This window comes from Pirellulales bacterium (assembly GCA_036499395.1).
In the GTDB taxonomy this organism is placed as follows: Bacteria; Planctomycetota; Planctomycetia; order Pirellulales; family JACPPG01; genus JACPPG01.
Genome location: DASYDW010000068.1, coordinates 173015 through 288357, shown reverse-complemented (window position 1 = coordinate 288357; position 115343 = coordinate 173015). Strand labels below are relative to the sequence as shown.

Below are 115343 nucleotides of genomic sequence, written 5' to 3'. Positions count from 1 at the left end.
TCCGCTGCAGCAACTGGCATTCGAACAGCCTATCTACGAGCTCGAGGCGCGGCTCGCCAAGCTCGAGAGCACCGCGGCGGAAAGCGTGGCCGCGCGCGATGAGGTGCGCCGCCTGCGCCGTGAACGCACCGACCTGATGAAGAAAATCTACAGCCAGCTCGAACCTTGGCAGGTCGTCCAAGTGGCTCGGCATCCCGAGCGTCCCATGACTACCGACTACATCGAGCTCGTATTCGACGACTTCGTCGAGTTGCACGGCGACCGTTCGTTCGGCGACGATCGAGCCATTCGCACCGGCATGGCTAAGCTGGGTGAACACAAGGTCATGCTGATCGGGCACCAAAAAGGCAAGGATCTGAAAGAGCGCATTGCCTGCAATTACGGCTGCGCCCATCCCGAGGGCTACCGCAAGGCGATCGCGAAAATGAAATTCGCGGCCAAGTTCGGGCTGCCGATCATCACGCTCATTGACACCCCCGGCGCTTACCCGGGCATCGGCGCCGAAGAACGCGGCCAGGCCCAGGTCATTGCCGACGCGATGTTCGAAATGTCCCGGCTGGCGTGCCCCGTGATTTGCGTTGTGATCGGCGAAGGTGGCTCCGGCGGTGCCCTGGGTATCGGCCTGGGCGACAAGATCGCCATGCTCGAATTCGCATACTACTCGGTCATCAGCCCCGAGGGCTGTGCCGGCATCCTCTGGAAAGATGCCGCCTATTCGAAGCAAGCCGCCCAGGCTTTACGCCTCACTTCCCGGGATCTGCTGAAACTCGGGGCCGTCGACGACGTCATCGAAGAACCGATCGGGGGCGCCCACCGGGACCATCACCAGATGGCCGGGCGTCTCAAGCTGTATCTAGTCAAAGCCCTCCGCGAGCTGGTCCAAAAGCCCTCCGCCCAGATCATTGAGGAACGGTACGAAAAGTTCCGGCGGATGGGGATGTACCTAGAACATCCGGGGGACCCGGCCCCTGCTGGCATCCTCAGCCAACCGGCCTGACCGCCCTGCCGAAATTCGGATTTTTTTCCCCGCCGGCGCGCGCCACATTTTCCATTTTTGGCGCCGAGATTCACTCTGGTGCGCCGCCAGAAATCCGATTCGGCTTTCGAATTTCGGCGGCGCCGAATTTCGCATCGCTCCACGCGTCGCCTGACGTCATGGCGAGGTGATCCATGACCTGGATTCCACGTCTCTAAAGCCGACGTCCCATGACGCCATTTTACTGTTCCGAGAGTGGGCCAGGCCGGCAGGAGACCTAGCTCCCGGCTATAGGCCAACGTCCGATAATGTTTCTTATGTTCGGTTGTTGACCCTGGATTTCCCGGGGATTCCTGCGTTTTGTCGGTTTTGGCCCTCTCCGCCCCGGCCAGACAAACCGATTAGAAACCGGCACGATGCGCGACGTGATGAGCGACGAATTCGTGTACCAAAATCGCGCTCAAAAAACCTCCCACCATCCCCTGCTGAATGCCTCGCAGGAACGCGCCGATGAGACTTCCCCCAAGACCTTTTGACCACCGAAATTCAATCGCGGCACCCGTGCGAGATTCGACCTCACAAGTTGTTGGCGCAGTGAACTCCAGCAGGGGCCCGCAGACAAAAGGGCGCCCCGAGCGTCACTTCGCAGATAGTGAATCTGTCAGAGACAAGCCGGAAGTATTACCGGTCGAACCCGCACCATCGGCCTTCCCGCCCCTCCCGGCTTCTTGGGACCTTGAACTAGCCAGCAGGGGGCGGCTAGCAGCGATCGCGATTTACCCCGCCGACACCGTGAACCGATCTTTCCTCGATCCACGTTCCAGGCTACAGTCCCGCCTCGATTTGGCGCCATTTCCGCGCCGTCGGTCACGCTCCAGGGAAGGATGCAGGACATGCCCGGCTTCAAAATTCACATTTCCGGTAGCACGACCATCGGCATTGCTTACGGCACGACGGCTATGCTGGTTTATCACCAACCGCTCGAAACAAGCTTATTGGCCGCCGGTTTGTGCTCAGTCTCCGGCATGCTGCCTGACCTGGATAGCGGCCCCGGCCGCCCATTGCGCGAAAGCGTGACCTTTGGCGCCGCCGTGGTGCCTATGCTATTAATCGATCGCTTCAAGCACCTGGGCATGTCCAACGACGCGATGGTGCTGGCCGGCGGGCTTTTGTATCTGTCGATTCGGTTCGGCATTGCCTGGATATTGCGCCACTACAGCGTGCATCGTGGCATGTTCCACAGCCTGCCGACGGCGCTAATCTTCAGCGAGTTGGCGTTCTTGCTTTGTTCGTCAGGCGGATTGCCGGTGCGATTCTTCGAAGCGGGCGCGGTCGTCTTAGGCTTCCTGTCGCATCTGATCCTGGACGAAATCTGGAGTATTGAGTGGAAAGGGCTGCGGCCACATTTGAAATACACCTTCGGAACGGCTTTCAAATTTTGGGGGCCATGTGTCTGGTCGAACGTGTTGACCTACGTGTTGATGATCGCCACCACGGTAGTCGTCCTCAACGATCCCATCTGGTCAAATGAACCAGGGGCCGAGGAAGCGCACCAGATCGCCAGTTCGCTGATGCAGCACATCAATCGCTAGCGATTTTGTCACACAACGTGGCAAGCTGCGTGGGCAAAAGGCGCGTCGCACAGAGCCGTAGCAAGCTGCGATCCCCCTGCCCTCCCCTCCCCTATCGCGCGTCTGAACGCGCTCCGCACGAACGGTCCGGCACTCGCACCTAGCGGCTATCCACAATAAGTGTCACCGGACCGTCGTTAGTCAGCGACACTTCCATGTGCTGACGAAAGCGGCCCGTGGCCACCGCAATGCCAGCGGCGCGCACCCGCGCGACGAAGGCTTCGTATAACCGCTCGGCTAACTCCGGCGGCGCGGCCGCGGTGAAACTTGGCCGACGGCCATGCGAGCAATCGCCCAGTAGTGTGAACTGGCTGACAACCAGCATGCTGCCGCCAACATCAGCCAGCGCGAGGTTCATCTTCCCCGCTGCGTCCTCGAAGATGCGCAGGCCGACCAACTTGTCGGCCAACACCTGCAAATCGCGTTCGCCATCCTCGGTCGCAACGCCGAGCAGGACGACCATCCCCACCCCGATTTCGCCCACGATCGCGTCGTCGATCGCAACCTGTGCTCGACTGACGCGTTGTACGCATGCACGCATGGCAACTACTCACATTGGTTTTGACGCGCGATTCAGCCCCGTCCGGATGACGGTTGTGCCCCATCAAATCGAGGCGAAGTCACGATAAACGGGCCTCTCTCGGCCGGCAACTGCAACGCGAGCGCGGCTTGCCGAAGTTTAGCCTCGCTGCCATACTCGGCGTTTGCGCCCTGATCCGCCGACGTTAACCTGGGAGAGATCTCCGTGCCGCAGTCCGCGTTGCTCGCAATCTACTGCCTGCTCATCGCGGGGGCTGCTTTGGCCGGCGGGTGGATCCCGATGCTGCTGCGGTTGACGCACACCGGCATGCAGATGTCGATGAGTTTCATCGGCGGCGTGATGCTGGGGGTGGGTATTTTGCACCTGCTGCCGCACGCGTTCTTCGAACTCGGAGACATCTACCACTGCGTGTGGTGGCTGCTCGGGGGCTTCTTGACGATGTTCTTTATCGAACGCGTCTTCCACTTTCACCACCATGACGCACCCCAGGATTCTGATGCCGAACATTCTGAGCATGAGCACGCTCACGAGCACCTGCACGGCCACGATCATGCACACAGCCACGCACATGCGCACGGCGATGAGCGTCCGCGCGCCTGGCAAGCTGCGCTCGTAGGTCTGGCGCTGCATAGCGCGGCCGACGGCATGGCGCTCGCAGCCAGCGTAGCCGCCGAGACCGATCTCGAAGGGGACGGTCACTTTCTGGCGGGGCTGGCCGTGTTTCTCGTCATCTGGCTACACATCCCGTTCGATTCGCTGACGCTCAGCACGCTGATGACCGTCAGCGGCGCCTCGCGGCGTGCCCGGCACGTGGCCAACCTGATCTTTGCGCTTGCCGTACCGTTGGGGGCGGCCATTTTTCTTTTTGGCGCCGAGCATGCGTTCACGGGCGAGACGCCGATCCTGGGCGCGGCGCTAGCCTTCTCGGCCGGCACGTTTCTGTGCATTGCGACGAGCGATCTCTTGCCCGAGCTGCAATTTCACGCTCACGATCGCGTGAAACTTTCGGCCGCGCTGTTGTTCGGCCTGGCCGTGGCGGGCGGCATCGTGCTGGTCGAATCTTCGGCGCACAATCATGGACATGCCCACGAACAGGGGCACGTGCATGAGCACGACACGCCGCACGCGGTCCATTCCGACGAGCATGATCACGCGCACTAGACGAGCCGCCTGTACGGCCGTCAGCAAGAGTTGTCGATCACGGCTCGAGGCCACGCTCTGTGCGAATCCGCTGTACGTCGCTCATGACGTCCGTGATCACGGCGTGATTGGCAACGATGTTGTGATATTGTGCGAACGAAGCCCAGGCGATGAAGCAAAGCCCCAGTACCGCCCCTATGAAATGCACATTCGTCCAAGTCATGCCCGGCGGAGGCGTACCGCGGAAGGTGCCGGCCGGATCGCCGGCGCCGCCCAAAGCGACGATGCCAACCGCGATCAGCATATTCGCGACGCATAGGGGGAACGTTCTCCGTTTAATAACGTTGCTCCGCGCAATCAGATTCGGTGACAACTCATAAGTTTCGCAGACTTCCTTGCACCACCGACTGGTGCCGACGAAATACGTCACGACGATGCTGTTCACCAAGACCACGGCCAGCGCCGCCGCGATGCCAGACAATCGGTGCACCGTGGCCCATCGCTGACCGGCAGCATCATGTACATCGCGAATGTCATGCATCCGCAACGACAGCCCCAACGCGAGAGTGGCCAACACAAACACGACGGCAAACACAGCCAAAACACGAAAAATCTTATTCAAGGCAACGCAACTCCTCGTCTAATACGACAATTTCGTGACATTCTATCGCAACTGCCGTTGCGGCACGAACGGCTCCTGGGTGGCAGCGAGGCTTCACAATTCGCCCCCGCAGGCGACAGGTCAGCGGCGCTCGCGCAAGCTGGGCGGCAGTTCCAGCCCGTGGACTTCCAATAATTGTTCATCACGCAACAGTTCGGCCGTCGGACCATCCGCGCAAATCCGTCCTTCGTCCAGCAGGATCACGCGCGGACAAACATCCAGAATCATCTCCAGGTCGTGACTCGCGATCAGCTTGGCGCAATCTAACTCACCAAGCAGTCGCATCAGTTGGCGGCGTGCCCGCGGATCCAGATTTGCCGTAGGCTCGTCGAGTGCCAGCAATTGCGGACGGCAAGCGATGATCCCCGCCAGGCACGCTCGCTTGCGCTCGCCCATACTCAAATGATGCGGCACGCGATCTCCAGCGGCGGACAGGCCGACGACCGCCAAAGCTTCGTCAACGCGGCGATGCACTTCGGCCGCGTCGAGCCCCAGGTTCAAAGGGCCAAACGCCACATCCTCGCGAACCGTCGTTCCGAAAAGCTGATCGTCGGGATCTTGAAACAATAACCCCACGGCGCGACGCACCAAAGGTAAGTGGGCATGACTCACGGCCATACCGTCGACTCGTAGCGGCACGGGCGCCGTTTCGGAGTGATTGCCGCCCTGATGCCGATGATGCCCGTCCCGCAAGCGCTCGGGCAACAGGCCATTCAGGTGCCATAAAAGTGTCGACTTGCCGGCGCCGTTCGGCCCCACCAGTGCCACGCACTCCCCTGCCCCAAGGGTAAAGCTGACGTCCGACAGTGCTACCACTCCGTCGGGATAGCGATAACTGAGATGTTCGACTTCGACGAGCGGCATGATCCAGCTACGGGCGCTCCTCCAACATGCGAACCTCACCGTCGAATCCGCGTGCCATCATCGCCGCATGAACACGTTCGGCACGTTCACTGCAGCGCACCAACAGCATCCCCACGGCGCGAGCCCCATTACGAAACGTGACCGGAGACAGTCGCCGCGGACAATCGAAAGTCCGCGCGTATTGAGCGCGGCGCATACGTTCCAGCTCGTCCAACAGCACGAAGATGAACCGGTACATCGACGCCACGATGGCCACGATCAGTTTCGGCACACCGCATTGCCGTAGCGCTTGCAGCAGTCGCTCGAAAGGGGTTGTGTAGATCAGGCAGAGCATCGTGGTGAAGGAAAGCAGCCCCTTGACGAGTACTCCCGCCATGATGTGCCAACCTGCCGCTCCCTGCGACAGAGGAATCGACAGGCCCACGGCAGCCAGTGGAATTGCGAAGGTCAGCAACCGCGTACACAGATATCGCGCCGGAACTTTCGCCACGATCACGACACATGCGACCATGCCAGCCACCGCCAGATGAATCCAACTGACGGGAAAGTACGCCGATACCGGCCACCAATTCGGCTGGACCAAACTGACGACGACCAGCAGCCCGAACGCCGCCAATAACTTGTCGCGCGCAGCAAGCCGGTGCAGCAGGCTAATGCCGCCGCGTCCCTGGTCCAGGCTGTCATGTTCAAGTCGATCGGGCAGCATCTTCGTCGCAGTATTTCTGCAGGCAAGAACGGCTTTCGTGAATCCTCGATTCGTGGCCAAAACCACAGTACCACGCTACGCTGCCAGCCTCGCGAGGGGAAGGACCGCGCCAACGACTCCTTTCTGATGACATCCTTGCTGAGTAGAATTCTGCGGATGCCGACTTCGAAGCCACTTCTTGCACTGACCATGGGCGATCCGGCCGGAATCGGACCGGAAGTGATTGCTGGCGTCTGGGCCGACCCACGAGTTCACGACTGGTGTCGTCCGCTCGGCGTTGGAAATCCTGCGGTCATGCGGCGTGCCTGTGACCTGATCGCGCCGACGGTGCAGGTGTGCGAGATCGCACTACCCAACGAGGCACAGCCTGGTCCGACTGTCATGCCGTGCTTGTCGGCATGTCACCCGAGCGCGGCCGATGCTTCGCCGGGCGTGATCGACGCGCGTGGCGGTCAGGCGGCCTACGATGCACTCATGGCGGCAGGGCATTTGGCGATCGCGGGGCAGATCAATGCCATTGTCACGGCACCGCTCAGCAAGGCCGCTCTGTGGCAGGCCGGGCATCATTACCCTGGTCATACTGAGTTGCTGGCCGAACTGTGCGGCGTAGACGACTTCGCCATGATGCTGTACCTAGGGCCCGACGAACAGGTGCGCGGCCCGCACGGCTTGGGGGTGATTCACGTTACGCTACATACGTCGTTGCGTAACGCGATCGCATCGCTCGACACGGCCGCCGTCTTGGCCAAAATTCAGCTTGCTGACACAACGATGCGACCGCTTACGCACGGCGCGCCGCGCATCGGGGTTTGTGCCCTGAACCCTCATGCTGGCGAGGATGGGCTATTCGGCGACGAGGAATCTCACATCATAGCGCCGGCCGTCGCGGCGGCACAAGAACTCGGCATTGCCGCCGTGGGCCCCTACCCTGCCGACACCTTGATGGTGCGCGCGCGAAACGGCGAGTTCGATGCCGTCGTCGCCATGTACCACGATCAGGGTCACATCGCGCTCAAGCTCTTAGGAATGCATCGCGCGGTGAATGTGACCTTAGGACTGCCGATCATCCGCACGAGCGTGGCCCATGGAACGGCGTTCGACATCGCCTGGCAAGGCGTCGCGCAAACCTCAAGCATGATCGAGGCGATTCGCGTCGCCTGCCAACTGGCACGCGCTGAAAATCGCACACACCCTCTAAACCAAAAAACCTGACCAAGCCGATGCCCGAATCCCTCCCCCCCTCCCCTGCCCCGGACACTTGCTACGCCTATTTGATCCGTCATGGCGCGACGCCGGCCAGTGCCGCGCATCCCGTCATCATGCAGGGGCGTAAGGTAGACACGGCACTTTCGCAGATGGGCCAGCGACAAGCCGCGGAAACCGGGCAATTCCTCGCTGCACGACAACTCGACGCCGTGTACGCCAGCCCGATGGTTCGCGCGCAGCAAACCGCCGCAGCGATCGGGGAACTTCACAACCTAGCGCCACAGGTGATTGCGCCACTCATCGAGGCTGACCTTGGCTCTTGGGAGGGTTTGAGTTGGGACGACATCAAACTCCGCGAACCCGAAGTGTACGATCGTTTTATTGCTCGCCCCGACGTATACGGTTACGGCGGCGGCGAAAGCATCACGGACGTGCGCGACCGCGCCTTGCCGGCGCTGGCCGACGTGATGAGTAAGCATCTGGGGGGCGCCATCGCCATCGTCACGCATCGCATTGTAATTCGCGCGTGCGTGACGCACCTAGTGGGCATGCCGTTGGCCGAAGCGCGCCGACTTTCCCCCTCGACCTGCGGAATCTCGCTGCTGCGTTATCGCCGTCAGGAGATCGAGGTGACGACGTTCAACTCGCTCTTTCATCTGAGCGCGTGGTAGGCGCTCGCGACGAAAAGATTCGCGTGCTGCGCAGAGAATCTACCGCGGCAGCACCCGTTTCAAAAACGCCTCGGTGTCATCGATCGGCACACCGTCGCTGGCCGGATGGACGAACTGCGCCGGATCGATCGACGTGTCGAAATGAACGTCGACGAACTTCATCTTGGCGAGCAATCGATCGCTGTTGTGGTGCGTTCCGGGATTCGACGCGCGCAGATAGTCGACCTGGTACGGAAACAGGTCGTCACGCCCGACGAAGATCTCGATCTGGTTCGGCAGATACTCCGGCACCGGCAACGGTTCGGCCGATGGTTCCGAGCCCGGCGGCTTTTGTTCATCCGCCATCAACTGCGCGAGCGCCGCTGGTTTCCAAACTCCCAGCACGACATACGTGGGAATCACCCCCAACCGCTCGGACCGCATCGACTGAAACTCGAACGATCGGTTCAAACTGTCGAGCAACATGGGCAGTCCTCCGATTGCCAGGACGTCCACCCCCGCACGGAATCCACTCTGTTGCATCGCGGCCAGCACCCGTTGTAGATCGACCCGCCCTAGCCGGGTCTGCGCGAGCGTGTTCTGCCGGCTCCACAGAGCGTTGCCATCGCTGACTTGCTGCAGGCTACAGACCTTCTCGCCGAGCTTCAGTTTCAGCTCGAGCCGCACGCGGCGCGATTCCGCAGGCCCCTGCAGATACTGCCCCACAGCGGTCAGCGATTCGCCAAAGACTTCCGAGTGCAAGTTGATCTTCGCTGAAACCGTTTCATGGCTGGCGAGTTGCCGCGCGGCATGGGCAATGATCTCGCCGGCCCGCGGCGCCGGGACAAGGTTCTCACGGTTCGACGGCGCGATGCCCGAGGCACGTACGGTGGTCGGTTCAGGCGGTGAGACAGTCGGCGCGTGATGCCGATGACGCGCCAAAAAGATTCCGACGGCAACGGCCCCCGCCATCCCCAGGAGGATTGCCGGCAAGATGGGCAATCTGTGCTTCATTGTGGGGTTTTAACGGATTTGCCAAAGAAACCGGTTGTGCAAGGCCGAATCTAGGACTCAGAGGTGCGAAGCGCGCAAGCGCGGCGAGCATTCTCGTTCGTTATTCGGACCATCCGGATGAACGAGTGCGAGCCGTTGCCAGCAGGGCGACGCATTGTAAGTGGGTCGCTTTGCGCGGTCCACGCCAAAACATAGCCATATGCCGGCCTACCACACGGACGCCACTGCCACGTGTGCCGGGAACGACGGGAAGTTTTCCAAGGGGGGAAACGATGAAGTACCAGATGGTAGCTTTGTGCCTTTTTCTAGGCGTCAGCGGCTGTAAGGTGCCGCTGGCCCATAACCTGCCGCCAGCCGAGCAAATTATGCATCCCGGCCCCGGCGTCGATGGTCCCGGTCCCGGGGTGATGATTCCCGGTGGCGGAGCCGTGATGCCCTTCCCCGGAGCGACGTCGCAAATCGCGTTCGTCGGTCCCGACGGCATGCAGGTGAATTGGGATTTGGGCAGCCCCGGGGCGTTCGACTCGGAACCTCTGGTCGTTCCCGGACGCTACAACTTCCCCCAAGGCGCGATCTATCGCCTGAAGCTGACTTCGATCCCGGGTCGTGCCGGCGTCGAGCTCTATCCGACGCTCGAAGTGGCACCGACCTTGCCGCGGACTGATGCCTACCTCGCACACAACGCGATTCCGTTCCAGTTGACCGACGAAGACTTCGATCAGGTGCTGAGCGGGAACTTCGTCACCAAGGTCATCTATCTGCCCGATGCCGAGTTCCAAGAGCTCGCACTGGCCGGAGTCGAGACCTTGGTCAGTACGCGACTGGATCCAGGTGTCGATCCGATTGTCGAAGCCGATCGCCGTGGATCGATTCTGGCAATCATTCGCGTCGGTAACAAGGATCTGCAAATCCCCGGCGGGGCAGGTGAGTTTGCCTCGGGCGACGCGGCATTGGCCGCCGGAGCCGCGGCAATGGCTTGCGGTATGACCGGTGGTCCGGGCAGCCAGATGCCGCCAGAACTGATCTCGGGCATGACGGCCCCGCAATACGGCATGCCGTCCTCTGGCACGCCAATCGGACTACCTGGTCCACCCCACATTCCGTTCGGTGTTCCGGCCGGATTGCAGCAACACGTCATGAAGAATCACACCTTCATGGATATCCCTGGCCCAGTCGCCAGGATGAAGATCGACGTGAAACAGAAGCCGGGTATGACCTATCCGAAACCTGTCAGCCACGTCCGTATCACCGAAGAGGTCTTGCCGGCACCCGCGATGTACAGCCATCCGCTGTCGACCAAGATGCAGCTCATGGGATCAGGCCCCATTCCTCCGCCGCCGGCCCCCGTGGCTTGCGACGCCGAATGTGCCAGCCCGTGATGCAGGTGAACGGGTACCTAAGTTGAAGTTGTAACGATGCGAGCGTCCTCTCCCCACGCGGGGAGAGGACGCTATGAGACAAACGTAGATACGATCGTAGACCAAGTGATTCCATCCACGAGATCCAAGGCCATGGTCCAACCACCCCGCAGCTCGGACGTCCGCACGCGGTCGGGCCGAGAGAGGGTTGCTTGCCTGGTAACGATGGGGCTGCTTTTGAGTCTGTTCGCGAGCACGAAAGTCGCGGCACAGAATCAGAACGTGCATTATCGCTATCAAGGCAACGAGCCTCCGGGAGCGATTGGTAGTTGGCAACTCCTGCGGGGAGGACCATTGCCTGGGTATTTCCAGCCGGTTGAGATCAAGGCTCCTCAGGGGGCCTTGATCTCGCTGGCGGTGGACGGAACTTTTCTCCCATCGATTCCCACACCGCTCCGCGTCGGTATGTTGATCGCGCCGGTGTATCGCTTGCGTATCTCGAAAATCCCCTTGCACGAAGGGCAAGAGGTTTATCCCACAATCGAAGTGATCGACCGGCTCTACCCTCCGGTCGGCCAGGTGGCGCGGTTCGCAGTACCGATCGAGATCACACAAGAAGATCTCGAACTGGCACTACATGGCAATTACGTCACGCGTGTGATCTACCTCGAAGATCCGAACCACGTTCTACCTGCCTGTCCGGGCGGATGCTGCAAGGAGCAGGCGTGGTTCGACGCAGGCCCTGGGTCCAATCCCGTCGAAGTCGCGGACCGCTTGGGACGGCCCATGGCGATTCTACGCCTGGGAGGGCGCGTGCCCGACAATCGCGCCGGTGGCGATGCGCAATTTCTTGGTTGTTGCCCGCCGTTCATTCCGCTGCCCGGATGCTTGCCCTTGAAGCCAATCGGCGAGCCGGTACCGGCGCCGACGGCCACACGCGCCGCAACGAATGAGCAACCGGCAACACGGCCGGCGAAAGCAGAATCGCGATCGCAACTCGGCTTTGCCTCCGCCACAGCCCAGGATGAGCCCGCACAGAAATGATCGGCCGCATTCGTCGACAACTCGATGGCACTCGTGGTCGAGCGCGATTGCGTGTCGCCACCGTGGCGTTCGCGGCGCTCTCGCTTTGCTCTTGCCGTACGAACCTGAATTCGCATGGGCTCGCCCCCAACGCGGCGGTTCCCCCCTGCCCTGCCGGCGAAGAATGCATGCCGGCGGTTGCTGAAACCGGCCCGGCCGTACCGCAATTCGTGCCGGCCCCCCTGCCCTATGAAGTTACTGGCTCGTGGGCGCCGCCGGGCATCGCCCTGCCCTGGCCCGAAGACGAATACGTTCGCGATGGTGGCGACGACGGAGCGCCGGTGATCGTGTCCCCAGAATGGCAGGTTTATAACCTCGAACTCGAAGATACGGTCGCCCATTACGATGCCGAGGACGGCCGTACATTCGTCGAACCGTCGAACAAGGTCAACGTCTACGCCCCGTGTTTCGGCGCCGTTCGCACCGTGACTCGCCTGGCTGGCAACGAGCAAGCGCAGCCGATCTTGGGAGTCGACGGACCGATGCGCGTCGCTCGCCATGATGAAACCTTGATTCCCGCTTCGAGCTTGCAGCGCGTGCAAGCCGAACGGCAGGCCGGCATGAAAGTCGCGGGGTTGTATCGCACTCACCAAGGGGACGGCGTGCTGTCGCAGGCGCAGATCATCACGGCTTTCCAGGATGCATTCCTGCCGTATGAGAACTTTACCGTATTGCGCACCGGCCAGTTCGCCAACAACGAAAAGGCACGTCTGGCGACTGCCGTGCAAGCGGCAATTACCTGGACCGGCGATCAGGCCGTGCAAGTGGTCATCGACAACCAGGCTGCGCAAGTGGTCGAAGGAGACCGCCGCGCCCAGGCCACTTACATGGTCGAGAACTTCAAACAGCCCAAGCTGCGCGTCATTAAGGTTGCTTCGACGCAAACCGCTTGCTGCGGCGAGCCGGTCGACTTCACGATCCGCTTCGACAACATGGGCACGCAAGTGCTCGGCAACATCGTGATCCTGGACAGCCTATCGCCGCGGCTGGAATACGTGCCGGATTCGGCACAGTCGAGCCGGGAAGCCGCCTTCAGCGTCGAGCCGAATTCCGGCAACTCGCTGGTACTACGCTGGGAAGTCGACAAGCCGATCGAGCCGGGCGAAGGTGGCGTGGTGCGATTCCGCTGCGTAGTCCGCTAAGCGTCGGAAACCACGGCATCGCGGTCATGCAATCATGGCCGAGGCCGTCGAGGTTCAGCAGAGTCCTTGGCCTGATTGACGAACGAATTCGGGCATCGCATCCTGAGCGCAGTCACTGAGCCTCAGGAGTCGCATGGTGCGCCGAACTCTCTTTCGCGCTGATTCTTCGGGTCTGAGCTTTTTGTTGCTAGCCACCATCGTTGCCACCGCCCTGCTCGTGGAGCTCAGTGGCCCGTTGTTGTGGCTGCGGGCAAAATCGGACAATCCGCCCCGCTCCGGCCTCATCGAATCCTGGCTTCGCAGAAACTTCGAGCCGACGATTCGGTACGTCGACGCGTTCAATCGCGGGTCATTGCAAGCCCTGGCCGTATGGGCCGTATTCAGCTCAGCGTTACCGGCCTGGCGCGCGTTAGTCCTTTGCGGTGTGCTGGGGTTGCACGTCGAATTGGATCAGTTTGGCGTCAAGGCGGGCGACGAGGACGCCAACATCGTGATCTACCTTGTCTGGCTGTTTTCTCAATTAACGATTTGGCGCTGCTTGGGGGCAAGCATCTCCAAGCCCGCACCAGACGAAGAACGCGACGTTGCTCAGTCTAAATCGCGGGTCTGGAGGTTTTCGATCGCGGATCTCGTGTGGTGGTTTTGCGCAGCCGCGTTTTTTCTGGCCCTCGTGAAGGGCCGTACTCTACCGTCGCAATTCGAAGTCGAGAGACTACTCGTCGCCCTACCTATGCTGGTCGTTCAGCCAATCGTTTTTGTCTGGATGGTGTTATCGCGCGACGGCGCCAGACTCACACTTCTCAAGCTCCTGGTCACAGTGCTAATTTTGGCCGGTTCGATCTGGCTCGTCGCTTACGTGAATCGTCACGGCGGGTATCAGATCATGCCCGTCGACTTGGCCCGTCGGTACTATCATGGCTCCGGTTCCATGACATTTGATTTCGTGGTGGGCTCAGCCGCGATGTTGTTCCCGCTCGTGGGTGCGCTGTTGGCAGCGCGCCTGGCCGGTTACCGATTTCAGTGGCGCGCGAACCACTGTGCCGTATCGACCGTCTCGCCTGCACCGAACCTTGCAGGACACGCGGCAAACGCTCGGCTATGATGGCACGCAATTCGCCCCCTTCTTGAACTCGCCGAACGCCTACTTATGTCACACCGATGGATTGCCGAGCGGATGCAAGCGCTCGATAGCTCGGGCATTCGCAAGATTTTCGACCTGGCCGCGAAGATGAAGTCGCCGGTCAACCTGTCGATCGGCCAACCCGATTTCGACGTGCCGGAACCGATTCGGCAGGCCGCGATCGAGGCGATCAGCTCGCGCAAAAACGGTTATTCGCCAACGCAGGGTGTCGGTGCCCTGGTCGAGGGTTTGCAATCGCGGGTTGACGCCCAATACGGACACGCCGACCGCCGGGCACTGGTCACAAGTGGCACCAGCGGCGGCTTGGTACTGGCACTGCTCGCACTTGTTAACCCTGGGGACGAAGTGGTTGTCTTCGATCCGTACTTCGTCAGTTACCCGGCGCTGGTCGAATTGGCCGGCGGTCGTCCGGTGCTGGTCGATACTTATCCGAGTTTCAAGGTCGACCTAGACCGGTTGCAGGCCGCGATCACGCCACGCACGAAGGCGATCATTTTCGCCAGCCCGGCAAATCCTACCGGCGTGACCGCGACCGAAGATGAGGTTCGTGCCATCGCCTCGCTGGCGGCCGAGCGGGGCATCGCACTGATCAGCGACGAAATCTACGAGCGGTTCTGCTACGACGCTCCGTTTGTTTCGCCGGCCCGCTATAACGATCAGACGATCGTCGTCGATGGATTCAGCAAAACGTACGCCATGACCGGCTGGCGATTGGGCTTTGCCCACGGCCCGGCGGAAATCGTCCAGGAGATGGGGAAGCTGCAGCAGTACACCTTCGTTTGCGCGCCGCAGCCGATGCAGTGGGCAGGCATCGCGGCGTTGGACGTCGATATGACCGCCTACATCAACACGTATCGCGGTAAGCGCGATCGATTGCTGGCCGGCCTGGCCAGAGATTACGACATCGTGCAACCGGGCGGCGCCTTTTACGCGTTCCCGCGCGTGCCGCGCGGCACTGCCACGGAATTCGTCGAGCGGGCGATCGCACGCGAGCTCTTGATCATCCCGGGCAAGATCTTCAGCCGCGCCGATACACACTTCCGCATCTCTTACGCGGCGACCGACGAAACGATCGACCGCGGTGTCGAGATCTTGCGCGGACTCGCCCGTTCGTAAGACTCTTCACGCGCATCACAGCGCGCAAAAAAACGAGCCCGGGGTCAGCAGTTGCCGACACGCCGGGCTCGTTTAACAGCGCTGTTGACTTAACCCCCACGGCCAGCAAGCTGGGAGTGGGCTTGAACGTCACGCGCTCTTGTGCTTAGGTTCGGGCATCGGGAACAGCTTTTCACGGCCGGCCACGACGTCCTCAGTGATGAGATAGCTCTGGCCATGCCCTTGTTCGGGCAAGTCGTACATGATGTCGAGCATGATCGACTCGATGATCGAGCGCAGACCACGGGCACCGGTCTCTTTTTCCTGGGCTCGCTCGGCCACCGCACGCAGTGCTGTGTCAGTGAATTGCAGTGTGGAGTTCTCCAACGAGAACAGCTTCTGGAATTGACGGACCAATGCGTTACGCGGCTCTTGCAACACCCGCACCAGGGCGCTGGTATCGAGCGGCTTTAGTGCCGTGATGACTGGCAGTCGCCCAACCAATTCCGGAATCAAACCGAATTCCAGGATGTCGTCGCTGCTAACTTGTGACAGCAACTTGGACAGATCAGATTCGCCTCCTGGCGTCGCGCTCTCCTGGCCAAATCCGATCGTGCGCTTGCCGAGTCGTTTGCTGATGATCTTGTCGATGCCGACGAACGTCCCACCGCAGATGAACAGAATGTTGCTCGTGTCCATCTGAATGTATTGCTGCTCGGGATGCTTGCGGCCGCCCTGTGGGGGCACATTGGCCATCGTCCCTTCCAGCATCTTCAAAAGCGCTTGCTGCACACCTTCGCCCGACACGTCGCGTGTGATCGAGACGTTCTGGCTGGTCTTGCCAATCTTGTCGATCTCGTCGATGTACAACACACCGCGCTGCGCGGATTCCAAGTCGAAGTCCGCCGCGTGCAGCAGTTTCAGCAGCAAGTTCTCGACGTCCTCGCCGACGTAGCCTGCTTCGGTCAACGTCGTGGCGTCGCCGATGGCGAACGGCACATTCAGAATCCGCGCCAGCGTGCGGGCCAATAACGTCTTGCCGCAGCCGGTCGGGCCGAGCAACAGAATATTCGACTTGTCGATTTCGACGTCTGATGGCTCGCTTCCCAGCATCAACCGCTTGTAATGCGTGTGGACAGCGACGGCCAAAACCTTCTTGGCCTCCTCTTGTCCGATCACGTACTCGTCAAGCTGGGCAACAACCTCGCGCGGCGTCGGCACTTTATTGAACAACTGCTTGCTGCTGCCGCGACGCCGCCGTTCCTGCTCGAGGATCGACTGGCAGAGCTCAATGCATTCACCACAGATATAGACGTCCCCCGGTCCTTCGACCAAAGGTCCGACGTCCCGGTAACTTTTCCGGCAGAACGAGCAAAAGGCATTCTTCTTGGTCGTACCGCCCCCGCGGCGCGTTCCGCCCAGATCCCGACTACCAGCCATACCAACTCCTTTTCGAATCAGTCTCTACGAGGCGCGTCGTGGAACTCGCAGAGAATGAAAGGGACTCCAGTTGTCGCTCGAGAGGCTTGGCCTGACCGTCCTAGTCTGGGAATTGCGTCGAGCCGCATTTGCTTACGACATTACGTGGTCGCGTGTTCAGCCGATCTGTCTATCCGATCCTGGCAGATTGTCTTACAAGAGTGATCTCTTCGGCAAAGAGCTAACCGACCGTCGATGTCGTTACAACCTACCGTCGGTGGATTTAACCCTCTTTGCCGCTATCGTTTAACTCGTCTTGGAGACGTGCTGACAGCGTTGCTTTTATTGTTCGGTATTCGACGTCGCTTAGCTCACCCCGGCTGTGCAATTCGCGGAAATTCGTGAGCATCTCGTTGGTTGAGATTCCGTCTTCGCGGAAGCTGCTTTTCACTCTGCCAACGACGTAAATGCCGACCGCTACTAGTATGGCGACTGCGGCAACTCCGAGGGTGAGTTGCGCCGATGATGTTCGCAGGTAGTCCCACATAACCTAAGCGTCAAGGGCGTCCCAGTTTGCCGGTGCCCTGCCCTTCTCTTTTGCCTCATCCGAATATTATGCACATGGCCGCCGCTACCGTCTAGCATTGCGCGCAATTCTGGCGATGATAGCGGCGAGCCCAAGTGCCCAGCTTGCGGCAAGTTGCGTCGCGCTGGCCGGTTCCGGGCACTGTACTATTCTACCCCCGATTAAGGCGGTCAAAGTTTGCGGCCCTGCGGGGCTCGTCTCAACACGGAGAGATGTCTGCATGGGTAAAGAGGAAAGCCTGCAACGAGTTTTGCGCACCGGTATCGTCGCCATCCTTCGCGCCGATGATAGCGAACGCCTGGTCGACGTCGCCGAAGCCTTGGTCGCCGGTGGGATCGACGCCGTCGAGGTGACCTTCACGGTCCCGCGGGCTGAGCAGGTGCTGGCCCAGGTTGCCGGCCGGTTGGGTGATCGGGTGCTACTCGGAGCAGGAACGGTGCTCGATCCCGAAACGGCGCGGATCGCAATCCTTTCGGGGGCACAGTTCCTGGTTTCCCCGGTGGTCCGCAGCTCGGTCATCGAGCTGGGGCGCCGTTACGGCAAGCCGGTCTTTCCGGGGGCCTTTACTCCCACCGAGGTTCTGACCGCTTGGGAAGCTGGCGCGGACATTGTGAAGATATTTCCCTCCGACACCGTCGGCCCCGCACATTTGAAGGCCTTGCGCGCCCCGCTACCGGCCATACGAATGATGCCCACCGGCGGCGTTACCTTGCAGACGGCCGCCGAGTTCCTTCGCGCAGGTGCCTGTGCGGTGGGAATCGGCAGCTCCCTCGTGGAACCGGCCGCGTTGGCCTCGGGCGACTTCGCCCGTATCGAATCCATCGCGCGACAGTATGTGAAGATCATCGCCGACACCCGCGCACAGCTAGCACAGCGATAGCGTGCGGCTATCGACTTTTCACCCCTTTCAAAAGCCTCACACCCGCTCATCCTACGCAGTCCCGCGCACCATTAACGGCTTTTCAAGCGGTATGACCGTCACGGCCGATATCTGATTGCGGGAAGGTGCGCTTGCGCGCCTCTCTGGACCGGCGACAAGTTCGCGACCGTCGGTCTCGTACGTAGGAATAGAGAACCGTTGATCGATCACTCGCGATGGGATGGGCTATCCGCCTGACGATGCGCCTATTGTATGTAATGTTGGCGTTTGTCTCCGTCCAGCCGATTGTCGGCCTGGCGCAGAACCCGCTTGCGCCCCCGGCGCCGAAGCCGCTCTTTACTCGTCAGAACTCGTTCGGCGTTCCGTTCGTTATGGATCCGGCCGAGCCTGGCGCGCGAAAGGCTGCCGAAGTACAGTTGCATGTTTCAGAGAACGGCGGTCCCTGGCGCCCCTATGCCAAGGCGGCGCCGACCAATAGCAGCATCCTTTTTCGCGCGACGCGCGACGGCGAGTATCACTTTCTCGTGCGCACGAAGGATGACCACGGCGAGTTGCAACCGGCCGGACCACCGCACGCCGAGCTGATCGTAATTCTGGATACTGATCCTCCCGTCCTGGAACTCGTCGTCGAGCGAGGCTCAGGCGGCGAGGTTCATGCTCACTGGCGCGTGCGCGATCCGCACCTGCGACCGGACAGTCTACGCTTGGAGTATCAGGTTGGTCCTGACGGTCCGTGGGTGCCCGTGGCTGTCGATCTGCCCGTCGTGGGTGCGACGACCTCGGCGCGCGACGCGACCTGGGTTCCCGAAGCTCGTTCCGTGCCGATTACGATCCGTGCCGAAGTGAGCGACTTCGCGGGCAATGTCACCAAGACACAGCGATCCGTGGCGCCGGTCGCGCCAAAAGCAAATCCGCCGGGAACACCCGCCGAAGATAACGTCGCGCATTGGCCGGGTGAACGTACGCAGGACATGCCGCTTGCTGGCAGCGATCCGCCTGGCATGCCTGGCATGTTTCCCGGGCGAACAGGAAACGAGCAAGCGATCGCCGCCGGCGCGCGCCGCTATGGGACCATCACCGAACAAATCGGGCCAGGCGTGATTCCCTCGGTCGAAGAAGTCCTACCACCCCCGCACGAGGAAATCGTGTCGGCGGGGCCCGTGACAGAACGCGCGCTGCCGATCCCACTACAGCCCGAAGAGGTTGGCCTGCCGCCGACGATGAACGAAGCCCGGCAGGCATCGCCGCGGACACGCCGCGATTTGCAACAAGTCGACGGCCCACGGCTGCCGGGCCCGACGATGGTACCGACCTCGATCGACGCGATTCCTGGCGCGCAGCCTGCTAGTTCCAGCGCCGGCGGAGCGATCGAAGAGAAACTCCCGCCTGGCATACAACCGCGCATGTTCAACACGCGGCGCATCGAACTGGATTACGAGATCGAAGCTTCGGATGCGACCGCGCCGCAAAGAATCGATATCTGGGGAACGAAGGACGGCGGCCGGACCTGGTCCAAGGTCGGTGACGACGATGACAATCATGGCCCGGCCATTGTCACAGTCGATCAGGATGGGCTTTACGGCTTCCGAATCGTCGTGGCGAGTCAGGCGGGCGCCGCGGAAGATGTCCCCAAGCCCGGCGAAGCGCCCGACGTTTGGATCGGCGTGGATACCGTTAAGCCCGTGGGTCGAATCGTTTCCGTAGATGCCGGCACCGGAGAACAAAAGAACGGAATCATGATCCGTTTCGAGGCCAGTGACAGCACTTTGGCCGCGCGTCCGATCTCGCTTTTTTACAGCGCGACCGCGAGCGGTCCCTGGAATCCGCTCGGCATGGATTTGCCCAACAGCGGCAGTTTCGAGTGGCTCCCCGAGCCGACAATCCCAGCGTCTGCGTTTTTGCGACTCGAGGTCCGCGACCTGGCGGGCAATGTTTGCGTCGTGGATACGCCGCAACCGTACTCTCTGCAGCCAAGCCGTCCCAGAATCAGAATTCGAGACGCTCGCCCCGCGGGCAATGAACCGGCTGCCGCGGCGCCACCGGTTTGGCAGGAATTCCGTCGGTAAGCTGCTCCGGCCAGCCTTCGCCTCCGAAGATTTATTTCAAGAGCTTCTCGATCGCTTTCAGAAGCACTGGTTCCACGCTAGGCGCGACACGGCTCGCGATGCCCGTTTCATACCCGCCCTGCGGATAGGAAATGGCCGTGCCGATATATCCTGCGCCGTAGTCACCATAAGCGGCCATCGCCACCACGGATTTCGGCCGCATCTGCTGAGCCGCGAGCTGATATTCGATGAAAAGCTCGGCCGGCATGTGCAATACAAAAGCATTGCCAAGCCGTAGACAGCCAATGTCGATTGGATCGGCGCGCTCGCATCTTGCGATCCAGGCCAGGTCCATTGCCGCGCGCACGCGTTGCTTGACGTCCGCCGTCGGGGCAGCCAACTCTTGTCGCAAACCCTCCGCAGCCATCCGCGGACTGATCGGCAATTGGACCGGTTCGAAAGTCCAAGCCGCATCACTTGCTGAGATGGGTTGCCGCTCGACAGATTTCCAAGCGGCGCGCATGCCGTCGGCAATTCGCACAGCAAGCTGGTCGCGACTTTCGCGCGTCCCCTCGAAATATTTTCCCATCGTCACGTTGCCCGACGCACCGTCAAAATGAATGTGTGCCACGCCAGGCAACTCACCCTCGCGCATAGCCCGTGCGAGTCCAACGGTGTCTCCGCTTACCGCCCCTTTGCCGTGATAACTTTGGGGATGCGTCGCGTAGTAGGTCACTGATACAAGCGGCCGGTCGCCGTCCCAAAAGCTGATCAACTGCAGGTACGGGTCGATCACACCTTCGGGGGCGTCACGCGCCTCGCGATCCGCGGTAAAGCTCCAGCGGACATGCTTCACGTTACCGTCCGGGCCGAGAATGCGCCGGTTCGATGCCACCTCTTTCACTTTCGCGCGTCCCAACCCCAAATGCGTGACGGCCTGCGGTCGCTCGACGGCCGAGCGCACCGCGTCGGCTGTTGCCTGAATCGTGCGGCGCGCGAACTCGACGTCGAACATCTTGCCGGTCTGCCCAACCTCGGCCAGAAGTTGTTCCGCCAAGAAATCGCACCCCGGGGCATCATGCTGATGCAAGGTTTGCACGGCCACGTGATGAATGTCAGTGCCGGCAGCCTCGGCCAATGCCTTGCGCCACGCTGTATGCCCGTCATTGCCGATTCCCACCCAATCCACCGCACAGAGCACGACCGGTTTATCCATACCCAGCAGGACAATACCGCGAGCTGAAAGTGGATCATCGATCTTTGCAACGGGCGGGACGGCCGCGTCACACAAAGGACTCCCCAGCGGGGGCGTTGCATCAACGCGAAACGTGGCAATGCGCATCGGCTGTGCGGCCACCGCGACGACAGGCCCGAGAACGCCAAGAGAAAGAACGAAAGTCGCAAGAAATCGCAACATGGGGACGCCCTCTGCCGGCTGGATCGGATTGCTACGTTAAACGAGATTCAGCGATAGATTCTATCTCGATTTAAAATGGTTTGCCTGTCACGGACCAGCCCCTGCAAACGCAACGCATTTTCTGTTCACAGAGTTCGACATGCACGACGAGCAGGTCGACGTCGGCTAGAATCAGCAGGTCGTGAACATCCTCTTCAATGAAGCGCCGTTCCACCGTGGCCCGCGAACCATCCCCATGTCCGGCATTACCCAGGCACTCGACTTTCTGGAAAAGACCACGGCCACGGTTCCGGCCGTGTGCGCGGTGTTCGGCGACGAAGTATTTCTGAAACATGAAGCATTGGACCATTTACGATCGCTTGTTCTTGAGGACGGGGACGCCGACTTTTCACTCACTGAATTCACAGGGGACGACGTCGAAGCGCATCAGGTTTTCGATTGTCTATCGACCGTCGCACTCTTTGGTGGCGGGCGTCGGCTGGTCGTGGTGCGCAAAGCCGATGACTTCGTTTCACGCAACCGCGCGGCACTCGAAACCTACGTGGCGCACCCCAAGTCTTCCGGCGTGCTGGTCCTCGAGGTCGCGACCTGGCCGGCCAATACCAAGCTGGCCAAGGCCGTAGCGGCCGAGGGATGGTCGGTCGAATGTAAGGCGCCCTCCACACAAGCGCTGACGAAGTGGCTCGTGGCTCGGGCGACAAAAAAGCATCAGGCACGTTTAGAACGGCAGGCCGCCGAGTTGTTACTCGATACGGTCGAGCCGGACTTGGGACTTCTGGACCAGGAACTCGCCAAGCTCGCCCTCTCGGCAGGCGTTAACGGGACGATCGACGCAGCACTCGTGCGCGAGCTGGTCGGCGGCTGGCGAACCAAAACCACTTGGGACATGCTCGACCTGGCCACGGCCGGACATGCTAGCGAAGCCATCTTGCAGCTCGATCGCCTGCTCTCGGCCGGCGAAAGCCCGGTGGCCGTACTCGCTCAGATCGGTTCAACCCTGCGACGTTTTGCCTCGGCCGCGCGCATCGTCGAGCAAGCCGAACGAGCCGGTCGTCGTACAACGCTCAAGCAGGCCCTCGAAACGGCCGGCTTTCGATCGTTCATTGCCGCCAAAGCCGAAACACAATTGCGACAACTGGGCCGGCAGCGAAGCGCCCGCCTCTTCCGCTGGGTCCTCGACGCGGACCTGGCGTTGAAAGGGGGTAGCTCTTCGCCGGCCCGCGCCCGCATCGTGCTCGATCAGTTGATTGCGCGGATGTCACGCGCGGCCGATGCCGTGCCGCAATAAGCAACTTGGCTTCGGCAATCTCGCGCAAGCATTGCCAGCATCGTACAGCAATCAACGCCCCCTCGCGCCGTTTGCCTCGTCTACCACGGCGAGGCAGATTTCTCCGCCCGCACCAACGCCGAAAGCCTTGCCTTGCGGTGAAAGCGGCTTTGTCTTATCCTCCCGCGACCACGGTGGACCAAAAGTCGTCATCCACATCCCGTCGGTTATCGCTAGTCCACCACGAAGCTGCTTTCCTCGCGTCGAACGAGCGCGGGGCCAAGATGCTTTTTGAGGTAAGGGCCCGCTTCACATGCCCGGATTCTCGCGCAAGCTTTCCGCCGATCGCAGCGTTCGTTGGCTCGCACTCGGAGCCATCGCGGTCGCGTCGTTGGGCTGCACAATGACGCCCACGCCCCCGCTAACCGCCAACGCGTCGCTGCGCCGCGGGCCGGGGCTCTTCAGCCGCAGATCCAGCGAACCCGATCCTCTGCTAGCAATTGAATCGAACGATCCACGTGCCGGCAGCACCCTGGCGCAAGGCCGATCCGGCTCCACGACCACGGCCGCCGATCCTCGCGCGCTGAATGACGTGATGACGCAGTTGCAATCGATTGGCGCCACGGACCCGGCCGTACAGGCCAAGTTGATGGAGGACATGCAGAGGACGGATCCGTCGCTGTGGCCGCTGTTGATGCAGACGTATCGCTCCTCGCTGGCCTATCAAAATCAAACTCGCGCCGCGGCCTATCCTTCCACTGCTGGCGCAGCCGGCGTGCAAGCTCCCCCTGCCCTGCCCAATGCCGTTCCACCGGAAATACGCGATGGCCGTGTAGGGTTGACGGCGTCAAACAATCAAGCCGCCCAAGCCGGCAGCCCGTCGCCGTGGAATGCCCTGGCCGTGCCTACGGCGACCGGATCGGACCAGGTCGTTCTCGCCAGTGCCCCTCTTCCCACGGCAACGCCTCCCGCTGCTACAGCTCCCGCAGCACAACCTCCCGCGGCAGTTCCCCCTGCGCCGCCTACGGCCGTGGCCGCGCAACCCACGGCACCACCGCCGGCTCAATTACAAGCCCCGCCTGCGACGACGCCCACGTCCCCGCCAGCGGCGAGCGAACCGCCCCCATTGCCTGCCGCGGCGGCGGCCCCCATCGCGGCGGCAAGCGCCACTCCCCCGGCGGCACAAAATGCAAACGTCCAGCAGGCCGCTTTCACCGCGCAAGCCGCTGGTACCGGTCCGTCCCCCGAAATAGCCGCGGCCATCGCCGCACTTGAGAAGCAAACGCAGACGCCAGCCAAAGACGCTGCGGACGTATCGCGACAGTTGAGCTTGCGGATGCTGTATCTATCCGTGGGGCGACGTGACGACGCCCTGCGCCCGATCGACGGGCTCAGTCCCACCGAGCAAGACTTCTGGAGCAAACAACTCACCAGCGTTTCGACATGGCTCGACGTCGGCAGTCAACCGGACGCTGGGCAGCGCGCGTTGGCTGCCACGCAACGCTTGAACGAAGCTGCCAGTCGGCTCGCCGAGCTTAGCCCGCTGACGGTAAAGAACATCGCGTTCTGCACCGAGGTGAGCAGCTATGGCGTGGTGACCCCGTTCAAGGAAACCGAATACGCACCGGGCCAGCAAGTGCTGCTCTACGCCGAGGTCGAAAACTATAAGACCGAGCACACCCCCAAGGGCTTCCGCACTGCCTTGAAAAGCGGCTATCAGGTCGTCGACAAGCAAGGCGTCAAGATGGCGGGCACGGAATCGCAAATGATGGAAGAGGTGTGCCAGAATCAGCGGCACGACTATTTCGTGCGGTACCGGCTGAACCTTCCCAAGCCGCTCCCCGACGGCGCGTACACGCTACAATTGACGATCGAAGACACGCTTGGCCAAAAAACAGGCAAGGCGTCGGTCGATTTCACGATCAAAAACAAGTAGCGTTCCAGAGCTGCGAACGCCATCAGGGTTGCTCGCGGCCGCGCTTGAATTCACGCGTCGCATGGCACCACTGGACGTCATCGTGTTAGGCACCGGCGGCATCGGTAGTGCCGCGCTTTCTGCCTTGGCCCGGCGCGGCGCTAGCGTGCTGGGCCTGGATCAGTTTCCCCCCGCACACGATCAGGGTAGTTCCCACGGACAGACGCGACTCATCCGTCAGGCGTACTACGAGCATCCCGATTATGTGCCTCTCGTGCGGCGGGCGTACGATCTGTGGGATGAATTGAGCGCACGCCGCGGCGTGCAACTTTTTCGGCGCACGGGGCTCTTGCAAGCCGGCCCAGCCGACGGCCCCGTGGTCGAAGGTACGTTGGCCAGCGCGCAGCGGCATAATTTGCCGATCGAGTCATTAAAGCCCGACGACATCCAACAGCACTGGCCCGGTTTTGTTGTGCCGCAACATTTCCAGGGCATCTACGAACCGCAGGCCGGGGTGCTCGCCGTCGAGCAATGCGTCACCGCGCACCTGGAAGACGCGCAAGCCCACGGCGCCCGGCTAATCACCGGCGAAGCCGCGCTGGCTGTGCAAGTCGGCCCGGACGGTGTCACGGTCGAAACCGCGCAGCAAAAATACGCGGCCCATCGCCTGGTGATCGCGGCCGGCCCCTGGGCTAGCCGCTGGCTTTCCGATCTCGGCATCTCGCTAGTCGTGCGACGGAAACCGTTGTTTTGGTTTGCAACCCGCTCGCCGGCGTATCGCGCGAGCGATGGTTGCCCCGCGTTTCTCTTCGAAACCTCGGCCGGAGTCTTCTACGGCTTTCCGGAACTCGAGCGCGGCGAACTGAAGATCGCCGAGCATAGTGGCGGCGACACCGTTCTCGATCCCGCGGCGGTTGATCGAAATGTACACGCCGACGATCAGGCGCGCTTGGAGTCCTTTATTCGCGATTATTTGCCCGGCGTTTCGCGCACGCGCACGAATCACGTCGTTTGTATGTACACGATGAGTGTCGACGAGCACTTCATCGTCGACCGCCATCCCGAACAGGATCGCGTTTGCTTCGTGGCAGGACTGTCCGGACACGGCTTCAAATTCGCGCCGGTTCTCGGCGAAGCGCTGGCAGATTTGGCGCTCGAGGGGCGCAGCATGCTGCCGATCCAGTTCTTCTCCTGCCGGCGAGCGGCGCTACACACGCGGTAAGACGGCGCGTCTCATCCCAGCAGGACGCAATCGACTGGTGGCAATTCCCTCGCTGGCGATTTATCCTGCCTATTGTCTTTCCGGCCATGCGCGTCGCCCCCCTGCCCTCCCCTTTTCAATCCCTGAAAGCTGTTATGCCGTCGCCCGGTCGAGTTTTGTTGCGATGCTGCTTTCTGGCCGCGATAGCGAGTTTCTTCGTCGCCACACCAGCGATTGCCGTTGAGCAGCGTCTGTCGGTGTTGTTCTTAGGCGATCAGGGGCATCATCGTCCGGCCGTGATGCACAACCTCGTCACGGACACCTTCGCCAAGCAAGGGATCGATCTGACGTTCACTACCGATGCGAATGCTTTGAACGGCGACAATCTCGCCAAATACGATGGCCTGCTGATCTTTCGCGATAGCGGCGACCTGCCCGCGGACAATGAAACGGCCCTGCTCGCCTTCATCGAAAACGGCAAAGGACTCGTGGCCGTGCATTGCGCGTCCCACTGCTTTCGCAACAGCCCGAAATATACTGCACTCGTCGGCGGCCGCTTCGCTCATCACGGGACGGGCGACTTTCGCGCCAGAATCATCGACGCGCAACATCCTGCGCTGCGGGGCGTCGCCAGCTTCGAGAGTTGGGACGAGACCTACGTCCATAACGAACTGACCAACGATCGGCTGCTGCTGATGGTGCGCGAGCACGACGGCGGCTACGAACCCTACACCTGGGTTCGCGAGCAGGGCAAAGGACGCGTCCTGTACACGGCGCTCGGCCACGACGAGCGCACCTGGCGCGTGCCGGAATTCCAACAACTGCTGCAGTCGGCCTTGCTCTGGACGACTGGTCGAACGAATGACAACCTTCCGCCGCCCGAATACACGGATGCGGGCGAGGGCTTGCCCAACTATATCGCTGGCGAGAAATGGGGAACCGAAGGGGACCGTTTGAAACGAATCCCCAAACCGCTCGCACCGGCAGAGTCGATGCGGCACTTCCACACGCCCGAGGGACTAAACGTCGAACTCTTTGGCGCCGAGCCCGACATTACCAAACCGCTGGCCATGTCGTTCGACGCACAGGGGCGGCTGTGGATCATCGAAAGCACGGATTATCCCAACACCTTGCGAGATGATCCCCACCAGAACGGTGAAGATCGCATCAAAATCTGCGAGGACACCGACGGCGATGGTAAGGCCGATAAGTTCACCGTCTTCGCCGATCACCTGAACATTCCTACCAGCGTCCTGCCCTACGGCAACGGGGCGATCGTGGCCGTCGCGCCCCACATTCTTTATCTCGAGGATACCGATCACGATGGCCGCGCGGACCGGCGGACCATCCTGCTGACGGGCTTTGGCCGTCGCGACACACACGCGGTCACCTCGAACCTGCACTACGGGCTGGACAACTGGATTTACGCTACGGTTGGCTACAGTGGCGGCACGGCCAAAGCCGGTGACGTCGAACAAAGCTTCAAGCAATCGATCTATCGCTTTCGTCCTGACGGCAGCCGCTTCGAGGTACTTTCCTCGACCAGCAACAACACCTGGGGATTGGGCATATCCGAAGCGGGAGACGTCTTTGCTTCGACGGCAAACAACGAGCACAGCGTCTATCTGGCCATCCCGAACCGTTACTTCGAGAGCGTTCGCGGTTGGCATGGCGCTGGAAGCGCCGGCATCGAAGATCACAAGCACTATCACCCCATTCCCGGCGACGTGCGACAGATGGACTGGCACGGCGCTTTTACGGCTGCCACGGGCCACGAGTTGTACACGGCCCGCGCCTTCCCGCGTAAGTATTGGAATCGCGCTGCCCTGGTGTGCGAGCCGACAGGCCATCTGGTGCATCTCGACTGGCTTGTACCACAAGGCAGCAGCTTCGTCGCACGCGACGGCTACAACTTGCTGGCCAGCACTGACCCCTGGTGCGCGCCGATTGCCGCGCAAGTCGGACCGGACGGATCGGTCTGGGTTCTCGATTGGTACAACTACGTCGTGCAGCACAACCCTACGCCGCACGGCTTCGAAACCGGGCCCGGAAACGCCTATCAAACACCGCTGCGCGATCGGACGCATGGCCGCGTGTACCGAGTTGTGGCGAACGCGGGAACTGCGGGCGAACTACCACGGCTCAACCGTGACGACTCCCCTGCCCTGCTCGCCGCGCTCGGCAACGACAACATGCTGTGGCGGCTGCATGCGCAACGCTTGCTGGTCGAGCGCGGCCGTGCGGACGTCGTTCCGCAGTTGGTTGATCTCGTCACAAAAGAAGCCGGCAAGCCCTCGGCGCTGCACGCGCTTTGGACGCTGGCTGGACTTCGCGACTCCGGTGCCATCGCGACGGAGCCTGACTTGATGGGGCCGTCGGCGCTCAGTTCCCTCAAAAGCACCGATCCAGCACTACGCAGAGCCACGCTTAAGCTGTTACCGCGCAGCGGCGCCTCGAACGCAGCGATCCTCGACGCCGGTTGCCTGCACGATTCGAACGATCAACTACGTCTCGATGCCCTCTTGGCACTGAGCGAGATGCCGCCGACACCAGCCGTGGCCCCGGCTTTGATCGAAGTACTTAACGATCCCTCGGTCGAAACCGACCGCTGGCTACCGCTGGCGGCCACGAGTGCCGCGGCCCGCAACGACGCAGCATTTCTCGATGCGGTCGTTCGTGGTGAATCTGTCGCGTCGGCTTCGAAGTCGCTGCTCAATGCAACCCGCACGGTCGCGGAACATTTTGCCCGCGGCCGCCCCGGTGCCACGGCATTAAATTTGATTTACCAACTCCGTGACACCGATCGGCCAATTGCCGAGGCCGTGGTGGCAGGTCTGGCGGCCGGCTGGCCCGCCGACGCGCCGCTACCGGTTAATAAGGAATTGGAAGACTCGCTCATTGCGCTTTTACGGCATCTGCCGGGATCGCCGGGTTTGCCGGTCATTACCCTCGCGAAACGCTGGCGCGCAGACGAAGGCTTGCAAGCCGTAGCACAAGAGATGCAGGCAGCCCTGTTCGACGAGGCTCGTGACGAAGCCAAGCCTGACGACGATCGCCTCAAAGCCGTTCAAGGCGCGCTCGCCCTAGACGCCGAGGGAAAGAACTCGGTACAGGTCATTGAGATTATCAACGCCCGTACGCCACCCGACTTGGCCGCCTCGATTCTGGAATCGCTCGGTCAGAGCACCGCTGCCGAAGTCGGCACGGCAATCGTTCGAGGCTGGAGCCGATTCACTCCCGCATCCCAAACCAAGGCAGCCTTAGTCTTGCTACGTCGCCCGGAATGGACGCGCGAGTTATTGGCGTCGCTCGAATCAGGGGCGATACCGCTAGCGAATCTAACGGTCGAAGTCGAACAGCGACTGGCCCAACATCCCGACAGCGTCCTGCGCGAGCAGGCGGCCAAGGTGCTGGCCCAAGGCGGGCGAACGACAAATCCCGATCGACAAAAAGTTTTCGAACAGTTGCGACCTTTGGCCGACAAACACGGCGACGCGGCGGCAGGCAAGCTGGTGTTCGAGAAGAACTGCGCGAAATGCCATCGGCATGGCGGCGCCGGGGGCAACGTCGGACCGGACCTGACCGGCATGGCAGCCAGGAAGCGCGCCGACATCCTTTCCGACGTGCTTGATCCCAATCGATCGGTCGAAGGCAATTTTCAGCAATACACGGTGACTACGACCGACGGTCGGATCCTGGCCGGTTTGCTCGCCTCCGAGACACGCACGACGATCGAACTGCTTGACGCCGAAGCCCGAAAGCAGGTCATCCTGCGCGAAGACATCGACGAGATGTCCGGCTCGAAACTATCGCTCATGCCCGAGGGTTTTGAGAAGCTGCCGCCTGAGGACCTGGTCAATTTGCTGGAATTTCTCGCCGCTCGCGGGCGATATTTCCCGCTGCCGCTCGACAAGGTCGCCACCGCCGTAAGCACGATCGGCATGTTCTACGATCACGCCTCGACGGCCGAACGATTGATCTTCTCGGATTGGAAACCGCGCACGCTGTGCGGCGTGCCGTTTTATCCGATCGATCCACTCGAAGATCGCATTCGCAACGTGGTCGTGCTGTACAGCCCGCAGGGAACATTTCCGCCGCAAATGCCGAAGTCGGTGAGCGTGCCGTGCAACGCCCCGGCCAAGGCGATCCATTTGCTCAGCGGTATCTCGGGTTGGGGCTATCCGCTGGGTCAAAAGGGCTCGCTGACCATGATCGTACGACTGGTCTATGCGGACAAGCAGATCGAAGATCATCCACTTCTCAATGGCGAGCACTTCGCCGACTACATGCGCCAGGTGGACGTACCCGGCTCGAAATTCGCCGCTCGGCTGCGCGATCAGCAGGTGCGATACATCGTGATCGAACCGGCGCGGCGCGTGGAAATCGAGCACATCGAATTCATCAAGGGGGACGACGCCACGGCGCCGGTCATCATGGCCGCTACGGCCGAGATGGCAGAATAAACGTCTACTACGACGCCACGGCCACGACCTCGCCAACGGCGACTTCGCCGGCGGCGGCCGGACGTTTCAGCCGAAACAGGCCAAAGATATCCTCTTGCGACAGCCCCAGGCGCGGCATCACGGCGTCCGTAAATATGGCATCAAACACTTCGCGCTTGTCGCGCAGGATGCGTTCGATCCGCTCCTCAATGGTGCCAGGCGTGAGAAACCTGGTCACCGTCACGGGTCCTGCCGCGCCAATGCGATGCGCGCGATTGATCGCCTGATCCTCGACCGCGGGATTCCACCAGCGGTCGAACAGAAACACATAACTGGCGAACTGCAAGTTCAGCCCTACCCCCCCTGCCCCGTAGCTCATCAACAGCACGTTCCGTCGCGGATCGTTCCGGAACTCGGTGAGGATATCGTCTCGACGATGGGCCGGGATGCTGCCGTGATATTCGAGGGGCTTAAAGCGCGCCAGGCGTTTCTTCAAGTTCGTCAATGTATCGACCCACTGACTGAATACGAGCGCCTTCTGACCGCTGGCGGCGACTTCTTCCAGATCCACCACCAGGCGTTCGAGTTTCGCGCTTTCGCCGGTGGCCGGATCGAAGTTGCAAATCTGCTTCAGCCGCAACACCAGTTCGAACACGTGCTGAATCGTCGCAGCCTCGCCCATCTCGGTTAGGCGTAACACGCCCTCTTCTTCCGCCAGCCGGTAAGTTTCGCGCTGCTCGGTACTCAACGGCACGTCAGCATCGCGGAACATCTTGGGAGGCATGTCCTTCAAGACTTCGCTTTTCGTCCGCCGCAAAATGTAATCGCCCGCCAGCCTGCCCATCCGCCGCGGCTTCATGCCGGGGTTCAAATGTCCCGGTCGGAGAAAATCGAAAATGCCGACCAGGTCTTCCGGGCTATTCTCGACAGGCGTGCCGGTCAGCGCCCAACTGCGCGACCGCGAAATGGCGCGCACCACCTGCGACGTGCTGCCCGAACGATTCTTGATCCGCTGCGACTCATCCAGCACCATCAGGTCGAAGTGCAGCGCCGGATCGGTTACCACGTCCGCGTCGCGTCTGAGAATCTCGTAGTTCGCAATCACAAGCGGCGCGTCGGCCTGGCGCCACTGCCAAGTGCGACGGGCGCGATCCCCTTCGACAGTCAACAACGGCAACTCAGGAGCCCATCGACCGAACTCGCGTTGCCAGTTCGTCACCAGAGGCTTGGGACAAACCAACAGCACGCGACGTGCCTCGCGCGTATGCATCAACAGGCGCACCGCGGTGATCGCCTGCATCGTTTTGCCGAGCCCCATTTCATCGGCCAAAAGCGCTGCTTGCCGCGGATACAGAAACGCCACTCCCTGCAACTGAAACGGAAATGGCTCGGCAGGAAATTCCAGGCTCGATCCGTCCAAGAGCAATTCGAGCGGTGGCTCGAGCAGCATCGATAGTCGGTCCGTCAGGCCTACCACATCCTCAGGGGGCGCAACGCGCGTATAGCGCCGTGAACGAGCGGGCGTTTGAATTTGCGGCGACGCCGGCGGCTGTTCCTCGGCCGGCTTCTCGCGATTCGTATATGCCGCAGTCGTAAAAAAGTGGCTCTTCACGGCGATCCGCGGCGCGCGAAAATCCGTTGACGTGATCGACGGTCCACCGGCAAGTGCCGTGGCTTCGAACCGCGCGAACGGGCGAGGTACGGCGCCCCCCTGGCCGGTCGACGGAAGATCGATACTTCGCGCGGTTCCGTCCAGCGCGTCGCCCAGCGAAACCGACCACACTTGCGGCGCTAAATCAGCTGTGGCGAGCCAAGAACTGCCGATCGTGGCGCTCATCTCCAGCCCCGCTGCGATTCCTGGATCGCCGCCCGAATTCGCTCAAATGGCTCGAATAAATCGAGCGCCCCCGCCCACTGCGCCAACCGCTCGTCGTCGGACTCGGTGGAATCGCCTCCGTCGCGCGCGCCCGTCTGACCGGCGCGCCGCGCCAAACAGTTACGCCCCCAGCGCGACATTGCCAAGTCGGCCGGTTGTCGATGTGCTCGGTCGACGCGATCCGGAGATTGCGCGCTGGACGAAATGCTGCTTCGATTTCCGTCGTCGGCGCTCTTCGCCTGAGCGGCGTCGTCCGGCGGCATGACCAGCCACAGCGGCGCCGCAATGTGCTCGGCAGCGGCCAGCGCCGGCGGCAAATCCGTAAACACTGCAGCCGGCCGTAGCCCCGACGTCTTAATCAACGTCGATCCGATCTGCTCACCGTATAAATACGGCTCGAGCGTTGTTCCGTACAGGATTTCTTGGGCGCGATTCGCGCGCACCGGCACCGTGCAATGAAACTCGAGCGGCCGGGCGTGCGCATTCAACAGCAGGTAGCCGCCGATCAGTCCTTGCGACGGCTGATCGACCACGGTCAAAAAGCCAAGCGCGAGCGGCTGCTCGCCATGCACTTCTGTCATCATCGAGCGTCGTGCGGTGGGAATGCGGGACGGGGCCGAAGCGGCAAAGCATCGAGTCGATTGGACGTGATCGCGGCGGCTTTTGTGCCAGCGATTCAGTAGCGGGCCCGCGGGGACGTCCTTTCAGGTGTATCGGGTTAGCTTTCGACCCAACTTGATTGTCCTCTCCGCGCCCAGGCAGACCCTCTCTCGCTCAGACCAGGGTGCGGATGAACACTGACTGCACTCGCGGCCGTGGCGCAAGTGCTTGTCATCATGAGCACTAATGACTCTAGGGGGTATCACGTTTATGAACTGGCTCGAGCGCAAGCTCTGCCAAAATGCTCGACTTTCTCCCCCCGAACTGCTTATACTGGACGCAGTTCCCAGCGAATGTCGAGAAAGGCCTAATTGATGCAAGACCGTCAGCCAACTCCCCCGCTCTTCACTCAAGTCGAAATCTCGGCCGGTACCCTCTCCAGCGCCCCTGTCCAAGATCGCACGGAAAACGAACAAACTCGTTTGCTGCGCGACCTGGTGGCTGCGCAAGACCGGCAGAACGAGCTACTGGAAGAGCTGGTTTCCCAGGTTGGCACCGCCGTCAACCAATTCGGCGCCGCGCAACGCCAGCGCACGCAGGAATTGACGCAGTGGAAGGATGCCAATCCCTCCTTGGCGCGCGATTGCCGCAGTGCGGCCGAAGCGCTCTGCCGCGTGCAAACCGAGTTTTTGAATGTCTTGACGGCCGAGGTGAACGAGAATTCCGAGGCATTGGCGGACGGCGAGTTCATGCTCACCGAGTTCGTCGATCGTTTCGGCCCGCGGTTGGCTCATCTGAACGGCGTGTTACAGGTGCTGGCCCAATTGGGAAGCGCCGGAGCGCAACAGCCCGGCCAGACCGGGTCGTAATACTAGACATTCGCAAGCCGGGCCGGCTCGTTCTCGACCAATCGAGATACTTCGTGCTGCCGTTGCGCGCTCGCTCCCGCCGCGCCAGGCAACGATGTATCATCAGCGCAGTCCGGTTGAGCGGCGTCTGTGCCGGTCGGCACGGCGATAAATCGCAGGAGCTTGCGCGTGATCGTCGATCTGCTTAATGTCTCGACCGAAGATGGTCTACGGCTCGACGGCGCCCTGCGCACTCCGGCCGCAGACGTTTCGCCGTCACTGGGCGCCGACGTCGTGCTTTGTCTGCACGGGACGGGCAGCAATTTCTACGCCTCGAACATGATGGCCAGCCTGACGTCGGCCTTCGTCACCGCAGGCACGGCGGCGCTGGCCGCAAACACGCGGGGCCATGACGGCATCAGTTCGACCAACGCGCCGATTGGACGCCGGTTGCAAGGCGCTGCCTACGAAATCATCGACGCCTGCTGCCACGACGTAACGGCCTGGCTGGCGCTTCTGCGCGACCGTGGTTATCGCCGGCCGGCAATCCTGGGGCATAGCCTAGGCGCCGTGAAGGCAATTTACTCGCAAGTTCATCGCCCCGAGCCGGACGTGGCTTGGATCGTCGCCATCTCGCCTCCACGATTGTCGTACTCTGGCTTCCTCGAAGATTCGCGCGCCGAGGAGTTCCTGCGCGACTATGGCCGCGCTCATGATCTGGTACGGCATGGTCGCTCGCGCGAGTTGATCGAGATCCTCTTTCCACTGGCCTATGCCATCTCGGCCGAGGGCTATCTCGACAAGTACGGCCCTGAGGAGCGCTATGACATCCTCAAACTCATTCCGCGCGTCGGCTGTCCGCTGGTGATGACGTATGGCACGGCCGAGCTTCCCACCAGCGCCGCTTTCCGCGGCATGCCGGACGCGATTGCCAATCTGCCCGGCGGCCAGCGCCGACAAATGATGATCGTAGCCGGCGCCGACCACTTCTATGCCGGCATGTACAGCGAGTTGTGGTCGAATGTCGAGTTGGGATTGCGGCGCGTGGCCGGCACGCGCGCCGAATCAAGTACGTGAGCCTCGCCTAGTCATTTTGGGGAACCATCGCGCGATGGGAGTCACTGGCACCCCAGTCGCGGCGCATTATCCGGCAATCTTTCCCCCACCCGCGTGGCCCCCCGTCTGCTGGCAAGCAGGTCCGTCAGAAGTTACAACTATGGGTTACTGATTCGAGGGTCACCGGCCGGCCTTGTGCTCGCGCCCCCCCTTCCCTGCCCCGCCTGATGCATGCCCCCAACAGTTCCCGCTGGAGTCGAGAATGAGCGTTACCGAATCGGCCAACAGCACCGCTACGCCGGCAGCCGTGAAAGCGGCCCACGATAAACTCGATGCACACACGCACGAGATCGTTCAGTGGCACTTCCACGAATCGACCGGCTGCCCGTTCTGGCTCGAATATGCCAAGACGTTGAAATTCGATCCGCTGAAAGAGATCAAAACGTTCGCCGATCTGTCGAAGTTCGAACCCTTTCAAGACGAATGGCTGCGCGGCGGTCCGGTACGTCGCTGGGTGCCGAAGGCGTTTGCCGATCGCCCGATTTACGTCTTCGAAACGGGTGGCACCACGGGCATCCCCAAGAGCCGTATCGCGGTCGACGATTTCCGCACCGACTACTCGTTGTTCAGCGACACGTTGCCCGACGAGTACTTTCCCAAGGGATCGAATTGGCTCATGCTCGGCCCCTCGGGCCCGCGACGCTTGCGATTGGCCGTCGAACATCTGGCGCAACATCGCGGCGGCATCTCGTTCTGCATCGACCTTGATCCGCGGTGGGTCATCAAGCTCATTAAAAAGGGCTGGATGGAACACCTGGAAGCGTACAAAGAGCACTGCATCGACCAGGCGATTTCGATCCTTGGCGCAGGACATGACATTCGTTGCATGTTCACCACGCCCAAGCTGCTCGAGTCGCTGGCGAACGCGTTGGAAAAACGTGGCTCCAGTATCCACAAGGCAGGAATCACGGGCATTTTCTCCGGCGGCACCGAGTTCACGCCGCAATGGACCCGTTTCGCCACCGAGGAATTCCTCGAAGGCGTCTACATGACCCCCACCTACGGCAATACGTTGATGGGGCTGGCTTGCTCGAAGCCGGTTACCGCCGCCGACGGCTACAAGATCAGCTATTACGCCCCGCAGCCGCGGGCCGTGGCCGAAGTCGTGGATTTCAAAGATTCGAACCAGGTAGTCGGTTACGGCCAGACGGGTCGCGTCAAGCTGACCACACTAACCAAGGAATTTTTCGTGCCGGGCTTCCTCGAACGTGACGAAGGGGAACGCGAGGCACCATACGAGAAATACCCCTGGGACGGCGTCAGCGGCGTCCGCCCCTTCCATGAACTGGCCGAAGCTACGACGGTCGGCGTGTATTGACCCTACGCTGTCGATTGCAATGATTCGACTGCCATTCGCCACCGATCAGAAATATAGGTCGTTATAAGTAATCTCAGGATCTCAGGTATCGTTGAAGCCTGAGCCAAAGCGAACCACCAACGCCCGCCCACGGAGACTTGTGACGTGTTGAACCTGCCCATTCTGCGCTGGGGAAAGCCGTACGACTCGCTTGAGATCGACGAGGTCAAACACTTCCTCACAGCCGAACCGATCGCCAAGGTTAGCCAGGCCAACGGCGGCTTGCTGCAACGCGACATGCGCTTTGCGCAGCGAGCCCGCGACGTGCTGCGCGAGCTATCTCCCGAAGAATTGATTTCGCGCGTGAAGAAGGCAGCTGACCTTTATCTCAACGCCACCTTGCCGATGGGGGACGGACAGCAAAGTCCCCAGGAATTCGCCCGCCAGCAAAGCGCCTCGACTGGTTTGCCCGAGCACATGTGCAGCGGCAACATGCAGAAGAATTATTTCGTGCTATCGAATATGGATCGAATGCTCGATGCGCTGACGCGCGGGCTCGATTTGTCGATTTTGTCGCGAGGCTACGGCGTCGAAGGGCGCGGCGTCATCGTAAGTTATCAAGCTCAGGCGCCGGCCGTAGGGCTCGTATTGCCGTCGAACTCGCCGGGCGTACATACGCTGTGGATGCCGGTCATCCCCATGCAAGTCGGACTGGTGCTGAAGCCAGGTCCGCAGGAACCGTGGACCCCCTATCGTATGGCCGCGGCATTCGCCGAAGCGGGCGTGCCGCGCGAGGCGATCTCGATTTACCCCGGCGGTGGTGATGTAGGTGCCGCGGTGCTCGCGAATTGCTCGCGCAGCATGATCTTCGGCGGCACGGCGACCGTCGAACGATACAAGGGAGACCCGCGAGTCCAGGCACACGGCCCCGGCTTCAGCAAGATTCTACTGGGCGATGATTGCGTCGATGATTGGGAAAAGTATATCGATGTCATGGCCGACAGTGTTTACCTCAATAGCGGTCGCGGCTGCATCAACTGCTCGGGTATCTGGGCATCCCGCCACACCGAGAAAATCGCCGCCGCCTTGGCCGAACGCATCGGACCAATCGCTCCCCTTCCTCCGGAAGACCCGCAATCCGGGCTCGCCGCGTTTACCGTCGCTGGCGTCGCACCCGCGGTGTGGAATGCCATCGAGGTCGACCTGCGCGAATCCGGCGTGAAGCACTCGACCGAGAAGTTTGGCCCACGACTGGTCGAGCAAGGTCGCGCCGCTTATCTGCGTCCGACCGTGGTCGAATGCGATTCGCCGGATCGGGCGATCGCCAAGAAAGAATACATGTTCCCGTTCACGACCGTCGTAAAGTGCCCGCAAGAGAAGATGATTGAAGCCATCGGGCCTACCCTGGTGTGCAGTGCGATTACCGAGGACGCCAACTTCCAGCGTCAATTGACGGACGCCGTCCATATCGACCGCCTGAATATCGGACCGATCCCCACCATCAAGCTGGATTGGCTCCAGCCGCACGAAGGGAACATCGTCGAATTCCTGTTCCGCGCCCGGGCCTACCAGCTCGTGCCCGAGGCCGTGAAGCGTGTCGAGCGTGAAACGGCCGCCGCGCATGCCTGACGATCGAGGCGTGCCACAACCCGCTATCGGACTATCGAAACGAATGACGAACCGCCATTGACGTTACTTCGCCCGCTGATGCCGTTCGTCATTCATCACTCCACATTCCTCGTTTAGTCCCCGCGTATGGACTCCTTTGACTTCCAGCCGCGAACGCGCATCATCTTCGGCGCTGGCCGTTTGAATTCGCTGGGCGAACTGGCGAGCGAACTCGGCGCGCGGCGGGCACTGTTGGTCAGCGATCCGGGCATCGTGGCCGCGGGACATGCCGCGCGTGGCATCACGGCCCTGGAAAAAGCCGGCATCGAGACGCAACTCTTTAGCGATGTCGGAGAAAACCCCAGCACGGACCATGTCGAGGCTGGCCTGGCCCTCGCGCGGCGCTACGAGCCGCAATTGTTGATCGGCCTGGGGGGCGGCAGCTCGATGGATTGCGCCAAAGGAATCAACTTCGTTTATTCCGGCGGCGGTCGCATGCAGGATTATTGGGGCACGGGCAAGATGACCCGTGAAATGCTCCCCATGATCGCCGTTCCCACGACGGCCGGCACGGGGAGCGAAACGCAATCGTTCGCCTTGATCTCGGACGCCAAGACACACGTCAAGATGGCCTGCGGCGACAAGAAGGCCACTTGCCGCGTAGCGCTTCTGGATCCTGAATTGACCGTCACACAGCCGCGCCGTGTAACAGCGCTCACGGGCATCGACGCCATAGCGCATGCCCTGGAGACGTACGTCACGAAGCGGCGCAATCCCGTTTCGACGGCCTTCAGCCGCGAGGCCTGGCGATTGTTGTCCACGAACTTCGCGCGCGTGCTAGACGTGCCCGAAGACCTCGAAGCCCGCGGCGGCATGCAACTGGGCGCCTGCTTTGCCGGGCTAGCGATCGAGAACTCGATGCTCGGCGCAACGCATGCACTCGCGAATCCGCTGACCGCGCGCTACAAGCTGCCTCACGGCCAGGCGATTGCCCTGATGTTACCGCACGTGGTGCGCTTCAACGCGGCCGAGGTCAGCCGTTGGTACCGCGAGCTGGTCGAGTCAGTGCCGGCTAACGGCAAACCACGGCCGGCCGCCATCGCCGAAGATCTGGCCGAGACCATTACGACGCTGGTCACCAAGGCCGGCCTGGCCGCGCGATTGGCCGATTGCGGTGTCGAACGTGAAAAGCTGAGCGACCTGGCAACCGCCGCGTCGCGCGAATGGACCGGTGGATTCAACCCACGTACCGTGACCGAGGCGGACCTCCTTGAACTTTATCGCGCCGCCTATTAGCCGAAATTTCGATATTCGCATAAATGGGCTACGCACCGTCGCTGAGGATCGACTTATGAAAGCCGCTTGTCAGCAGACGAAGTCGATGCAGGAATGCCGCCGTGCATGCTGCGTTCCAGTCGCTCTAGTCGCTCTGGCGTTCTTGGGCTGCACGCGGCCAGCGGCAACGCCAAAAGCCGATAAAGCCGTCGATACCCCCGCCTCAAAAGCTCCTGTCGCAGTAGCAGCAAAAGAATTGAAAGAACCGGCTGCCGTCGCGGACGAACCTGCCAACGAGAAGAGCGATTGGCCCATCTTCCGCGGCAACACTCTCTCGAACGGCGTGTCAGCGAGTCCGCTCGCGGGCGATCCCGCGCTGCTATGGAAGAAATCGTTCAAGGACGGCATGTTCGAATCGACCCCCGTCATCGAAGGGGGTGTCGTCTATGTGGGTGAGCTGAATGGTTATTTCTATGCACTCGACTTGGCAACAGGCGATGAGAAATGGAAATTCCATTCCGAGCTTGGCTTTCGGGCCCCCGGTGCCGTACGCGATGGCCTCGTCTACGTCGGCGACACCGAAGGGCGCTTTGTCTGCCTGGATGCCAGTAGTGGCGAACAGAAGTGGACGTTATCGACCGACGCGGAAATCAACGCTGGCGCGAACTTTTACAAAGACAACGTCCTGATCGGCTCTCAGAACGGCGCCCTCTATTCGTTGAATGCGAAAACTGGCGCTGAAGTCTGGAAGTATTCGATCGACAATATGATCCAATGCTCGCCGACGATCGTCGAAGATCGCGTCTTCCTGGCCGGCTGCGATAGCATCCTGCACATCATCAATGTCGAGACGGGCGTGCGAGTCTCGCAGGTCGACATTCAAGATCCCACCGGCGTCACTCCGGCGGCCGTGGGGGATCTGATCTATTTCGCAACCCAGGGGGCGCGCGTCTTCTGCGTGAACTGGCGTGAAGCGAAAGTGTCCTGGGTCTACGAACATCCAAAAAAGAAATCGCCCTACCAGTCTTCGCCTGCAGTCTCCGGCGGCATTGTGACGATCGGCGGACGCGACCGTATGATTCATGGCCTGAAGGCCGATTCCGGGGACGAACTGTGGACGTTTCCCACCCGCCGGAATGTCGACGCTTCCCCCGTCATTGTTAAAGATCGCGTTTACGTCGGAGCCGGGGACGGGCGGATCTATGGGTTGAATCTGGCCTCGGGTGAGAAAGTATGGGAGTATGAAGCGGGCGGTGACTTTGTCGGCTCACCGGCAGTCGCGGCCGGCCGCATGGTCGTCGCAGGCGGCGCCGGCGACGTGTTTTGCTTTGGCACTCCTCCCGACAAATAAATTACGCGCCTTAAAAACAAACAGGTGAGTCCCGGGGGCGGCCGGGCCATCTCAGACGACATCTTCAAAAGACCTTAGTCGCGGCCGCAACCGTCGGCCCGAGCATGGCGAGGATTATGTCCACGGAAACCGTCAAAACCGAGGTTGGCAGCTATTTCATTGCCAACTATCCCCCGTTCTCGCAGTGGACGACCGAAGCAGTGGACGACGTGCGCGCGGCACTGGCCGCACCGCCGGCCGACGTGCCGCTGGGTCTGTATTTGCACATCCCCTTCTGCCGCAAACGCTGCAAGTTTTGCTACTTCCGCGTTTATACCGACAAGAACGCTGAGGGAGTCGAACGTTATGTGGCGGCGCTAGCGCGTGAAATCGAATTGGTCAGCCGGCTACCCGTGATGGGAAAGCGACCATTTCGCTTTGTTTACTTTGGCGGTGGCACGCCGTCATTCTTAAGTGCCCGGCAGCTAACGTCGTTGGTCGACCGCTTGCGTGCGAACATCAACTGGGACCAGGCCGAGGAAGTCACCTTCGAATGCGAGCCCGGCACGCTCTCGCAGCCAAAGCTTGCCACGCTCAAGGAACTGGGGATCACGCGACTCAGCCTGGGCATCGAGAATTTCAGTGATGCCGTGCTCGAAGAAAACGGCCGGGCCCATCTATCGGGCGAAGTCTACAAGGCCTGGGATTGGATTACAGCCCTTGGCTTTCCGAACACCAATATTGACCTGATCTCGGGCATGGTCGGCGAAACCGAAGCCAACTGGCACGATTGCATTCGCCGCACGATCGATCTGGCCCCGGACAGCGTCACGATTTATCAAATGGAGTTGCCGTTCAACACGGTTTACTCGCAGGACATTCTCGGCAACAAGATCGAAACCCCCGTCGCCGACTGGCCCACCAAGCGGGCTTGGGTCGATTACGCCTTCGATCAACTTTCCGCGGCCGGCTACTCGGTGTCGAGCGCTTACACCATGGTGCGCGATGCCTCGAAGGTGAATTTCAGCTACCGCGACAACTTGTGGCGCGGCAGCGACCTGCTGGCCACCGGGGTCGCCAGCTTCGGCCACGTCTCGGGCGTGCATTACCAGAACCTGCCGGACTGGGAAAGCTATCTGTCGACGCTCGAAGCAGGCGAATTGCCAGTCTCACGCGGCCTGAGGCCGACGAAGCACCAGTTGCTAGTGCGCGAATTGATTCTGCAATTGAAGACGGGCAAGATCGACTTCAACTACTTCCGCGACAAGTTCGGGGTTGATGCTCTTTCGGACTGGCAGCAAGTCTGGCAGCACTACGTCGACGAAGGCTGGCTGTCGATCAATGGGAACCGCGTCCAGTTGACGCGCGAAGGGTTGCTGCGAGTCGACTCGCTATTGCCTCCATTCTTCGAGCCGGAACACCAAGGGGTGCGATACACGTAACCGAAGCGCATCCCCCCTGCCCGCATCAAACGCCCTCCCCTGCCATGCGGACCTTCCCCGAAACACCCGCCGAGATGCAACCGTGTTGGAAACCGATGCCCCGCAACCGCTGACCCCGGATCTGGCGACGCTGGTCGCGCTGTTCTACGACTCACCGCCGACTCTGGGCTCGTTCGACTGTGTCGAAGCCCGCGATATGCCGCTCCGTTTTGCTTCGCTGCTCGCTCACGAGGAGCACATGACGGTGACGGTCGAACGGTTCCATAAAAGTTCCGTCGATGTAACGGTGCTGGATCGTCAGATTACGCCGTCGCATTACGCCCGCAAGATCCTGCTCTCGCGCCAAAGCGATGGCGGTGTCGTACAATATGGCATCATGCGGGTGAACTTCGCGTACCTCGAACCGATTGTCCGTCGGCAGATCGAGGCCGAAGATACGCCGCTCGGTCGCGTACTGATCCAGAACAACGTGTTGCGACGCGTGCATCTCGCCAGCCTGTGGCGCGTCACGGCCGGCGAGGAATTGGCGCGATTGTTCGATATGACGCCGGGCGAAATCACTTATGGCCGCACGGCGCTGATCATGTGCAACGAGGAGCCGGCAGTTGAGCTTTTGGAAATCGTCACGCCGCTGGCCGACCCGACCTAGCACGGTATCGCACCCTCACGTGTCACGGTGCCGGTCGCAGCGAATGGGGGCAGGTCGCCTTTCGAACGCGCCATGAAAATCGTCTATCTTGCCGCCGGCGCCGGGGGAATGTATTGCGGCAGTTGCCTGCACGACAATACGCTGGCCGCTGCGCTCCTGGATCTGGGCGAAGACATTCTGCTCGTCCCAACCTATACGCCGATTCGCACCGACGAGGCGGACGTCAGCGAAAAGCGCGTCATGTTCGGCGGCATCAGCGTCTACCTGCAGCAAAAGTGGTCCCTGTTTCGCCACACGCCCTGGCTGCTCGACAAACTGTGGGACCGCCCCAAGCTGATCGACTGGTTAGCCCGCCGCAGCATCAGCACTGCCGCCGAAGATTTGGGCGACCTTACCGTTTCGATGCTACGCGGCGAAGAAGGAAACCAGCGCAAGGAAGTCGAAAAGATCGTCCATTGGCTGGCCCATGATGTTCGCCCCGATATCGTTCATCTTTCGAACTCGATGCTGGTCGGCATGGCGCGCGAGATTCGCCGCAAATTGAACGTGCCGATCGTCTGCACCCTCTCGGGCGAAGATATTTTTCTCGAGAAGCTCGCGGCACCACACTATCAACAGGCGCGCGACGCGCTGCGCGAACGGGTCAGCGATGTAACCGCGTTTGTCTCGTTGAATCAGTATTATGCCGATTTCATGGTCGACTACGCCGGCATCCCGCGCGAACGCATCCACGTCATTCCGCACGGGCTGAAATTGGCCGGCCACGGAGGACAGCCGCGACGCACCGACGGCCCGGAATTCACGATTGGCTACTTCGCCCGCATCTGCCATGACAAAGGGCTGCATCACCTGGTCGATGCGTTCACGCTGCTGGCCAAAGACTCGGATTTGCCTCCCATCTCGCTGCGGGTCGCCGGCTATCTAGGTGCGGCCGACCGCCCCTATTTGCAGGCATTGCAGCAAAAGCTGCAATCGGCAGGGCTGCACGATCGTTTCCAATATTTGGGAGAGCTCAACCGCGCGGGAAAGATCGATTTCCTTTCCTCATTGGATGCAATGAGCGTCCCCACTGTCTATCGCGAAAGCAAGGGGCTCTCGATTCTCGAAGCCTGGGCCAATGCCGTGCCGGTGGTGCTGCCGGAGCACGGTACGTTTCCGGAATTGATCCGCGATACGGGGGGCGGACTGCTGCACGAGCCCGAAAATCCGCAGGCCCTGGCCCGCGCTCTGCGGCAACTGATTCTCGATCCCGCCAGTGCCAGGAACTTGGGCTTGGCAGCACAACAGGCGATTCGCGATCGTTATACTGCCGAGACCATGGCGCGGCGAACGCTGGACCTGTACCGCAGCCTGGTGCCTACTTCTGTCTCTGAAAAGGCAATGCATCCGTGACCCGATCGACCAAAAGTCCCGTAACCGCGCCTCCGACGTTCCAGACGACGCGGCGCGTCGAATTTCGTGATACCGACGCCGCCGGCATCATGCATTTCTCGGCCTTCTTCAATTACATGGAGCAGGTCGAGCACGAGTTTCTGCGCCACATGGGCTTAAGCGTCATCACGCATGACGAAGAAGGAACGATCAGTTGGCCGCGCGTCAGCGCCAGTTGCGATTACCGTGGCGCCGTGCAGTTCGAGGACATTCTCGACGTCGAAGTGCAGATCATTCGCCAGGGGGAAAAGAGCATCACCTACGGATTTACTTTTCTGCACGGAAAACGCCCCGTCGCCCAGGGCCAGATTACGACGGTCTGCTGCCGCCTCGACGCCAAGGCTCCGCCACGGTCGATACCGATCCCCGACTGGATCGTTGCCAAGATTGCCAAGATCCCCAAGAGCAAGAAAAAAAAACGCGGCGGGTAACGCGTGCAGTGCCGTTGCTCGCGAACGTGCCTGGGCCGTCGTGAATTCTCGAACCGCGCGGTACTTGCCAAATACTCCGAATAAAGCTGGAAATTGTCCTCATGGCCGAACTGATCGTTCAAGACATCACGCGCGAGTTTGCCACACGTGGAGAGCCGCTGTCGGTTCTGCGCGGCTGCGGATTGGAACTCGCCGCAGGCGAAAGCGCGGTCATCGTCGGCCCCAGCGGCTCGGGCAAAAGCACGTTCTTGTACATCGTCGGCACGCTCGATCGTCCCACCAGTGGCACAGTACGATTGGCCGCCGACGACCCCTTCGCACTCGACGAGCAGGGCCTGGCCGCCTTTCGTAACGAGCGCATCGGCTTTGTATTCCAGGACCATCACCTGCTGCCGCAATGCTCGGTGCTGGAAAACGTGTTGGTGCCGGCCTTGGCCGGCGGCGGCGTCACCGCGGACCTGGTCACCCGCGCCCGCGACTTATTGTCGCGAGTCGGTCTCGCAGGGCGCTTAGAGCATCGGCCGGCCGAGCTTTCCGGCGGAGAGCGTCAGCGGGCCGCCGTCGCCCGCGCGCTTTTGCGGCGTCCGCAGTTGATCCTGGCCGACGAGCCGACCGGAAATCTCGACCGCACGAGCGCCACCGCGATCGGCGATCTGCTGCTCGAGATGCAAGAGCGAGAAGGCACGATGCTGATCGTCGTCACGCACAGCCTGGAGCTGGCCCGCCGCTTCGGCCGGCAGTACGAGTTGGATGATGGGCGGCTGAAACAGGTCGCGCTTTCCGCGTGACGCGACTCGGACCGTTTCGCGCGTCTTTACGCCACAAAAGCCAGCACGTAGAAGATCCAGCCGGTCAGGGCCGTGAAGCCCATGTCGATCGCCGCCAGCCAGGCCCAGAACTTATGGCTCGTACTGTAAGCATTGGGCACCGGCGGTTTCGGAAATCGGCGCAGCCCCTGCACGATGACCCACACCCACAGCAGGCTGGTCGTCACGGCGAAGAAAAGGTGAATGCCCAGGGCCGTAAACACCAACCCCGGCACCTCGGGCCGATGAAGAATCTTCAGATAGAACGTCGACAGCAGCCGGCTGGGTGCGGTCATGGGGGCATAAAACCGCGATGCTTCGGCGCGCTTCATCCAGCCGTTGATTCGCATATCGGCTTCGAACAGTGCCACGGTCACCAGCAGGACCAACCCCAAAGTCAGTTGAATTCGCTTGTGCCACGCATAATTTCGCCGGTATCGCACTACATAAATGCTCGCGGCCAGGATCACCAGCACGGCGAACATCGCCAGGAAGACCACGTCCAGCATCAGCGACGCGCGGGTGCCCAGAAATCCGTCAATCCGCAAGCGATCCATAAAAATCGTCGATCGGTCCAAGAAATGCGCGAAACCGGCCAGCCGGACTCCGAGGCGATTCTAGCCCCTGGCTTTGCGAGCCGACAGAGGAGTTTCATTTAGGCACGATACGCCCTTCAATGGGCGAGACAAGATTTCCCACGGCAATCGTATTGACGACGGGCGTTGCGCCCGACCAGTCTAGAAGAGTGTGTCACAGCCGCTCACTCGCTGCTATCTGATGATGCTTCGATCTTCCATTTTCGCTGTCACTCGCTTCGCGGGATGGCTGCAGGGCCCACTGCCTGTCGCATTGCTCATCGCTGCGCACCTGGCGCTTGGCATCAGCGCCGTGAATCGCAAATCGATAACCTATGACGAAGGGATTCACGTCACCGGCGGACTCAGTTACTGGAAGACCAACGACTACCGCTTGCAGCCTGAGAATGGCAATTGGTCGCAACGATTTGTCGCCTTGCCCGCTTGGCTGGGCGGATTCGTCGCACCTCCGTTTACCGGCGATGCCTGGCAGAATTCGGACGTCCGCATCCTCGAAAACGAGCTCTTCTATGGCGTAGGCAACGACGCGGACACCTTACTGCGTGATTCGCGGCTGATAATGGCCATTCCCAGTGCGATGTTGGCACTGACGGTCTATCTTTGGTCGCGTAAGCTGTTTGGACCGACAGGCGGCCTGGTGAGCCTGGCGCTATACGCCTTCTCGCCGAGCATGCTGGCCAACGGATTTCTGACAACGTCCGACCTCTTCGCCACGCTCTTCTTCCTGACGGCGATGGCCGCCGAATGGCGCCTGCTGAATCGGCCCTCCCCGGGGGCACTGATCATCGCCGCTCTTACGATGTCCGGCTTGCTGCTGTGCAAGTTCTCGGGCGCGCTTCTCATTCCAATGGTCCTGATCTTGGTCGCCATTCGCGTTTTTTTCGACCCCCATGACGACGACGCGATACTCTCCCGAAACCGGCTTCGACAATCGACGCGTCACCTCGCGCTATCGATACTTTTGCTCGCACTGCAAGTTCCTGTTGTGGTTGGCGTGATCTGGGCTTCCTACGGCTTTCGATACTCGGCCTTCGCTCCCGGAGCCGAGGCAATTCGGTTCGAAACGCCTTGGCCTGACATCGAGGCTGGCAGTCCGGCATGGCTGCGAGCGCCGCTCACTGTGGCTCGTACTCGACACTTGCTCCCCGAGGCTTACCTCTACGGGTTTGCTACTACAGTCAGGATGTCACAAACGCGAAAGGCCTTCTTTCTGGGCGAGTTCACCGATACAGGCCGAATCTACTATTTTCCCACTAGCGTCGCCGTCAAAACACCGCTGGAAGTGTTCGTTCTGTTGATCATTGCCGCGTTCGTCGCCGTCAGAAAGGTGATCGAGGGTTCAGAAAAACAGGCGGATCGCAATTGGCCCCTCGATGCCGCACCGCTATTCGTCCTGATCGTAGTTTATCTCGCGGTCGCAATGCGCAGCGGCTTGAATATCGGGCATCGCCACATCCTGCCGATTTACCCGCCACTCCTCATTCTGGCGGGCGCGAGCGGCCTCGCCTTCGACGCACGGGCAGCCTCGCTAATGCGGCTGTCCGTAATAAAAGGAATTCGCGCGATTGTGCTGCTGCTTATCGCGACTAGCGCCTTCACGGCGTGTTTGATCTGGCCCAACTATCTCGCCTACTTCAATCTCATCACGGGTGGGCCGGCTCACGGATACCGATGGTTCGTCGACAGCTCACTCGACTGGGGTCAGGACCTGAAGGGGTTAAAATCCTGGTTGAATGAACAATCTCGAGACACCAGCCCCCCGCGAACATACCTCTCGTATTTTGGTGTCGCACACCCCGCCTATTACGATATTCGGGCTGAACTTCTTCCCTGCCGAGGCATCGTCCGTCCCGCTCAGCTCCCCACGCCGTTAACTGGCGGCACCTACTGCATCAGCGCAACGATGCTGCAAGCCGTCTATTTGCTCCCCTGTGGTCGCTGGAATGTCGATTACGAGAAACTGTATCAGAACTCGCTCCAATTCCTGCCAATGATCGACACCTCGCGCGACTTTGCGACCTTTCCCACAGACGTCCGAGAAGCGTGCAATGTCTCCGAGCAACTGCGATTTGCCAGGCTCTGTAGCTTTCTGCGGGCGCGCGAACCTGACGACAATATCGGCCATTCGATCTTGATCTACCGCCTGACAGACGACGACGTTCGCAAGGCGCTCGACGGACCGCCGTGCGAATTGCTACCTCGGCCCGAATGAGGCACCCCACGCCGAATTAGCCACAGGACCTTCTAACGGAAAACGCGATTTATACACGCGGCGTCTACCGCGTCGTGCGACAGATCGTGCCAATTCTCGCCTCTAAGGTGCCGCCCCTCGGCTCGCGTGACGCCCTCACCGGATACGGTATCTATGCCGCGTCGGCGACCGCGAGGCGATAAAACTCGTAGCCGCGAAGCAACCGCGGCGTTGGCGGTAGATAGCGGCGACGATACTCGACCGACCCTAGGTCCTCGCGCCATTGAAAACCGTGCGCCGCAAGATAAGACGGCAATTCTGCCGTATCAAAGCCAAAGGTCCATTCCTCCCCCGCCTGCGCCAAGGTTCGGCGCAGCGCCACGATCCCTGGAAACGTTGATGACTCGTTCAAGACATCGTTGTGGACGTACGTGAACACCACGCGGCTGCGCGGGGTAAGTTGCCGTATCGAGTCGAAGGTATCGGCAACCGCCGCGGCGGCCAGGTAATTCGTCACTCCTTCCCAGATCCATAACGTTGACAGCGCGGATGACAGGTTGGCCTGCGTCAGTCGCGAATCGAACCGCTGAGAATTAAAATCGACGTCAACGAATTTTACATGATCGGGGAGGACGCCCAGCCGGCGCACCAGGCAGACCTGCTTGGCGCGCTGCGTCGCCGGATGATCAACCTCATAAACGCGCACCTGGCTGATGCCCGGCAGCCGGTAAGCGCGACAATCCTAACCAGCCCCCAGGATCACGACTTGCTCGATCCCCCGGGCTAACGCGGCGCGAACTTCGCCGTCGATGAAGCAGGTCCGCGCAATCGCCGAGGTGCGTGCTCCCGGCCAGCGAGCGTCGATCAGCCGAGCAATCGTCGCATTCACCAGCGGCCAGCGTGTTGCGGTGACGACTCGCCTCAGCCAGGGGCGCAGAAATGCCTGGGCAAAGGGATCGTCGAACAACCGCTTGCCCGCGGGACGCGCTGACTCCAGCGCGCGAAACAAGGCCATGTACTCGGCCGTAGTGCTGGCTTGATTCGCATTCATCAGATCGTCAAGGCGGATATCGGCTCGCGCCGCGCATTCAACCGCCGGCGGGTTTTCCATCCCTGGTAGGCGCGGGCACCGCGGCATCAGCGCCTATTTCAAGTTCGCCCCGGCTCACAAAATCTTAGGACACCGTCTCGGCGAACGTTTCGGGATACGCGAACAGCGCCGCACTGCCGCCGGTGTGCCAGAAAATGACGGTATCACGCGCCGTTAGCTCCCCGCGCCGCACCAGGTCGATCAGTCCTGCCATCGCTTTGCCGGTATAAACTGGATCGAGCAAGATCCCCTCGCGCCGGGCGACCACCCGCACGGCCTCGACCATTTCGTCGGTCGGCTGACCATAGGCGGTTCCCACGTACTGGTCGAGAATGCATACTCGTCCCGCGACCGTGGCGGTATCGGATTGGCGATACCCCACAAGTTCCAAGGCCTCGAGCGCCAGCCGCGCGACGAGCGGTTCCCGATCGACAGCCGCTCCCGAAACCGAGATTCCAATCACGCGCGCCGGGTGCTGGGCCGCAATCAACCCCGCGACAATGCCTGCGTGAGTTCCGCCGCTGCCACTGGCGACGACGATCGCTGTTGGTTCGATTCCGAGTTGCTCGACCTGCTGCAACATTTCCTGCACAGCCAGCATGTATCCGACGGCTCCCAACGGCGTTGATCCGCCAATGGGAATGAAAAAAGGCTTGTGACCGGCCGCGCGCCACCGCTCGAGTGCCGCCTCGAAGGTGGGGGGATTGAAATCCTCTTTGGCCAGCAACCGGACGTCGGCTCCGAACAAGTGATCGAGCAACACATTGCCCGACGATTCGTAGGCTGGCGAGCGTCCCGCGACTAGCCGCGGCAAGAGCAATTCGCACTTCAAGCCGAATCGTGCGGCAGCCGCCGCCGTTTGCCGAGCGTGGTTCGATTGAGGTCCCCCCGTGGTCACCAAAACGTCGCAGCCCTGCGCCATCGCTTCAGCGACAAGAAACTCCAGCTTACGGGCTTTATTGCCGCCGGTCGCCAGCCCGGTTTCGTCATCTCGTTTGATGTAGAGAGCGGGCCCGGCCAATTCCGCCGACAGCCTGGGTAGCGGTTCAAGCGGGGTTGGCAAATTCGCCAGCCGGACGCGAGGAAGGCTCGAAACGTTCATCATTTTATCTCGTAAGCTCGACGTGACAGTCATCAGGCGATGGGATCCGACTCGGCGACAATCCGTTGCACCGTTCGCAGATATACTGTCTGGCCCCCTCCAAGACAACATTCACAGTGGTCGTGTTTCACGAAGCTCGCAACGCTTCCGGCCGCGCGATCGCGGGCGCGTGAGCGATGACCGACGAGTCGTTATACTCGCTTGGTCATCGTGAAATGCACCCGCCTCAGGATTCGCCGCATGGATCATCTACCGTCACTTCGCCGGTGTGCGAGCCTCGTTTATCTGCTGATCGTAGGGTGCGTCATCGGAGGTTCGCATTCGTGGGCCGCTGACATCAAGCAAACACCGCTCTATACGCGACTCAAACAGGCGATCGATGCGGTGCCGGCCATCGATACGCACGATCATTTGCGTCCCTTCGATCAGTTGCCGAACAAGGACGAGACCGATCGCGGCGTCGGCATTACGCTGCATAGCATTTTCGCTGGCAGTTACTATCCCGGCATCAACCGTCTCTCGCCGTGGCCGGCCGGCAAGTCGTTCGACGCCTGGTGGCAGGTCGCCCGGCACGATTTCGATGACGCCCGCGCCACCAGTTTCTATCGTTATCTGCTGCCGGGATTCCGAGACCTGTACGGCGTCGATTTCGATACCGTCACCGATGAGCAAGCGCGCGAGCTTAACGACAAGATCTTTGCCAATTATCAAAACGACCGGTGGCTGCTGGACGTCATCACGCGTCGCGCCAATATCGAACTGATGTTCATCGATCCCTATTGGAATCGCCTGCAGTTCGAGCGGGCCTACAAGTTCTCGGTTCCCGTGTTAAACGTGTCGATGATGATCGGCGGCACCCATCCCAGCCACTTTGCTTCGGCCAGCGACAGCCCCTACGTTTTCGCCGAGAAGATCGGCAAGAAGATCCAATCGCTGGATGATTACTTGATCGTAGTTGACGAAATCTTCCGCCAGGCGGTCGCCGCCGATACGGCTTGTTTGAAGTCGACTCAAGCCTACCAACGAACGCTGCGCTATGAGAATGTCCCGCAAGAGCGCGCGGCGAAGTATTTCGGCCGTAAGCAATCCGATCTTTCGCCGGACGAGTTCCAGGAGTTTGAGGATTTCATGTTTTGGCAAATCGTCAAGCTCAGTGCCAAGCATGAACTGCCGTTTCAGATTCATACCGGCCAGGCGCGGATTCAGGGGTCAAACCCACTGCTACTGGTCGACCTGATTCAAGCCAATCCGCAAACCAAGTTCATCCTCTTCCACGGCGGCTACCCATGGATCGGCGAAACCGCCGTGATCGGCATGAAGTATCGCAATGTATGGATCGACTCGTGCTGGCTGCCGACGCTGAGCTACTCGATGGGCAAGCGCGCCTATCAAGAATGGCTTGAGGCGATGCCATCCGATCGGATCATGTGGGGCGCTGACACCGCGCAAGCCGAGGGCATTTATGCGGCGACCGAGTTCACCCGCCAGTGCCTGGCCGAGGCATTGGCGGAGAAGGTCGAGCGAGGGGAGCTGCGCGAAGATCATGCCCTGCGAATCGGCCGCCAGATAATGCGCGACAACGCCTTGAAGCTGTTTCCCAAGCTACGCCGGCAACTCTGGCGCACCGACACCTGATCGACCGGCCCGATGTCCATTGGCGCACGGGACTAGTCAAACGAAAACCGGGCATTTAGCGGCAAAATCGACGACTGATCGCCGCTACCGCCGGCCCTTGCCAGCGAAAATGCTTTGCCAGAAACCGTTCCCGAGATAGGCTTTAGTAGGAGGGACGCAAAGATGTGACGCCGGAACGCTCTCCGGCATCGAACTACATGGAGGTGACTATTATGCAAAAGCACGAAATTCTCGACCGCGTTTTCGCTTTCTGCGACGTCCGCGGCGATACGTTTACGTGGCGCGCCGAGCCTTGCCGCAGCGAACTCTTCCGGCTCTTTCAGGAATCGCACGCCGGCCCTGCGGTAACGGGCGACGAAATCCGCGACTACGTCCATCGCCAAATGGAGCCGGTCGGCCGCTGGCATGTCCCCATGCAAGAACGCGTCGCCGACATCTGCACGGCTTGGGACGATTGGGATTATGCCGCGCAGAATCTGTGGGAAGCGGTCGGCAGCGCCCGATAGCCCGACGTGTGGCCAATAACGTGATGCGCACTGAGTGGGCGCTTTATCTACTTCATTGCGATCGTCTCTTCGAATTCAAGGCTTGTGCTTGAGTTCGACGACGATCGTCACTTCGGCCGCGGCCACTTCGTTCGGCGCGACCCGAGCATCGGCTACGGCGGCTCCCGGTGGAAGCAACTCGTTCATCTGGCCCGAACGAAACGCTGCCAGCGCCGCGTTCCCGGCCGTATGGGGAACCTTGAACTTCAGGCTCCCGCTCCAAAATTTGGCATGCATTGCAATTGAGCTCGTAATGAGGTCCTCAATTGCCCCTGATCTCTCTACGCAACTCTATCATGCGTGGACAATCTCGACTTTAAAAAGCCGCTACAGCCGTCACAATCCACAGTGCAATTGCCGCGCCGACGCCTGAATGTTCCCGATTGTGCGACGGGCTGCGATGTTACGCGTTTCTGCTCGGGAATCGACCATGCGGCGTAGCATTTCCTCGATCAAAGGTCACCGTCGGCCGATTCTAGACCGCTGATCAGCAATCAGGTGTCGCGCAGTTCTGACGCGTCAGCCCGGCAGCGGTATCTGCCCTCTTGAAGAAAAGGTAGGCAGCGGTCAGGCCCCAAAAACGGTTCAATGTTCTCGTTCTATGGTCCGATGACTGCGCCTATGCGTCGGCTGAGGCGCTCGCTTAGATCGTCCGCGTCCGTCCAGACAACGATGTTCTGCTGCCTTGTGTCAAAATGGCATTGCTCGATGTCATCTTGATGACATGTGTAGATCACCGGTTTTCCTAGTCCTTCCGCAAAGCCAGCTTCGAAATAAACGTTCGGTCGATGAGACGTCATATCCGCGACTACAAAAGAGGCCTTACGTAGCTCAGCAATTATTCGGTCATCGATGCGTCCCAAGAAGTCAACGCGGTCTGCAATAAAAGGCTCGGAATAACCGGCCTTTTCAATTGCAGTCCTAATCCCGCGCTCGCGCATATCCCTTCCCTCTGCAGCGAACCACATCGCCACAAACACGCTTCTTGGGTCAATAGGCGTCGAAGGCAACGTCAGCTCCTCAATGCGTCTCCAACCGTCAACGGTAAGCTTCGCGCCACGACCATCGGTTAAGGGCGACAGTTCGAGAAGGCCTTTATTTGAAAGTTGCTCAAGTAAAAACGCACCGGCCTCCAGGTCTTCTGCGTATGCAATTGGATAATCCAGGTGCGGACGAATTACGACCATCTTTCCAGGTTTCAACGAGAGCGCTGCCAAATTCAATAGAGCGCCATCTAGTCGTCCGCCAATCGCGGCGGGGAAGGCGGCAATAGCGTCGTCGACACCGATGAACTGATGGGCCTTTGGATCGCCTGGCTGAAGCACTTTTCGCGAGGTCACAAAACGCGGATGGTCACGTTTGGCTATCGTTTTACTTCTAGAGAATGCGGAGACCTTGAATCCCTCTCGCTTGAAGGTTTTGGCAAGATCTTCGCAAGCTTCCTCGGACATTTCATATCGCCCGCAGACATCGCAGTCAAATCCAAGTAGTCCGCGATTGAATCCATCGTTGGTCTCAAACGGAGTAGGTTTCGATCTACAGATGGGGCAATAGGATCCCAGCATTCTTTCGCTCCTTTAGAAACTGGACACTTCAATATTCTCATTGAACCCGTTTAAGGGTCCTCGCAACCGTAACGCATCATCTACTACCTTAACGGCCTGTGGTGGTCAGGTCTTCGGTTGGCTGAGTCAATCGAATTATTCTGGGATCGTGACGACAAGCTATGCGTCGACTTGTCGGGACGACATCCGATGCTTCGTATTCCAGCAGCCCTCGAGAAGGGCAACCAGGAGCGCCTACTGCCGATGGCTCCAGAGTTCGCGGAACTGCTCCTGGCCGTTCCCAAAGCCGAACAAGTCGGCAGAGTGTTTCGGCCGGGCGAGCGAGCCAGAAACGAGCAACTCAGCGCGAACCGCGCCGGTGACGTGATTAAAGCAATCGGCGCGAAGGCGAAGGTGAAGGTTGCAACCTCGGCGGTAGGCAAGGTGAAATATGCGTCAGCTCATGATCTTCGCCGATCGTTCGGCGAACGTTGGGCAGCGAGGATCATGCCCCAGCAGTTGATGGAACTGATGCGTCACGAGAGCATCGAAACGACGATGAGGTACTACGTTGGCCGCAATGCTCAGTCGACGGCCGAGACGCTTTCGAGCGCTTATCGCGATCGCACTGCGGCGACACAATCGCCCGAAACGTCGTCTAATTCGCGACGGTCGGCTTCTGGCGATCAACTGAGCCGAAATTCGGACCGACCGCCCCTGGTGGGTAAAACGCCATAAGCATGTGGCCGTCTTTACCTAACGCGTAGTCGCCAGGGCCCGCCATTATCCAGCCAGAGGGATGAGGGGGGCATTCACTCGTCGCGTATACAGCCAGCCCGAGAAGCAACTTCTCGGTGGGAAGATGTAGAACGCTGAGCCTCACCACCGAAAGCCTTGGACCGCCGAGCCCTTCAAGTGCGGCATCAAGGATCGTATGCCCTCGCTCGTATCGCACTGGAGGCACCACAAGCGACGAAAACGCGTACATCATCACGATCCAATGGCAGGCCTCTTCGGGGTGGCACGCCCGATAGTAGATCTGATCTGGCTCAAAAATGGTTGCTTCTTCGCCATCCTTGAGCAACTCAAACTCTTCCAGGCCCCATGCCTGAAGGCCAACACTGGGTCCGGAATTAATCGGATCATTCAGTGGATGAGTAAGAAGACCAACGCCTTTCGGCTTGCCGGTTTCTGAATCACGACCGGATTCGATTCGCCCAGCCTGTTCACCTGAGAACTGTGCAAAGCCGTCAGCGTGGTAGCTAAGCTTCACGCGATCCGCGGCGGTGAACCCTTGGACGTCTTCCTGAGCGATCGTTCTGCGGCCGACGGACCCAAAACCCGGCATCGGTACCTTTGCTACCGTTCCGGCTTGAGCGGAATGGTAAGGAGAAAGCACTGAGAAGCCGCCTCCATTCAGGGCGACGATCTTTGTGATCTTCCTAGCTTCCGCCCCCGGTCCAGATCGAATAGCAATCGTCCAACGATCGCGTTTGCCCATGTATCGTCAAACAAGTTGAACGGTAACGATTTTGGTAACGACGACAATGACCTGCGCAAATCACCGAGCTGTCGTTTAAACGTAAGTCCTTTCGCGATCGACATTTGAAAAGAAAGGCGCTGGTGGGAGTCGAACCCACGGTGGCGGATTTGCAATCAGTTTCGCATTCTCCGTCAGGCTCGGTAGCTTCCGTATTATCCCGGTAATTATCGGGCCGTTTTCGGACAGGAGATGACATAGACCCGCACGCGTGCCCCACGGATAACGACCTGGTCGAACCGCGTGCCAGCACTATTGCGCAGCTCGCTTGTACGAACGTCGAGTGCCATGCTCAGGTCGAGATCGCGCACGTCGCGGGCCCCGCCCACAAGCTGCCCCTGCGACGTCATCAGCGGCGCCGGTGAAAACGATAGCGGCCGCAACACAAGCTTTTCGCTGGCCGATGTATTGTCGCTCCCGCCAACCCCTTCGATCGATTGCACGTCAAGCTTCCAGCTCATCAGCCGGTGCGGGCCGAGCAGTTCGTTGAAAATGGCGAAAAGCGTTTTGCCGTGCGGCTGAAAGTCGGGCTGATCCCAATCGGGCGGGATGCGACGCAGCTCCGTGCGGTCCCACTGGAAGGGGATGATCGCATTGCCGTCGACGTTGCGCGGCGGATAACGGTTGATCAGATAATCGATGATGTCCTGGGTGTCCCAGTACTGAGCGTCTCCTGAGGCAAAGTCGTCGATGAAACCGTAGGTGTTGACGTCCCGATTCTTTCGCGGCAAACCTGTCCGCTGATCCTTTTCATTGAAGGGAAGCGCGCGGCGCAGTTCGACCTGAGTCGCTCCGTCTGGGGATTTAGATTGTCGGTACCACGAACGGTCGATCGTGGTTCGCATCAGCAAAACCTCAAGGCCAACCGCCATCAGGTTTTGACTGCCGGTCGGCGTATCGTCTGCACCGCCAGGGTTTGGATGCGAGCCCCCGAGTTCGTCTTCAACCTCCGTCAGAATGCCGTACCAGACAATGTCCTCATCGCCTGCCGCCTCCTCCCGCTCTTCCTCCTCTTCGCGCTCCTCTTCGTCTTCGTCGGACTCGTCCTTGTCGTCATCGGGCGCCGTGTGAATCACGATCTTGATGTAACGCTCGTCGAGGAGCTGCCGATAGAATTGCTTAAATTCGGTCGAACCGGATTGCATTCCAACGCCGTAGCGCCAATTCAACTGGGCCCGGCTGAGCGTTGCACCTGAGCCGAATTCGCACCAGTCGCAGAACAGATAAGGCTCGACCTTCCACTTGTCCGCCCAGCGAACGCGGGAGTAGACCGTAACGGCCGGCATGGCAGCCGTCATTGCGGAAGCGTCAGCTTGGATTAAATCGGGTGTTGGCATTGGTCGGTCAAGCGCCTTTAAAGTGGTTTCATCGCCCCAGTTGTTGCCCGAGTTCGATAACTCGGCCAACTGCACCAATGGGACTCGCAGCGTTCAAGCAGCCGGTCGACGATCGGAGTGCCGACACGCTCGATCAGCTCGCGAGGGTCGCGAACGTTCATCGTCAACCACGTAGGCCGCAGTGATGCATAGCGACCGTCTATGATCAGAAACGCGGCTTCGCGTTCCTTCTCGGTGAGCGGCGCATGCCCAAAATCAGCAACGTAGAGAATATCGGTCTCGACCAGTCGACGGACGCTTTCAGGATCGCCCTTTGCAAAGTCCCGCGAACGCCAGACAGTGGCCGCAAGGTCCGGACCATTCAGCCAACGCAGCAAGTAGCCGGCGTGAATCGCGTTCGCCGCCAATCCATGCACGAGATGATCTTTTCCGGTGCCGGCAGGACCATGCAAAATCAGATTGACGCCGTCGCCGGCATGCCCCGGTGCATCTTCCGATGGACGCACGCCTAGATGCTCGGCAAATTGACCGCGGTATCCAAAAAGTCGATCGATAACGTTACGTTGCTCGGCGCGGTCCACCTCGAAATTCTCAACTGAGCAAAGCTTGTAGCGATCGCGCCCCTCGATAAATCGATCGAATCGCTCGCGGCGTTTTTTGAGTTCGACGGCGTCGATATCGGGCAATTGCCAGTCTGCCTTAGCGGCGGCAAAGACTGCCGATCGCGCCTTCGACGTAGTCGACCGCGGGGTTTTTCTTTGTGGTGGCATTGATGCGCCCCGCATTTTTTTTACGGGGGGGAATACTGTTACTGATACTGATACTGATACTGATATCCGACATGTTTCCGAAACGTTTGCTCAACGTTTGACGAAACGTTTCGTGTAGGTTTGTAGAAAGGTATTGCGTATTGCCCGAAAACTCGGTCAAAAGCGGGCCGGCGGGCACTTCGGCCAAGTCGTTTAAACATCCGAGCAATACCTTGGGATTCTCCGGTGGGTTCCATCGCCACCAACTAGGGATGAAGATAACTCGATCTGTCTCATCCCATTTCCAGCCGAACGTTGTGGCAACGTCAGGCAAACGTTTCGCTAACGTTTCGATACTGAGATTCAAATCCTCTGCCGCCATGCCGATCGACAGTCGCAAAATGCCGCACCTGTTCGACTGAGGCCCAAATAGCACGTAGACGGCTAACATCCTTCCAACGTCGTCGAGCGTTAAAAACTGGCGATTTCGCCAGAGACATGGATATGCCTTTCGGTACCGTGGGCCCTGCGTTCTGTTCTTCATGCCGCGGCCCTCTGTTGGGCCGTGCCATTGGCGCTGCCAACACTGCTACGATTCAACTCGGCCATGCTTTACTCCGTGGCCAACTGTGCGTCCTGCTCTCGAGCCGCCGGTGCAGGGCGGCTCGCGGGGCTTTCTTGGTTGTCCTACTTCGCTCGTCGCGTCGCTTCCCACTCGCGGCGTTTGGGTGCCCCTGCGGCCAGCCAAGCTAAGATCTCGTCCCTTCGCCAGCGAAGTGAGCGCCCCACGCTGACAGGCCTCGGCAGCTTGCCGGATGAGTCGAGCCTGTAAAGCGTTCGAGTAGAAACCTGCAACGCGGCGGCAAGTTCATCCGGCGTGTAAACGGGCGACATATCGCCCTTGGCTAGCGCGATCATGATGACGCGTCTCCCCCAGCCAGAGATGCGAGCGCCTTTTCGACGGCCTCCGGCTCGAAAAGAAATCGAGTGCCGGCGCGAAGAGACGGAACCCGTCTAGCGGCGGCCTCGCCCTTTAGCCATGACTGCGAAACGCCTAGCCTCCGAGCCATCCTTGCTAGGTTAAGCACTCGCTCCGATTGATTGGGCACCCCTTGGGGTCGCATTAAGAATCCCCTTATCATCGAAGAAAAACACAAATCTTCTATGTCGGGCGAGATTCTAATTGCGGCGAGAGCAATCTCAGATAAGTGTTTTGATGGTTTTTTGCCGAGGATTTTCTAGGGAATCTGCAAGTGAAACGAACCTTTGACTTTGCCCGCCACAATCAACGTGTGCCACGCCGGATGACGTTTTCCGTTGCGGAAGAGGCTCGCGAGCGATTTTTGGTCCGATCCGGCCGCTTTAAGCACACTGCTTTGATGAAGACTGGGGGCGCCGTTTTCGAAAGCTCTGAAGAGAGCTTCCACAGCTTTCGCTTGAAGCCCTGTGAAATAAAATTCGCGGTCCCTCCATATTACGGTCGCGAAGTCATCACTAGATCTAAAGCCTTCGGTCGCCTGTCGTTTAGCCGGCGGCCCAGGCTTTGGCGCTCGAAGCACCCATATCTGCGTCAGAAGATCCTCAAACGTATTAACAGCAATGTCCATGGCCTCGCGCGCCGCTGCGGAAGTTGGATTCTTGAAAACCTCGCGCCGAGCACTGGATATTGGACGCGGATCAACAGAAAGAGATCGGCACGCGGCATGCATAAACCCCGAGAGGGAATACGAGCAGAGCTCGAGTCGTTCTTGCACCGACTCCGATAGAGGCAGGCCCATCTGCAGAATGGCAAACGCCGTAGCCCATTTGTTATACGCTTCCTCGACCGTCGAAGTGTCGCTGCTCGCACGTCGAAAAAAGGCTTGGTACCTCTCTTCTGACGATGAGTCATGAAGGTCGTTCAGCCACTCGACTAGAGGAACGTCGAGGAAATCCAAGCTGACATCAACCGTCTTCTTAGCCGGACCTTGGTTGATTGATTTTTGCGCGCCGCCCTTTGACATGCAGGTTAATCCTTTCCCGCGGGCGCGAGCCAGGCGACCGACGCCGGAAGGGATTTGAAGGGCGAGCGGCCGCCGGGCTCGTTCGACCGTTCATGAGGCGGCCGTTCCCGACAACGAGCGGTTATACCAACTGTGGCCGCGGATCGAAAATCAAAACGCCAGACCGTTGTTTTTCAATCGTGCTTTCGTAGATGCCATTCCCCCTCGCTGATCTCATCGCCGTACCAGAAGAAAGTCACTTCCTCCGGCCCTCTAACTTTCCGATTGTGTTGCTCCCATTTGCCGTGGGGCTTCCCCTCGCCGGCCATCGGTCCCTCTGAAATGAAAGACGTAGACCGCCCGTCAGGCCACGACATGTCCTGCCGCAGCCATCTGTATGCCGGCTTCTCTTCTCCGCGACGATAGGTGTCGACGTAGCTGGAGCTGACGGTCGCTTCGCCCGAAGCGTGAGCCTCGTTCCAGTGCGAATTATATTCGTCGAGGTAGCGGCCGTAAGCAACGCACGCGGCGACAACGGCAATGGCCCGCAGCGATCGAGAGGCCAGCTTTTTCTCTGCGGTCGATTTCAAAGGGTCATTTTGGCCCTTTGATTTTAGGTCGATGCGGCCTATCGCGAATCCGGCCGCGAACCAAAGCAGCGCCGCCAGTGCAACGTAGTTTATCGTGACTGCAAAGCCCGGAGGCCGCTGGATCGTGGCAAGGAAGCAAACGGCCGCCGCGATGGCTGGCGTTCTCCGAACCAACCGCCCAAGAACCTGAGCTCGCGAGGTCGTCGGTGAGCCTCCCGAAATTCGTGCATTGTGCACCGGTTCTGAAGCTGGAGCTTTTAACTGAGGCATTGGGCCACTCCGAGCGTCGATTAGGCGTGGTCACAATGACCACGCTTAGGGTTGTGATACTAAGGCCGGGAGTTGCCGCATTCAAATCGCCGCGCAAGGCTTAAGAGCGCCAGGCGATCTTCTTCCGAGAGTCGCGGCCACATCGCGCGCAGCTCCGTGAGATCAGCATCCTCGGGAGTTCGTGCAACCATTTGGGAACCAAGCGAATCGCTTGTCGGTTGCTCGTCGGCGGCGCCGTCGTAACGGTCGCCGCCAACATCATTTAGAAGAGAGGCGCTGGTGGGAGTCGAACCCACGGTGGCGGATTTGCAATCCGCTGCCTTAGCCACTTGGCTACAGCGCCAGGTCTCGTAACTCGCCGATTCTACAAACGGTTACGATTTTCGCTAGTTCCGCTGGCCACGATCGACGTGCCGGCAACCACGGCCATTCCCAGGGAAATCGCATCTACAAGGGCATCGCCGCTTCAGCAATAACGTCACTGGCCCGCTTACAATGCCGTTCCGCAATAAGTGTCCTTGCAGGGGCAAGGTGCTCGATCGACAACAATCCCGCGATCGTTGTTGCCATAATCGAGGGATTTCGCCGGAGCCGCAAGGCCAGTCGACGCAGGGCCTGCATCGCGAAATCCCCATGTGCCTCCCCCCCGTCCGCTCGCACAGTCTAGCGGTCTCGTAGACCCCTCGCAATCGCATTCGCCCGGCATCGCTTCGCCGTCGGCGATTGCCAGAAACGACGCCAGCCCGGATCAGCGCTGCGCGGATGCCCCGATGTCGGCCACCTGAGTCCCCGCCACGACATTGAAGGCGAGCGAACCGCTCTGTCCGGCCACCATCGTCACGGTTTTCTCTTCGCTGACCGGCTTTCCGTCACGAACGAATTCGGCACGCACCTGGTAACGATAGGTGGCATTCTGGTCGAGACCCGCAGAGCCGAAGTGGCGAACCTCGCCGGTGCTTGTCGTCGCGCGACCGTTCACGAATACCTTGGCATCGGCCGGCACGTTCACGGTCAACATCACGCTATCCGAGGCGGGCTGGGCACTGCTCGTGCTATTCGTGTTGGGACGAGGGGCGGGCAACGTACACCCTTTGCCTGGTGCGCCAACATAGCCATTCGCCGGCGCTCCCCACCCGGGATAGCCGCCGAAGCCGCCGTAGGTCCATGTGCCGGTGCCGGTGCCGGCGTACCAGCCACCGTATCCGCAGCCGCCACCTCCGCAACCGTTGCGGCCCCAGCCGCACCCTCCCCGGTGTCCGAACGCGTTTGCATCTTGGGCGGCAAGCCCGACCACAACAACAATCGACGCAATCTTCAGCGCGTTTCGCAACATGATGTCGACTCCCCAAAGGTGCGTTTCGTTCTTCAGCGCCGGCAGGCAACAAATGTCCGGCGCTGGAAACTTTGTGATTCCGATTCTCAGGCGATGCGACCAAATATTTTCCCGTCCGAGAACGCGACGCATTGTAAGTCGATCAGCCGCGATCTTGCAAACCCGCCCTTGGTGGTAATCGGTGTACGCTCCCCTTGACGAGTCTTTGCGACTGCCGGTGGAGATGCAATTACACGGGGTGCGATCACGCCCCCTTACGCTGCGCGATTCGTCGCGTAGAACCAATGCGCTCTACGCACGATGGTGCGACATCTGCTGGGCGCTTGTCGGATGAATAATCCAAAGTCGTTCGCCTCTTTTAAAAGCCTTCACCGTAGCTCGCGATGAGTTCGATCCAACCGACCTGATGGTGTCCAAAATCCAAAGCACGGTCTCCATCGCCCGAGGCCAGCAATCTTGATCGTTGTCATGCCTGCTGCAATTAGCATCCCTTACAGTTTCGCCAGGGACGCCTTGCTAAAGCAGAACTTCGCCAATCACCCAGCTAGCACCACGCGTTGATCCGGCTTATGTTCTGTGCCCACGGGATTCGCAAACCATTGCCATGCTGACATTTGCTCGCCGCCACGAATGGACGTGTACCGTGCGCAATAGGGATCGGTCCTCGCGAGCTATCAGCGAAATTCGGTGCCGGCGCCCCCGTCGACTCTGCGGACGCTAGCAGAAGAGTTGAAGATTCCCGGCACGCCGCTCGATTGGTGGATAATGATGGAACGTTTTGGGCCGCCGCGCCGTGCGGGCAGGCTCTGGCAGGGATGCCTTGGGCGGAAAACGCGAATTTCGCACCGGCAGCCAGCGCGGCTGCCGCTGATATCAAGGGCGTTCGCGCATGACCGTCGTGTCATTAATGCGACGCGCGAACGCGACAACTCATGATTGATTGGAAAGGACTCCGCACCCATGGCACTACTCACCTTCTTGGCTGATCTGCGCGCTGCTCGCATCATCGACGACGTGACACAACGGCTCGCTCGGCAGGCGTACGGCACGCTGCGCGAGGTGTGCGAACTGCGCGTGCCGACCATGACAGACGCCGAGGCTCGCGGTTACGTCTGGGCGAAGGCCCGTCCGATCGTCGCCCAGCGTGTCGCCGCGGTCGCCGAGGCTCGTCCCACGCTCGCCACCAGCACTCTGCACATGCTCAGCAATCGGACGCACGATCGCGTTGTCGAATCGGTCGTCAGCGACCTGATGCGCGAACGTGCCGAGCAGGCGCGAAATCGTCGCGCGGCGTGACGACCAAGGTCGTTCGACGAGTCCCCTCATGGCCAGCCACGGCAACCGCGTGGTCGTCAGGCTCGCGTGCTAAACCTCGGGCCATGACTGCGGACCGGCGTCAGCCTCGCGCGTGATCGTTTTCTGGTCATACAACCGAAAACCGCGCGCGAGGTAATGGGGCAATGCCCGAGGGTGATCGAGCGTGCAGGTATGCAGCCACATCCGTCGCGCGCCGCGCTGCCAGCCGCGCTCGACGGCGTGCGTCAGCAGGTGGCCGCCGATGCCCTGGGCCACGAAGTCCGGCAACATCCCGAAGTTAACAATCTCGGCGTTGCCTTCGGCCTGCAAGTCCTGCTCGTAGTAGCCGGCCGGCGTGCCGTCGACATAGGCCAGCCAGGTTTCCAACTCGGGCCTGCCCATGTATTCGAGCCATCGTTCGCGCGACCATTTCAACCGTTCGCGCCAGTGCCAATCACGGCCGACCGCCACGTACAAAAAGCGGTTCAATTCAGGCAGCGGAACGCGCGCCTGCCGAATCTCGACTGGCACGGCTTGTGCGCGCGCCGGCCGCAACGCGGCGCGATCGACGATTTCGAGATAGTACGTCGTGACTTCGGTGAGCATAACGAGATCAACGTTACCTGGATCCCGGGGACTAACCGCAGAATCGACCGACGACGATCGCCAGTCGATCCGCTTCGCCGCACGCGAGCGATCAGTATACGGCCAATCGCGGACGTGGTCAGCCGCCTCGTTGCCGACCCGTTTGTGCGGGGGTACAATCGCGGGCTTTGAAACCGACCCAAAAGCGACGGCGTGGCCCCTGCGCCGTCCAACCTTCCGCCGACGATCGCGATCCGCTCCACGGCCAGAAATACAAAAGATGCGCCAGAAAATATGACACGCCCTCGCAACATGGTCATCGCCCAAAGCGGCGGCCCCAGTCCGGTCATCAATAACAGCCTGCGTGGCATCATCGAGACCGCCCGCGAACTGAGCGAGGTCGTCACGGTTTACGGCGGCCGGCACGGCATCGAAGGGGTCTTGAAAGAGGAATTGCTCGACCTTTCCGCGCAACCTGCGGAAGAAGTGTCGCTACTGCGTTGCACGCCGGCGGCCGGCTCGATTGGTACGTGCCGGTACAAGTTGCGCAGCAATCAAAAAGAAGACTTCAACCGCGTCGTCGACGTCCTGCGGGCGCACGACATCGGTTACTTCCTCTACATCGGCGGCAATGACTCGATGGACACCGCCCACAAAATCGCGGCATTAGCACGCGAGCGTGGACTGGACCTGGTGGCCGTCGGTGTCCCCAAAACCATCGACAACGACGTCGGCGACAGCGAATTCAAGCTGATCGATCACACGCCAGGCTACGGCTCGGTGGCAAAGTATTGGATGCACGCCGTTCAGAATGCCAATGAGGAGAATTCCGGCTCGAGCCCGGCTGATCCGGTGCTGGTGATGCAGGCCATGGGGCGCAAGATCGGCTACATTCCGGCCGCCGCCCGACTGGCTGATCCCGAACGGCAGATGCCGCTGGTGATTTACCTGGCAGAAAGCCCTTGCTCGCTCGCCCAATTGGCCGATCAGGTAAACGATCGCCTGCGACAATTTGGACGCTGCTTGGTCGTGGTCAGCGAGGGCTTCGACGTCGGCGAGTTGGGCGAAGTCAAAGACTCGTTCGGACACGTCATGTTCAGCTCCAGCCATACGACTGTCGCACAGACGATCGTCAATTACTTGAATCGCGCCGGACTGGCCGCCAAGGGTGCCGCGCGCGGCAATGTCTCTGGCACCGATCAACGGCATTCGATGGCCTATGCCTCGACGGTAGACCTCGAAGAGGCGTACCGCAGTGGGCAGATGGCGGCCCTGCTGGCAGCTCGCGGCGAAGGAGGCTACATGGCGACGATCTTGCGCGAGCCGGGGGATATCTACTCGGCGCGCTACGACAAGGTCTCGCTCTCGGAAGTTGCCAACAGCGAACGCACGTTCCCGACGAAATGGATCACCGGCGACGGCTGCGATGTGACCGATGATTTTCTGAAGTACGCGCAGCCGCTGGTGGGCGAAGACATGGTCAGCCTGCCCATGATTGGCGGACGGCAACGATTGACCAGCTTCTCGCCGATTTACGCCGACCAGAAGCTGCCGAAATACACGCCCGAGGCTGATCGAAAATAGGGCGCCATGATGGCGCCGCACACAACATTAAAACGTCCCCTACTTCTCACGCCGACAAGCTCGAATTCCACGCATGTTTGATATCACCCCCAAGCACAAGTTCCTGGTCGGCATCGATTCGGATGGCTGCGCCTTCGACACGATGGAGCTGAAGCACAAAGAATGCTTCATCCCAAACATCATTAACAGCTACGAACTCCAAGGCGTCAGCAAGTACGCACGCGAGGCGGCTGAGTTCGTCAATCTGTATTCGAAGAGCCGGGGTATCAATCGCTTCCCGGCCCTGATCGAAGCGCTCGAGTGGTTGCAGAAGCGTCCCGAAGTGGCCGCTCGCGGCATCAAGATTCGCGTGCCCGCCGGCCTGGTGGCCTGGCTGAAGGTCGAGACGAAACAGGCCAACCCAGCGCTCGCCGCGGCCGTGGAGAAATCGGGCGACGCTGATCTGAAACAAGCGCTGGCCTGGTCGAAAGCCGTCAACGAGACGATTGCCAACTTCGTGCGCGGCGTCCCCCCCTTCCCTTTCGTCCGTGAATGCCTGGAAAAGTTGCAGGGGCACGCCGACGTGCTCGTGGTCTCAGCCACGCCGAACGAGGCGCTCGAACGCGAGTGGGAAGAGCATGGCCTCGACAAATTTGTTGCTGCGATCTGCGGACAAGAGATCGGCACGAAAAAAGAAACACTAACCGTGGCTGCCAAATACTCGGCGGGCCATACGCTGATGATCGGCGACGCCCCTGGCGATTACAAAGCAGCCGTGGCGAATCAGGCATTGTTCTTTCCGATCAATCCTGGCAGCGAAGAGTCGAGCTGGCGGCGGCTGTACGAAGAAGGAATCGACCGCTTCTTTGCCGGCACGTTCGCCGGAGAGTATCAAGACAAGTTGTTGCACGAATTCGATCAATGCTTGCCGGAACTCCCTCCCTGGCAAACGAAATAACATCACCGATTCCACTGGAATCGGACTATCTCTCGCCGGCAACAGTCCACTGACGACCGATTACTGACTACTGACGACTGGCTACCTCCATGAAAGAAACCTGTGACATCGGCCTGATGGGCCTGGCCGTGATGGGCGAAAACCTGGCTCTGAACATCGAGAGCCGCGGGTATAAGATCGCCGTCTTCAACCGCACGACCAAGGTCGTAGACGACTTCGTCGCCGGACGCGGCGCAGGCAAGCAAGTCGTCGGCTGCCACACCGTCGAAGAGCTGGTGGCCAGTTTGAAGCGTCCGCGCAAGGTCATGCTAATGATCAAGGCCGGCCCGGCACTGGACGAAGTGATCGAACACTTGATCCCCCTGCTCGAACCCGGCGACGTGATTATCGACGGCGGTAACACCCATTACGCCGACACCGAGCGACGTACGCGCTACGTCGAATCGAAGGGGCTGTTGTACATCGGCACCGGTGTTTCGGGCGGTGAAGAAGGCGCGCTGAAAGGGCCCAGCATGATGCCCGGCGGCAGCGCGGCAGCGTGGCCGCTGGTGAAGCCGATCTTCCAGGCGATCGCCGCCAAGGTGGGCCCGAACCACGACATCCCTTGCTGCGAATGGGTCGGGCCGCGCGGCGCCGGCCACTACGTGAAGATGGTTCACAATGGCATCGAATATGGCGACATGCAGTTGATCTGCGAAGCCTACGCGTTGCTGAAGAACGTGCTGAATCTGTCGAACGACGAACTTTACGACATATTCGACCAGTGGAACCGCGGTGACCTCGACAGTTACCTGATCGAGATTTCGCGCGACATCTTCAGCGTACAGGACGAACTGACCGGCGGGCGGCTGGTCGACGTGATTCTCGACACCGCCGGCGCCAAGGGAACCGGCAAGTGGATGAGCCAATTGGCTCTCGACCTGGGCGTGCCCAGCACGCTGGTGACCGAGGCCGTTTACGCACGCTGCCTTTCGGCGCTCAAGAAACAACGCGTCCGGGCCAGCAAAGTGCTGCCGGGCCCCAAGGCCGAGTACAAAGGGGACCGCAAGAAGTTCATCGAGCAAGTTCGACAGGCATTGTACGCCGCCAAGATTTGCAGCTACGCCCAAGGGTTTGTGCAAATGCAGGCCGCGGCCAAGGAACACGATTGGACGCTCGATTGCGGTAACATCGCCCTGCTGTGGCGCGGCGGATGCATCATTCGGGCGCGCTTCCTCGATCGCATCAAGGAAGCGTTCGACGCCGACAAGTCGCTCGAAAATTTGCTGCTGAATCCGTATTTCACCAACGTCGTTTCGCAGTCGCAGGAAGCCTGGCGGCATGTGGTGGCCACCGCGATCGAACTGGGCGTCGCGGTCCCTGCCCTGACAACTGCCGTCACCTACTACGACGGCTATCGCAGCGAACGCCTGCCGGCCAATCTACTGCAAGCACAGCGAGACTACTTCGGCGCGCACACCTACGCGCGCGTCGATCGGCCAGGCACCTTCCATTCCGATTGGCTAAGCCTGCGACGTCCGCCGAAGCCGTAGTCGACCGACCTTCGCATTCCTCTTTTTTACTAGCGACCTGACGGCAAAAAGATGGCCAACGAATATCTCGACCAGCTTTTTGGCCTCACCGGACAGGTCGCTGTCGTCACGGGCGGTACCGGCGTACTCGGAGGCGCGCTCTGCGAAGGGCTGGCCCGCGCCGGCGCCACGATCGTGGTCGCAGGGCGCAACGCGGAGCGCGGCGCAGAACGTGTTCGAGCGATTCAAACGGCCGGCGGCAGCGCTTCGTTCGCACCGGTCGAGGTCAGCGATCGCGAGTCGGTCGAATCCTTATTGAAAGCCGTGCTGACGCAATATGGTCGCGTCGACATGCTTATCAATGGCGCCGGCGTCAATTCAGCCAGCGCCTATCTCGACGTGCTGGACGCTGAGTGGGAACGCGTCTTGGCCAGTAACCTGACCGCGGTTCACCTGGGCTGCCAGATCTTTGGCCGCCAGATGATCGAATCCGAGGGCGGTGGTTCGATCTTGAATATCGCCAGCGTAACGGCCGATCGCCCGTTGTCGCGGGTGTTTGCCTATTCCGCGTCCAAGGCCGCGGTCGTCAATCTAACCCGCAATGTGGCTCGGGAATTCGCGCCACACGGCGTACGCGTCAATGCACTTTGCCCCGGCTTCTTTCCTGCCGAACAAAATCGCAAGATTCTCGACGCCGAACGCACGGCCAACATCATGAACCAAACGCCGATGGCCCGTTTCGGCAAGCCGGAAGAATTGGTCGGCGCGACTTTACTCCTGCTGTCGCGCGCCGCAGGCAGCTTCATCACCGGCGCGACCTACTACGTCGACGGCGGCTTCACGGCAATGCGGCTTTAAAACAAAAACGACCGCTCGACCGTTTGCCGCTCGCGGTCGTCGTTGTCGACGATGATTTGCGAGAGAGCCTACGGCCGAGCGGTCGCGTCGTATGCGCCGCCTGAGGGCCGCCGCTAAGCGGCCCTCAGGCGGCCCTTGGTGGATTCAATTCAGGTTGGTTTAAACCCAGGATCGATGAGACCCAGTTGGCTTAGACCATATCCTTTAGGTTCTTCAGGGCGCGGATGGCGACCTTGTTGTAGGCCGGACGAGCCTTGACGTCCATCGTCTCACCCGGCTTGAACGGATTCGGAACGTTCTTCTTGGCAGCGCGGGCGGGAACCTTCTTCTTCGTGATCTTGACCAGGCCCGGGACGCCGAAGACGCCGGGACCACGGTTGCTGAGCGCCTTGCGAACTTCGCCGGCGAGCGTTTCGAGAACGGCCGAGACGTCCTTTCGGCTGACGCCGGTGGCGGCCGAAATGTTGTTCAGGATCTCGCTCTTGCTCGGGGCTTTCTTGGCAGCGGTTGCGGTGGCTTTCGCCATGACTGAGTGAACCTCCTTGCGAATGGTTAGTGAGGACTTCGACCGCCGCAGCAGCGGTCGCGACTGATTAAAAATAGATCAAAACAAAAAAGCAACCCAAAAAACCCGGGAAATTTTCAAGAAAGTGCCAAATCGCCCGGGAAATACCGCATTTTTACATGCAAAACCGCTGCGAACGACACGTCGCGCGCTCTGCACACGCGATACAACGCGCATAATCGGCCCCGCGCGGCGCGCATCAGCGTGCGTCGCAGAACCAACTGTCGCGCGCTTTCACGCCCTCGCTCGGGCCATCATTCCATCGAATCCATGCCACCCTTCTTCGGGGCTCGTAGTCGGCGCCGCGGACGCGCGCTCGTCCTCCGTGATTCGATGCCCGGTCGGCCCAAGCCGGGCAATCGCAACGAGTGTCGCACCCCGCGCGACTGTGCCGGCAATCGGCTTGAACGGCCGTGCGGGGGTGCCGAAAACTTGAAGGTCCGCACCTCGTCATGTAAGATATTGCTAAGGCTCGTCTTACGGCGTGCCGCCACAGGCGCAAGCTCTCCTGCCGGGCTTCTGGACCCGGTGCCGACATCGGAATAAATCCCCGCGGATCGCAGAACTAAAGCGCCCTTGAAACTATCTAACCCTTACGGAGATCGGGAACGATAGCTGGCGGACCGTCATGCACGCGTTAGTTACGGACGACGACTTGTGCGGCGATTCAACTTTTCAGGCGATTCACTGCCTCGACCGGTAGGAAAGGGAAGGCGCATGGATCACGGTGGATTCGCGGGCTCGCGACCCTCGCGCGGGACCGTTCTGGCACTTGCCCTGGTAGCTCTGCTCACCACCGGTCGCTGGGTGGCGGCGGACGAACCGCAACCGACCCCGGCCAAGGAAGCGCCCCCAGCGGAGAAGAAAGACGCCGACCCCAAGCCCGCCGCGCCCCCGGCGGAAAAGGCTCCCCAAGAGGCGCCAAAAATCCGGCCGCTCCCCGGTCCGTTGCAGATTCGCGGTGGGGCGAATGTCCTGATGCGGGCCCGCGCTGGTCAAGTGGGAACCGGCGCAGGGCTCGAGGACGATCCGATCTTTTTTCCGGCCGATCGCGCCACATTGCAGCGATTGTCCAAAGCGCAGGATCTACTCGAAGAGCACCGCTACGGCGAAGCGGTCCACCTGCTGGGAGACATACTCGAAGGCCCCGAGGATTACTTTTTCCAACCAAAGCGCGACGAGCCGATTCATCGCAGCCTGAAGGCCGAAGCTCAGCGCTTGCTGGGTGATCTATCGGGCGACGGGCGCGAAGCCTACGAATTGCTTTACGGGGCCGCCGCGCGGCAAAGCCTCGACGCGGCCATTGCGAAGGGGGACGCCTCGGCGCTCACCGACGTGTCGCGACGTTTTTTCCACACGACGGCCGGCTACGAAGCCACTTATCTGTTGGCCGCCTATCAGTTCGACCATGGCCAGCCTCTGGCCGCGGCCCTGTCGCTAAAGCGTTTGCAAAGCACGCCCGCCGCCGGTCAGTTCGAGCCCGCCTTGACCCTCAAGCTCGCTACCTGTTGGCTGCAGGCTGGTATGAGCGACAAGGCGCGCGAGGCGCTTTCGCAGCTCCTGCAACAGAATCGAGTAACTCGGGTCATCGTCGGGGGCAAGGAAGTTCCGTTATTTCATCGCGATGATGAAGCGCTCACCTGGCTGGCCAAGTTCGCGCACGTCGCGGCAGCAGCCGCGGTCGACGGCGGCGATCAATGGGCCATGTACCGCGGGAGCGCCAGTCGGAACACGATCAGCAACGGTAGCAGCCCCCTGCTCAGTCGACGCTGGGCGATTCCCACATCCGATACTTTCGGCCCACCGGTCGAGGATCTGGTCAAACAGCTCCGCGATACCTCGCAGGATCAGGGCAACATCATGCTCTGCAGCCTGCACCCGCTGGCGGTAAAGGACCTGGTTTTGATGCGCACCGTCGGGGGGCTTCTGGCCGTTAATTTCACCACCGGAAAACGCGTCTGGCCCGGACCCGTCGACGACTCGATTCGCCACTTACTCGATCCAGGAGCACCGTCGCATTCGATCAACCAGCCGGCGCGCATCGGCAACGCACGCCAGGTTCCCAACCCGGCGCTCGCCAATGGACCGCGCTGGCTCAGTCATCGGCTCTACGAGGACACGACATACGGCACGATGAGCAGCGATGGGCTGCGCGTCTTCTGCGTCGAGGATCTCGATTCCGGGCTCGGCCTTCCCGAACAGTGGCAGGTCGTAAATCCAAACGGCCGGCGCATGCCGCAATTGGTCGGTCCGCGTTCGTTCAATCGCCTCGCGGCGTACGACATCGCCACCGAGGGCAAATTGAAATGGGATGCCGGTGGCCCGCAGGGCGAGCCCCAGTCCGAGTTGGCCGGCGCGTTTTTCCTCGGTGCCCCCCTACCCTTGGCAGACAAGGTTTACGCCCTTTCGGAAATGAAGGGCGAGATTCGCCTGGTCGCCCTCGACGCAGCGACGGGTAAGTTCGAATGGTCGCAGCAATTGGCCGTCCTCGAAACCATCCAAGGCACGGAGCAAGTGCGCCGTTCCTCAGGCCTGTCCCCTTCTTATTCCGATGGCGTCCTGGTCTGCCCAACCGCGGCCGGGGCCATCGTCGCGCTCGATCTGACAACGCGCTCGCTGTTGTGGGGTTACCAATACGCCCGTAATGACGGGAACACGCCGGACGCCACACGACTGGGCATGATTCGCAATCCGGCGCTGGCGGTAAATAACGGCGGAGTCGGAAATCGGTGGAACGATGCCAGCGTAACGATCGCTGGCGGCCATGTGCTGCTCACGCCGCCCGAGTCGAATCAATTGCATTGCTTGAACTTGCTGGACGGAAAACTCTTGTGGCAAAAGCCTCGCGATGACGGCTTGTACATCGGTTGCGTCGACGATGATAAGGTGTTGGTCATCGGGCGAAATTCGATCCGCGCCCTCGGCCTGAAAGACGGGCTCCCTTGCTGGAGCGAGGCCTCGTTACCGTTGCCGGTGGGCAGCGTTCCGAGCGGTCGCGGGTTCTTTAACGGTCGCCGCTACCATCTTCCCTTGTCGACGGCCGAGGTTGCCGCCATCGACATCGACAGCGGACAGATCGTGGCGCGCTCGAAATCGCGCACCGGTACCGCACCAGGTAATCTGATCTGTCACCGGGGGGCAGTGATCTCGCAAAGCATCGACGTCATCGAGCGCTTCGATCAGCGCGATGATCTGTGGAAGCAAATCAGCGCCGCGATTGACGCAAACCCGAATGACGCCGCGGCACTGGCTCGGCGCGGCGAGTTGCTGCTCGATGAAGGCAATTTCCGCGACGCCACCGACAGCTTGCGAAAGTCCTTCGAAGTAGCACCCGATCCTCGCACGCGCGACTTGCTGGTCGACGCGCTGTTGGAAGGAATGCGCATCGACTTCCCCGCCTACAAAGACCAGTTAGCGGACATCGAAAAACTGATCGAACAGCCGGCACAGCGCGGCGCCTTCCTCCGCCTCGTGGCTGTTGGCTGGCAAAGCGCCGGCAATGTGCCCGCCGCATTCGAAGCGTATATGCGCATCGCCATCGCCGACGGGGGCGCGAGCGAACTCGAGCGGGTCGACCATGTGTTGTCGGTGCGTCGCGATCGTTGGGTTCAGGCTCGCCTGCGCGAGTTGCTCGATGCTGGCTCGCCAGCCGATCGTGCCGCCATGGAAAGCACGATCCGCACACGATTGGACTCGGCCCTGCAGGCCGCCGGCCCGATCCCGCTGCGCACGTTCCTGGCCTACTACGGCACGCTGCCCATGATTGGGGACACCGCGCGTGAACAACTATTCTCGCGACTGGTCGATGAGGGGGCCTACGCCGAAGCGGAGCAAATCCTGCGGCGCCTTGAATCTACTGACAACGCGTCGGTAGTCGCCAAGGCTACGGCCCAATATGCGGCACTTCTCGACCAGGCCAAGCGGTACGATGACGCCGCGATTTATTATCAGCGGCTCGTCGATCGTTACGCCGACGTTCCCTGCCTCGATGGTAAAACAGGACGGCAGCTCGCCGATATCCTGCCCGAAGACTCCGACGTGCGCAAACTGATGACGACCGTCGAACCATGGCCCATCGGCACGGTCGAGCGCGAAGAGAGCAAGACTTCGTCCAGTACCATGACGCGCCATTTCGCCCTGGACCTGACCGGCCCCTTGTCGCCTTTCTACGAGCACGCGTCGCTGTGCGTCGATCAGCAGCAACAATCCTTGGTCGGCTTCGACGGCCTGGGTCGCGAACGGTGGCGCGTGCCGTTGCGCGACTCGAACGCCCCCAATAATAACAACACGTTTTTCGGTAACGGCCAAATGAGCCCGGCTCGCGTCAGCGGGCATGTGGTGCTCGTTTCCATGGCCTATCAGGTCATGGCCATCGACACGCTGGGAGGGCCTGGCAATGACGGCGCCCGCATCCTGTGGCGGCACGACCTCATCGAGCGCGCGTCGGCTGTTCCCTTCCAACCGCAGCCGCACATCGTTCAAGTTCCGTGGGCCGTACCGCGGCCGATCGTCGCCGACCAATTGGGCCGGCCGCTCGGCAGCATTGGCCCCGTCACGCCGGACATGGCCTGCTACCAGCGCATGCGCTCCGTGATCGCGGTCCGCCCACTGACCGGTGAATCGCTCTGGACGCGCAGCGACACCGAGCCAGGCAGTGATATCTTCGGCGACGAAGAAATGCTATTCATCGTTCCACCCAATAGCGAAGACGCTCTAGTGGTCCGGGCGCTCGACGGCTTTGAGCTAGGCAGGCGAAAAGTTCCCGCGTCACCCCAACGCATGTTGTCTCTTGGCCGCCGCGTCGTCAGTTGGAACCTGGAGCGCGGACACGTAAAGCTGGCGGTTACGGATCCATGGGCCGAAAAAACGATTTGGCAACGACAATTCCCCGCCTCGGCTAAGGCCTGGGTCGTGCATGACGAAGCCGTGGGCGTCATGACGCCCGACGGCCAGTTCGCGCTACTCGCATTGAACGATGGCCATGCGTTGGTCGAGGAAAAGCTCGCCCCCGAACCCAACCTAAGCGAGATCTACGTCCTCCGTGGTTCCGGGCAGTACATCCTGGCGACGAATCGTCCGGTCCAGATGCGCAACAGCATTAACCGCCAAGCGGTCGTCGGGGGAATCGGCTGCCCGCTCCTCACCGGGCACGTTTATATCTTCGATCGGTCGAGCGGCAAAAAAATTGGCTCGATGCAAGTCGACCGCCAAGGACTATCGCTGTACCAACCGGCGGCGCTGCCGGTGTTGACGTTCGCCACCCACATCTACGACCAGCGCAAGAATCGATCGCACAATGTCGAAGCCGAAATCATTTGCGTCGATAAGCGCACCGGCAAGATCGTTCACGACGAGAAGCTGTCGCAGCCGGTCCAACAGGGGCTCGATATCTCGGGCGATCCCGAGCGCCATCAAGTCATCCTGAAGGCGCAAGGTACGCAAGGGGTATCGCTACGGCTGACATTCACCGGCAAGGAGGCGCCGGCCGAGGGTACCTCGCAGGCAGGCTCGAAGAAGGAGACCGAGACCGCGAAGGCGGGCAAGGCCGTTATGAAGGGATTGCAGAATTGGTTTCAAATCATGGCCCCGCAACCCGCCGCTCTGATGCGCGAGGAGCCGTGAGATGAAACCACTGAAATTCTGTTTCGTACTGCTGACTTGCCTGGCCATCGTCGTGGTCGACATGGCGCCTTACGCTGCGCTCGCCACGCCGATTCACGATCCGAAGGTACGCGCCGCCATCCACCGTGGTCTGGATTGGATCGCTGCCTCGCAGTCGCGGCTAGGGCACTGGTCCGCCAACGATGGTCGCTATTCATCCGCGATGACGGCCCTGGCCGGCATGGCCCTGCTGGCCGAGGGTTCGACGACCACGCAAGGGAAGTACGCGCCGAACATTCGTCGCGCTGTCGATTACCTCGTCAGCCGCTCGCGTCCCAATGGCCTGATCGGCGAAGCGCGAGATGATCGCTATACATACGGCCACGGCTATTCGATGCTCTTCCTGTCGCAGGTCTTAGGAGAAGAAGAAGACCTCGAACGGCGAGAAACCTTGATCGAGGTTCTCAACAAGGCCGTACAGTTCACCGGCGAGGCCCAGACTCAGGCCGGCGGCTGGGGCTACGTCAGTGCCAAGGACGGCCACGATTTCGACGAGGGATCAACCACCATTACCCAGGTGCAAGCCCTGCGAGGTTGCCGGAACGCGGGCATTCCGGTCCCCAAGGAAATCATCGACAAAGCCATCAAATATATCCGCCAATGCACCCTACCCGACGGAGGCGTGCAGTACAGTTCCAAGGGCGGTGGCGGCCGGCCGGCGATCACGGCCGCGGCGATCGCCTGTTTGTTCAATGCCGGTGACTACGACAGCGAATTCGTGCCGAAGCTGTTGGATTATGCCAATCGCAATTTGTCGAACATCGGAAACGAAGGGTTCGGCCACTGGCACTACGCCCATTATTACTACGCGCAGGTGAAGTATCGCGAAGGGGGCAACACGTGGAACGAATACCGTGACAAGATTTACCATCGCATCGTCGCCGAGGCCAGCCCCAACGGTTCCTGGAGCCAGGGCTACATCGGCACGATTTACACCACCGCAATCAACCTGACCATCTTGCAGTTGGAAGACGCGATGTTGCCCATCTATCAACGCTGAGCAACACCGTTCGATCCGCCATTTACAGGAAGCGTGCATGACACCAGAGAAGACAGCCATGAACGAGGCCTCGGCCATTCGACAGCTCGGCTTGGCGCGCGAGAAGATTCTCGCGCAGCTTTCCGAGGTCATCGTCGGTCAACACGAAGTCATCGAGGAGCTTCTGATCTGTCTGTTCAGCCGCGGACACTGCCTGCTCGAAGGCGTGCCCGGACTGGCCAAGACGTTGATGATCAGCACGCTCAGTCGCACACTGAATCTTTCATTCAGTCGCATCCAGTTCACGCCGGACTTGATGCCGGCCGATATCACCGGCACCGAGATCCTCGAAGAGAACCGCTCGACCGGCGCGCGAGAGTTTCGTTTCTTGCAGGGACCGCTCTTCGGCAACGTGATTCTGGCCGACGAAATTAACCGCACGCCGCCCAAGACGCAGGCCGCGCTGCTCGAGGCCATGCAAGAGCGACAGATCACGGCGGGGCGCGTGCGCCATCGTCTGCCTGATCCGTTCTTCGTCCTCGCCACGCAAAACCCGATTGAACAAGAGGGAACCTATCCCCTGCCCGAAGCGCAGCAAGATCGATTCATGTTCAAGGTCTACGTGAAGTACCCGTCGTTCGATGAAGAGTTCGAGATCGCCCGCCGCACGACGACCACCGTGACCGACCATGTCGTACCCGTACTTACGGCCGAAGAAATCATGGGACTGCAACGGTTGGTGCGTGAAGTCCCTGTCTCGGATCACGTGGTGCGGTACGCGTTGTCCTTGGTGCGACAGACGCGCGTCCGCGAGCCGGGGTCCCCCGATTTCGTGCAGGATCAATTGAACTGGGGCGCCGGACCGCGAGCCGTGCAATTTCTCGTGCTGGGTGCCAAGGCTCGCGCCCTGCTGCATGGCCGCACGCACGTCACGACCGAAGACATCGGGGCCCTGGCCAAGCCGGTGTTGCGGCACCGGTTGATTGTCAATTTTGCCGCGGAAAGCGAAGGAGTTACGACCGACCACGTGATCCAGCAACTGCTCGAGGCGACACCCACGAAAGAAGACGAACTGACCAATGACGTCCGATTCCAAAAGATTTTTGCATCCTGAGACCGTGGCGCGGATCTCGCACCTGGAAGTGCGCGCCCGCCACATCGTCGAAGGTTTTCTCTCCGGAATTCACCGCAGCCCGTACTTCGGTCAATCGATCGAGTTCGTGCAGCACCGTGAATACACGCGCGGTGACGATCCGCGCCATATCGATTGGAAAGTCTGGGCCAAGCAAGACCGCTACTACGTCAAGCAATACGAAGAGGAAACCAACCTCCGCTGCACGATGCTCGTAGACGTCTCGGGCAGCATGCGATACGGCCGCGGGCCCCTGAACAAGTACAGCTATGGCTGCACGGTCGCGGCCAGCCTGGCTTACCTGCTCTTGCGGCAGCAAGACTCGGTTGGCTGCGTATCCTTCGACGGGGCGACGCGCATCAGCGTGCCGCCGCGTAGTAAGCGGAACCACTTGCAGTCGATCATTCAGGCGCTCGACGTGAGCAAGCCACAGGAAAAGACTGACCTGTACCGCATCCTCCGCCATGTGGCCGAACAGGATCCGCGCCGCGGCATGATCGTGTTGATCTCGGACCTGTTGGTCGAACGAGCCGGGCTGTTCAAAGGTCTGAAAATGTTGAAACAACGCGGCCACGACATTCTCGTGTTTCACGTTTTGGATGATGACGAGCTCGACTTCGAGTTCAACGGTGCGACACGCTTCGAGGGGTTGGAGACCGTCGACCGCTTGAGTTGCAACCCGCGAGCCTTGCGCGAGGGCTACTTGCAGGCCTTGAACGCCTACCTCGACGAGGTACGGCGCGGATGTGCTAAACACGTCGTCGATTACGCCCTGATCCGTACCAGCCAACCGCTGGACGTCGCTTTGGCCACTTACCTCAGTAATCGCCTGGGTATGCACCATCGCAACTAACGATCACGATGATCTCGAGTTTTTTCCCGCAAGCGACTGAAGAGTTATGACTTCGTTCGTCAATCCAGGATTACTGTGGGGACTGCTGATCCTGGCTGTGCCGATTTTGATCCACTTGATCAATCTCATGCGGCACCGCCGGGTTCAATGGGCCGCCATGGAATTCCTGCTGGTCAGCCGCCGCAAGAACAGCACCTGGATTCGCCTGAAGGAGCTATTGCTGCTGGCGCTGCGCGTGGCGATTATTGCGGCGATCGTCCTGCTACTGGCCCAACCGCTTTTGCAAAATCAATGGGGACGGCTGTTCGGCGCCGTTAAAACCCATCAAATCGTTCTGCTGGACGATAGCTTTTCGATGTCGGATCGCTGGGCCAACACCAGCGCGTTCGACGAAGCCAAGCATGTCGTCGGACGCATTGCCGAGCAGGCCGCGCGACAATCGACGCCGCAGACCTTTACGCTACTGCGTTACAGCCAGGCGACTCGCGGTAGCGGCAATCGCTTCGACCTGCTGCAGGAGCGCGTCGACACGCGTTTTGCCCAGGAACTCATGTCGCGCGTGCAGCGTCTGCAATCGTCGCAAGAGGCCGCCGGCATCGGTACGGCACTCGTGGCGGTCGAACAGTTGCTTCCCGAGCTGACGGGTGAAGACGTCGTGGTTCACGTCGTTTCGGACTTTCGCGCGCGGGACTGGCAAGATCCAGCCGAAGTCGCCGATAGCCTGGCACGCGTCAGCCAGATTGCGGCCAAAACTTATCTCGTCAACTGCGTCGATACCTCCCGGCCGAATTTGTCGATCGTTTCGATTCGCCCCCTCGACGGCACTCAAGCGGCCGGAGTGCCGGTGCCGATGGATGTCAGCGTCCATAATTTCGGCAGCACGCCGGTCGACAACGTGGCCGTGATGCTGTCAGAGGACGGTCGCGAACGGCCGGCAATCACGATCGACCAGGTCGGAGCCGGGCAAAGCGAAACGCGTCGCTTCGAGGTCTTCTTCCCCACGGCTGGCGTTCACCAAGTGACCGCGCGCCTGGCCAGCGACACCGTCGCGGCCGACAACGTCCGTTATTGCCTGGTCGATTTACCGCTCGCCGTGCCGGTGCTGATCATCGATGGCGATCCAACTAACCGTAACGCGAAATTCTTAAGCACCGTCTTCGCCCCCGGTGGCGCCGCGCATACCGGGCTGCAGCCGCAGATCGAACGCCCTGATTTTCTCAACAAGCATGCTCTGGAAAAATTCCGGGCCATTTACCTGGCCGACGTCGATCGCTTGGATGCGCCGGGCGTCACCGCGCTCGAGAAATACGTGCAAGCCGGCGGCGGCGCCATGTTCTTCGTGGGCGAACACACGCAGGCGAAATTTTATAACGATCAGCTCTATCGCGACGGCGCAGGGCTCTTTCCCGTTCCGCTGGTGCGTGACACGCAATTGCTCGTCGATCGCTTACAGAAAGCCGCCGACATCGAACCGGTCGACCAAGGAATCCTGGGCATCTTCGCCGGCGAACGAAACAGCTATTTGGCGGGCGTGACGGTCGAACGATATTTTCTCGTTCCCAAAGGCTGGTCTCCCGCGCCCGATTCAGGCACCGAGATCGTGGCTCGCCTTCGCAACAACGACCCTGTGGCCATCGAGCACAAGTTTGGCAAAGGGCGCGTCGTTGCCATGCTGACCACGGCAGCCCCCTTGTGGAACAACTGGGGGCGCAATCCCAGCTTTGTCGTGGCATTATTGGAGTTGCAATCTTACCTGGCGCAGTCGAACGCCACCCAAGAGTCGCGTCTGGTCGGCGTTCCGATCACGATCGATTTCGACGCGGCGCTCTACCAGCCACGCGTGCGATTCACTCCGCCAGAAGGTCTCGACGCGACGCCCCTGACGGTCGACGCCACGAACTCGCCGCGTGGCTTGTCGGCGTCGCTTGCCGATGCGCTGACTAGCGGCGTCTACCAGGCAGAACTATCGACGGTCGACGAGAAGCCCGAAGTGCGTCTGTTCGCCGTGAACGTGCAGGCCGACGAAGGGGATCTGGCGGTCATCAGTCGTGATGCACTTGCCTCGCGTTTGCCCGAGGTTCGTTATGAGTACCGTTCCGCCGGGGATGTCCAGGTCTCTGCGCAGCAACTAGCCGGATCGAATCTCAGCGACTGGATTCTCTACCTGCTGATCGGCATCCTGATCGGCGAACAATTGCTTGCCTACTCGGCCAGCTACCATCCCAAAGCCGGTCGGGAGGTTCGCTGATGCCGACTTTTCTTCTGGCTGTCGGAGGGGTGCGAACCGCCTTCGAATGGGGTCGCGCCGAAGGGGCCGCGGATTGGCTGCTGCCACTGGCGGTATTCGCTGCGCTCGTCACGTTCACGATATATATGTATCGACGTGACAGCGTCGAGTTGCATCGCGCTGTCGCCGTGTTGCTGCTAGGCCTACGCCTCGCGGCACTGATAGGTCTGGGGCTGGTCTACATGCAGCCCCAATGGCGCAACGAACGCGAGATGGTGACCAACTCGCGCGCATTGGTCATGGTCGACAGCAGCCTCAGCATGGGTCTGCACGACGCCGACTCATCGCCGGTCCCGGCCGAGCCCAGTCGCGCTCAGCAAGTTCAGGCGGCGCTCGCTGATTCCCGTTTTCTGAAAGACCTGCGGCGCACGCACGATGTTGTGCTGTTGCGGTTCGATCAGGAGGTGGCCCGCCTGGCAACACTCGAAAAGCTGCCACCGGAACCCTCGACGGACGAATCAAAACAACCCGCCCCCATCGATATCAAGTGGGACGAAGTGCTCGCGCCGCAAGGAGCCGAAACGCGCCTTGGGCAGGCCCTGGGGCAGGTTCTCGCCGAAGAGCATAACGAGCCGGTCTCAGGCTTGATTCTCTTTACCGATGGCCAACAGAATGCCGGCATCGAGCCAGCCAGTGTGCTGTCAAACGCCCGCGAGGCGGGTATTCCCATTTTCGCTATCGGCATTGGATCGGATCGTCAAAACGCCAACGTCCGGGTCAGCGACTTCGTAGCCCCGGCGCGTGCCTATCCGGGCGACAAGTACACCGCCACCGGTTATCTGCAGGCACAAGGTATGGCTGGGCAGACCGTAACCGTCGAACTTCTGGCGAGCGACATGCCCAGCGGCGGCGGTGAGGCACGGGCGAACGCGGGGACCGTCGTCGCGTCACAGCAAGTCACGCTCGGCGGCGACGGCGAGGTCGTGCCGGTCCCATTTGAGATGGTTCCTGATGCGGTCGGGCGAAAGACTCTCGCACTACGAGTGGTCGCGCCGCGCCAGGATTCGTACGCCGGAGACAACCAGCAAGAGGTCGATATCGAGATCGTCGACCGTAAAACGAAGGTGTTGCTCTTCGCCGGCGGTCCGACGCGCGAGTATCAGTTCCTGCGCAACCAGTTGCGGCGTGACAAGGACATGATCGTCAACGTCTTGCTGCAAACCGGCGAGGAAGGCATCTCGCAGGACGCCAACGAGATCCTCGACGAATTCCCCTCCACCCGCGAAGAGCTATTCGAATACGATTGCATCGTGGCCTTCGACCCCGATTGGCGCGTCTTGTCTTCGGCGCAAATCGACGCTGTCGATCGATGGATCGGTGAGCAAGCGGGCGGGTTAATCGTTATCGCAGGGCCGATTCACAGCGACGCCCTGGCGCAAGACGCGGCGCTCGCCAAGATTCGCGCCCTGTATCCCGTCGAATTCAACCGTCGCCTGTCGATTTTGGACGACGGTCGCTACGGTTCGAAAGAGCCGTGGCCCCTGGAATTCACACGCGACGGTAAAGACGCCGAATTCCTATGGATCGAAGACTCCGCAGCCGCCACGGCCAGTGCCTGGTCCGAGTTCAAAGGTGTTTATGGCTACTACGGAGTGAAGGGCGCCAAACCTGCCGCCACGGTTTACGCCCGCTTTTCGGATCCTCGCGCCCGCGAGGGAGATCAGCAGCCCGTTTACCTGGCCGGACAGTTCTTCGGCGCCGGTCGGGTCTTTTACCTGGGCAGTGGCGAAATGTGGCGCCTCCGCGCCGACGACGAAGCGTATTTCGAGCGTCTGTACACGAAGCTCATTCGCTTCGTCGCACAGGGACGACTGCTACGCGGATCGAATCACGGTGTGCTGCTCGTGGAGCGCGACCGCTACTTGCTCGGTAATACCGTGGCCATTCGAGCCCAACTCAATGGCGCGCAGCTCGAACCGCTAGTGGCTCCGCAGGTCAACCTGCAGATCTACCTGCCTGATACGACCCAGCAAAATGTCACGCTGCTGGCCGATCCCAGCCGGCCGGGCAGCTTTGCCGGTCAGTTCACCGTCCGCAAAGAGGGCGTCTACCGACTGGAATTGCCCGTCCCCGAAGCAGCTCAGGAGCGCCTCACGCGGCGGATTCAAGTCAAAGTTCCGGATCTGGAGCGCGAGAAGCCGCAGCGTAACGATGCCCTGTTGAACGAGGTCGCCACGAAGACTGGCGGCGCCTATTTTGTCGGACTCGAAGCGGCGCTTGGCAACGGTCAGGACGAAGGGCCGCTGGTCAAGCAATTGCGCGATCAAAGCCGGTTGACGATCGTTTTGGATACGCCGGCCCGGCTGTGGGACAATTGGTGGACGCTGTCGATCGTCTGTGGATTGTTTTGCACCGAGTGGCTGGTGCGGCGACTAGTGAAGTTGGCGTAGCGAGAATCCGAGCGATACCCAAAATAGATTCATGCCCGCTCGCTGTTAGGCATTAACGACATATTCATGGCAACCGTCCTTGACCCGCCGCGTCTGGAACCGCACGTCACGGTGCTGCTGTCGCGGCTGCGCGGACGGATTCGGCGCTATGTTGCGCTCGAGGGCATCGCGGCCAGCATCGCGACCTTGTGCGGCGCCTTCTGGCTGTGCCTGGCCGCGGATTGGTTCTTCGAGCCGTCGCCCGGCTTCCGTCGCTCGCTGTTGGCAATCGGTGCCATCGCCACGGCACTGGTCTTTTATCAGATGGTCGTACGACGATTGGCGGTCCCCCTTTCGGACGCGCGACTGGCGCTGTTGCTCGAGCGCCGCTTCCGGGCCTTTGACGACAGCCTGCTGACCGCGGTCGATATGACGCAGTCGGATCGTGAACTCGGAGATCTCACGCGCGAGATGTTGGCCAGCACATTGGACGAGGCCGCGCTGCATTCTCGGCAGGTGAGTCTCGACCAGGTGTTCCGGCGTGAGCCGCTCAACCGCGCTCTTGGCGCAGCCGGTTTGCTGAGTATTCCCTTAGCGATCGGCCTGCTCGTCGTACCAGCGACACTCTTGTTCGGCGTCGAGCGTCTTGCCGGTCTGACCAACGATCCTTGGCCGCGCAATACCCGGCTCGTAGTTCCCGGTTTTAAGAACGGCACAAAAATCGTAGCCCGAGGGGACGACGTCGACGTTGTCGTACAGGCCGATCTTCACATGCCGCGGGTGCCCGACGTTGTGCAAATACGTTACGTGACGGGCGAAGCCGTCCGCGGCCGCGAAACGATGACCCGCATCGGCAACGCGGATCCCGATCGTGATTCGTACCAGGACTTCCGTCATACGTTTTCCAATGTGTTGTCTTCGTTGACGTTCGATGTCTATGGCGGCGACGCGCACCTGCGGAACCTGCAAATCCAGGTCGTCGACAGTCCGACGGTGAACGAGACAACGCTCTTTTGCGAGTATCCGGCTTACATGAAGCGCAGCCCGCGCGAGCTGCGTGTCACGGGCTCAATGCAAGTTCCCTTGGGTACGAAAATCGCGGTCCGCGGCCGCGCCAACAAGGACTTGGTCAATGCCCGGCTGGACTACTCGCAAGATGGCACGAACGTGGTGAGCAAGACGGTGAGCCTGCCCATGACCGGCGGCGACTTGCGCACTTTCGCATTCCCGCTTCCCGAACTGACGGGTGACACCACGTTGTCGTTCACCTTGCTTGATACGGATGGCATCCAGAATCGCACGCCGTTCGTCGTGGCGCTATCGGCCGTCGCCGACGAGCCGCCGCAATTGTCGCTACAACTGCGCGGTATCGGCACCGCTGTCACACCGCAAGCCCGGCTCCCCTTGGTGGGCCAGATCAACGATGATTACGGAGTCGATGCCGCGGGATTTCACGTCACGGTCGATGAGCAACCCCCCGCGCGTGCTCCGTTCGTCGCGGCCCCCGCGGGTCGTAACGAACTTACCGTTGACGAAGCGTACGAGGTTCGCGACCTGAACTTGAAGCCGGGTCAGAAGATCCTCTTCGGGGCCGAGGCGTCCGACGCCTATCACCTGGTCGACGGCGACCAGCCTCACACCGCCACCGGCGAGCGCTTCCAGCTCGACGTCGTTGCCCCCGAGACGTTACGCACGATGCTCGAATCGCGCGAGTTGAATCTCCGGCAGCGGTTCGAAGCCACGATCGCGGAAGTGACCGAAACCCGCGATTCCCTGGCTGGCAGTGACGCCGAGGCAAAGGAGAAGCCTGCGGAAACGGACACTCCTGCTCAGCAGGAGTCGCCCGCCGAAACGGCCCCCAGTTCCGACCTGTCCCTCGAACGGGCTCGACAAAACGCCGAGAAAAACGGCCAAGAGACCCTGGGCATCGCCACGGCCTTCGACGACATTCGCGAAGAACTTGTCAACAATCGGGTCGATACCGAAGAATTGCGGGTACGTTTAAGGGATAGGATCGCCGAGCCGCTGCGGGTTGTGGGGAACGAAATGTTCCCCGAGTGCGACCGCCGGCTGCAAGCTCTGCTGGCCGCCCCGGCCGGCGAGCGCCCCGCCGCCCGGCGGACGGCCCTCGAACAGGTCGACGCGGTCCTGGTAGCGATGGAACAGATTCGGGATCAGATGCTGGAGTTGGAAAGCTTCAACGAGGCGATCGACATGCTGCGTTCGATCATCGACTCGGAAAAGTCGCTGCAAGAACAGATTCGCGAGCGGCAGAAGAGCAAGGTGCGCGACCTGCTGGAGGACTCCGAATGAACGCGACATTCCGCCGTGCCGTGGCCGCGCTTACATTCTGCTTTGTGGCTTCCGTCGGCGCTATCGTATTTGCCGATGAGCCGACAGAGAAAACGCCGCCGGCGTCCACCAGTGGCTCAGCCACGGACCTGGCCAACGAGCAGCAGCAGTTGGCCGACAAGTATAAGCGGTTCGAAGAAGTCATGATGCGGATGGCCGAACTAACGGCCCCTTCGGACCCTAAGCGTGCGGCGCTGTTACGAAAGGCCGTCGCCGAGAGCAAACACCAGCTCATCGGCGCGCAGCTCGACAAGTTGGCCGAGATACTCGGCCAGGACCGGCTTTCCGTAGCCCTCAGCAATCAGAACGACGTCAACAAGGATCTGGCGGAACTGCTCGAATTGTTGCTGAGCGAAGAGCGCGACAAAAGCTTGAAGGATGAACGAGCCCGATATAAGGAGCAGATTCGTCGAGTCGCCGAGCTCATCAATAAAGAACGGCAGTTGCAAGGGCAGACCTCGGGCGGGGGCGAAATGCAGGGGCTTGCCGAGGGCCAGCAAAAGGTCGCCGATGACGCCGGCAAGCTCGCCGAGGATATGAAGCCCAAGGACGACAAAGCCTCGCAGCGCGACGACAAGTCCGGGAAGAAGGATTCGAAAAAAGACGCTGCCGAGGGCGAGGAGTCTGCTGAGGACAAGGATTCATCGCCGAACGATTCCACGCCCGGCGATGGCGGCACCCGCCCCGGCAAGTCGGGCAAGCCGCCCGGCGACAAGCCGTCCGAACAAGACAAGGCTCAGGAATCGGGCGAGGATTCTGCCAAAGACTCTAAGGACGACGCCGGCAAGGAGAAAACAGCCGACCAGGCGGGCGACAAGGATAAGGATAAGTCCGACGCCGAGAAGAACGCCGACGAAAACCAGGAAGGCGCGAAGCCCTCAGAGTCCGGCAAGCCTTCCGACGGTAAGCCGCAGGAACAAGGCAAAAAGAAAAAGCAAAGCGGCCAACAGGGTCAAAAGGGCCAACAGGGAGAATCCCAGGATCAAGAGAGCGAGCAAGACGAGTCCGCCGAACAGCCGAAGGACGCTTCTGAATCGGCCCGCAAACGTGTCCAAGCCGCCCAGGAAAAGATGGAGGCGGCCCGCCAAAAGCTGGAGAAAGCGCACCGCGAGGGCGCGGTCGAAGACCAAGAGGCCGCGATTCGCGAGCTTGAACAAGCCAAGGCGGAATTGGAAGAAATCTTGCGTCAGTTGCGTGAAGAAGAGCTGGAACGAATGTTGGCCATGCTCGAGGCCCGCTTTCGTAAAATGCTGCAAGCCCAGGTCGAGGTTTACGAAGGGACCAAACGTGTGGATCAAACCCCGGCCGCCGAGCGCGACCGGGACGACGAAATCGAGGCTGGCCGGCTAAGTCGCAAGGAGTCGCAAATCGTACTCGAAGCCGAAAGCGCCCTGGCAATCTTGCACGAAGAGGGGTCCGCCGTGGCTTTCCCCGAAGCCGTCGAGCAGATGCGCGAGGACATGGAACAGATCGTCGTCCGTCTCGGCCACGCTGATGTGGGAGAGCTCACACAAAGTATCGAAGAGGACGTCATCACGGCGCTCGAGGAAATGATCGAATCGCTGCAAAAAGCGCAGCAAGACATGGAAAAGCAAAAGCAGCAACAGCAACAGGCCCAAGAAGGCGAACAGCAAGAGCCGCCGCTAATCGATTCCCTCGCTGAACTGCGCATGATCCGCTCGCTGCAGATGCGCATCAACATGCGTACCAAGCGGCTGTCGCGGTTAGTCGAAGGAGACCTCGGCCAGGCCGATAAGCCCGACATTCTGGAGCAATTGCAGCGGTTAGCCGAGCGCGAGGAAAGTGTCTTCCGCGTCACCCGCGACATCGTTACGGGGAAAAACCGATGAACGCGCTGCGTTTCTTCGTCATCGCCGCGATCACATTACCGTTGCAGGCAACACCTGCCCGCGCCGCCGACGCCCAGCCCGACGCGCTCGCGAATATTCCCGTGCTCAAGGCGACCACGGCGGAAGACGCGAGGCAGTTGGCCCTGGCCTGGCTGGCCGAGCGCCATGCCGACGCGGCAATCCTCGAGGCGGCCGCACAACTCTGGCAGGACGCTTCGCCCACGGCGCCGGCGACCGCCGCCCTCGATCGGCTCGCCGCAACGTTTGCGATCGCCGATCCTCGCGCCGCTGCGCTCGTTAAGCTCTGCTCCACGGCTAGCGACAAGAAATCACTGCTGCCACAGATGTGGCTCACGGCCCCGGACACAGTCCCCTTCGAGCAAAATAACCTGCGATTGTATTACGGTCGTTGGCTGTCGCAGCAGCGGCTTTACGACGAATCGCTCGAGCAACTCGCCGGCCTGGAACCTACGGACGTGGTCGATCCCGCGGCTTTGCTTTTTTATCAAAGCGTCGCGCATCATCGGCTGCTTAACAAAACCGATGGGCTCCGGACGATCGACCGTTTGCTCAGTCAGGTGGTTGACGGGCCAGCGCGCTACACCACGGTTGCTGGACTGATGCGAGAAGATCTCAAAGCCCTCGAAGATGACTCGCTCGATCACATCGCCCGCCGGATGGACGACATTCGCCGCCGGCTGGATCTCGGCCGCGCCGGCGAGAAAGTCCGTAAGGAAGAAGACGACGTGATCGCGTCGCTCGACAAGTTGATCGAGGACATGGAAAAGCAACAACAGCAGCAACAGCAACAACAAAGCTCTGGCGGCGGCGCCGCGCCCCCTTCGCAGCCGATGCCAGATAGTCGTATCGCGGGCGCCAAGGGCCCCGGCAACGTCGACAAAAAGAACATCGGCCGTACGGCTGGCTGGGGAGACTTGCCGGCCAAAGAGCGGGAAGAGGCGTTACAACAAATCGGCAAGGATTTTCCGTCGCATTACCGCGACGTCATCGAGCAATACTTCAAGAAGTTGGCCACCGAGGAAGAGGGAGGCCGGTAACCTAAACCGGCCGCTTGCATCGCCATTCGCCGCGACAATTGCCGAAAGCAAGGCGTCCGCGGAAATCGGCTTCGGAGTGTGATTGATGAGCGTATTACTACTGGTTGCGCTGCTGACCGCCACGCCAGATGCCCAGGTGCAAACGGTCGCTGGCGATTCGATTCACGGCCAGGTGACCGCGTTGACCGATGACACCCTGACCGTGGCCACGACCGACGGCGATCGAACGATTCCCGTCAAGGAACTGGTCGGTATCACGGTCGCGGCCGCGACTCCCGCCAGCGCACAAGGCACAACGGCCTGGATCAAGCTGGTCGACGGATCGCGAATCTCGGCCACGGCTTATACCGTCACTGGGCGCGCGGCGAACGTCATCCTGACAGGGGGCGGCGAACTCGAGATTCCCACGCGTCAGATCGATTCCGTGGAATTCCGCGAGCATGCCGGCCCGGCGGCCGCGCAATGGGAAGAAATCACGACCAAGGACCGCAGCGAAGATCTGATCGTGGTGCGCAAGGATGACGCGCTCGATTTTCTCAGCGGCGTGCTGCACGATATCTCGGCCGATATTGTGCAATTCGAGCTCGATGGAGAGATGCGCCGCGTCAAGCGACCAAGAGTCGATGGTCTGCTCTACCGCGATCAAAACCGGCCTCGCCCCACTCCAGCTCGTGGCCTCCTGACCGACACGGCCGGCATGCAGTGGCAGGCTGCGTCGTTGACCTTGGACGGCGATGTCATCCGCCTGCGCACCCCGGCCGGGCTCGAGGTCACGCGCCCCGCGGCCAACCTCGCCCGAATCGACTTCTCGCAAGGCAATCTGCAATATCTCGGTGACCTCAAGCCCGAGTCGATCAACTGGACTCCCTACTTCGGCGACGCCAACGTCTCGCCGGCCTCGCGCGTTTTCTATCAGCCGCGCATCGACCGATCGTTAGACGGCGGGCCGCTCCAGCTCGACGGAAAAGAATATGCCAAAGGGATCGCCGCCCACAGCCGTACCGAGTTGACGTACCGGTTGCCCGACAAGTACCGCAGCTTTCACGCGATCGTGGGCATCGACGATCGCGTCCGGCCCGGCGGCAATGTGCATTTGCAAATCCTCGGCGACGATCGCCTGCTGTTCGAGGGAACGCTTACCGGAAAAGACGCGCCACGCCCGGTGGATCTCGACATTTCCGGCGTAAACCGACTGAAACTGGTCGTCGATTTCGGCGATGACCTGGATGTCGGCGATGCCCTGGACCTGTGTGAAGCTAGGATATTGAAATGAGATATGCCTGCGCGGCGATGCTGATTCTGGCGATATTTGCGACCGCGGCGCGCGCGGAGGTGGACGAGTCGGTACTGCGCGCCGAGGCCGATCGTATGGCGGTCATCGATCGCGCGCAGCAGGCCGCCGTGGCCATCTTCGCGGCCGACGGTCAGGGGGGCGGGTCGGGCGTCGTCATCTCGCCCGACGGTTATGCGCTGTCGAACTTTCACGTCACCAAAGGCTCGGGTGATGCCATGAAGTGTGGCATGGCCGACGGCCGTTTATACGACGCCGTGATCGTCGGTATCGACCCGGTTGGTGACGTGGCCTTGGTCAAGCTGTTGGGACGCGACGATTTCCCTCATGCCGAAATGGGCGATAGCGACCAGGTGCAGGTCGGTGACCCGGCCTTCGCCGTGGGCAATCCTTTCTTGCTCGCCACAGATTTTACGCCGTCGGTTAGCTACGGGATCATCTCGGGTGTGCATCGCTATCAGTATCCGGCGGGCACGCTGCTGGAATACACCGACTGCCTGCAGACGGATGCGTCGATCAATCCCGGCAACTCGGGCGGCCCCCTCTTCGACGGTCAGGGCCGGCTGATCGGCATCAACGGCCGCGGCAGCTTCGAAAAGCGCGGACGCGTTAATGTCGGTGTCGGTTACGCCATTTCGATCAATCAAATCAAGAACTTCCTCGGCCATCTGAAGGCCGGTCGCATCGTCGATCATGCCACGCTCGGCGCACGCATTGCCACGCGTCCTGACGGTACCGTGGCCGTGACCGATATTCTCGACGATTCCGACGCGTTCCGCCGCGGGTTGCGTTACGGCGATGAGATTGTTCGTTTCGCCGGCCGGTCGATTCGCACGGTCAACACCTTCAAGAATGTGCTCGGCATTTTCCCCAAGGACTGGCGCATCCCGCTGACCTATCGTCACGAGGGGAAGACCTACGACATTGCCGTGCGCCTCGAAGGTCTTCACAGCCCCGAAGAACTCGTGGCCAAGGTGCAAGGACGCCCTCCCGCGCCCGAAATGCCGGATAAACCGAAACAGGAGCGCCCCAAGCAGCCGAAGGAAGTCCCCGAAAAGGACCAGCCTGACGATCAACCAAAGCGCGGCCCCATGCACCCCGGACAGGCGCCCCCGATGCCCGACAACGTCAAGGCGTTGTTCGAGGCGCGTCGCGGCTTTGCCAACTACTACTTCAACAAGATCGAGCGTGCCCGGACTTGGAATCGTTGCGTGGCGCGTGGCGATTTTCATGAATCGTCGGGCGAGTGGACGCTGCGTGGTGAGTTGGCCGCGGGGGGCGAGGCGCAATTCCGCCTCTCAAATTCGATTGCCGCGATTACAATGCCTGGCGGTCATCTCGAAGCACATATCGGCGACAACCTGGCCAGCGTGACCGATCCGCCCGGAAGCGGCGGCATGTTGGCCGCGCTAAGTCTGTGGCGCCGGCTGCTGGTCGTCGGCCCCGACCGTTTCGGTAATCTCGAATACCTGGGCACGGTGCCGCTGGTCACCAGCCAGGACATCGTCGATCGCCGCGCTATCATGTTGCTTGGTCACGATCGGGCCTTGGCAGGCGCGCATGCCTCGGAATTGTGTGACGCCATGTCCGGCACGTACGGCGGAGTCGAGTGCCGCTTCATTTTCGACTCGAAAACCGGCAATCTCGCCGCGCTGGAAATGTTCCGCAGTCCCGACGACGATCCATGCGAGCTTTATTTCTCGGACTATGCCGAGATCGAAGGGCGTGTCTTTCCGCGACAAATTGAATGCCGCTACGGCGACGCCTCGTACCTGACCGTGAAACTGTCCGCCATCAAGCTCGACAAGGGAGGAAGCGAATAATGCCCGACCGCTTTACTCCAGCTTCATCTCGGCGAGTCGTCAGGTCGCTTCTGACGGCTTCGCTTCTACTTCTCTTTGTTTCGCTGGCTGGCGCCGCGCAGGCAGTAGGCCTGCGTGACACGGTCGCGCAGGCCGAGCCCAAGATTGCCAAGATCTACGGCGCCGGCGGTTTCCAAGGGCTCGAGGCGTATCAAAGCGGCCTGCTCATTTCGGCCGAAGGGCATATCCTTACCGTTTGGAGCTACGTCCTCGACACCGACGAGATCAGTGTCACTTTGTTCGACGGCCGGCGCTTCAAGGCGCAATTATTGGGTGCCGATCCGCGGCTCGAACTGGCCGTGCTGAAGATCGACGCCACTGGGCTATCGTACTTCGAACTCGCGGCGGCCGTTTCGGCCGAACCTGGCACGCGCGTCCTGGCGTTCAGCAATCTGTTTGGCATTGCAACCGGGGACGAGCAAGCCAGCGTCCTACACGGCATCGTGGCCAGTAAAACACGGCTCGAAGCTCGCCGCGGCGTTTTCGAGACGCCCTACAAGGGACCAGTCTACGTCGTCGACGCGATGACGAATAATCCCGGAGCAGCCGGCGGCGCGCTTACGGACTTCGACGGCCGCCTCTTGGGCATGCTCGGTAAGGAACTGCGCAATACGCTTTCCAATACCTGGCTCAACTATGCTATCCCGGTCGATCAAATGACCACGACCATCGACCAGATTCGCGCCGGGAACTTCGTCCGCAAGCCAACGGACGAGCCTTCGCAGAAGCCGGAAAAGGCTCTCACGCTCGAACTGCTCGGACTGGTGCTGGTGCCGGACGTTCTGGAGCGCACGCCCCCGTTTGTGGACGCCGTCCGGCCGGGGTCGCCCGCCGCGAATGCGGACTTGCGCCCGGATGACCTTCTGCTCTTCGTCAACGATCGCCTGGTTCAATCGTGCAAGGCCCTCGCGAACGAGTTATCGTTCGTCGATCGGATCGACACGCTGAAGGTCACCGTGATCCGCGGGCAGGACTTGATCGAAGTGAAACTCTCCGCACCCGTCGAGCCATAAAGGGCATCCGCATAAGCATGGTTGGTTCCAGAAAGACAATCCATCGATCGATCATCACACCGCTGGTGATTGGCGCGCTCGCCATCTCAACGGCGCTATCGATACCGGCGCGCGCCGCTCAAGATTTGCCCCAGCTCGAGCAGCAGGCAATATCCGCGGCCGCGGCACGCGTGGCCCCCTCGCTGGTCCGCATCGAAACCGTGGGCGGCCTGGAACGCATCGGTAACATGCTGGTCAACACCGGACCTACCACGGGCCTGATCGTTTCGCCCGATGGATTTATCATTTCAAGCGCGTTCAATTTCATCTCCCGTCCGAGTTCTATTCTGGTCAGCCTGCCCGATGGCAGCCGTACACCAGCGAAACTGGTGGCCACGGACCGGCAGCGGATGCTCGTGCTGCTGAAGGTCGAAGTCGAAGAAAAGCTCCCCGTGCCTGAGGCCGTGCCTGAAGGTGACATTCGCGTCGGCCAATGGTCGATCGCGCTGGGGCGCACGTTCGACGCGGCGCAGCCCAATATCTCGGTCGGCATCGTTAGTGGATTGAACCGCATCTGGGGAACCGCCATCCAGACCGATGCCAAGATCTCTCCGCATAATTACGGCGGACCGCTGATCGATATTCGCGGGCGCGTGCTGGGGATTCTCGTACCTCTGTCCCCCGACAGCCACGAGGAAGTTTCAGGCGCAGAATGGTACGACTCGGGCATCGGCTTCGCCGTACCGCTGTCACACATTTTTACCGTCCTGCCCCGATTGAGCGCCGGGCGGGATCTAAAGCCTGGCATCGTCGGTGTCAGCCTCAATGGAAAAGATGTTTATTCCAAGCCGCCGGTGATCGTCGGCTGTCGACCGAATTCGCCCGCCTATAAGGCCGGGCTGAAGTCCGGCGATACGATCATCGAAATCGACGGCAAGCCCGTCTCCCGGCAAGCGCAAATGCGCGAGCGAATCAATCGCCATTATGCAGGCGACACCATCAAAATCGTCGTCCTGCGCGGCGAGGAACGCATCGAGCGCGATATCGAGCTGGTCGACTCGCTGGCCCCTTACGCCCGTGCCTTTTTGGGCGTCCTGCCACTGCGTGACGCGCCGGCTACGGCCGGTGGCGTGCCATTGCGCTTCGTCTATCCCGATAGCCCCGCCGCGAAGGCGGGACTGCAAGCCGGAGATATTCTCGTCTCGATCGATGGGCATCTCACGCCAGCGCGTGAGGACCTCGCTCAACATGCCAGCACCTTGGAAGTTGGCGAGAGCGTTAAGCTCGTCGCCAGGCGCGGCGCCGAAACATTGACAATCGATCTGAAGCCGACGACCGAGCCGGCGGCCGTGCCCGCCACGCTGCCTCCCGCGCGAGAAGCGACCGTAGCTATCACGGCCGCGGGCGATCGTCCCCAGGTCGGACAGTTCGCCGTCAAGCTACCTGAATTCAAAAACGACTGCTCGGCCTACGTTCCCGAGGCCTATGACCGGCAGACTTCGTATGGCCTGGTCGTCTGGCTTCACCCGCCCGGCGGCACCAAGGACGAAGACCTGCTCGCCCGTTGGCGCGAACCGTGCGATGCGCAGAACTTGATTCTCTTGGCGCCGCGTTCTGCGGACCCGTCTCGCTGGATGCCGCCAGAGGTCGATTTCATAGCCAAGGCGATCGCCGAAATTCGCGCCCACTACAACGTCGATTCCCAGCGAGTCGTGGTCCTCGGCCAGCAAGCGGGCGGGTCGTTAGCCTATATGGTGGCGCTACTGCATCGCGACGTCGTGCGCGGCGTGGCGGCGGTCGACGCACCGCTGTTAGGTCGCGTGCCAGAAAACGATCCGGCGACCCGCTTGACTCTCTTCGCCACAACGGCAAAGAAGGCGAACTTCGCACAGCAGATCGCGGCGGGACTCGAGCAGCTTCAAAAGTTGAAGTACACGGTGACCGTGGTCGACCAGGGAGAAACGGCCCGCGATCTGAATGCCGCGGAGTTCGGCGAGCTTTTGCGCTGGATCGATTCGCTCGACAAGACCTGAGTCGCTCGCCGCCTGTCGCCCGCCTCAAAGCCCTGCACTTCGACACTCTCCCTGCTGATGCATCGCCCCACAGTCGGCATATTGGCGCTACTCTTACTGATCGTGGGGGGGATCGCGCTGCTCGTACCAGGGGACGAGGGCACACATCAAAACGTGGCGGCCTCGTGCCTGCGGATCGGCATGATCCTGGCCGTGCTGTGGCTGGCGTTACCGGAACTGGCTCGTCCGATGAGCCGCTGGATGCTCGTGGGGGTCGTGGCCACGGTGATCGTACTGGCCAAATACCCGCGGTTGATATTTTTCGTGGGCGTTTTTCTGGGAGCGATTGCCCTACTCCGGCCACGGCTGAAGGCATTCAACACCCGCCCGCGATAAGCCTCGCGTGCTACCCCCCGGCGGCGTCGAGGTACGGGTCTTGCCCTAGATGCTCGTGCATTTTGCGCCGTTCTTTTTCGTAGTACATCAGCACACGGCGATCGCGGAAATGCTTTCGTTCGATGAGCTGCTGCGCCTTCGGGAACAGCGAGGCGTATTTCGTCAGGCCCTCTGGTTGGCGCTCGCCGAGCTCTTTTAATTTCTTCGATCGTTTAGGCCCGAGACCGGCCAGCAGAATGTCATCGTCCAGGGCTAAGTATTGCCGCCAGGTGCCCGGGTCCCCTTGGCGTCCGCAGCGGCCGATCAACTGCCGATCGATACGGGCCGAGTCGTGCATCTCGGTGCAAATCACGTGCAGGCCGCCCAGGTCGACGATGCCTGGCCCCAGTTTGATATCGGTGCCGCGGCCGGCCATGTTGGTCGAGACAATCACTTTGCCAAACTCGCCGGCGTGCGAAATGATCTCGGCCTCTTCGGCAACCTTATTGGCGTTCAGCACCAAGTGCGCGATTCCCGCCTGCTTGAGCAACTCCGCCAGCAGCTCGGATTTGTCGATCGAGCGCGTGCCGATCAAGATCGGCCGCCCCGTGGCGTGCGTCTCGATGACTTCCTGCACGATGGCTGCCCATTTCATGTCCGCAGTGCCGTAGGTGGCCTCGGGCAATCGTTGACGAATCGCGGGCCGGTTCGTGGGAATCGGCACCACGCGCAGCTTGTAAATCCGGCGCAGCTCACCCGACGAACTGGCCGCGGTGCCGGTCATGCCAGCCATGCGCGGATAGCGCAGGAAGAAATCCTGCACCGTGATCCGCGCCGCCTGGCCCGTGGCGACCGTGACTTCGACCTTCTCCTTCGCCTCGACGGCCTGGTGAATGCCGGCCCGCCATTTGCGACCCTCGGCCAATCGTCCGGTAAACTCGTCGACGATGACGATCTCGCCGTCATGAACGACATAATGCCGGTCGCGAGTATAAACGCGGTCCACCTTGATCGCCCGTTCGATGAATTCGTACATCGTGAACAGGCCGACCGAGTCCAAAGACTTCGGCTTCGGTAGCGCGCGGACCAACTGCCGGCCGGCCGCGTTCAATTCGACCGACTGCTTGTCGTGATCGAACTCATAATGCTCGTCTTCGACGAATTGCGACGGGGCATCGGCGCTCCAGCGATGGCATTCCGCGGCGATCAACTCTTCTTCGGTCGGTAACGCGCTGATGATCAGTGGGGTGCGTGCCTCGTCGATCAAGATGCTGTCCGCCTCGTCGACCAGCACGAAATGTGCCGGCCGCTGGACGGGCTCGTCGCCTCCGGCTCCATGATGTCCCAACATGTTGCCGACGACGTCGGTCATGCCTTCGGCCATCCGACGCAGCAACAACCGATCGCGCAGAAAATCGAAGCCGAATTCCTTGCTGGTGCCGTAGGTGACGTCGCAGCCGTACGCCTCGCGGCGGGCCGGCGTCTGCATGGGCGTTTCGATAACCCCCACCGTGACACCCAACGCCTGATACAACGGCTTCATCCAGTCCGCATCACGGCGAGCCAGGTAATCGTTCACCGTGGCCAGGTGCGCGCCCTTGCCGGCCAGCGATTCGAGATACATCGGCAGCGTGGCCGTCAGCGTCTTTCCCTCGCCCGTTTGCATTTCGGCAATCGATCGATTGTGCATCGCTATGCCGCCCAATAGCTGCACATCGAAGTGCCGCATATTCAGCGACCGACGCCCGGCCTCGCGCACCAGGGCAAACGCCTCGGGCAGCAACTGCCCCAAGGGCTCGCGGCTACGTGCCCGGTATTTCAGCGACAGGCTGCGTTTGCGCAGCTCGCTGTCCGAAAGCTCGATCAGTTCCGGCTCGAAGGCGCCGATCACGGGGATCAGTTGCGACCACTTTGCCAGGCGCATCCGCGCCGGACCGCCCAGGGTCGCCAGGAATCGCGCCGATAAACTGGTGGGGAGTGCGGACAAAAGAGCGGTTCCGACCGGTCCGATGAAGAGTCGACGTGCCATTTCAGCGGGCACGCACCGACACCATCATCATACCTTATTCGACAACTTTGCAGAGTTTTACGAAGTCCGGCGTAATGCCACGGCCCGCGGCCTCGGACACCAGGCATGACCACCGACGAGCATCGCGGAATTAATCGGTCAACCGATCCACCGCGCTAACCTGGTACAGCGGAGCGTACGAGTTCGGTGCCGGAGTTGTGCCGGCGAAGCGTCCCTTTACCGAAACGAAATCGCCAGCCTTGAATCCCGCCAGAGCCGGGGTCGAGCTCAGCACGACGCTGCCGCCGTAACGGTCCGTGGGCCCGTTGATTGGCACATAACGGACCTTCCACTGCTTCGTGGCCGCTGAGTACTCGAGCTGTCCCTGGAGCCATGCGTAGCTACTATCAAAGCCGTATGTTGCGCCCCGGTCGGCCGGGCCGCTGCCGGACGCCGCCGCAGCAGGCACCCTGCTAAGCGTGACATTGTTGGCCGGAGTAAGTGACGCATAAGCGCCGGTCGTTGTGCGGGCTGGCGCGCCTTCCGGAACGGTATACGACACCGGCTCGATGGCGCGCGTGTCGCGCGGACCTTGCAACGGGGCAGCCATCGGCGTCTTCGTCAACTTGTCCGCCGGATCGAGCCCCTGCTCGCCAGGCGTGATGCCTTCGTCCTGGGGAGCATCCGTGGCGGCATTGCCCAGCACTCCGGCACGCGCCGTTTCGCCCAGCGGGCGTAATTCGCGCTGCATCGCCTCGCGGCTGTACATACTGGTCGTCGCGGGGACATTCGTCGAACTGGTCGGTGCCCAACCGCCCCCGGGTGGCGAATACTGTGGTCCGCCGGCTGGCGGCGGAGACATCGGCGCCGCAGGTGGCTGATAAGTCGGCGTGGGTTGTTGATAAGTTGGCGCGGGCTGCTGATACGTCGGAGTGGGCTGCGCTCCATAAGGAGCTGCGGGCACCGCGGCAGCAGGCGGTGCGGAACCCGGTGGCTGAGCCACGGGCGTAAGCTGCCCACCGTAACCGCCGGGCGGAGTATAAGCACCACCCGGTGCCCCTACGACAGGAGGCGTGCTCCCATAAGCGCCCGCCGGCAGCGGACCAACATCGCCGGTCGCCGGCGGCGGTACGCGCGTGCGAAGGAAGGGGTCCATGGCCGGCGGCGGCGATTGACAGCCCATCGCGACCAGCGCGAATGCTGAACACAATGCGCGCAACCCACGCATGGCGTGACTCCTTTCCAGCATCGGATATGCAATCGCGAACACGAAACGAACGTGCCAGCGCGCCGACCGCGACAAGCGGCGACGAGATCCAATGGTTCGGGAAGCAGGCGAAGAAATGAAAGCGCGGTCAGCGCCGCCGAGAAATGCGTCGCTGCGAAGCTAACCGGGCAGGTAGATTAGCGATTTACGGCTATCTGTCCAGGTCGATTTGCGGGGGCGTGCTAGCGGCCGCAAACTCCTTCACGATGACCGTCTGCGGAACTGGCCGGCCATCAGCCAACCGCGTCGGACGTTCCTCTTCCGGCAGCACAAAGGGATTCTTGATGATCGGTCCCTTCGCCACCGCTGGTCGCGGGGCCGCACCACCTACGGACTGCCGGCGAGGCGGAACATACCGCGTCGACGGAATCGGAATCCGCTCCGGCGTCGGCATAAACCCCGGGTAAGCGTAGGGGCTGAACCCGTACGGTCGCGGTGTGATGTGGCTGTAATAGACCGGCGGAAAGAGCGAAAAGTACGGCGGCGGGTCGAGCGTGTAAGCCCCGTTCACCATCCCGAATCCACCTCCAAAGCCGAAACCGCCACCGCCCCATTGGGCCTCGGCCGTCGCTGCGTGGCTGCAAACAAGAATTAAGACAACCAGGGCAGGTGCCAGGCGACGCAGCGTCATGACCGATTCCTTACAACCATTGCATTCGAGGCGACCGCAACGCAGCCGCGCCACAACCTCCACGCTAATTGGGGCATCTGCCCGGTACAAGTGTTAAGACCCCACGACCTGCCCGCCAAACGGCTTCCCCGCTGGCCCTGTAGCAGCTTATGGCCCCCTTCGAACGCATTTCCCGCGGCTGGTCCAGGCACCCCTCGACATGGGAAAATCGCCGGCCTACGTTGATGCCGCCCGGTCTGTTCCACGACAGAACTCGCGACCGGGGCACCTGCCAAGCCAGAATTAACCGATCAAGGGATATGGACCATGACATGGCTCGCTCGACGCCGCAGGCCGGGAATCCTTTTGGCCATGCTCTTGGCCATTAACATCGCCGGACCTGATCGTTCCGCCCGCTCTGATGAGGCACCACCCGCCATGCCTGAACTGCGCGTTCCCCGTACCGAAGATTTCGAAGTGACAGGCGACGGCCAAGCGCCCGCCTGGAAAAAGACCGAGTGGACCTCGCTCGCCCGGCGAGGCAAGGCCGGCGCCGACTATCAGTCGCGATTCAAAGTGCTGTACTCAGCAACCGGCCTGTACGTACTGATGGACGGAACGGACACGAAGCTGACCACGACGATGAAGGAAGATTTCCTCGACCTTTGGAACGAGGACTGCTTTGAATTCTTCCTCTGGCCCGACGAGCGGCAATCGATTTATTTCGAGTACGAAATCTCGCCACTGGGATACGAGTTGCCAATTCTAATTCCCAACGTCGAAGGGAAGTTCCTTGGCTGGCGCCCCTGGCATTACGAAGGGGATCGCAAGATACGCAAGCAGACGGTCGTCGTGGGCGGCGTCAAGGATTCGGGCGCCAAGGTCACCGGCTGGACGGCAGAAATCTTCGTCCCCTACAAACTGCTGGAACCGTTGGGCAACGTTCCGCCACGACCGGGCACCCGCTGGCGCGCCAACTTCTACCGCATGGACTATGACAACGACCGCGAGACCAGTTGGGACTGGGCGCGCGTCGGTCTCAGTTTTCATGAGTATGAGAAGTTCGGCACGCTGGTATTCGGCGAGTAGCCGCCACACCGACGACTCTTTCAGCGCGACTACTTCGAGATCGCGCTCTCGTCGAACGTCGCATGATTGATCACGCTACGCGCCTGCGACGTATAGACGAGATGAATCTTGCCATCCTTCCCTTGGATCACGTACGGATAGCCGAAAGAATCCTTGCCCGTCGCGATATTGCGGCGATGCGGCCAACTTTTGTCGTTGTCGGCCGAGATAGCGACCGTTAGCGGCGTGCGGTCGTCCATGCTGTCGTTGAAGACCAACAGCAAATGGCCATTCTGCAGCCGTAGAAAGTCCACGGCGGCGTTGGGATTGGGAAATTGCGAGTCTTGCCCTTCACTCCAGGTGCGCCCACCGTCGTGCGATTCGCTACGGACGACAAACCCGTCCTTAATCGGCGCGTAACTTCCGCCACGACGACAATAAGCGATCAGATCCTTGTCCGAAATCTGCGCCACGGCCGGTTGGATGTTCCCCATCCGCGAGTGAATGCGACTGCTTTCGCTCCATTTCTTCGTCTTTGGATCGAATCTCAGGAACAACGACACGCTATCCTCGCCGACCTTCTCCTGGTCGAAGCCAGTCTCGTGATAAATCGGCAACAGGTAATCACCGTCGGCCAGCACGATCGGTCGGCCGCGCACCATCATCCCCTCTTCCAGCGCGACCATGAACGAGTCACTCCACGTGTGCGCACCGTCGCGCGAGATTTTCCCCTTGATGCGCGACGTGCTCCAGGTGTCGCCGAATCGGCAGACATAGAACAGCCACACAAGCCCATCAGGAGCTTGCCAGACCACAGCGTTACCGTCGGAATGAAACGGCGTGTCGGCGATAACCTCGGGCGAGGACCATTTGGTTTCCCCCTTCTTGCGCCGCATGCCGTAGCAGGCCGTCTGCTCGGCGTACTCCCCATCACCGCCATAATAGGCAATGTAAAGATCGCCATTGGCCAGTTCCTCGATCGTAGCCGGATGCTTGTACTTGCCGGGAAACTCGGTGCCGATCACTCGTTCGATCGAAATATCGTTTTCGGCAGCAATCGCCGGCGTCGTAAGGGCAAGCAAAGTACCGGCCAGGGCGAACATCAAGCGGCGAGGAATCGTCATGAGGTAGGGCTCTCGCAGAGAATTCAGGGAAGGATTGCAGGCGTGCCGGCCAATCACGAACCAGTGGTCGCGACACGAGCGGCCCTGCAATTGTAATCGCGCGCCGGCCGGGTCGGCAGTGCCCTCAGGACGCCGGCCATCAAGGCGAGAAGTAGCTCGGCATTCGCCAGCCGGAACGAGTAACCTGTGCGATTCGCCGGTGAATCGCTATCTTAAGACGATTCCGGGTCACGCTTTCGCCACGCCATAGAACTCACTCCCGTACTAGCATGACCGACCTACTGCGGCAGGAAATCGCCACGGCGGCCGACATCGTGGTCGTCAAGGTCGGCACCCGCGTGCTAACGACCCCCGAGGGCACGCTCGACGAGGCGCGAATCGCGGCCCTTGCCGAGGAGATCCATCAACTGATGGCCGGTGGGCGCAAAGTGGCGGTCGTCAGCTCGGGTGCGGTCGGCGCCGGAATGGGCCGCCTTGGCATGAAAACTCGCCCCCGCGACCTGGCCCAACTGCAGGCCGTGGCCGCGATGGGGCAAAGCTATCTCGTCCAGGTCTACGACCGCTCACTTCGCGCCTTCGGACGACATGCCGCGCAGATTCTGCTGACGGCCAATGACCTCGACGATCGCACGCGTTACCTGAACGTTCGCAATACGATCTTCACGCTTTTCGAACTCGGCGCCGTGCCGATCATCAACGAAAACGACACTGTCAGCGTCGAGGAACTGCAGACCACCTTCGGCGACAACGATCGGCTGGCCGCCATGGTCACCAACCTGATCCGCGCGCCCTTGCTCGTGCTGCTCTCTGACGTTGACGGGCTTTACGATGGCGACCCGCGCGCCCCAGGGGCGAAACTCGTCTCAACCGTGACCCGGCTTGACGAATCCGTAATGGCCCTGGTGCGCGACATCAAGACGGGGCTCAGCAAAGGGGGCATGGCCAGCAAGCTGGCCGCCGCGCGCATGGCCACGGTGTCGGGCGAGAATGTCGTCATCGCCAATGGTCGCCAGCCCGGCAACCTGTTGAAAATCGTGGCCGGCGAGCCCGTGGGTACGTTGGTCGTTGCGCAAGGAAACGTCATTACCTCGCGCAAGCGATGGATCGGCTTCACGGCCCAACCGCGCGGGCACCTGGTGCTCGACGACGGCGCCCGCCGCGCGGTCGAACGTCAAGGGCGCAGCCTATTGGCGATCGGCATCGTCGAGGCGACGGGCAATTTCAAAAAAGGGGACGTTGTCTCGTTGCGCGACCGGACCGGTAGCGAGTTCGCGCGGGGTCTGATTAATTACCCCGCAGAAGAGGTATCGCGCATCAAGGGCTTGAAAACCGACGCCATTGCTTCGGCGTTAGGGCATTGCCCTTACGAAGAGGTGATCCACCGGGACAACATGGCTGTGACCACGCTGGCCACGCCGGAATAAGTGCTGCTTCTCATCGCTTTCCCGTCGCCCCGTGGCGCGGATTGCGGTATCCGAATCGCCGGATTTTGGGCATACTGAATGGTTCAGTTCCGCGACTTTGGGAAACTTGCCCACCTCCGGATTACCTTCACTCAATTCTGCTCGCTGTCGATGGCAACTACCCTCCCCTTCACTGCTGCACCGGCCGCCCGCCGCGTACCGGGCGCGCAAACCCCCTGCTACATCTTCGACTCGAACCGCGAACTAGCACGGCATGTCGCGCATACAATCGCCGGCGTGATTCGCGAACGAAATTCATTCGGTCAAATGGCAGTCCTCGGGTTGCCGACCGGTTCGACACCGCTGGGGATTTACCGCGAGCTGATCCGCCTGCACCAGGAAGAGGGACTCGATTTCTCGGGCGTGGTCACCTTCAACTTGGACGAATATTTCGGCATTCAACCGGACCAGTTGCAGAGCTATCACCGCTGGATGCACGATCATTTTCTAAGGCACGTCAACATCGCCCCGGAAAACGTCCACATTCCTGATGGAACTGTCGCGCTGGATGACGTGGACGACTTCTGCCGCCGCTACGAAGCCGCGATCGAGCGCGCCGGCGGCATCGACGTTCAACTATTGGGCATCGGCCGCAACGGACACATCGGCTTCAACGAGCCATTCAGCCTGCGCAACAGCCGCACCCGGCTGGCCACGCTCGACCCGATCACGCGCAAAGACGCCGCCAGCGATTTCTTCAGCGAAGAGAACGTTCCCACCCAGGCCCTGACGATGGGTTTGGGCACCATTCTCGAGGCTCGCAAGATTGTGCTCGTGGCGCTCGGCGAGCACAAAGCCACGATCATTCGCGAAGCGGTCGAAGGGCCGCTGACGGATCGCGTGCCGGCTAGCCTGCTGCGAGATCATGCCGACGCCACGATCCTTGTCGACGATGCCGCGGCCGGCCAACTCACCGGGGTTGCCACTCCTTGGCTGCTCGGTCCGGTGGAATGGACCGACATGATGATCAAGCGGGCCGTGCTGTGGCTGTCGCAACAGACTGGCAAGGCGCTTTTGAAGCTCGATGATCAGGATTATCGCGACTACAACCTGCACCGCTTGCTGCGACATCACGGACCTGCGCCGAGCCTTTCGCACCGCGTTTTCCGCTGGATGATGGATACGATCGAATACCATCCAGCGGGCCGCGAAACGAAGCGAGTGATTTGCTTCAGCCCGCATCCAGACGACGACGTGATCAGCATGGGGGGCACGCTGATCCGCCTGGTCGAGGACCATCATGAGGTCCATGTCGCTTACATGACCAGCGGCAACATCGCCGTCTTCGATCACGACGCGCAGCGGATTGCCGACCTGGTCGTTGAGTTCAATCGTCGCTTCGGCATCGACGTCGATCGTTCGCAAGAGGTTGAATCCCAGGTTAATCAGGCTCTGGCCGCCAAGGCCCCTGGCGAGCCCGATATCGACGCCGTGCTGCGTATCAAGGCGCTGATTCGCTGGAGCGAAGCCAAGGCAGGCGCACTCGTGTGCGGCTGCCGCGAGGAACATCTACACTTCCTCGACCTTCCCTTCTACCGCACCGGCACGATCGCTAAGAATCCGGTCGGAGACGAAGACGTGCGGCTGATTCGCGAATTGCTCGATCGGGTGAAGCCAGACCAGGTCTACATCGCGGGCGACCTATCCGATCCGCACGGCACCCATCGCGTTTGTGCCGAGGCGATCATTCGCACGCTGAAACAGATCGAAGCGGATACCGGCAGCCGGCCCGAAGCCCTGCTCTATCGCGGCGCATGGCAAGAGTGGCCGCCGCACGAGATCGACCTGGCGGTCCCCTTGAGCCCGCGCGACTTGAAGCAGAAAAAGGCCGCCATCTTTCGCCATGAGTCGCAAAAGGACTCGGCGCTTTTCCCAGGCCCGGACGCGCGCGAGTTTTGGCAGCGGGCCGAGGACCGTAATCGGCACACGGCCGACGTCTACAACCAACTCGGCCTGCCCGAGTTCTACGCCCTGGAAGGCTTCGTCCGCTGGACCGGCGAGCCGATCTAGCCAGGCCTCGCCGACGGCGCCAGCATCGCAATGGGCACTGGCCTCGGGCCTCCGGTCGTAAACGACGGGCATTCCGCGCTCTTTGTCCTCGCCGAATCCCATTCAAGTCTGCTGGTTCGGCGGGCCGATGTGTACAGATGCTATTGACTGTGTACACACGTATATTATATTTCCAGAGTATCGCGATCGACTTTCTACCTCATACGGCGAGACCCAGCGGCCATGGCAGATCTGGAACGGCTGACAAAACGTCAACGCGAGGTCTACCAGTTCATTCGCGAGAAAATCCGGCATCGCGGCTACGGGCCGACGGTGCGCGAGATCGGCACCCATTTCGAAATCAGCTCCCCCAACGGCGTCATGTGCCATCTCAAGGCACTGGAAAAGAAGGGGCTGATCCATCGCGAGCCCAACATGTCGCGGGCGATCATGCTGGCCACGGAAACGCCCGAAGGAGGTGGCGGGCTCCCCTTGGCAGGCCGTATCGCGGCCGGTCATTTGCAAGAGGCCGTTTCCCAGGACGAGCGCATCGATTTCAGCCAGATGTTCGGCGCCGATGACCAGTACGTGCTCGAGGTTCGCGGCGATTCGATGATCGAGGACCAGATCGCCGACGGCGATTACGTCGTCATCCGCAAGCAAGACACCGCACAGCGGGGCCAAATCGTGGTCGCCTTGACCGACGAAAACGAAGCCACGCTCAAGCGCTGGTTCCCCGAGGCCAACCGCATCCGCTTGGAGCCGGCGAATTCCTCGATGGAACCGATCTACGTGAAAAACGCCCGCGTCCTGGGTGTCGTCGTGGGCGTCGTGCGGAAAGTCGGCTAGCCGTGAGAATTGGCTAGCAAAGCCAGATGGCCGACAAAGACAGTTAGCCGGCGAAAACGACAGATTACCAATCGGGCGCGGCGTCTTTTCGATTGACGCTTGCCGGCCTTAGCTGACAAGGTCGGCCGCGTGCGACTCTTCTCCGGCGAGTGCCCCTTCGCCCGAGCGTGACTCTTCACGAGCCCGCAATTGTCGCTGCCAGAAGTCGTACTGCGGATCCCCGGCGCGGAACGAGAATACCGCGTCCGGCAGGTCGCCGCCGTAGGTGCCCGTCGAAGGTACGCGCACCAACACCACCCCGTCTTCACGACGTTCCACAAGCCATTTCTGGGCGAAGATCATCGAACAAAACTCCGGCGGGACACCAGCCACAATTGTGGCTGGTGGCGCATTGGCAGGCAGGACCCCTACGGCGCGGGCTGATCACTCTGCGAGCAGTAAAGCCTACGTTATCTTTACCGAATCGGCCGTCCATTTCCAGCCCGGTATATCCACGATTCCGGCCAGTTCCGATAGGCCAAATTGATCGTAATCCGACCCGTGTTGGTCGAACTTTGACCACGACATCGATCACTGGTGTCACGATCACCGGCATCACGATCAATGACGCGTTGCTCGGCGCTTCGGACCTGGGTTCGTTGCTTCGAGGGCCAACAACCGCTTTTTCATCGCCAGGCCGAGTCGATTCGAGTAGCCCCCCAGGCGTCCACCGGCGGCCAGCACTCGATGGCACGGCACGATCAACGGCAGACAATTGTTCGCCATCACGTTGCCCACGGCGCGGGCTGCTCTTGGATAGCCGGCGGCATCCGCCAGTTCCGAATAACCGAGCGTGCGACCGTAGGGAATTCGCCGACAGGCCTTCAAAACATCCTGCTGAAAGGGAGTCCAACTCTCCTCAAGCACCTTCACATCGCGAAAATCATCGCCGCCACCGTCGGCATAGGCTTGCAAGCGCGCGGCGAGTCGGCGACTCCAAGCCGTACCGCGCGCGGTTCCGACCTCGGCCTCATCAATGGCTCGAACGGCCTCGTCCGGCGAGGCAAAGCCGAACACCAATTGCTCAACCGTCTCGCCGCGCGTAACGACAGCAATCCACCCTAAAGAACTGGGAAAGACATTCACTGTCGCGGGGGGCGCGTCAACGACGGTTCGTGCTCGCTGGGTCGTGGGTTTTCGTTTGACACGGCCATTTCGACGCCCCACACGGCTCATACGACACCTCCTTTGACAGTCCAAACCGAGGCATTTTATACTGCCACTGGCGGGCAAAACCATTGCCTGCCACCTCGTAGTCGCTGCTGGATGTCAACTTCGAAGGGCGTTTCCTGCATGAATCGATACAGCTCGCTGTGCGACGACTTCTACGTCAACATGAATCTCAGCACGGAGATGGAACTCCCGAACAATCGCGAGACGATTCTGCATTACTTCGAGCGCATCCAGAAGAAGTATCCGACGATGCGCAATTTCTACTGCCGGGATAAGGGAGATTTTGTCCTCGAGGAGGATAAGGACGGAGGCCGTTACCGCTGGTGTACCGTCGAAGCCCGCCGGCTTTGTTCGGGCCAGGTGAACCCCACGACGGTCGAGGAAGTGCTGGCCCAGCACGAGTTGGTGCTGGAATTGGCTCCTTACATGTTGTCGGTCAGCCCGCTTGATTGCGAAGCGCTCGACCTGCTTTTCGGCTTCGACTTTACCTATCGGGGCAATCAAAATCTGCTGGTCGCCGAGGCGCTGGGGCTCAACTCAGCCTTCGAGCGATTTGGCGAGATCCCAGGCGCGACGCCGATCAATTTCGAGCCCTCCTTCACGCTGGCCCTGGACGAGGAATGCCGCGTGCAGTGCCGCATCAGTATCGAGACGCGGACGAATGCCTACCAGGTGCGTACCGGTGAGTATCCCGAAGACCAATTGACCGTTTACCTGACCGCGCGGCAATACGGCAGCCTCAACCCTGGCGTGACCTACGTGACGGCACTCGCGGAATTGGTAAAAATCTGCCGCGACATGGTAGACAATTACGTCATCGACAATGTGCTGCGCCCGCTGGCGCGTACAATTGCCTTGAAGTAGATCGCACAGCAACGCCATCGCGTAGCGCCGCCCTCCTCGAACGCCTTCCCGGGACACCATGCCTGTCAGCTTCAGCGAATTCTCCGGCGGCGTTGGAATCGAATCGGCCTTCAGCGTCCTAGCCGTGGCACGCCGTCTTAAGGCGGCCGGCAAGCGCGTCATCGAACTGGAAATCGGCGATAGCCCCTTCCCTGCCACGCGCTCGGCCAAACGTGTCGCCATCGAAGCGATCCAGGCCGATCAATCGCATTACGCCCCATCGATCGGGCTAAACGAGCTGCGTGCCGCGGCCGCCGGCTACATGCGCCAGGAGCACGGCGTCGATGTCGCCGCCGAGAACGTAATCATCGGCTCGGGCGCCAAAATCTTCGAGCAACTCTTTTGCGAAGCATTCTTGGATCCAGGCGATGGTGTTCTGGTCTTTAGTCCCTACTTTCCGACGTATCTGCCGAACATCGCACGGCGTGGTGCGCGGGTCTGGTTTTCCGACTTACTTTCGTCGAATCGCTTCCGTCCACGGATGGACGAGATCGAGCGCTTCTTGCAGAACGATCCACACCCGAAGGCGATCTTCCTTAACAGCCCCCACAATCCCACCGGCGGCGTAGCCACGGCTGAAGACCTGCGCGGCCTGGCCGACCTGATTCGTGGCCGCAATGTGGCGCTATTCAGTGACGAGCCCTACGACCAGATGGTGTGGCGTGGTCGCCATCGGACGCCGCTGGTTGAGCCCGGCATGCTGGAACAATGCGTGGCCGCCTACACGTTCAGTAAGTCGTACAGCATGAGCGGCTACCGGCTGGGCTTTGCCGTCAGCAGCACGACGATCATCGAGCGATTGGCAACCCTGCTTAACACGACCCTCTCCTGCGTTCCGCCGCTGGTGCAATTGGCGGGCGCGGCGGCCCTGGAAAACGATAACGGGGAGCGCGATCAGAATATGCAGCGTTTCGCCGAACAAGTGCGGACGCTCGCCGATGGACTGGCCGCGATACCCGAGGTCCGTTGCGAAACTCCGGACGGCACCTTTTACGTTTTTCCGGACGTCAGCGCGATCTGCAATCGGCTGGGACTGACGTCGCATGGCCTGGCCATGTTCCTGCTCGAAGGAGCCGACGAGCACGTCGGCGTGGCCTGTCTTGGCGGCGAATGCTTCGGTAGCGCCGGCGCCGGCTTCCTGCGTTTTAGCTGCGCCGAAACACCCGAGGTCATGCTGCAGGCCGTCGCATTCTTTCGTGACGCGATCACGCGCACCGACGCCGCACGCAAATACGCCGCGAACAATCCGCAGTTCGTGTTGCGGAAACCATACGTCATCTGAAACGTTTTGGTGCGATCGTTCTTGCGATAACCATCCTGCGCAACGCTCGTGCGCGCGACGTGATACCCAGCGCACACGGCATTGCTCAAGAGTAGATCACACATCGACGATGAACGCGCCGACGCGCTCTCGACTCGCGAACTCGCGCGATTGTTGCGCGAGCGATCTTGCATGATGAAGCGCGATCATCACGAGCGCGCGCAAAAAAAGTCTTGCACACATTCCCCTAACTCCGTAGGATTAGCGAGAGCAAGCTGTTCATTCGATCATTAAGACATCACTTGCCGATCGCGAAGGGCCTTGCAGATCAACAAAAGAAAATGCTGAAGTAGCTCGACACGCAGAACGCCTAAGTAGCTGCGTGCGAGAGAAGAGATATCCATTCGACGATTAGCCGCGTCCCTGCCAAGGGTCCGGTTTATTGTGTTTTCCTTTGTTTCGCGGCGAGTTGTAGTTTCGGTGCCACCCCAGCCCGGCGGCCGGATAAAGAACTCGCCAACTCACTCCTTAAGGAGGACTTCTGGTGGCCAAAAAGAAGGCAGCCAAGAAGAAGACCGCTAAGAAAGCGGCCAAGAAAAAGGCCAAGAAGAAGTAGCGCGAGTCGGTCGTACGACCGACATGCGTGAAGATTCGCGGCATGAAACAACGAGAAAGAGGCGCCCGGCACCTGCCGGGCGTTTCTATTTTAATTCTTCTCGTTCTCGCCTCGATGGTCTCACGCTTAGCCCGAGACCGTCGCGCCGATCCTTCGCAGCATCCGCCCGGCCTGGCTCCGCACCACGATGCTCGGGTCGGCACCATCAACGAGCCGCGAGTGTTTCAATATCTGGCCGCCGGCAAAATCCAGCGTTGGTTCGGTCACATGGCCGACAACCAAAGCGCTCGGCCCCAGAAAATCATCGGGTGTCAAAAGAGCAATCGCCTGCCCGCGCGGCGACGTGTATCGCTCGTACTGATGAATTAACTGCTCGTTCTCTTCGGCGCGGCGTCCTAACACCACTTTCGTAGTACCGTCGAAGCGCACGTGACGCCCGATCTTCAATAGCTCGAATTGCCAGCGGTCTGCGGCCGGATCGCTTCCCAAAAGGTCGTGAACTTTCGCCGCAAAACCGGGCTCAGTCAGGGCGCAGCCATTCGATGGCTGAGGAATCCGTTTCAGACCCAGTTCGCGTGCCAGTGCGATCAACGGCCCACGTCCACGGCCGGAAAAGCCGTACAGCTTTTCACGATCGACAAGTTTTTCGCGTTCCGGCGTCGTCACTGGCAGCAGCTTTGCCGACAGCGGTCGCAACAATCGATCGTCGAGCCTCGCGCGGTGGGCAACCAGCGCCAGATCGCGTTTCTTCTGACTCATCATCCGCTGACCAACGACTTCGCCGCTGATCACCATCGCGGCCCCCGTCTCGCGCATCCACTGGCCGGCGAGCCGAAACATGTAAATCCGGCAATCGATGCACGGGTTCGCGCCCCGGCCATAACCATGGCGAGGCTTGCGTACAATTTCCAGATAGTCGTCCTGCTCGGCAACCACGGACAGCCGGACGCCCAATTCCGCGGCCGCTTCCGCGGCCTGGTCCTGGCAACAGGTAAACGTCGTGCGAAAGTTGAGGGCCTCGACTTCCACCCCTTGTTCCTGCAGGAGGCGAATCGCCAACATGCTGTCGAGTCCGCCGGAAAGCAGAGCCACGGCGCGCACCGTCATCAAGAACTCCTCGAGAAATCGCGACGATCAATCAGACGGAAAGGGAATCTCGTCCCCTTTGATCTCGCTCAGGGCATTCCGTGCTGCGCGTTGCTCGGCCTCTTTTTTGTTGCGTCCCCAGGCCGGCTGATATCGATCGCGGCCAATCTGGGCCGAAATCTTGAAGCACTTGCTGTGATCCGGCCCCTTCTCGTCGAGTAACTGGTAAGTCGGCGTGCTGCCGAATTCGCGCTGGGCGAATTGCTGCAGTTGCGACTTGTAATTGCAACCGTTCTCGCCCGAGGCGGCCATCTCGATCTCGGGGCCCAAGTGCGTCTCGATAAACGTCCGCGCCGCGGGGTCACCGCCATCCAGATAGATCGCCGCGATCAGCGATTCGAAAACGTCCGAGAGCAACGACGAAGGAACCGTCGGGTGCGAGGTCATCCCCTTGCCCAAGATTAGAAACTCATCGAGCCGCAACCCTTCGCTGATCTTAGCGCACGTCTGCCGGCTAACGACCACCGACTTGATCTTGGTCAATTCCCCTTCGAGAAGCTCAGGATAGTTGTGGTACAGGATCTCGCACGTGATGAAGCCCAGAATGGCGTCGCCGAGAAACTCTAATCGCTCGTTCGAGGCCAGCCGATGTTGTGCTCCCGAGGCGTGCGTCACCGACGAAAGCAGCAGCGAGAGGTTGTTAAAACGATAATTAATTCGTTCTTGGCAACGCTCTAGCTTGGCTTCGATCTGCGTTCGGTCCGTTTCAACGATGTCGCTCATGCGGCTGAGAAAACAGCGGTGACTGAAGACGAATTTGCGCCCCGAAAACAAACATAACCCTAGCCGCCATAGCGAGTTTTGTCAATCGAGCTTGTGCCGTTCCGCGTGAATCTGGTATCAACGTCACGGTGTCGCGGATGGCTCTTAATCCCACACTTTGCAAGACGTTTACCGGTCCGGCAACTGTCCAAGTGACGAACCCGCATGCGGCGGTCTTCGTAGCCCAAATATGCCGGTCTTTTAATTGTCGGGCTTATTTGTGAATTGCCGACGCCGGTCGAAGGGAAGAAACGATCAGCATTCGTAAGGAGGAGAGAATATGAGTTCCGCCAATCAGCGCCCCGGCGCTCGGTTATGGGTGGCCGCCCTGGTGGCTGTCAGCGTCGCGACCAGTGCCGCCTTTTGGCACGGGCAGAGTGTCGCCGAAGATAAGACGACGCCCCCCGTCGCGCAAACGCCCGAACACAAAAAAGATTACGGGTTTGCCAAAGCCCTGTCCCATGCCTTCCGCACTGCCGCGGACGCAACAATACCCAGCGTCGTCACCGTCATGTCCGAGACCAATACACGCCAGGTGCGTGGCAACGGCAATGATCGGGGTAACGACCGGGGAGACAATCCCCTCAAGGGGACGCCCTACGAGGAACTCTTCAAGGGTCGTGGCCTGCCGTTCAACATGCCCGCCCCCGAACGCCGCTCAGGCGTTGGCGCCGGTGTGATCATCGACAAGTCGGGGATCATCCTCACGAATAATCACGTCGTCGAAGGCGCCACCGAAGTCACGGTCCGGCTCTCGGATGGTCGTGAGTTCGAAGGCTATGACATCAAGACCGACAAGTCCTCGGACCTGGCCGTGGTTCACATCAAAGGTGCAGGCGATTTGCCGGCCGCCACGCTCGGTGACTCGGACGAGATCGGCATCGGCGACTGGGTGCTCGCCGTGGGCAACCCCTTCAATCAAGAGATGACCGTCAGTGCCGGCATCATTAGCGGTAAGGGACGCACTCTTCCTTCGGGTCAGCGTGCTCAATACCTGCAGACTGATGCGGCCATCAATCCGGGCAACTCGGGTGGTCCGCTCGTCGATCTTGATGGCAAGGTCGTCGGCATCAACACGGCGATCGCCTCGAGCAGTGGCGGGTTCCAGGGTGTTGGATTTGCGATCCCCATCAATCAAGCCAAGTGGGTCGCCGATCAACTGGTTCACGGGGGAGCCGTGAAGCGCGCCTACCTGGGCGTGCGCGTAGGTGAAATCGCCGGCGACCTGGCAGAGCAGTTCGGCGTACATCGCCACGGTGGTGTGTTCGTCAACGAAGTCATGTCCGAATCACCCGCCGCCAAGGCTGGTTTGCAAGAAGGTGACGTAATCACCGAGTTTGCCGGCAAGCATGTCGGTACGCCGGGCCAGTTGCAGCAGCTAGTCGAGCGCACTCCCCCGGCAACTAAGGAAGACGTGCAGATCCTGCGCGACGGCAAACCGATGACGTTGAAGATCGGCGTCGAAGCCATGCCGGATGAACAGCACGTCGAGGTTCGCAACGTCGGCGGTAAGGATCGAGGTACGAACTCGCGATCCTTCGTCAGCGACGAACTTGGATTGGAAGTTTCCGACATGAGCGCCGCCGAGGCAGAGCAGTTAGGCTTCAAGGGCGTCGAGGGCGTGGTCATTACTAACGTCACTCCCGATGGCCTGGCGGCCGAACGTGGCCTTCGCGAGGGTATGGTCGTCAAGAAGGTTGGCAAGCAAAGCGTGACGACCATGGACGAATTCAAGAAGGCAATTGCCAGCGAGTCGACCGAGCGCGGTGTGCTGCTCCTGGTGCGGACCCCCGACGGCAATAGCTTCGTGGTCCTGAAGAAGTAGTTCGCCGCTGCAGCTTGCCACACGGGAACCAACGGGCTCCCGCTGGCCGATAGGTCGTGAAACACGGGTTTCCACGGCAAATCAGCACGGTTGATCGAATCGTTACAGACGGGCCGGTGCTCATCCGAGCACCGGCCTTTTTTTATTGACTCCCCTCGGGTTACCCCTAAGAATGCACTAGCCGCAGGGCATGGCCTGCGTGGTTGAAGCGCTACGATGACTTAGTGCCGCATCTGCATTAACTGAGCGCGCAGGTTCTCTCAGTGCAATCTCTCTAAACGATCACGTGAGCAGTCTCGCATGTCACAGTTGCCAAGACTCGCTATCGGATCGGCACACGAGGGCGTTGACCATCAGCCGCTTTGCTGGGCCCTCTTGGCGTTGCTTTCTGCCCGCGGACAACAGTTGCAACATTTCTTCTCTGTCGCGTCGTTTCCACGGCTCGACGGAGCCCGGGCCGCGACCGGTGCCTCGTCAAGACATCTCGATAGTTGGTTAATGACGCCCGAAGCCTGTCGCGAGGCCTTCGTGCATGGCGCGTCACGAGCGACACTCGCCATCGTCGAAGGTCGTTATGCGCAGTCCTACGAGCAACCGTGGCGCGGCGGATTGCTTGACGATCTGTGCGATTGGCTCGATCTGCCGCGCATCGCGGTAATCGACGCTTCGCAGATCGGTGATTGCCGCTTGCCGGAACGGCCGCGCCAGGCAGACGCATTACTGCTGGACAAATTGCAAAGCCCACAGCAATTTGCCTCTCTGCAAACGACACTCGAATCCTTATGGGGGATTCCGGTCCTGGGCGGCCTCGACACGCTGAAATCGATCCGACGAACGTTGGCCTCCCTGCCCCGCGGCGTCGCCCCCTCGAAAGACCTCTGCCAGGATCTTGCCGTGTCGCTCAACCGCTACTTGCGACTCGATCGACTCAAGCAACTGTCGGCCCGACACTCGTTTCCTCAGGTGCGGCCGTTCGTCTTTCGCGCCGATGATTCGTGTCACGCCTCGCGCATGAATATCGCTGTCGCCTATGACGATGCTTTCCGCTGTTATTTTCCGGACGCGCTCGAGCTACTGGAACTACAGGGAGCCACGGTCGTCGACTTCTCCCCGCTGCGTGACGAAGCATTGCCTCCCGACACCGATCTGGTCTATCTCGGGTGCGGGCATCCCGAACGTTTTGCGTCCGCGCTTGCCGAGAACCACTGCATGCGATTCTCTCTACGCGAGCATCTTTGCGCCGGACGACGAATCTATGCCGAGGGAGGCGGTCTAGCCTATCTTTGCGAACATCTCGTTACCCCCGCCGGCGAGCATGTACCGATGGTTGGCGTTTTTCCTGCCACGGCCACGGCCAATCCTCATCCACGACCGCCAGTGCCCACGACGATCACGCTTTCGCAACGCTGCTGGCTGGGACGGCCCGGCACCAAAGTGCGTGGCTACTTAAGTTCGAACTGGAATATCGAGCCCAGCGGCAAGCTCGAAGGGCTGGCCAGCGAGCCCAAGCATCAATTCGATTTGCTGGGACGCTACTCGGCCGTTGCCAGCCGCATGCACGTCAACTTCGTGCCGCAGCCCGAGATTCTGCAAAGCTTCCTGCGTCCGGCCCCCTTGCCACTGACGTCCTGCTGAACGGACGCGACGGCGAACGATTTTTTCTCGTTCATCCGACCAGGATTCCGGCGATCAGGCCTACTGCCAAGACGGTTTCGACGAGCCCCATAGCCTGCATCGCGCGCGGGTCGACCTGCGCGAGAAACTCCTTGAATTGCACGGGAAAGACGCTGAGCGTGAACCCCTCCATCAGGAATAGTGTCAGGGCCATCAGGGTCATCCATCTCGCGACGTCCATGTAAGGCAGCCTTTACTGTGTTAGTTCGAATCGCGGCTTGCTGATACTTCGTTCCCGGCCGGCGCGACCCGAGAGCGGCAGATAAGGGACGCACCGAAACCAGGGCGGTCCCGGAACCGCGGCAGGGCTCGATGGAAATGAAGCTCTTTCCCGGCGTGATCTCACAACTATAATCTCCGCTTCCCGATCGACCAATTCTCGCACCCCACTGGTACCAAGCAGGCAGCATGGCACAACTAGGCGTTAACATCGATCACGTGGCGACGGTCCGGCAAGCGCGCCGGACGTACGAGCCTGACCCCGTTTGGGCGGCGGCCGCGGCCGAACTGGGCGGCGCCGACGGCATCACGATTCACTTGCGTGAGGATCGTCGCCATATTCAAGATCGCGATTTGCGCATCCTCCGCGAGACCGTCACCGTCAAATTGAATCTCGAGTTGGCATGCGACAATGATGTCCTCGATCTCGCTTGCCAGATCAAACCTCAGCAGGCTACGCTCGTGCCCGAGCGACGCGAAGAAGTGACGACCGAAGGAGGTCTCGACGTACGCGCGGCCGAAGCCAAGGTCGCCACGGCGATTTCCCGGCTGCACGACGCGGGCATCGTCGTCAGCCTGTTTCTCGATCCCGACCGCGCAGCTATCGAAACCGCGAAGAAACTCGGCGCCGACGCCGTCGAATTGCACACCGGTCAGTACGCCCTGGTCGGCGAGTCCGAGCAAGCCGCACAGACTGCAAAACTCACCGAGGCGGGCCGGCTGATCGTCGAACAGGGCCTGACCCTGCATGCCGGCCACGGCTTGACCTATCGCAATGTGCTACCGATCGCCCGCATCCCGCAGATGTGCGAGTTGAACATCGGGCACAGCATTGTCGCCCGGGCCCTGCTTGTGGGCCTGCAAGCAGCCGTACGCGAAATGAAAGAACTCATCACCGACCGTTGACGCGGAACTGCTTTGGCGGCACGTTACCGGTCGCCGGGCCCCTTTGCACGAAAAATCCTCCTGCTTTATGATGCGCGGACGTTTCCGCCTCGCCCCAACCCTCTATGACGCCGCGACAAAGCCGCGGTAGCCTGCCATGACGACCAAAGGTGAAGCGTTCGCCGGACTGTCCGTCGCGATTACTACGCCATTCAAGGACGGCGAAGTCGACTTTCCGGCGCTACGCAAGCAAATCGACTTTCAGGTCGAGGCCGGAACGAAGTGCATTTGCCCTGTCGGCACCACGGGAGAATCTCCCACGCTGTCGCACGACGAGCATGATCGCGTGATCACCGAGGTCGTGCAAATGGCCGCCGGCCGCATCAAAGTCATGCCGGGTACCGGGTCGAACAGCACGCGCGAGGCTCTGCGGCTGGCCAAACACGCGGCTCGTTCCGGC

90 protein-coding genes, 1 tRNA gene and 1 pseudogene (2 of these 92 running past the window's edge) are annotated in these 115343 nt (G+C 60.7%); 59 read left to right on the top strand and 33 right to left on the bottom strand.

Features of this window, described 5'->3' with window-relative positions; genetic code table 11:
• Positions 1-997, top strand: partial view of an acetyl-CoA carboxylase carboxyltransferase subunit alpha gene (locus VGN12_13825; GenBank protein HEY4310525.1) — the 3' portion only. 8 nt of this gene lie to the left of the window's left edge; the window shows 997 of its 1005 coding nt (coding positions 9-1005); the start codon falls outside the window, past its left edge; its stop codon occupies positions 995-997.
• Positions 998-1869: 872 nt separating this feature from the next.
• Positions 1870-2568, top strand: coding sequence for a metal-dependent hydrolase (locus VGN12_13820; GenBank protein ID HEY4310524.1), 699 nt, complete (start codon positions 1870-1872; stop codon positions 2566-2568).
• A gap of 139 nt (positions 2569-2707) precedes the next feature.
• Here the strand turns inward: VGN12_13820 and dtd are convergent, their stop codons facing one another.
• Positions 2708-3148 (bottom strand): D-aminoacyl-tRNA deacylase, encoded by a 441-nt coding sequence (gene dtd / locus VGN12_13815; GenBank protein HEY4310523.1) that lies wholly within the window; start codon positions 3146-3148, stop codon positions 2708-2710.
• A 204-nt stretch (positions 3149-3352) separates the two neighbouring features.
• Between dtd and VGN12_13810 the strand changes: the two genes are divergently transcribed.
• The gene (locus VGN12_13810) at positions 3353-4309 is read left to right on the top strand and encodes a ZIP family metal transporter (protein HEY4310522.1); all 957 of its coding nucleotides are present in this window, start codon (positions 3353-3355) and stop codon (positions 4307-4309) included.
• Positions 4310-4346: 37 nt separating this feature from the next.
• Here VGN12_13810 and VGN12_13805 read toward each other — a convergent pair whose 3' ends face one another.
• From VGN12_13805 to VGN12_13795, 3 genes are all read right to left on the bottom strand, one after another.
• Complete coding sequence (locus VGN12_13805) at positions 4347-4910, bottom strand: hypothetical protein (GenBank protein ID HEY4310521.1); 564 nt, start codon at positions 4908-4910, stop codon at positions 4347-4349.
• Positions 4911-5030: 120 nt separating this feature from the next.
• A complete protein-coding gene (locus VGN12_13800; protein HEY4310520.1) occupies positions 5031-5813 on the bottom strand; it encodes an ABC transporter ATP-binding protein in 783 nt (260 codons plus the stop codon).
• Positions 5814-5820: 7 nt separating this feature from the next.
• Entirely contained in the window at positions 5821-6519 is a 699-nt protein-coding gene (locus VGN12_13795) for an energy-coupling factor transporter transmembrane component T (protein ID HEY4310519.1), read from the bottom strand.
• Between the two features lie 156 nt (positions 6520-6675).
• On the opposite strand from VGN12_13795, the gene pdxA reads away from it, so the two are divergent.
• Complete coding sequence (gene pdxA, locus VGN12_13790; protein HEY4310518.1) at positions 6676-7731, top strand: 4-hydroxythreonine-4-phosphate dehydrogenase PdxA; 1056 nt, start codon at positions 6676-6678, stop codon at positions 7729-7731.
• 8 nt (positions 7732-7739) lie between these two features.
• Positions 7740-8396, top strand: coding sequence for a histidine phosphatase family protein (locus tag VGN12_13785; GenBank protein HEY4310517.1), 657 nt, complete (start codon positions 7740-7742; stop codon positions 8394-8396).
• A 39-nt stretch (positions 8397-8435) separates the two neighbouring features.
• On the opposite strand, the gene VGN12_13780 is transcribed toward VGN12_13785, so the two are convergent.
• Positions 8436-9389: a hypothetical protein gene (locus VGN12_13780; protein ID HEY4310516.1), complete on the bottom strand. Its 954-nt coding sequence runs from the start codon at positions 9387-9389 to the stop codon at positions 8436-8438.
• A gap of 272 nt (positions 9390-9661) precedes the next feature.
• Here VGN12_13780 and VGN12_13775 point away from each other — a divergent pair, with 272 nt between their 5' ends.
• From VGN12_13775 to VGN12_13755, 5 genes are all read left to right on the top strand, one after another.
• Positions 9662-10768, top strand: a complete 1107-nt coding sequence (locus VGN12_13775) for a hypothetical protein (GenBank protein ID HEY4310515.1) — start codon at positions 9662-9664, stop codon at positions 10766-10768.
• Positions 10769-10900: 132 nt separating this feature from the next.
• Positions 10901-11791 (top strand): hypothetical protein, encoded by an 891-nt coding sequence (locus VGN12_13770; GenBank protein ID HEY4310514.1) that lies wholly within the window; start codon positions 10901-10903, stop codon positions 11789-11791.
• Positions 11788-12972, top strand: a complete 1185-nt coding sequence (locus tag VGN12_13765; protein ID HEY4310513.1) for a hypothetical protein — start codon at positions 11788-11790, stop codon at positions 12970-12972. The genes VGN12_13770 and VGN12_13765 overlap by 4 nt, the downstream gene beginning before the upstream one ends.
• Before the next feature lie 133 nt (positions 12973-13105).
• Positions 13106-14074 carry a hypothetical protein gene (locus VGN12_13760; protein HEY4310512.1) on the top strand — a complete coding sequence of 323 codons (969 nt, stop codon included), beginning with the start codon at positions 13106-13108 and terminating at the stop codon, positions 14072-14074.
• A gap of 45 nt (positions 14075-14119) precedes the next feature.
• Positions 14120-15229, top strand: a complete 1110-nt coding sequence (locus VGN12_13755) for an aminotransferase class I/II-fold pyridoxal phosphate-dependent enzyme (GenBank protein ID HEY4310511.1) — start codon at positions 14120-14122, stop codon at positions 15227-15229.
• A gap of 129 nt (positions 15230-15358) precedes the next feature.
• Here VGN12_13755 and clpX read toward each other — a convergent pair whose 3' ends face one another.
• The gene (clpX, locus tag VGN12_13750) at positions 15359-16648 is read right to left on the bottom strand and encodes an ATP-dependent Clp protease ATP-binding subunit ClpX (GenBank protein ID HEY4310510.1); all 1290 of its coding nucleotides are present in this window, start codon (positions 16646-16648) and stop codon (positions 15359-15361) included.
• 785 nt (positions 16649-17433) lie between these two features.
• On the opposite strand from clpX, the gene eda reads away from it, so the two are divergent.
• Positions 17434-18093, top strand: a complete 660-nt coding sequence (gene eda / locus VGN12_13745) for a bifunctional 4-hydroxy-2-oxoglutarate aldolase/2-dehydro-3-deoxy-phosphogluconate aldolase (GenBank protein HEY4310509.1) — start codon at positions 17434-17436, stop codon at positions 18091-18093.
• 215 nt (positions 18094-18308) lie between these two features.
• A complete protein-coding gene (locus VGN12_13740; GenBank protein HEY4310508.1) occupies positions 18309-20159 on the top strand; it encodes a hypothetical protein in 1851 nt (616 codons plus the stop codon).
• Positions 20160-20190: 31 nt separating this feature from the next.
• Here VGN12_13740 and VGN12_13735 read toward each other — a convergent pair whose 3' ends face one another.
• Complete coding sequence (locus tag VGN12_13735; GenBank protein HEY4310507.1) at positions 20191-21555, bottom strand: neutral/alkaline non-lysosomal ceramidase N-terminal domain-containing protein; 1365 nt, start codon at positions 21553-21555, stop codon at positions 20191-20193.
• A gap of 235 nt (positions 21556-21790) precedes the next feature.
• Between VGN12_13735 and holA the strand changes: the two genes are divergently transcribed.
• The 4 genes from holA to VGN12_13715 all read left to right on the top strand — a co-directional run bounded on the left by holA (position 21791) and on the right by VGN12_13715 (position 30401).
• Complete coding sequence (holA, locus tag VGN12_13730) at positions 21791-22843, top strand: DNA polymerase III subunit delta (protein HEY4310506.1); 1053 nt, start codon at positions 21791-21793, stop codon at positions 22841-22843.
• Positions 22844-23135: 292 nt separating this feature from the next.
• On the top strand, positions 23136-24758 hold the full coding sequence (locus VGN12_13725; protein HEY4310505.1) for a hypothetical protein: 1623 nt from the start codon (positions 23136-23138) through the stop codon (positions 24756-24758).
• A gap of 61 nt (positions 24759-24819) precedes the next feature.
• Positions 24820-25959, top strand: a complete 1140-nt coding sequence (solA, locus tag VGN12_13720) for an N-methyl-L-tryptophan oxidase (GenBank protein ID HEY4310504.1) — start codon at positions 24820-24822, stop codon at positions 25957-25959.
• 158 nt (positions 25960-26117) lie between these two features.
• Positions 26118-30401, top strand: coding sequence for a PVC-type heme-binding CxxCH protein (locus tag VGN12_13715; GenBank protein ID HEY4310503.1), 4284 nt, complete (start codon positions 26118-26120; stop codon positions 30399-30401).
• A 7-nt stretch (positions 30402-30408) separates the two neighbouring features.
• Here VGN12_13715 and VGN12_13710 read toward each other — a convergent pair whose 3' ends face one another.
• Complete coding sequence (locus tag VGN12_13710; GenBank protein ID HEY4310502.1) at positions 30409-32217, bottom strand: DEAD/DEAH box helicase; 1809 nt, start codon at positions 32215-32217, stop codon at positions 30409-30411.
• Complete coding sequence (locus VGN12_13705; GenBank protein HEY4310501.1) at positions 32214-32840, bottom strand: hypothetical protein; 627 nt, start codon at positions 32838-32840, stop codon at positions 32214-32216. Before VGN12_13705 ends, VGN12_13710 begins: the two co-directional genes overlap by 4 nt.
• Positions 32841-33230: 390 nt before the next feature.
• Here VGN12_13705 and VGN12_13700 point away from each other — a divergent pair, with 390 nt between their 5' ends.
• The 11 genes from VGN12_13700 to VGN12_13650 all read left to right on the top strand — a co-directional run bounded on the left by VGN12_13700 (position 33231) and on the right by VGN12_13650 (position 45071).
• Complete coding sequence (locus tag VGN12_13700; protein ID HEY4310500.1) at positions 33231-33725, top strand: hypothetical protein; 495 nt, start codon at positions 33231-33233, stop codon at positions 33723-33725.
• A gap of 168 nt (positions 33726-33893) precedes the next feature.
• Entirely contained in the window at positions 33894-34781 is an 888-nt protein-coding gene (locus tag VGN12_13695; protein HEY4310499.1) for an alpha/beta fold hydrolase, read from the top strand.
• Positions 34782-35022: 241 nt separating this feature from the next.
• Complete coding sequence (locus VGN12_13690) at positions 35023-36138, top strand: hypothetical protein (GenBank protein ID HEY4310498.1); 1116 nt, start codon at positions 35023-35025, stop codon at positions 36136-36138.
• A gap of 144 nt (positions 36139-36282) precedes the next feature.
• Complete coding sequence (locus tag VGN12_13685; GenBank protein HEY4310497.1) at positions 36283-37746, top strand: aldehyde dehydrogenase family protein; 1464 nt, start codon at positions 36283-36285, stop codon at positions 37744-37746.
• Positions 37747-37872: 126 nt separating this feature from the next.
• Positions 37873-39021: an iron-containing alcohol dehydrogenase gene (locus VGN12_13680; protein HEY4310496.1), complete on the top strand. Its 1149-nt coding sequence runs from the start codon at positions 37873-37875 to the stop codon at positions 39019-39021.
• A 235-nt stretch (positions 39022-39256) separates the two neighbouring features.
• Complete coding sequence (locus VGN12_13675) at positions 39257-40351, top strand: PQQ-binding-like beta-propeller repeat protein (protein ID HEY4310495.1); 1095 nt, start codon at positions 39257-39259, stop codon at positions 40349-40351.
• Positions 40352-40467: 116 nt separating this feature from the next.
• A complete protein-coding gene (locus tag VGN12_13670; GenBank protein HEY4310494.1) occupies positions 40468-41772 on the top strand; it encodes a coproporphyrinogen-III oxidase family protein in 1305 nt (434 codons plus the stop codon).
• 82 nt (positions 41773-41854) lie between these two features.
• A complete protein-coding gene (locus VGN12_13665) occupies positions 41855-42421 on the top strand; it encodes a hypothetical protein (GenBank protein HEY4310493.1) in 567 nt (188 codons plus the stop codon).
• Positions 42422-42493: 72 nt separating this feature from the next.
• Complete coding sequence (locus VGN12_13660; protein ID HEY4310492.1) at positions 42494-43813, top strand: glycosyltransferase family 4 protein; 1320 nt, start codon at positions 42494-42496, stop codon at positions 43811-43813.
• The gene (locus VGN12_13655) at positions 43810-44283 is read left to right on the top strand and encodes a thioesterase family protein (GenBank protein ID HEY4310491.1); all 474 of its coding nucleotides are present in this window, start codon (positions 43810-43812) and stop codon (positions 44281-44283) included. Before VGN12_13660 ends, VGN12_13655 begins: the two co-directional genes overlap by 4 nt.
• 101 nt (positions 44284-44384) lie before the next feature.
• Positions 44385-45071, top strand: a complete 687-nt coding sequence (locus VGN12_13650) for an ABC transporter ATP-binding protein (GenBank protein ID HEY4310490.1) — start codon at positions 44385-44387, stop codon at positions 45069-45071.
• A 26-nt stretch (positions 45072-45097) separates the two neighbouring features.
• Here the strand turns inward: VGN12_13650 and VGN12_13645 are convergent, their stop codons facing one another.
• Positions 45098-45646: a DUF420 domain-containing protein gene (locus tag VGN12_13645; protein ID HEY4310489.1), complete on the bottom strand. Its 549-nt coding sequence runs from the start codon at positions 45644-45646 to the stop codon at positions 45098-45100.
• A gap of 220 nt (positions 45647-45866) precedes the next feature.
• On the opposite strand from VGN12_13645, the gene VGN12_13640 reads away from it, so the two are divergent.
• The gene (locus tag VGN12_13640) at positions 45867-47897 is read left to right on the top strand and encodes a glycosyltransferase family 39 protein (GenBank protein HEY4310488.1); all 2031 of its coding nucleotides are present in this window, start codon (positions 45867-45869) and stop codon (positions 47895-47897) included.
• 151 nt (positions 47898-48048) lie between these two features.
• On the opposite strand, the pseudogene VGN12_13635 reads toward VGN12_13640, so the two are convergent.
• Positions 48049-48891: pseudogene (locus VGN12_13635) on the bottom strand (SAM-dependent methyltransferase).
• A gap of 160 nt (positions 48892-49051) precedes the next feature.
• Complete coding sequence (locus tag VGN12_13630; GenBank protein HEY4310487.1) at positions 49052-50071, bottom strand: D-cysteine desulfhydrase family protein; 1020 nt, start codon at positions 50069-50071, stop codon at positions 49052-49054.
• Between the two features lie 237 nt (positions 50072-50308).
• Between VGN12_13630 and VGN12_13625 the strand changes: the two genes are divergently transcribed.
• Both VGN12_13625 and VGN12_13620 read left to right on the top strand, forming a co-directional pair.
• Positions 50309-51703, top strand: a complete 1395-nt coding sequence (locus VGN12_13625) for an amidohydrolase family protein (GenBank protein HEY4310486.1) — start codon at positions 50309-50311, stop codon at positions 51701-51703.
• A gap of 212 nt (positions 51704-51915) precedes the next feature.
• A complete protein-coding gene (locus tag VGN12_13620) occupies positions 51916-52209 on the top strand; it encodes a hypothetical protein (protein ID HEY4310485.1) in 294 nt (97 codons plus the stop codon).
• 75 nt (positions 52210-52284) lie between these two features.
• On the opposite strand, the gene VGN12_13615 is transcribed toward VGN12_13620, so the two are convergent.
• From VGN12_13615 to VGN12_13570, 10 genes are all read right to left on the bottom strand, one after another.
• Positions 52285-52485: a hypothetical protein gene (locus VGN12_13615; GenBank protein HEY4310484.1), complete on the bottom strand. Its 201-nt coding sequence runs from the start codon at positions 52483-52485 to the stop codon at positions 52285-52287.
• 362 nt (positions 52486-52847) lie between these two features.
• Entirely contained in the window at positions 52848-53699 is an 852-nt protein-coding gene (locus VGN12_13610; GenBank protein HEY4310483.1) for a hypothetical protein, read from the bottom strand.
• 751 nt (positions 53700-54450) lie between these two features.
• Positions 54451-55293, bottom strand: coding sequence for a hypothetical protein (locus VGN12_13605; protein HEY4310482.1), 843 nt, complete (start codon positions 55291-55293; stop codon positions 54451-54453).
• 206 nt (positions 55294-55499) lie between these two features.
• Complete coding sequence (locus VGN12_13600) at positions 55500-56630, bottom strand: hypothetical protein (GenBank protein HEY4310481.1); 1131 nt, start codon at positions 56628-56630, stop codon at positions 55500-55502.
• A 56-nt stretch (positions 56631-56686) separates the two neighbouring features.
• Positions 56687-57355, bottom strand: coding sequence for an ATP-binding protein (locus VGN12_13595; GenBank protein ID HEY4310480.1), 669 nt, complete (start codon positions 57353-57355; stop codon positions 56687-56689).
• A gap of 13 nt (positions 57356-57368) precedes the next feature.
• Positions 57369-57818 carry a hypothetical protein gene (locus tag VGN12_13590; GenBank protein ID HEY4310479.1) on the bottom strand — a complete coding sequence of 150 codons (450 nt, stop codon included), beginning with the start codon at positions 57816-57818 and terminating at the stop codon, positions 57369-57371.
• Between the two features lie 838 nt (positions 57819-58656).
• Positions 58657-59421, bottom strand: coding sequence for a hypothetical protein (locus VGN12_13585; protein HEY4310478.1), 765 nt, complete (start codon positions 59419-59421; stop codon positions 58657-58659).
• Positions 59422-59594: 173 nt separating this feature from the next.
• Positions 59595-59990 carry a hypothetical protein gene (locus VGN12_13580; protein ID HEY4310477.1) on the bottom strand — a complete coding sequence of 132 codons (396 nt, stop codon included), beginning with the start codon at positions 59988-59990 and terminating at the stop codon, positions 59595-59597.
• 541 nt (positions 59991-60531) lie between these two features.
• Positions 60532-60603: transfer RNA gene (locus VGN12_13575), tRNA-Cys, on the bottom strand.
• Between the two features lie 405 nt (positions 60604-61008).
• Positions 61009-61593: a TIGR03000 domain-containing protein gene (locus VGN12_13570; GenBank protein HEY4310476.1), complete on the bottom strand. Its 585-nt coding sequence runs from the start codon at positions 61591-61593 to the stop codon at positions 61009-61011.
• A gap of 960 nt (positions 61594-62553) precedes the next feature.
• On the opposite strand from VGN12_13570, the gene VGN12_13565 reads away from it, so the two are divergent.
• Positions 62554-62889, top strand: coding sequence for a hypothetical protein (locus tag VGN12_13565; protein HEY4310475.1), 336 nt, complete (start codon positions 62554-62556; stop codon positions 62887-62889).
• A gap of 69 nt (positions 62890-62958) precedes the next feature.
• Here VGN12_13565 and VGN12_13560 read toward each other — a convergent pair whose 3' ends face one another.
• A complete protein-coding gene (locus tag VGN12_13560) occupies positions 62959-63495 on the bottom strand; it encodes a GNAT family N-acetyltransferase (GenBank protein HEY4310474.1) in 537 nt (178 codons plus the stop codon).
• 273 nt (positions 63496-63768) lie between these two features.
• Between VGN12_13560 and VGN12_13555 the strand changes: the two genes are divergently transcribed.
• From VGN12_13555 to VGN12_13540, 4 genes are all read left to right on the top strand, one after another.
• A complete protein-coding gene (locus tag VGN12_13555; GenBank protein HEY4310473.1) occupies positions 63769-65058 on the top strand; it encodes a diphosphate--fructose-6-phosphate 1-phosphotransferase in 1290 nt (429 codons plus the stop codon).
• A 73-nt stretch (positions 65059-65131) separates the two neighbouring features.
• Entirely contained in the window at positions 65132-65995 is an 864-nt protein-coding gene (locus VGN12_13550) for an HAD hydrolase-like protein (GenBank protein ID HEY4310472.1), read from the top strand.
• Positions 65996-66084: 89 nt separating this feature from the next.
• Complete coding sequence (gene gnd, locus VGN12_13545) at positions 66085-67527, top strand: decarboxylating NADP(+)-dependent phosphogluconate dehydrogenase (GenBank protein HEY4310471.1); 1443 nt, start codon at positions 66085-66087, stop codon at positions 67525-67527.
• A gap of 51 nt (positions 67528-67578) precedes the next feature.
• Positions 67579-68364: an SDR family oxidoreductase gene (locus VGN12_13540; protein HEY4310470.1), complete on the top strand. Its 786-nt coding sequence runs from the start codon at positions 67579-67581 to the stop codon at positions 68362-68364.
• 190 nt (positions 68365-68554) lie between these two features.
• On the opposite strand, the gene VGN12_13535 is transcribed toward VGN12_13540, so the two are convergent.
• Complete coding sequence (locus VGN12_13535) at positions 68555-68890, bottom strand: HU family DNA-binding protein (GenBank protein HEY4310469.1); 336 nt, start codon at positions 68888-68890, stop codon at positions 68555-68557.
• A gap of 756 nt (positions 68891-69646) precedes the next feature.
• Between VGN12_13535 and VGN12_13530 the strand changes: the two genes are divergently transcribed.
• The 14 genes from VGN12_13530 (at position 69647) to VGN12_13465 (ending at position 94023) form a co-directional block, all read left to right on the top strand.
• Positions 69647-74551, top strand: a complete 4905-nt coding sequence (locus tag VGN12_13530; GenBank protein ID HEY4310468.1) for a PQQ-binding-like beta-propeller repeat protein — start codon at positions 69647-69649, stop codon at positions 74549-74551.
• Between the two features lies 1 nt (position 74552).
• Entirely contained in the window at positions 74553-75590 is a 1038-nt protein-coding gene (locus VGN12_13525; protein ID HEY4310467.1) for a prenyltransferase/squalene oxidase repeat-containing protein, read from the top strand.
• A gap of 37 nt (positions 75591-75627) precedes the next feature.
• Positions 75628-76683 (top strand): MoxR family ATPase, encoded by a 1056-nt coding sequence (locus VGN12_13520; GenBank protein ID HEY4310466.1) that lies wholly within the window; start codon positions 75628-75630, stop codon positions 76681-76683.
• Positions 76649-77554 (top strand): DUF58 domain-containing protein, encoded by a 906-nt coding sequence (locus VGN12_13515; GenBank protein ID HEY4310465.1) that lies wholly within the window; start codon positions 76649-76651, stop codon positions 77552-77554. Before VGN12_13520 ends, VGN12_13515 begins: the two co-directional genes overlap by 35 nt.
• A gap of 46 nt (positions 77555-77600) precedes the next feature.
• Complete coding sequence (locus VGN12_13510; GenBank protein ID HEY4310464.1) at positions 77601-79802, top strand: BatA domain-containing protein; 2202 nt, start codon at positions 77601-77603, stop codon at positions 79800-79802.
• Positions 79802-82231 carry a vWA domain-containing protein gene (locus VGN12_13505; GenBank protein ID HEY4310463.1) on the top strand — a complete coding sequence of 810 codons (2430 nt, stop codon included), beginning with the start codon at positions 79802-79804 and terminating at the stop codon, positions 82229-82231. The genes VGN12_13510 and VGN12_13505 overlap by 1 nt, the downstream gene beginning before the upstream one ends.
• 66 nt (positions 82232-82297) lie before the next feature.
• Positions 82298-84523, top strand: coding sequence for a hypothetical protein (locus VGN12_13500; GenBank protein ID HEY4310462.1), 2226 nt, complete (start codon positions 82298-82300; stop codon positions 84521-84523).
• Positions 84520-86412, top strand: coding sequence for a hypothetical protein (locus VGN12_13495; GenBank protein HEY4310461.1), 1893 nt, complete (start codon positions 84520-84522; stop codon positions 86410-86412). The genes VGN12_13500 and VGN12_13495 overlap by 4 nt, the downstream gene beginning before the upstream one ends.
• On the top strand, positions 86409-87470 hold the full coding sequence (locus VGN12_13490; GenBank protein HEY4310460.1) for a hypothetical protein: 1062 nt from the start codon (positions 86409-86411) through the stop codon (positions 87468-87470). Before VGN12_13495 ends, VGN12_13490 begins: the two co-directional genes overlap by 4 nt.
• An 85-nt stretch (positions 87471-87555) precedes the next feature.
• Positions 87556-88743, top strand: coding sequence for an NPCBM/NEW2 domain-containing protein (locus tag VGN12_13485; protein HEY4310459.1), 1188 nt, complete (start codon positions 87556-87558; stop codon positions 88741-88743).
• Complete coding sequence (locus VGN12_13480; GenBank protein ID HEY4310458.1) at positions 88740-90584, top strand: trypsin-like peptidase domain-containing protein; 1845 nt, start codon at positions 88740-88742, stop codon at positions 90582-90584. Before VGN12_13485 ends, VGN12_13480 begins: the two co-directional genes overlap by 4 nt.
• On the top strand, positions 90584-91636 hold the full coding sequence (locus tag VGN12_13475; GenBank protein ID HEY4310457.1) for a trypsin-like peptidase domain-containing protein: 1053 nt from the start codon (positions 90584-90586) through the stop codon (positions 91634-91636). The genes VGN12_13480 and VGN12_13475 overlap by 1 nt, the downstream gene beginning before the upstream one ends.
• Positions 91637-91653: 17 nt before the next feature.
• Positions 91654-93648, top strand: a complete 1995-nt coding sequence (locus VGN12_13470) for a PDZ domain-containing protein (protein HEY4310456.1) — start codon at positions 91654-91656, stop codon at positions 93646-93648.
• 57 nt (positions 93649-93705) lie between these two features.
• Positions 93706-94023, top strand: a complete 318-nt coding sequence (locus VGN12_13465) for a hypothetical protein (GenBank protein HEY4310455.1) — start codon at positions 93706-93708, stop codon at positions 94021-94023.
• A gap of 10 nt (positions 94024-94033) precedes the next feature.
• Here the strand turns inward: VGN12_13465 and VGN12_13460 are convergent, their stop codons facing one another.
• The 3 genes from VGN12_13460 to VGN12_13450 form a co-directional block, all read right to left on the bottom strand.
• Positions 94034-96031: a preprotein translocase subunit SecA gene (locus tag VGN12_13460; protein ID HEY4310454.1), complete on the bottom strand. Its 1998-nt coding sequence runs from the start codon at positions 96029-96031 to the stop codon at positions 94034-94036.
• Positions 96032-96161: 130 nt separating this feature from the next.
• Positions 96162-97238, bottom strand: coding sequence for a hypothetical protein (locus tag VGN12_13455; GenBank protein HEY4310453.1), 1077 nt, complete (start codon positions 97236-97238; stop codon positions 96162-96164).
• A 190-nt stretch (positions 97239-97428) separates the two neighbouring features.
• Complete coding sequence (locus tag VGN12_13450; GenBank protein ID HEY4310452.1) at positions 97429-97908, bottom strand: hypothetical protein; 480 nt, start codon at positions 97906-97908, stop codon at positions 97429-97431.
• Between the two features lie 306 nt (positions 97909-98214).
• On the opposite strand from VGN12_13450, the gene VGN12_13445 reads away from it, so the two are divergent.
• Positions 98215-98976, top strand: a complete 762-nt coding sequence (locus VGN12_13445) for a carbohydrate-binding family 9-like protein (protein ID HEY4310451.1) — start codon at positions 98215-98217, stop codon at positions 98974-98976.
• 29 nt (positions 98977-99005) lie between these two features.
• Here the strand turns inward: VGN12_13445 and VGN12_13440 are convergent, their stop codons facing one another.
• Positions 99006-100079, bottom strand: a complete 1074-nt coding sequence (locus VGN12_13440; GenBank protein HEY4310450.1) for a sialidase family protein — start codon at positions 100077-100079, stop codon at positions 99006-99008.
• A 269-nt stretch (positions 100080-100348) separates the two neighbouring features.
• Here VGN12_13440 and proB point away from each other — a divergent pair, with 269 nt between their 5' ends.
• From proB to lexA, 3 genes are all read left to right on the top strand, one after another.
• Positions 100349-101503, top strand: a complete 1155-nt coding sequence (gene proB / locus VGN12_13435; GenBank protein ID HEY4310449.1) for a glutamate 5-kinase — start codon at positions 100349-100351, stop codon at positions 101501-101503.
• A gap of 150 nt (positions 101504-101653) precedes the next feature.
• Positions 101654-103552, top strand: coding sequence for a glucosamine-6-phosphate deaminase (gene nagB / locus VGN12_13430; GenBank protein ID HEY4310448.1), 1899 nt, complete (start codon positions 101654-101656; stop codon positions 103550-103552).
• A gap of 222 nt (positions 103553-103774) precedes the next feature.
• Entirely contained in the window at positions 103775-104380 is a 606-nt protein-coding gene (lexA, locus tag VGN12_13425; GenBank protein HEY4310447.1) for a transcriptional repressor LexA, read from the top strand.
• Between the two features lie 108 nt (positions 104381-104488).
• Here lexA and VGN12_13420 read toward each other — a convergent pair whose 3' ends face one another.
• Both VGN12_13420 and VGN12_13415 read right to left on the bottom strand, forming a co-directional pair.
• Positions 104489-104722, bottom strand: coding sequence for a hypothetical protein (locus VGN12_13420; protein ID HEY4310446.1), 234 nt, complete (start codon positions 104720-104722; stop codon positions 104489-104491).
• A gap of 258 nt (positions 104723-104980) precedes the next feature.
• A complete protein-coding gene (locus tag VGN12_13415; GenBank protein HEY4310445.1) occupies positions 104981-105595 on the bottom strand; it encodes a methylated-DNA--[protein]-cysteine S-methyltransferase in 615 nt (204 codons plus the stop codon).
• Between the two features lie 117 nt (positions 105596-105712).
• On the opposite strand from VGN12_13415, the gene VGN12_13410 reads away from it, so the two are divergent.
• Positions 105713-106456, top strand: a complete 744-nt coding sequence (locus VGN12_13410; GenBank protein HEY4310444.1) for a hypothetical protein — start codon at positions 105713-105715, stop codon at positions 106454-106456.
• A 58-nt stretch (positions 106457-106514) separates the two neighbouring features.
• Positions 106515-107777 (top strand): aminotransferase class I/II-fold pyridoxal phosphate-dependent enzyme, encoded by a 1263-nt coding sequence (locus VGN12_13405; protein HEY4310443.1) that lies wholly within the window; start codon positions 106515-106517, stop codon positions 107775-107777.
• A 721-nt stretch (positions 107778-108498) separates the two neighbouring features.
• Here VGN12_13405 and VGN12_13400 read toward each other — a convergent pair.
• Both VGN12_13400 and rnc read right to left on the bottom strand, forming a co-directional pair.
• A complete protein-coding gene (locus VGN12_13400; protein ID HEY4310442.1) occupies positions 108499-109479 on the bottom strand; it encodes an asparagine synthase-related protein in 981 nt (326 codons plus the stop codon).
• Between the two features lie 27 nt (positions 109480-109506).
• Positions 109507-110241, bottom strand: a complete 735-nt coding sequence (rnc, locus tag VGN12_13395; GenBank protein HEY4310441.1) for a ribonuclease III — start codon at positions 110239-110241, stop codon at positions 109507-109509.
• Positions 110242-110560: 319 nt separating this feature from the next.
• Between rnc and VGN12_13390 the strand changes: the two genes are divergently transcribed.
• Both VGN12_13390 and VGN12_13385 read left to right on the top strand, forming a co-directional pair.
• Entirely contained in the window at positions 110561-112105 is a 1545-nt protein-coding gene (locus VGN12_13390; protein HEY4310440.1) for a Do family serine endopeptidase, read from the top strand.
• Positions 112106-112405: 300 nt separating this feature from the next.
• Complete coding sequence (locus VGN12_13385) at positions 112406-113740, top strand: hypothetical protein (GenBank protein ID HEY4310439.1); 1335 nt, start codon at positions 112406-112408, stop codon at positions 113738-113740.
• 31 nt (positions 113741-113771) lie between these two features.
• Here the strand turns inward: VGN12_13385 and VGN12_13380 are convergent, their stop codons facing one another.
• Positions 113772-113960: a hypothetical protein gene (locus VGN12_13380; GenBank protein HEY4310438.1), complete on the bottom strand. Its 189-nt coding sequence runs from the start codon at positions 113958-113960 to the stop codon at positions 113772-113774.
• A 227-nt stretch (positions 113961-114187) separates the two neighbouring features.
• Between VGN12_13380 and VGN12_13375 the strand changes: the two genes are divergently transcribed.
• Together VGN12_13375 and dapA are read left to right on the top strand one after the other, a co-directional pair.
• Entirely contained in the window at positions 114188-114904 is a 717-nt protein-coding gene (locus VGN12_13375) for a pyridoxine 5'-phosphate synthase (protein HEY4310437.1), read from the top strand.
• 136 nt (positions 114905-115040) lie between these two features.
• Positions 115041-115343: the beginning of a 4-hydroxy-tetrahydrodipicolinate synthase gene (gene dapA / locus VGN12_13370; protein ID HEY4310436.1), read on the top strand. 585 nt of this gene lie beyond the right edge of the window; the window shows 303 of its 888 coding nt (coding positions 1-303); its start codon is at positions 115041-115043; its stop codon lies off the right edge, out of view.

What these genes read in the sequence shown, in the direction of transcription:
- VGN12_13450 (HEY4310452.1), bottom strand. Translation starts at nt 97,908, where the DNA reads ATGACGCTGCGTCGCCTGGCACCTGCCCTGGTTGTCTTAATTCTTGTT.
- VGN12_13710 (HEY4310502.1), bottom strand. Translation starts at nt 32,217, where the DNA reads ATGAGCGCCACGATCGGCAGTTCTTGGCTCGCCACAGCTGATTTAGCG.
- VGN12_13415 (HEY4310445.1), bottom strand. Translation starts at nt 105,595, where the DNA reads ATGAGCCGTGTGGGGCGTCGAAATGGCCGTGTCAAACGAAAACCCACG.
- VGN12_13760 (HEY4310512.1), top strand. Translation starts at nt 13,106, where the DNA reads ATGGTGCGCCGAACTCTCTTTCGCGCTGATTCTTCGGGTCTGAGCTTT.
- VGN12_13535 (HEY4310469.1), bottom strand. Translation starts at nt 68,890, where the DNA reads ATGGCGAAAGCCACCGCAACCGCTGCCAAGAAAGCCCCGAGCAAGAGC.
- pdxA (HEY4310518.1), top strand. Translation starts at nt 6,676, where the DNA reads ATGCCGACTTCGAAGCCACTTCTTGCACTGACCATGGGCGATCCGGCC.
- VGN12_13705 (HEY4310501.1), bottom strand. Translation starts at nt 32,840, where the DNA reads ATGATGACAGAAGTGCATGGCGAGCAGCCGCTCGCGCTTGGCTTTTTG.
- VGN12_13800 (HEY4310520.1), bottom strand. Translation starts at nt 5,813, where the DNA reads ATGCCGCTCGTCGAAGTCGAACATCTCAGTTATCGCTATCCCGACGGA.
- VGN12_13510 (HEY4310464.1), top strand. Translation starts at nt 77,601, where the DNA reads ATGACTTCGTTCGTCAATCCAGGATTACTGTGGGGACTGCTGATCCTG.
- VGN12_13770 (HEY4310514.1), top strand. Translation starts at nt 10,901, where the DNA reads ATGGTCCAACCACCCCGCAGCTCGGACGTCCGCACGCGGTCGGGCCGA.
- VGN12_13660 (HEY4310492.1), top strand. Translation starts at nt 42,494, where the DNA reads ATGAAAATCGTCTATCTTGCCGCCGGCGCCGGGGGAATGTATTGCGGC.
- VGN12_13740 (HEY4310508.1), top strand. Translation starts at nt 18,309, where the DNA reads ATGGGATGGGCTATCCGCCTGACGATGCGCCTATTGTATGTAATGTTG.
- rnc (HEY4310441.1), bottom strand. Translation starts at nt 110,241, where the DNA reads ATGAGCGACATCGTTGAAACGGACCGAACGCAGATCGAAGCCAAGCTA.
- VGN12_13640 (HEY4310488.1), top strand. Translation starts at nt 45,867, where the DNA reads ATGATGCTTCGATCTTCCATTTTCGCTGTCACTCGCTTCGCGGGATGG.
- VGN12_13505 (HEY4310463.1), top strand. Translation starts at nt 79,802, where the DNA reads ATGCCGACTTTTCTTCTGGCTGTCGGAGGGGTGCGAACCGCCTTCGAA.
- VGN12_13440 (HEY4310450.1), bottom strand. Translation starts at nt 100,079, where the DNA reads ATGACGATTCCTCGCCGCTTGATGTTCGCCCTGGCCGGTACTTTGCTT.
- VGN12_13460 (HEY4310454.1), bottom strand. Translation starts at nt 96,031, where the DNA reads ATGGCACGTCGACTCTTCATCGGACCGGTCGGAACCGCTCTTTTGTCC.
- VGN12_13625 (HEY4310486.1), top strand. Translation starts at nt 50,309, where the DNA reads ATGGATCATCTACCGTCACTTCGCCGGTGTGCGAGCCTCGTTTATCTG.
- VGN12_13540 (HEY4310470.1), top strand. Translation starts at nt 67,579, where the DNA reads ATGGCCAACGAATATCTCGACCAGCTTTTTGGCCTCACCGGACAGGTC.
- lexA (HEY4310447.1), top strand. Translation starts at nt 103,775, where the DNA reads ATGGCAGATCTGGAACGGCTGACAAAACGTCAACGCGAGGTCTACCAG.
- VGN12_13570 (HEY4310476.1), bottom strand. Translation starts at nt 61,593, where the DNA reads ATGTTGCGAAACGCGCTGAAGATTGCGTCGATTGTTGTTGTGGTCGGG.
- VGN12_13515 (HEY4310465.1), top strand. Translation starts at nt 76,649, where the DNA reads ATGACGTCCGATTCCAAAAGATTTTTGCATCCTGAGACCGTGGCGCGG.
- VGN12_13470 (HEY4310456.1), top strand. Translation starts at nt 91,654, where the DNA reads ATGGTTGGTTCCAGAAAGACAATCCATCGATCGATCATCACACCGCTG.
- solA (HEY4310504.1), top strand. Translation starts at nt 24,820, where the DNA reads ATGGCACCACTGGACGTCATCGTGTTAGGCACCGGCGGCATCGGTAGT.
- VGN12_13455 (HEY4310453.1), bottom strand. Translation starts at nt 97,238, where the DNA reads ATGCGTGGGTTGCGCGCATTGTGTTCAGCATTCGCGCTGGTCGCGATG.
- VGN12_13585 (HEY4310478.1), bottom strand. Translation starts at nt 59,421, where the DNA reads ATGTCAAAGGGCGGCGCGCAAAAATCAATCAACCAAGGTCCGGCTAAG.
- VGN12_13780 (HEY4310516.1), bottom strand. Translation starts at nt 9,389, where the DNA reads ATGAAGCACAGATTGCCCATCTTGCCGGCAATCCTCCTGGGGATGGCG.
- VGN12_13490 (HEY4310460.1), top strand. Translation starts at nt 86,409, where the DNA reads ATGAACGCGCTGCGTTTCTTCGTCATCGCCGCGATCACATTACCGTTG.
- VGN12_13620 (HEY4310485.1), top strand. Translation starts at nt 51,916, where the DNA reads ATGCAAAAGCACGAAATTCTCGACCGCGTTTTCGCTTTCTGCGACGTC.
- VGN12_13630 (HEY4310487.1), bottom strand. Translation starts at nt 50,071, where the DNA reads ATGATGAACGTTTCGAGCCTTCCTCGCGTCCGGCTGGCGAATTTGCCA.
- VGN12_13610 (HEY4310483.1), bottom strand. Translation starts at nt 53,699, where the DNA reads ATGTCCGAGGAAGCTTGCGAAGATCTTGCCAAAACCTTCAAGCGAGAG.
- VGN12_13755 (HEY4310511.1), top strand. Translation starts at nt 14,120, where the DNA reads ATGTCACACCGATGGATTGCCGAGCGGATGCAAGCGCTCGATAGCTCG.
- holA (HEY4310506.1), top strand. Translation starts at nt 21,791, where the DNA reads ATGTCCGGCATTACCCAGGCACTCGACTTTCTGGAAAAGACCACGGCC.
- VGN12_13525 (HEY4310467.1), top strand. Translation starts at nt 74,553, where the DNA reads ATGAAACCACTGAAATTCTGTTTCGTACTGCTGACTTGCCTGGCCATC.
- VGN12_13465 (HEY4310455.1), top strand. Translation starts at nt 93,706, where the DNA reads ATGCATCGCCCCACAGTCGGCATATTGGCGCTACTCTTACTGATCGTG.
- VGN12_13820 (HEY4310524.1), top strand. Translation starts at nt 1,870, where the DNA reads ATGCCCGGCTTCAAAATTCACATTTCCGGTAGCACGACCATCGGCATT.
- VGN12_13410 (HEY4310444.1), top strand. Translation starts at nt 105,713, where the DNA reads ATGAATCGATACAGCTCGCTGTGCGACGACTTCTACGTCAACATGAAT.
- VGN12_13645 (HEY4310489.1), bottom strand. Translation starts at nt 45,646, where the DNA reads ATGGATCGCTTGCGGATTGACGGATTTCTGGGCACCCGCGCGTCGCTG.
- VGN12_13560 (HEY4310474.1), bottom strand. Translation starts at nt 63,495, where the DNA reads ATGCTCACCGAAGTCACGACGTACTATCTCGAAATCGTCGATCGCGCC.
- VGN12_13495 (HEY4310461.1), top strand. Translation starts at nt 84,520, where the DNA reads ATGAACGCGACATTCCGCCGTGCCGTGGCCGCGCTTACATTCTGCTTT.
- VGN12_13680 (HEY4310496.1), top strand. Translation starts at nt 37,873, where the DNA reads ATGGACTCCTTTGACTTCCAGCCGCGAACGCGCATCATCTTCGGCGCT.
- VGN12_13785 (HEY4310517.1), top strand. Translation starts at nt 7,740, where the DNA reads ATGCCCGAATCCCTCCCCCCCTCCCCTGCCCCGGACACTTGCTACGCC.
- VGN12_13775 (HEY4310515.1), top strand. Translation starts at nt 9,662, where the DNA reads ATGAAGTACCAGATGGTAGCTTTGTGCCTTTTTCTAGGCGTCAGCGGC.
- proB (HEY4310449.1), top strand. Translation starts at nt 100,349, where the DNA reads ATGACCGACCTACTGCGGCAGGAAATCGCCACGGCGGCCGACATCGTG.
- eda (HEY4310509.1), top strand. Translation starts at nt 17,434, where the DNA reads ATGGGTAAAGAGGAAAGCCTGCAACGAGTTTTGCGCACCGGTATCGTC.
- VGN12_13520 (HEY4310466.1), top strand. Translation starts at nt 75,628, where the DNA reads ATGACACCAGAGAAGACAGCCATGAACGAGGCCTCGGCCATTCGACAG.
- VGN12_13690 (HEY4310498.1), top strand. Translation starts at nt 35,023, where the DNA reads ATGAGCGTTACCGAATCGGCCAACAGCACCGCTACGCCGGCAGCCGTG.
- VGN12_13405 (HEY4310443.1), top strand. Translation starts at nt 106,515, where the DNA reads ATGCCTGTCAGCTTCAGCGAATTCTCCGGCGGCGTTGGAATCGAATCG.
- VGN12_13400 (HEY4310442.1), bottom strand. Translation starts at nt 109,479, where the DNA reads ATGACGGTGCGCGCCGTGGCTCTGCTTTCCGGCGGACTCGACAGCATG.
- VGN12_13555 (HEY4310473.1), top strand. Translation starts at nt 63,769, where the DNA reads ATGACACGCCCTCGCAACATGGTCATCGCCCAAAGCGGCGGCCCCAGT.
- gnd (HEY4310471.1), top strand. Translation starts at nt 66,085, where the DNA reads ATGAAAGAAACCTGTGACATCGGCCTGATGGGCCTGGCCGTGATGGGC.
- VGN12_13485 (HEY4310459.1), top strand. Translation starts at nt 87,556, where the DNA reads ATGAGCGTATTACTACTGGTTGCGCTGCTGACCGCCACGCCAGATGCC.
- VGN12_13670 (HEY4310494.1), top strand. Translation starts at nt 40,468, where the DNA reads ATGTCCACGGAAACCGTCAAAACCGAGGTTGGCAGCTATTTCATTGCC.
- VGN12_13795 (HEY4310519.1), bottom strand. Translation starts at nt 6,519, where the DNA reads ATGCTGCCCGATCGACTTGAACATGACAGCCTGGACCAGGGACGCGGC.
- VGN12_13500 (HEY4310462.1), top strand. Translation starts at nt 82,298, where the DNA reads ATGGCAACCGTCCTTGACCCGCCGCGTCTGGAACCGCACGTCACGGTG.
- VGN12_13480 (HEY4310458.1), top strand. Translation starts at nt 88,740, where the DNA reads ATGAGATATGCCTGCGCGGCGATGCTGATTCTGGCGATATTTGCGACC.
- dtd (HEY4310523.1), bottom strand. Translation starts at nt 3,148, where the DNA reads ATGCGTGCATGCGTACAACGCGTCAGTCGAGCACAGGTTGCGATCGAC.
- VGN12_13735 (HEY4310507.1), bottom strand. Translation starts at nt 21,555, where the DNA reads ATGTTGCGATTTCTTGCGACTTTCGTTCTTTCTCTTGGCGTTCTCGGG.
- VGN12_13600 (HEY4310481.1), bottom strand. Translation starts at nt 56,630, where the DNA reads ATGACGGCTGCCATGCCGGCCGTTACGGTCTACTCCCGCGTTCGCTGG.
- VGN12_13605 (HEY4310482.1), bottom strand. Translation starts at nt 55,293, where the DNA reads ATGGGCAAACGCGATCGTTGGACGATTGCTATTCGATCTGGACCGGGG.
- VGN12_13565 (HEY4310475.1), top strand. Translation starts at nt 62,554, where the DNA reads ATGGCACTACTCACCTTCTTGGCTGATCTGCGCGCTGCTCGCATCATC.
- VGN12_13475 (HEY4310457.1), top strand. Translation starts at nt 90,584, where the DNA reads ATGCCCGACCGCTTTACTCCAGCTTCATCTCGGCGAGTCGTCAGGTCG.
- VGN12_13650 (HEY4310490.1), top strand. Translation starts at nt 44,385, where the DNA reads ATGGCCGAACTGATCGTTCAAGACATCACGCGCGAGTTTGCCACACGT.
- VGN12_13380 (HEY4310438.1), bottom strand. Translation starts at nt 113,960, where the DNA reads ATGGACGTCGCGAGATGGATGACCCTGATGGCCCTGACACTATTCCTG.
- VGN12_13445 (HEY4310451.1), top strand. Translation starts at nt 98,215, where the DNA reads ATGACATGGCTCGCTCGACGCCGCAGGCCGGGAATCCTTTTGGCCATG.
- VGN12_13765 (HEY4310513.1), top strand. Translation starts at nt 11,788, where the DNA reads ATGATCGGCCGCATTCGTCGACAACTCGATGGCACTCGTGGTCGAGCG.
- VGN12_13700 (HEY4310500.1), top strand. Translation starts at nt 33,231, where the DNA reads ATGCAAGACCGTCAGCCAACTCCCCCGCTCTTCACTCAAGTCGAAATC.
- VGN12_13725 (HEY4310505.1), top strand. Translation starts at nt 23,136, where the DNA reads ATGCCCGGATTCTCGCGCAAGCTTTCCGCCGATCGCAGCGTTCGTTGG.
- VGN12_13390 (HEY4310440.1), top strand. Translation starts at nt 110,561, where the DNA reads ATGAGTTCCGCCAATCAGCGCCCCGGCGCTCGGTTATGGGTGGCCGCC.
- VGN12_13615 (HEY4310484.1), bottom strand. Translation starts at nt 52,485, where the DNA reads ATGCATGCCAAATTTTGGAGCGGGAGCCTGAAGTTCAAGGTTCCCCAT.
- VGN12_13420 (HEY4310446.1), bottom strand. Translation starts at nt 104,722, where the DNA reads ATGATCTTCGCCCAGAAATGGCTTGTGGAACGTCGTGAAGACGGGGTG.
- VGN12_13375 (HEY4310437.1), top strand. Translation starts at nt 114,188, where the DNA reads ATGGCACAACTAGGCGTTAACATCGATCACGTGGCGACGGTCCGGCAA.
- clpX (HEY4310510.1), bottom strand. Translation starts at nt 16,648, where the DNA reads ATGGCTGGTAGTCGGGATCTGGGCGGAACGCGCCGCGGGGGCGGTACG.
- VGN12_13530 (HEY4310468.1), top strand. Translation starts at nt 69,647, where the DNA reads ATGGATCACGGTGGATTCGCGGGCTCGCGACCCTCGCGCGGGACCGTT.
- VGN12_13385 (HEY4310439.1), top strand. Translation starts at nt 112,406, where the DNA reads ATGTCACAGTTGCCAAGACTCGCTATCGGATCGGCACACGAGGGCGTT.
- nagB (HEY4310448.1), top strand. Translation starts at nt 101,654, where the DNA reads ATGGCAACTACCCTCCCCTTCACTGCTGCACCGGCCGCCCGCCGCGTA.
- VGN12_13550 (HEY4310472.1), top strand. Translation starts at nt 65,132, where the DNA reads ATGTTTGATATCACCCCCAAGCACAAGTTCCTGGTCGGCATCGATTCG.